Origin of the sequence: Mesorhizobium sp. B2-6-1 (assembly GCF_006440475.1) — a bacterium.
Lineage (GTDB): Bacteria > Pseudomonadota > Alphaproteobacteria > Rhizobiales > Rhizobiaceae > Mesorhizobium.
On the sequence record NZ_VFUH01000012.1, the window covers coordinates 55,412 to 166,615 of the forward strand.

Annotated in this window: 115 protein-coding genes and 2 pseudogenes (2 of these 117 only partly in view); 50 read left to right on the top strand and 67 right to left on the bottom strand. The window is 63.7% G+C overall.

What is annotated here, in order from left to right; genetic code table 11:
• From FJ443_RS22800 to FJ443_RS22820, 5 genes are all read right to left on the bottom strand, one after another.
• Positions 1-570, bottom strand: the 5' portion of a protein-coding gene (locus tag FJ443_RS22800; RefSeq protein WP_140496426.1) for an EamA family transporter. It extends 336 nt beyond the left edge of the window; only the first 570 of its 906 coding nucleotides appear in the window; it begins with the start codon at positions 568-570; its stop codon lies beyond the left edge, outside the window.
• Between the two features lie 142 nt (positions 571-712).
• A complete protein-coding gene (gene ychF / locus FJ443_RS22805) occupies positions 713-1,816 on the bottom strand; it encodes a redox-regulated ATPase YchF (RefSeq protein WP_140666070.1) in 1,104 nt (367 codons plus the stop codon).
• A gap of 95 nt (positions 1,817-1,911) precedes the next feature.
• Positions 1,912-2,625, bottom strand: coding sequence for an aminoacyl-tRNA hydrolase (gene pth, locus FJ443_RS22810; RefSeq protein WP_140666072.1), 714 nt, complete (start codon positions 2,623-2,625; stop codon positions 1,912-1,914).
• A gap of 23 nt (positions 2,626-2,648) precedes the next feature.
• Positions 2,649-3,287: a 50S ribosomal protein L25/general stress protein Ctc gene (locus tag FJ443_RS22815; RefSeq protein WP_140496025.1), complete on the bottom strand. Its 639-nt coding sequence runs from the start codon at positions 3,285-3,287 to the stop codon at positions 2,649-2,651.
• Between the two features lie 379 nt (positions 3,288-3,666).
• Positions 3,667-4,698: a class I SAM-dependent methyltransferase gene (locus tag FJ443_RS22820; protein WP_140666074.1), complete on the bottom strand. Its 1,032-nt coding sequence runs from the start codon at positions 4,696-4,698 to the stop codon at positions 3,667-3,669.
• Positions 4,699-5,019: 321 nt separating this feature from the next.
• On the opposite strand from FJ443_RS22820, the gene FJ443_RS22825 reads away from it, so the two are divergent.
• Positions 5,020-6,990: an EAL domain-containing protein gene (locus FJ443_RS22825; RefSeq protein WP_140556205.1), complete on the top strand. Its 1,971-nt coding sequence runs from the start codon at positions 5,020-5,022 to the stop codon at positions 6,988-6,990.
• A 184-nt stretch (positions 6,991-7,174) separates the two neighbouring features.
• Here the strand turns inward: FJ443_RS22825 and FJ443_RS31255 are convergent, their stop codons facing one another.
• The gene (locus FJ443_RS31255; protein WP_181168390.1) at positions 7,175-7,321 is read right to left on the bottom strand and encodes a hypothetical protein; all 147 of its coding nucleotides are present in this window, start codon (positions 7,319-7,321) and stop codon (positions 7,175-7,177) included.
• Positions 7,322-7,418: 97 nt separating this feature from the next.
• Here FJ443_RS31255 and msuE point away from each other — a divergent pair, with 97 nt between their 5' ends.
• The 5 genes from msuE to FJ443_RS22850 are packed head-to-tail and all read left to right on the top strand — an operon-like array spanning position 7,419 to position 12,064.
• Positions 7,419-7,976 (top strand): FMN reductase, encoded by a 558-nt coding sequence (msuE, locus tag FJ443_RS22830; RefSeq protein ID WP_140556085.1) that lies wholly within the window; start codon positions 7,419-7,421, stop codon positions 7,974-7,976.
• Between the two features lie 34 nt (positions 7,977-8,010).
• Complete coding sequence (locus FJ443_RS22835) at positions 8,011-9,369, top strand: LLM class flavin-dependent oxidoreductase (protein ID WP_140649715.1); 1,359 nt, start codon at positions 8,011-8,013, stop codon at positions 9,367-9,369.
• Between the two features lie 24 nt (positions 9,370-9,393).
• Positions 9,394-10,242: an ABC transporter permease gene (locus FJ443_RS22840; RefSeq protein ID WP_140496422.1), complete on the top strand. Its 849-nt coding sequence runs from the start codon at positions 9,394-9,396 to the stop codon at positions 10,240-10,242.
• Between the two features lie 47 nt (positions 10,243-10,289).
• A complete protein-coding gene (locus tag FJ443_RS22845) occupies positions 10,290-11,288 on the top strand; it encodes an ABC transporter substrate-binding protein (RefSeq protein ID WP_140666076.1) in 999 nt (332 codons plus the stop codon).
• Positions 11,289-11,305: 17 nt separating this feature from the next.
• Positions 11,306-12,064 (top strand): ABC transporter ATP-binding protein, encoded by a 759-nt coding sequence (locus FJ443_RS22850; RefSeq protein WP_140666078.1) that lies wholly within the window; start codon positions 11,306-11,308, stop codon positions 12,062-12,064.
• A gap of 39 nt (positions 12,065-12,103) precedes the next feature.
• Here FJ443_RS22850 and FJ443_RS22855 read toward each other — a convergent pair whose 3' ends face one another.
• Positions 12,104-13,327 (bottom strand): MFS transporter, encoded by a 1,224-nt coding sequence (locus tag FJ443_RS22855; protein WP_140666080.1) that lies wholly within the window; start codon positions 13,325-13,327, stop codon positions 12,104-12,106.
• A 150-nt stretch (positions 13,328-13,477) separates the two neighbouring features.
• Between FJ443_RS22855 and FJ443_RS22860 the strand changes: the two genes are divergently transcribed.
• Positions 13,478-14,347: a helix-turn-helix transcriptional regulator gene (locus tag FJ443_RS22860; RefSeq protein ID WP_140556082.1), complete on the top strand. Its 870-nt coding sequence runs from the start codon at positions 13,478-13,480 to the stop codon at positions 14,345-14,347.
• Between the two features lie 117 nt (positions 14,348-14,464).
• Here the strand turns inward: FJ443_RS22860 and FJ443_RS22865 are convergent, their stop codons facing one another.
• The 7 genes from FJ443_RS22865 to FJ443_RS22895 form a co-directional block, all read right to left on the bottom strand.
• The gene (locus FJ443_RS22865) at positions 14,465-15,400 is read right to left on the bottom strand and encodes a ribose-phosphate pyrophosphokinase (protein ID WP_140496017.1); all 936 of its coding nucleotides are present in this window, start codon (positions 15,398-15,400) and stop codon (positions 14,465-14,467) included.
• A 239-nt stretch (positions 15,401-15,639) separates the two neighbouring features.
• Entirely contained in the window at positions 15,640-16,269 is a 630-nt protein-coding gene (locus tag FJ443_RS22870) for a hypothetical protein (protein ID WP_140624150.1), read from the bottom strand.
• Positions 16,270-16,312: 43 nt separating this feature from the next.
• Positions 16,313-17,464, bottom strand: a complete 1,152-nt coding sequence (locus tag FJ443_RS22875) for a Xaa-Pro peptidase family protein (RefSeq protein ID WP_140516886.1) — start codon at positions 17,462-17,464, stop codon at positions 16,313-16,315.
• Positions 17,464-18,258: a peptidoglycan editing factor PgeF gene (gene pgeF / locus FJ443_RS22880; protein ID WP_140496014.1), complete on the bottom strand. Its 795-nt coding sequence runs from the start codon at positions 18,256-18,258 to the stop codon at positions 17,464-17,466. Before pgeF ends, FJ443_RS22875 begins: the two co-directional genes overlap by 1 nt.
• A 357-nt stretch (positions 18,259-18,615) precedes the next feature.
• A complete protein-coding gene (locus tag FJ443_RS22885) occupies positions 18,616-19,713 on the bottom strand; it encodes a class I SAM-dependent methyltransferase (RefSeq protein WP_140666082.1) in 1,098 nt (365 codons plus the stop codon).
• Positions 19,710-20,570, bottom strand: a complete 861-nt coding sequence (gene lgt / locus FJ443_RS22890; RefSeq protein ID WP_140496012.1) for a prolipoprotein diacylglyceryl transferase — start codon at positions 20,568-20,570, stop codon at positions 19,710-19,712. Before lgt ends, FJ443_RS22885 begins: the two co-directional genes overlap by 4 nt.
• 131 nt (positions 20,571-20,701) lie before the next feature.
• A complete protein-coding gene (locus FJ443_RS22895) occupies positions 20,702-20,941 on the bottom strand; it encodes a BrnA antitoxin family protein (protein ID WP_031250360.1) in 240 nt (79 codons plus the stop codon).
• Between the two features lie 214 nt (positions 20,942-21,155).
• Here FJ443_RS22895 and FJ443_RS22900 point away from each other — a divergent pair, with 214 nt between their 5' ends.
• From FJ443_RS22900 to FJ443_RS22910, 3 genes are all read left to right on the top strand, one after another.
• A complete protein-coding gene (locus FJ443_RS22900; RefSeq protein WP_140496011.1) occupies positions 21,156-21,458 on the top strand; it encodes an accessory factor UbiK family protein in 303 nt (100 codons plus the stop codon).
• 316 nt (positions 21,459-21,774) lie between these two features.
• Complete coding sequence (locus FJ443_RS22905) at positions 21,775-22,275, top strand: YbjN domain-containing protein (protein WP_127855850.1); 501 nt, start codon at positions 21,775-21,777, stop codon at positions 22,273-22,275.
• 16 nt (positions 22,276-22,291) lie between these two features.
• Positions 22,292-22,651, top strand: coding sequence for a tRNA-binding protein (locus tag FJ443_RS22910; protein WP_140567062.1), 360 nt, complete (start codon positions 22,292-22,294; stop codon positions 22,649-22,651).
• A 13-nt stretch (positions 22,652-22,664) separates the two neighbouring features.
• On the opposite strand, the gene FJ443_RS22915 is transcribed toward FJ443_RS22910, so the two are convergent.
• The 4 genes from FJ443_RS22915 to FJ443_RS22930 form a co-directional block, all read right to left on the bottom strand.
• Entirely contained in the window at positions 22,665-23,687 is a 1,023-nt protein-coding gene (locus FJ443_RS22915; RefSeq protein WP_140649725.1) for a glycosyltransferase family 1 protein, read from the bottom strand.
• A gap of 248 nt (positions 23,688-23,935) precedes the next feature.
• Positions 23,936-25,351 carry an ATP-binding protein gene (locus FJ443_RS22920; RefSeq protein ID WP_140496008.1) on the bottom strand — a complete coding sequence of 472 codons (1,416 nt, stop codon included), beginning with the start codon at positions 25,349-25,351 and terminating at the stop codon, positions 23,936-23,938.
• 48 nt (positions 25,352-25,399) lie between these two features.
• Positions 25,400-26,119 carry a response regulator transcription factor gene (locus FJ443_RS22925; RefSeq protein ID WP_140496007.1) on the bottom strand — a complete coding sequence of 240 codons (720 nt, stop codon included), beginning with the start codon at positions 26,117-26,119 and terminating at the stop codon, positions 25,400-25,402.
• Positions 26,106-26,639: a MarR family transcriptional regulator gene (locus FJ443_RS22930; RefSeq protein ID WP_181165219.1), complete on the bottom strand. Its 534-nt coding sequence runs from the start codon at positions 26,637-26,639 to the stop codon at positions 26,106-26,108. The genes FJ443_RS22925 and FJ443_RS22930 overlap by 14 nt, the downstream gene beginning before the upstream one ends.
• A gap of 258 nt (positions 26,640-26,897) precedes the next feature.
• On the opposite strand from FJ443_RS22930, the gene FJ443_RS22935 reads away from it, so the two are divergent.
• From FJ443_RS22935 to FJ443_RS22945, 3 genes are all read left to right on the top strand, one after another.
• Positions 26,898-27,791 (top strand): branched-chain amino acid aminotransferase, encoded by an 894-nt coding sequence (locus FJ443_RS22935; RefSeq protein WP_140666084.1) that lies wholly within the window; start codon positions 26,898-26,900, stop codon positions 27,789-27,791.
• A 146-nt stretch (positions 27,792-27,937) separates the two neighbouring features.
• Positions 27,938-28,252 carry a hypothetical protein gene (locus FJ443_RS22940; protein ID WP_140496005.1) on the top strand — a complete coding sequence of 105 codons (315 nt, stop codon included), beginning with the start codon at positions 27,938-27,940 and terminating at the stop codon, positions 28,250-28,252.
• Positions 28,253-28,422: 170 nt separating this feature from the next.
• Positions 28,423-29,061: an MBL fold metallo-hydrolase gene (locus FJ443_RS22945; protein WP_140496004.1), complete on the top strand. Its 639-nt coding sequence runs from the start codon at positions 28,423-28,425 to the stop codon at positions 29,059-29,061.
• A gap of 87 nt (positions 29,062-29,148) precedes the next feature.
• Here the strand turns inward: FJ443_RS22945 and FJ443_RS22950 are convergent, their stop codons facing one another.
• From FJ443_RS22950 to FJ443_RS22960, 3 genes are all read right to left on the bottom strand, one after another.
• Positions 29,149-29,571, bottom strand: coding sequence for a BA14K family protein (locus tag FJ443_RS22950; protein ID WP_140496003.1), 423 nt, complete (start codon positions 29,569-29,571; stop codon positions 29,149-29,151).
• A 190-nt stretch (positions 29,572-29,761) separates the two neighbouring features.
• A complete protein-coding gene (locus tag FJ443_RS22955) occupies positions 29,762-29,974 on the bottom strand; it encodes a cold-shock protein (RefSeq protein WP_006202521.1) in 213 nt (70 codons plus the stop codon).
• A 322-nt stretch (positions 29,975-30,296) separates the two neighbouring features.
• Positions 30,297-30,509, bottom strand: coding sequence for a cold-shock protein (locus FJ443_RS22960; RefSeq protein WP_006202520.1), 213 nt, complete (start codon positions 30,507-30,509; stop codon positions 30,297-30,299).
• A gap of 581 nt (positions 30,510-31,090) precedes the next feature.
• Between FJ443_RS22960 and FJ443_RS22965 the strand changes: the two genes are divergently transcribed.
• A complete protein-coding gene (locus FJ443_RS22965; protein ID WP_140496002.1) occupies positions 31,091-31,495 on the top strand; it encodes a Kazal-type serine protease inhibitor in 405 nt (134 codons plus the stop codon).
• Positions 31,496-31,572: 77 nt separating this feature from the next.
• On the opposite strand, the gene FJ443_RS22970 is transcribed toward FJ443_RS22965, so the two are convergent.
• The 5 genes from FJ443_RS22970 to FJ443_RS22985 all read right to left on the bottom strand — a co-directional run bounded on the left by FJ443_RS22970 (position 31,573) and on the right by FJ443_RS22985 (position 32,989).
• Positions 31,573-31,797 carry a hypothetical protein gene (locus FJ443_RS22970; protein ID WP_140496001.1) on the bottom strand — a complete coding sequence of 75 codons (225 nt, stop codon included), beginning with the start codon at positions 31,795-31,797 and terminating at the stop codon, positions 31,573-31,575.
• 89 nt (positions 31,798-31,886) lie between these two features.
• A complete protein-coding gene (locus tag FJ443_RS31260; protein WP_181165218.1) occupies positions 31,887-32,024 on the bottom strand; it encodes a hypothetical protein in 138 nt (45 codons plus the stop codon).
• A gap of 42 nt (positions 32,025-32,066) precedes the next feature.
• On the bottom strand, positions 32,067-32,348 hold the full coding sequence (locus FJ443_RS22975) for a hypothetical protein (RefSeq protein ID WP_140666086.1): 282 nt from the start codon (positions 32,346-32,348) through the stop codon (positions 32,067-32,069).
• Positions 32,345-32,614: a hypothetical protein gene (locus FJ443_RS22980; protein ID WP_140495999.1), complete on the bottom strand. Its 270-nt coding sequence runs from the start codon at positions 32,612-32,614 to the stop codon at positions 32,345-32,347. Before FJ443_RS22980 ends, FJ443_RS22975 begins: the two co-directional genes overlap by 4 nt.
• A gap of 168 nt (positions 32,615-32,782) precedes the next feature.
• Positions 32,783-32,989: a cold-shock protein gene (locus FJ443_RS22985; RefSeq protein WP_140495998.1), complete on the bottom strand. Its 207-nt coding sequence runs from the start codon at positions 32,987-32,989 to the stop codon at positions 32,783-32,785.
• Positions 32,990-33,312: 323 nt separating this feature from the next.
• Between FJ443_RS22985 and FJ443_RS22990 the strand changes: the two genes are divergently transcribed.
• A complete protein-coding gene (locus tag FJ443_RS22990; protein WP_140495997.1) occupies positions 33,313-33,537 on the top strand; it encodes a hypothetical protein in 225 nt (74 codons plus the stop codon).
• A gap of 187 nt (positions 33,538-33,724) precedes the next feature.
• Positions 33,725-35,359, top strand: coding sequence for a sulfotransferase (locus FJ443_RS22995; RefSeq protein WP_140666088.1), 1,635 nt, complete (start codon positions 33,725-33,727; stop codon positions 35,357-35,359).
• A 50-nt stretch (positions 35,360-35,409) separates the two neighbouring features.
• Here the strand turns inward: FJ443_RS22995 and FJ443_RS23000 are convergent, their stop codons facing one another.
• The 9 genes from FJ443_RS23000 to FJ443_RS23040 all read right to left on the bottom strand — a co-directional run bounded on the left by FJ443_RS23000 (position 35,410) and on the right by FJ443_RS23040 (position 46,180).
• Positions 35,410-35,763: a DUF1428 family protein gene (locus FJ443_RS23000; RefSeq protein WP_140560622.1), complete on the bottom strand. Its 354-nt coding sequence runs from the start codon at positions 35,761-35,763 to the stop codon at positions 35,410-35,412.
• 113 nt (positions 35,764-35,876) lie between these two features.
• Positions 35,877-36,302: a glyoxalase/bleomycin resistance/extradiol dioxygenase family protein gene (locus tag FJ443_RS23005; RefSeq protein WP_140666090.1), complete on the bottom strand. Its 426-nt coding sequence runs from the start codon at positions 36,300-36,302 to the stop codon at positions 35,877-35,879.
• A 154-nt stretch (positions 36,303-36,456) separates the two neighbouring features.
• Positions 36,457-36,639 carry a hypothetical protein gene (locus tag FJ443_RS23010; protein ID WP_140556066.1) on the bottom strand — a complete coding sequence of 61 codons (183 nt, stop codon included), beginning with the start codon at positions 36,637-36,639 and terminating at the stop codon, positions 36,457-36,459.
• A gap of 129 nt (positions 36,640-36,768) precedes the next feature.
• Complete coding sequence (locus FJ443_RS23015) at positions 36,769-37,077, bottom strand: HigA family addiction module antitoxin (protein WP_140516860.1); 309 nt, start codon at positions 37,075-37,077, stop codon at positions 36,769-36,771.
• Positions 37,078-37,104: 27 nt separating this feature from the next.
• Complete coding sequence (locus tag FJ443_RS23020; RefSeq protein WP_140560712.1) at positions 37,105-37,380, bottom strand: type II toxin-antitoxin system RelE/ParE family toxin; 276 nt, start codon at positions 37,378-37,380, stop codon at positions 37,105-37,107.
• A 64-nt stretch (positions 37,381-37,444) separates the two neighbouring features.
• Positions 37,445-38,971: an ABC-F family ATP-binding cassette domain-containing protein gene (locus tag FJ443_RS23025; RefSeq protein ID WP_140666092.1), complete on the bottom strand. Its 1,527-nt coding sequence runs from the start codon at positions 38,969-38,971 to the stop codon at positions 37,445-37,447.
• Between the two features lie 416 nt (positions 38,972-39,387).
• Complete coding sequence (uvrB, locus tag FJ443_RS23030; RefSeq protein WP_140666094.1) at positions 39,388-42,549, bottom strand: excinuclease ABC subunit UvrB; 3,162 nt, start codon at positions 42,547-42,549, stop codon at positions 39,388-39,390.
• A gap of 127 nt (positions 42,550-42,676) precedes the next feature.
• On the bottom strand, positions 42,677-44,308 hold the full coding sequence (locus tag FJ443_RS23035; protein WP_140666096.1) for a DUF2778 domain-containing protein: 1,632 nt from the start codon (positions 44,306-44,308) through the stop codon (positions 42,677-42,679).
• Positions 44,309-44,926: 618 nt separating this feature from the next.
• The gene (locus FJ443_RS23040; protein WP_140666098.1) at positions 44,927-46,180 is read right to left on the bottom strand and encodes a hypothetical protein; all 1,254 of its coding nucleotides are present in this window, start codon (positions 46,178-46,180) and stop codon (positions 44,927-44,929) included.
• Between the two features lie 142 nt (positions 46,181-46,322).
• Here FJ443_RS23040 and FJ443_RS23045 point away from each other — a divergent pair, with 142 nt between their 5' ends.
• Entirely contained in the window at positions 46,323-47,351 is a 1,029-nt protein-coding gene (locus FJ443_RS23045; protein WP_140666100.1) for a CapA family protein, read from the top strand.
• 164 nt (positions 47,352-47,515) lie between these two features.
• Entirely contained in the window at positions 47,516-48,484 is a 969-nt protein-coding gene (locus tag FJ443_RS23050; RefSeq protein ID WP_140666159.1) for a DUF3137 domain-containing protein, read from the top strand.
• A 16-nt stretch (positions 48,485-48,500) separates the two neighbouring features.
• Here FJ443_RS23050 and FJ443_RS23055 read toward each other — a convergent pair whose 3' ends face one another.
• The 3 genes from FJ443_RS23055 to FJ443_RS23065 form a co-directional block, all read right to left on the bottom strand.
• Entirely contained in the window at positions 48,501-48,995 is a 495-nt protein-coding gene (locus FJ443_RS23055) for a DUF2314 domain-containing protein (protein ID WP_140666102.1), read from the bottom strand.
• A 151-nt stretch (positions 48,996-49,146) separates the two neighbouring features.
• Positions 49,147-49,662, bottom strand: coding sequence for a hypothetical protein (locus tag FJ443_RS23060; RefSeq protein ID WP_140666104.1), 516 nt, complete (start codon positions 49,660-49,662; stop codon positions 49,147-49,149).
• Between the two features lie 197 nt (positions 49,663-49,859).
• Entirely contained in the window at positions 49,860-50,990 is a 1,131-nt protein-coding gene (locus FJ443_RS23065) for a hypothetical protein (RefSeq protein ID WP_140666106.1), read from the bottom strand.
• 796 nt (positions 50,991-51,786) lie between these two features.
• Between FJ443_RS23065 and FJ443_RS23070 the strand changes: the two genes are divergently transcribed.
• The gene (locus tag FJ443_RS23070; RefSeq protein WP_140666108.1) at positions 51,787-52,725 is read left to right on the top strand and encodes a diacylglycerol kinase family protein; all 939 of its coding nucleotides are present in this window, start codon (positions 51,787-51,789) and stop codon (positions 52,723-52,725) included.
• Positions 52,726-52,815: 90 nt separating this feature from the next.
• Here the strand turns inward: FJ443_RS23070 and FJ443_RS23075 are convergent, their stop codons facing one another.
• Genes FJ443_RS23075 through FJ443_RS23085 form a run of 3 tightly spaced genes read right to left on the bottom strand, consistent with a single transcriptional unit; the run spans position 52,816 to position 56,557 of the window.
• Positions 52,816-53,733, bottom strand: coding sequence for an NAD(P)-dependent oxidoreductase (locus FJ443_RS23075; RefSeq protein WP_140666110.1), 918 nt, complete (start codon positions 53,731-53,733; stop codon positions 52,816-52,818).
• A complete protein-coding gene (locus FJ443_RS23080) occupies positions 53,730-54,944 on the bottom strand; it encodes a mandelate racemase/muconate lactonizing enzyme family protein (protein WP_140495981.1) in 1,215 nt (404 codons plus the stop codon). The genes FJ443_RS23075 and FJ443_RS23080 overlap by 4 nt, the downstream gene beginning before the upstream one ends.
• Positions 54,941-56,557 (bottom strand): GMC family oxidoreductase N-terminal domain-containing protein, encoded by a 1,617-nt coding sequence (locus FJ443_RS23085; protein WP_140666111.1) that lies wholly within the window; start codon positions 56,555-56,557, stop codon positions 54,941-54,943. The genes FJ443_RS23080 and FJ443_RS23085 overlap by 4 nt, the downstream gene beginning before the upstream one ends.
• Positions 56,558-56,763: 206 nt before the next feature.
• Between FJ443_RS23085 and FJ443_RS23090 the strand changes: the two genes are divergently transcribed.
• On the top strand, positions 56,764-57,705 hold the full coding sequence (locus FJ443_RS23090) for a phosphoribosylaminoimidazolesuccinocarboxamide synthase (protein WP_140649732.1): 942 nt from the start codon (positions 56,764-56,766) through the stop codon (positions 57,703-57,705).
• A gap of 128 nt (positions 57,706-57,833) precedes the next feature.
• Positions 57,834-58,229, top strand: a complete 396-nt coding sequence (locus tag FJ443_RS23095) for an acyl-CoA thioesterase (RefSeq protein WP_140560632.1) — start codon at positions 57,834-57,836, stop codon at positions 58,227-58,229.
• 94 nt (positions 58,230-58,323) lie between these two features.
• On the opposite strand, the gene FJ443_RS23100 is transcribed toward FJ443_RS23095, so the two are convergent.
• Positions 58,324-58,692 (bottom strand): helix-turn-helix domain-containing protein, encoded by a 369-nt coding sequence (locus tag FJ443_RS23100; RefSeq protein WP_181165214.1) that lies wholly within the window; start codon positions 58,690-58,692, stop codon positions 58,324-58,326.
• A 104-nt stretch (positions 58,693-58,796) separates the two neighbouring features.
• Between FJ443_RS23100 and FJ443_RS23105 the strand changes: the two genes are divergently transcribed.
• Positions 58,797-59,402 carry an NADPH-dependent FMN reductase gene (locus tag FJ443_RS23105; protein ID WP_140495977.1) on the top strand — a complete coding sequence of 202 codons (606 nt, stop codon included), beginning with the start codon at positions 58,797-58,799 and terminating at the stop codon, positions 59,400-59,402.
• 53 nt (positions 59,403-59,455) lie between these two features.
• On the opposite strand, the gene FJ443_RS23110 is transcribed toward FJ443_RS23105, so the two are convergent.
• The gene (locus FJ443_RS23110) at positions 59,456-59,857 is read right to left on the bottom strand and encodes a helix-turn-helix domain-containing protein (protein ID WP_140495976.1); all 402 of its coding nucleotides are present in this window, start codon (positions 59,855-59,857) and stop codon (positions 59,456-59,458) included.
• A 97-nt stretch (positions 59,858-59,954) separates the two neighbouring features.
• Here FJ443_RS23110 and FJ443_RS23115 point away from each other — a divergent pair.
• Positions 59,955-60,931: pseudogene (locus FJ443_RS23115) on the top strand (zinc-binding dehydrogenase).
• Between the two features lie 61 nt (positions 60,932-60,992).
• Here FJ443_RS23115 and FJ443_RS23120 read toward each other — a convergent pair.
• Both FJ443_RS23120 and FJ443_RS23125 read right to left on the bottom strand, forming a co-directional pair.
• The gene (locus tag FJ443_RS23120) at positions 60,993-61,514 is read right to left on the bottom strand and encodes a hypothetical protein (RefSeq protein ID WP_181168554.1); all 522 of its coding nucleotides are present in this window, start codon (positions 61,512-61,514) and stop codon (positions 60,993-60,995) included.
• A 155-nt stretch (positions 61,515-61,669) separates the two neighbouring features.
• A complete protein-coding gene (locus tag FJ443_RS23125) occupies positions 61,670-62,062 on the bottom strand; it encodes a gamma-glutamylcyclotransferase family protein (RefSeq protein ID WP_246671754.1) in 393 nt (130 codons plus the stop codon).
• A gap of 295 nt (positions 62,063-62,357) precedes the next feature.
• Here FJ443_RS23125 and FJ443_RS23130 point away from each other — a divergent pair, with 295 nt between their 5' ends.
• From FJ443_RS23130 to FJ443_RS23145, 4 genes are all read left to right on the top strand, one after another.
• Positions 62,358-63,236: a DMT family transporter gene (locus FJ443_RS23130; RefSeq protein WP_140516990.1), complete on the top strand. Its 879-nt coding sequence runs from the start codon at positions 62,358-62,360 to the stop codon at positions 63,234-63,236.
• Positions 63,237-63,643: 407 nt separating this feature from the next.
• Complete coding sequence (locus tag FJ443_RS23135; protein WP_140666113.1) at positions 63,644-65,068, top strand: family 16 glycosylhydrolase; 1,425 nt, start codon at positions 63,644-63,646, stop codon at positions 65,066-65,068.
• A 45-nt stretch (positions 65,069-65,113) separates the two neighbouring features.
• Complete coding sequence (locus tag FJ443_RS23140) at positions 65,114-66,856, top strand: type I secretion system permease/ATPase (RefSeq protein ID WP_140666115.1); 1,743 nt, start codon at positions 65,114-65,116, stop codon at positions 66,854-66,856.
• Positions 66,857-68,176, top strand: coding sequence for an HlyD family type I secretion periplasmic adaptor subunit (locus FJ443_RS23145; protein WP_246681241.1), 1,320 nt, complete (start codon positions 66,857-66,859; stop codon positions 68,174-68,176).
• A gap of 50 nt (positions 68,177-68,226) precedes the next feature.
• Here FJ443_RS23145 and FJ443_RS23150 read toward each other — a convergent pair whose 3' ends face one another.
• On the bottom strand, positions 68,227-69,537 hold the full coding sequence (locus tag FJ443_RS23150; protein ID WP_140516828.1) for a hemolysin family protein: 1,311 nt from the start codon (positions 69,535-69,537) through the stop codon (positions 68,227-68,229).
• Positions 69,538-69,618: 81 nt separating this feature from the next.
• The gene (locus tag FJ443_RS23155; RefSeq protein ID WP_140516826.1) at positions 69,619-70,533 is read right to left on the bottom strand and encodes a LysR family transcriptional regulator; all 915 of its coding nucleotides are present in this window, start codon (positions 70,531-70,533) and stop codon (positions 69,619-69,621) included.
• Between the two features lie 124 nt (positions 70,534-70,657).
• Here FJ443_RS23155 and FJ443_RS23160 point away from each other — a divergent pair, with 124 nt between their 5' ends.
• Positions 70,658-71,680, top strand: a complete 1,023-nt coding sequence (locus tag FJ443_RS23160) for an NAD(P)-dependent alcohol dehydrogenase (RefSeq protein ID WP_140666119.1) — start codon at positions 70,658-70,660, stop codon at positions 71,678-71,680.
• A 9-nt stretch (positions 71,681-71,689) separates the two neighbouring features.
• Here FJ443_RS23160 and FJ443_RS23165 read toward each other — a convergent pair whose 3' ends face one another.
• The 4 genes from FJ443_RS23165 to FJ443_RS23180 all read right to left on the bottom strand — a co-directional run bounded on the left by FJ443_RS23165 (position 71,690) and on the right by FJ443_RS23180 (position 74,989).
• Positions 71,690-72,397 carry an LssY C-terminal domain-containing protein gene (locus FJ443_RS23165; protein WP_140666121.1) on the bottom strand — a complete coding sequence of 236 codons (708 nt, stop codon included), beginning with the start codon at positions 72,395-72,397 and terminating at the stop codon, positions 71,690-71,692.
• Positions 72,398-72,458: 61 nt separating this feature from the next.
• Positions 72,459-73,274: an extensin family protein gene (locus FJ443_RS23170; protein WP_140495967.1), complete on the bottom strand. Its 816-nt coding sequence runs from the start codon at positions 73,272-73,274 to the stop codon at positions 72,459-72,461.
• Positions 73,275-73,383: 109 nt separating this feature from the next.
• Entirely contained in the window at positions 73,384-74,364 is a 981-nt protein-coding gene (locus FJ443_RS23175; RefSeq protein ID WP_224646967.1) for an extensin family protein, read from the bottom strand.
• Between the two features lie 199 nt (positions 74,365-74,563).
• A complete protein-coding gene (locus tag FJ443_RS23180) occupies positions 74,564-74,989 on the bottom strand; it encodes a DUF3775 domain-containing protein (RefSeq protein ID WP_140524880.1) in 426 nt (141 codons plus the stop codon).
• A 150-nt stretch (positions 74,990-75,139) separates the two neighbouring features.
• On the opposite strand from FJ443_RS23180, the gene FJ443_RS23185 reads away from it, so the two are divergent.
• Together FJ443_RS23185 and greA are read left to right on the top strand one after the other, a co-directional pair.
• The gene (locus tag FJ443_RS23185) at positions 75,140-75,673 is read left to right on the top strand and encodes a tetratricopeptide repeat protein (protein WP_140495965.1); all 534 of its coding nucleotides are present in this window, start codon (positions 75,140-75,142) and stop codon (positions 75,671-75,673) included.
• 267 nt (positions 75,674-75,940) lie between these two features.
• Entirely contained in the window at positions 75,941-76,414 is a 474-nt protein-coding gene (greA, locus tag FJ443_RS23190) for a transcription elongation factor GreA (protein WP_008877613.1), read from the top strand.
• A 221-nt stretch (positions 76,415-76,635) separates the two neighbouring features.
• On the opposite strand, the gene waaC is transcribed toward greA, so the two are convergent.
• From waaC to rfaD, 3 genes are read right to left on the bottom strand one after another with little or no spacing between them, the layout of a single operon-like run.
• Positions 76,636-77,625, bottom strand: coding sequence for a lipopolysaccharide heptosyltransferase I (gene waaC, locus FJ443_RS23195; RefSeq protein WP_140666123.1), 990 nt, complete (start codon positions 77,623-77,625; stop codon positions 76,636-76,638).
• Positions 77,622-78,629 (bottom strand): lipopolysaccharide heptosyltransferase II, encoded by a 1,008-nt coding sequence (gene waaF / locus FJ443_RS23200; protein ID WP_140666125.1) that lies wholly within the window; start codon positions 78,627-78,629, stop codon positions 77,622-77,624. Before waaF ends, waaC begins: the two co-directional genes overlap by 4 nt.
• A complete protein-coding gene (gene rfaD, locus FJ443_RS23205; RefSeq protein ID WP_140524877.1) occupies positions 78,602-79,552 on the bottom strand; it encodes an ADP-glyceromanno-heptose 6-epimerase in 951 nt (316 codons plus the stop codon). Before rfaD ends, waaF begins: the two co-directional genes overlap by 28 nt.
• A 216-nt stretch (positions 79,553-79,768) precedes the next feature.
• Here rfaD and FJ443_RS23210 point away from each other — a divergent pair, with 216 nt between their 5' ends.
• From FJ443_RS23210 to gmhB, 4 genes are all read left to right on the top strand, one after another.
• Positions 79,769-80,401 (top strand): LysE family translocator, encoded by a 633-nt coding sequence (locus tag FJ443_RS23210; protein ID WP_140524876.1) that lies wholly within the window; start codon positions 79,769-79,771, stop codon positions 80,399-80,401.
• A gap of 122 nt (positions 80,402-80,523) precedes the next feature.
• Entirely contained in the window at positions 80,524-82,017 is a 1,494-nt protein-coding gene (gene rfaE1 / locus FJ443_RS23215) for a D-glycero-beta-D-manno-heptose-7-phosphate kinase (protein WP_140556030.1), read from the top strand.
• A 7-nt stretch (positions 82,018-82,024) separates the two neighbouring features.
• Positions 82,025-82,597, top strand: a complete 573-nt coding sequence (locus tag FJ443_RS23220; RefSeq protein ID WP_140556028.1) for an SIS domain-containing protein — start codon at positions 82,025-82,027, stop codon at positions 82,595-82,597.
• The gene (gmhB, locus tag FJ443_RS23225) at positions 82,590-83,240 is read left to right on the top strand and encodes a D-glycero-beta-D-manno-heptose 1,7-bisphosphate 7-phosphatase (protein WP_140556027.1); all 651 of its coding nucleotides are present in this window, start codon (positions 82,590-82,592) and stop codon (positions 83,238-83,240) included. The genes FJ443_RS23220 and gmhB overlap by 8 nt, the downstream gene beginning before the upstream one ends.
• A 15-nt stretch (positions 83,241-83,255) precedes the next feature.
• On the opposite strand, the gene FJ443_RS23230 is transcribed toward gmhB, so the two are convergent.
• Together FJ443_RS23230 and FJ443_RS23235 are read right to left on the bottom strand one after the other, a co-directional pair.
• Complete coding sequence (locus tag FJ443_RS23230) at positions 83,256-84,050, bottom strand: glycosyltransferase family 2 protein (protein ID WP_140556025.1); 795 nt, start codon at positions 84,048-84,050, stop codon at positions 83,256-83,258.
• Positions 84,051-84,223: 173 nt separating this feature from the next.
• Positions 84,224-84,703 (bottom strand): Lrp/AsnC family transcriptional regulator, encoded by a 480-nt coding sequence (locus FJ443_RS23235; RefSeq protein WP_140495956.1) that lies wholly within the window; start codon positions 84,701-84,703, stop codon positions 84,224-84,226.
• A gap of 250 nt (positions 84,704-84,953) precedes the next feature.
• On the opposite strand from FJ443_RS23235, the gene trxB reads away from it, so the two are divergent.
• Complete coding sequence (trxB, locus tag FJ443_RS23240) at positions 84,954-85,928, top strand: thioredoxin-disulfide reductase (RefSeq protein WP_140495955.1); 975 nt, start codon at positions 84,954-84,956, stop codon at positions 85,926-85,928.
• A gap of 89 nt (positions 85,929-86,017) precedes the next feature.
• Positions 86,018-86,914, top strand: coding sequence for a LysR family transcriptional regulator (locus FJ443_RS23245; protein WP_140495954.1), 897 nt, complete (start codon positions 86,018-86,020; stop codon positions 86,912-86,914).
• 21 nt (positions 86,915-86,935) lie between these two features.
• Here the strand turns inward: FJ443_RS23245 and FJ443_RS23250 are convergent, their stop codons facing one another.
• A complete protein-coding gene (locus FJ443_RS23250; RefSeq protein WP_140556023.1) occupies positions 86,936-87,433 on the bottom strand; it encodes an isoprenylcysteine carboxylmethyltransferase family protein in 498 nt (165 codons plus the stop codon).
• An 873-nt stretch (positions 87,434-88,306) separates the two neighbouring features.
• Positions 88,307-90,358, bottom strand: coding sequence for an elongation factor G (locus FJ443_RS23255; protein WP_140495952.1), 2,052 nt, complete (start codon positions 90,356-90,358; stop codon positions 88,307-88,309).
• A 323-nt stretch (positions 90,359-90,681) separates the two neighbouring features.
• On the opposite strand from FJ443_RS23255, the gene FJ443_RS23260 reads away from it, so the two are divergent.
• Positions 90,682-91,077 carry a cupin domain-containing protein gene (locus FJ443_RS23260; protein ID WP_140495951.1) on the top strand — a complete coding sequence of 132 codons (396 nt, stop codon included), beginning with the start codon at positions 90,682-90,684 and terminating at the stop codon, positions 91,075-91,077.
• A gap of 56 nt (positions 91,078-91,133) precedes the next feature.
• Here the strand turns inward: FJ443_RS23260 and FJ443_RS23265 are convergent, their stop codons facing one another.
• A complete protein-coding gene (locus FJ443_RS23265) occupies positions 91,134-92,336 on the bottom strand; it encodes a pyridoxal phosphate-dependent aminotransferase (RefSeq protein WP_140516803.1) in 1,203 nt (400 codons plus the stop codon).
• A 216-nt stretch (positions 92,337-92,552) separates the two neighbouring features.
• On the opposite strand from FJ443_RS23265, the gene FJ443_RS23270 reads away from it, so the two are divergent.
• From FJ443_RS23270 to FJ443_RS23280, 3 genes are all read left to right on the top strand, one after another.
• Positions 92,553-93,443: an EAL domain-containing protein gene (locus tag FJ443_RS23270; protein WP_140556021.1), complete on the top strand. Its 891-nt coding sequence runs from the start codon at positions 92,553-92,555 to the stop codon at positions 93,441-93,443.
• Complete coding sequence (locus tag FJ443_RS23275) at positions 93,440-94,288, top strand: EAL domain-containing protein (protein ID WP_140495948.1); 849 nt, start codon at positions 93,440-93,442, stop codon at positions 94,286-94,288. Before FJ443_RS23270 ends, FJ443_RS23275 begins: the two co-directional genes overlap by 4 nt.
• 113 nt (positions 94,289-94,401) lie before the next feature.
• On the top strand, positions 94,402-95,010 hold the full coding sequence (locus FJ443_RS23280) for a glutathione S-transferase family protein (protein ID WP_140666127.1): 609 nt from the start codon (positions 94,402-94,404) through the stop codon (positions 95,008-95,010).
• A gap of 101 nt (positions 95,011-95,111) precedes the next feature.
• On the opposite strand, the pseudogene FJ443_RS31710 reads toward FJ443_RS23280, so the two are convergent.
• The 3 genes and pseudogenes from FJ443_RS31710 to FJ443_RS23295 all read right to left on the bottom strand — a co-directional run bounded on the left by FJ443_RS31710 (position 95,112) and on the right by FJ443_RS23295 (position 96,042).
• A pseudogene (locus FJ443_RS31710) lies at positions 95,112-95,365 on the bottom strand (hypothetical protein).
• The gene (locus tag FJ443_RS23290) at positions 95,362-95,562 is read right to left on the bottom strand and encodes an iron-containing alcohol dehydrogenase (protein ID WP_140556015.1); all 201 of its coding nucleotides are present in this window, start codon (positions 95,560-95,562) and stop codon (positions 95,362-95,364) included. The pseudogene FJ443_RS31710 and the gene FJ443_RS23290 overlap by 4 nt, the downstream one beginning before the upstream one ends.
• Positions 95,563-95,829: 267 nt before the next feature.
• A complete protein-coding gene (locus FJ443_RS23295) occupies positions 95,830-96,042 on the bottom strand; it encodes a cold-shock protein (RefSeq protein WP_010910991.1) in 213 nt (70 codons plus the stop codon).
• A gap of 275 nt (positions 96,043-96,317) precedes the next feature.
• On the opposite strand from FJ443_RS23295, the gene FJ443_RS23300 reads away from it, so the two are divergent.
• Positions 96,318-96,647: a hypothetical protein gene (locus FJ443_RS23300; protein ID WP_140516797.1), complete on the top strand. Its 330-nt coding sequence runs from the start codon at positions 96,318-96,320 to the stop codon at positions 96,645-96,647.
• 28 nt (positions 96,648-96,675) lie between these two features.
• Here FJ443_RS23300 and FJ443_RS23305 read toward each other — a convergent pair whose 3' ends face one another.
• On the bottom strand, positions 96,676-97,245 hold the full coding sequence (locus tag FJ443_RS23305; protein WP_140666129.1) for a methylated-DNA--[protein]-cysteine S-methyltransferase: 570 nt from the start codon (positions 97,243-97,245) through the stop codon (positions 96,676-96,678).
• Between the two features lie 180 nt (positions 97,246-97,425).
• Here FJ443_RS23305 and FJ443_RS23310 point away from each other — a divergent pair, with 180 nt between their 5' ends.
• The 9 genes from FJ443_RS23310 to FJ443_RS23350 all read left to right on the top strand — a co-directional run bounded on the left by FJ443_RS23310 (position 97,426) and on the right by FJ443_RS23350 (position 104,971).
• Complete coding sequence (locus FJ443_RS23310) at positions 97,426-98,328, top strand: lytic transglycosylase domain-containing protein (RefSeq protein WP_140556014.1); 903 nt, start codon at positions 97,426-97,428, stop codon at positions 98,326-98,328.
• Between the two features lie 5 nt (positions 98,329-98,333).
• Entirely contained in the window at positions 98,334-98,822 is a 489-nt protein-coding gene (locus tag FJ443_RS23315) for a GNAT family N-acetyltransferase (protein ID WP_140516793.1), read from the top strand.
• Positions 98,823-98,969: 147 nt separating this feature from the next.
• The gene (locus FJ443_RS23320; RefSeq protein WP_140666131.1) at positions 98,970-100,238 is read left to right on the top strand and encodes an ABC transporter substrate-binding protein; all 1,269 of its coding nucleotides are present in this window, start codon (positions 98,970-98,972) and stop codon (positions 100,236-100,238) included.
• Between the two features lie 98 nt (positions 100,239-100,336).
• The gene (locus FJ443_RS23325) at positions 100,337-101,251 is read left to right on the top strand and encodes a sugar ABC transporter permease (protein WP_181171778.1); all 915 of its coding nucleotides are present in this window, start codon (positions 100,337-100,339) and stop codon (positions 101,249-101,251) included.
• A 1-nt stretch (position 101,252) separates the two neighbouring features.
• Positions 101,253-102,077 (top strand): carbohydrate ABC transporter permease, encoded by an 825-nt coding sequence (locus tag FJ443_RS23330; protein WP_140666133.1) that lies wholly within the window; start codon positions 101,253-101,255, stop codon positions 102,075-102,077.
• Positions 102,078-102,169: 92 nt separating this feature from the next.
• Positions 102,170-102,913: a DUF899 family protein gene (locus tag FJ443_RS23335; RefSeq protein WP_140666135.1), complete on the top strand. Its 744-nt coding sequence runs from the start codon at positions 102,170-102,172 to the stop codon at positions 102,911-102,913.
• A gap of 78 nt (positions 102,914-102,991) precedes the next feature.
• The gene (locus FJ443_RS23340) at positions 102,992-103,543 is read left to right on the top strand and encodes a DUF4142 domain-containing protein (protein WP_140495937.1); all 552 of its coding nucleotides are present in this window, start codon (positions 102,992-102,994) and stop codon (positions 103,541-103,543) included.
• Positions 103,544-103,838: 295 nt separating this feature from the next.
• On the top strand, positions 103,839-104,303 hold the full coding sequence (locus tag FJ443_RS23345; RefSeq protein WP_140666137.1) for a cupin domain-containing protein: 465 nt from the start codon (positions 103,839-103,841) through the stop codon (positions 104,301-104,303).
• A 275-nt stretch (positions 104,304-104,578) separates the two neighbouring features.
• Positions 104,579-104,971 carry a RidA family protein gene (locus FJ443_RS23350; RefSeq protein WP_140524859.1) on the top strand — a complete coding sequence of 131 codons (393 nt, stop codon included), beginning with the start codon at positions 104,579-104,581 and terminating at the stop codon, positions 104,969-104,971.
• Positions 104,972-105,263: 292 nt separating this feature from the next.
• On the opposite strand, the gene carB is transcribed toward FJ443_RS23350, so the two are convergent.
• From carB to FJ443_RS23370, 4 genes are all read right to left on the bottom strand, one after another.
• Positions 105,264-108,755, bottom strand: coding sequence for a carbamoyl-phosphate synthase large subunit (carB, locus tag FJ443_RS23355; RefSeq protein WP_140666139.1), 3,492 nt, complete (start codon positions 108,753-108,755; stop codon positions 105,264-105,266).
• Between the two features lie 240 nt (positions 108,756-108,995).
• Positions 108,996-109,841, bottom strand: a complete 846-nt coding sequence (locus FJ443_RS23360; protein WP_140555998.1) for an SH3 domain-containing protein — start codon at positions 109,839-109,841, stop codon at positions 108,996-108,998.
• A 218-nt stretch (positions 109,842-110,059) separates the two neighbouring features.
• Complete coding sequence (locus FJ443_RS23365; RefSeq protein ID WP_140495933.1) at positions 110,060-110,818, bottom strand: metallophosphoesterase family protein; 759 nt, start codon at positions 110,816-110,818, stop codon at positions 110,060-110,062.
• A 71-nt stretch (positions 110,819-110,889) separates the two neighbouring features.
• Positions 110,890-111,204, bottom strand: the 3' portion of a protein-coding gene (locus FJ443_RS23370) for a helix-turn-helix transcriptional regulator (RefSeq protein WP_140495932.1). 42 nt of this gene lie beyond the right edge of the window; the window shows 315 of its 357 coding nt (coding positions 43-357); the start codon falls outside the window, past its right edge — the gene reads right to left on this strand; the stop codon is at positions 110,890-110,892.

The following is a 111,204-nucleotide window of genomic DNA, read 5'->3' on the forward strand; positions in this document are numbered from 1 at the left end:
CACGGCCGCGGTGACCAGGCAGTACACCGCCACCACATCGGTCGGCACCTGGCCGAAACGGCGCGACAGGACGGAATAACCGGACCAGACGAAGGCGCAGAACAGGGCAATGACGTGGCCCGGCTTCACGCCGTCGGCAAGCCCCACGCTGCCGCCTTTGGTGATGACGACGATGGCACCCGCCAGGCCGAGCATCACACCGGCTATGTGGTGAGACCTCAGCCGCTCTCCCGGCAGGAAAGCGGCGAAGACGACGATCAGCAATGGCCAGAGATAAGCAATCAGGCTCACCTCGACGGGCGGGGCGGACTGGATGGCGAAAAAGTACGCGCAGTGATAGATGCACAGCCCTGCCGTGCCGATTGCCCAGACCTGCCATGGCTGCCGTAGCGACTTGAGCGCCGACGGGCGGACAATCCAGCTGGCCGCCCCGACTGAGCCTCCCAGCAGAAACGTCATTGCCGCCAATTGAAAGGGCGGGATCGGCCCTGCGGCGGTCGACAGCAGCGCGAGGAACGACCAGGTCAGAATGGCCGAGAAGCCGATCAGGGTCGGGATGGTCCTTTTCATATGGTCCCCTTCCGCGTTCACTGAGCCAATAGCGGAAGGCCTAGCGAGGGCAGCCCGTGCACGGCCTTACCCTGTCGGGAATGCGACCCGGCTTGGTCTGTTCACAGTCCGGCCTGTGGTCCCTGCGGAGATGACCGAAGGATCACGTGTTGAACTTGAACAGCATGATGTCGCCGTCCTGGACGACATACTCCTTGCCTTCGTCGCGCGCCTTGCCGGCTTCCTTGGCCGCTACTTCGCCGCCCAGCGTGACGAAATCATTGTAGGCGATGGTCTGGGCCCGGATGAAGCCGCGCTCGAAATCGGTGTGGATGACGCCGGCCGCCTGTGGCGCCTTGGCGCCCTTGTGCACAGTCCAGGCGCGCGTCTCCTTCGGCCCGACGGTGAAATAGGTGATGAGCTGCAACAATTCGTAGCCGGCGCGGATCACCTTGTTCAGGCCGGGCTCGTCGAGGCCGAGCGAGGACAGGAATTCCATCTCTTCCTCGTCGGAGAGCTGCGCAACCTCGGCTTCGATCGCGGCCGAGATGACGACGGTGCGGGCGCCCTGAGCGGCGGCCATCTTCTCCACGGCCCTGGTGTGCTCGTTGCCGGTGGCAGCGTCCGCCTCGGCGACGTTGCAGACGTAGAGCACGGGATGCGAGGTCAGAAGGTTCAAGCCCTGCAGGATGCGCAGGTCTTCCGCCGAGATGCCGTCGAGCAGGATGCGGGTCGGCTTGCCGGCCTGCAGAAGCTCAAGCGCTGCCTCCATCATCGGCAGCACGGTCAAGGCTTCCTTGTCCTTGCCGGACGCGCGCTTGCGGAATTGCGCGATGCGGCGTTCGAGGCTCTCGAGGTCGGCGAGCATCAGTTCGGTCTCGACCGTCTCGGCGTCGGCGACCGGGTCGATGCGGCCCTCGACATGGGTGATGTCGTCATCCTCGAAGCAGCGCAGCACATGCACGATGGCATCGACCTCGCGGATGTTGGCGAGGAACTGGTTGCCCAGGCCTTCGCCCTTCGAGGCGCCGCGCACCAGGCCGGCGATGTCGACAAAGGAGATGCGGGTTGGGATGATCTCCTTCGACTTGCCGATCGCGGCGATCTTCTGCAGGCGCGGATCGGGCACCGCCACCTCGCCGGTGTTCGGTTCGATGGTGCAGAACGGGTAGTTGGCGGCCTGCGCGGCGGCCGTCCTCGTCAGCGCGTTGAAAAGCGTCGACTTGCCGACATTGGGCAAGCCAACGATGCCGCATTTGAAACCCATTTTGTCCGGTCCTATCGGGAATTTGAGATTTGGTGAGGGCTATGGGCGATAGGGGTGATGAACGTCAAGCCCTGTAACGCCGTATGGACCCGAGCTCAGTCCTTGTTGCCGAACAGCTTCTTCAGCATGGCGGCCATCGGGCCGCTCTCCGGCAGCTTGGCGGGCGCCTGTTGCGGCCGTGCCTGGCGGATGTGGCTTTGCTGCTTGGGCGCCGGCTTTTCCGGTTCCACGCCGGCCTTGCCCTGAACGGCGAGGGCGGCCTTGTTCATGAAGCCGGATTCGTCGCCCTTGACGATCATCGCCGCGTTGTCGGCGACCGCGTCGAGCAGCGGGTCCAGCCAGTCGCGGTCGGTCTTGCCGAAATCGCCGAGTACATGATGCTGCACCATCTCCTTGACGCCGGGATGGCCGACACCGATGCGCACACGCCGATACGCGTTGCCGACATGGCCGTCGATCGAGCGGATGCCGTTGTGGCCGCCGGCGCCGCCGCCGGTCTTGATGCGCAGCTTACCTTCGGCAAGGTCGATCTCGTCGTAGAAGACGGTCAGCGCCCCGGGGCCGAGCTTGTAGAAGCGCAGCGCTTCGCCGACCGACTGGCCGGACAGGTTCATGAAGGTCTGCGGCTTGATCAGGATGATCTTTTCACCGCCGAGCGTGCCCTCGGCGATCGATCCCTGGAATTTCTTAGACCAGGGCGAAAAGGAGTGGCGGCGGGCGATCGCGTCCACCGCCATGAAGCCGACATTGTGCCGGTTGGCGGCATATTTCGCGCCCGGATTGCCGAGGCCTGCAAAGACAAGCGGCATCGTCAGCTCCGGGCGTGAAAAAGTTACTTCTCTTCGGCGGCGGGAGCCGCCTCAGGTGCAGCCTCGACCGTCTCTTCCGTCTCCGGCTTCATCGCCGACGAACCGGCGACGGTCGCGATGGTGAAGTCGCGGTCGGAGATGACGGGCTTGACGCCGGCCGGCAGCTTGACCGACGAGATATGGATCGAATCGCCAATGTCGGCGCCGGTGAGATCGACGGTAATGAATTCCGGGATCGCATTGGCCGGGCAGTGGAACTCGACCTCGTGACGCACGATGTTGAGCACGCCGCCGCGCTTGATGCCGGGCGACTTGTCCTCGTTGATGAAGTGGACAGGCACGTCGACATTGACCTCGGTGTCCTTGCCGATGCGCAGGAAGTCGACATGGACAGGGAAATCCTTGACCGGGTCGAGCTGGAAGTCCTTCGGCAGGACCTGGATCTTCTTGCCGTCGACATCGATCGTGGCGATCGTGGTCAGGAACCCGCCGCCGTGGATCTTGTAGTAGATGTCCTTGTAGGTGAGAGCGATGGCCAGGGGAGGCTGCTTGTCACCGTAGATTACTGCAGGCACTTTACCGTTGCGGCGAACTGCACGGGCGGACCCCTTACCGACCTGTTCGCGCGCTTCGGCCTTGAGCTCGTAAGTATCGTGGCTCATGGCACTTCCTTTCGCGTTGTTCTGGAGCGTTTGCGGTTGGCAATGGGCCTGGACCGTAAACGTCGAAAGCCGCCGGGTGAGGCGGCCTTCCGCCGCGTTGCCTCCAAGGGTGTCTACGCGGGTGGCGGCTCTATAGCGGAAGGCGGCCGGAGGTGCAAGCCAAAGGCAGTCATCCAAAGGCAACGGTCCGGGGCGGGACGACTCGCCCGGCCGAAAGCGCTCGAGGCCTCACGCCGGCGCCGGTCCACGGTTGTCACTGGAGCGGTTCAGCGTCGACAGGATCGCCGACCCGCTCCAGTTCTTTGTCTTAGGCAATTGCCCGGGAAGGCGCTACGCACTTTCTCCGGGAAAACCGCTGCACATTTTTCCTGGAATTGCCCTATCCGCGCTTTTCGATGACGCCATACAGCACGTTGCGGTTTTCGCCAAAGAACACCTGCGCCTCGACGGTGTTGCGGTCGACGCTGGCATTGATGATGTTCCACATGTCGGCCTCGGAGCGCAGCAGCAACACCCAGTCCATGAACGTTTCCCTATAGCCGGCGTCGGGATTGCCCTCGGCGTAGTTGGCAAAAAGGAACCTGCCGTTCGGCTTGAGCATCTGCAGGCAAGTCTTCGTGAGTTTCACGGCGACGTTGTGCTGGAGGTAGTCGTAAAGGCCGGAGGCGTAGATGAGATCGAACTTGCCCAGCTTGTGGCCCCTGGTGAGCACGGTCCGCACCGAGCCGTCGATGGCCTCGACCGCGGTGCCCTGGAAGTCTCGCGCGATCAATCCAACGCTCTGGGGATCCTGATCGAGCGCAACCCAACGCTTGAGGCGGCCCTCAGCCAAGGCGGTCGAACGATTGGCCTCGCGCAAATGACCGGCGGCGATCGCCAGGACCTCGGCTTGCGGTCCGCTCTTGTCCGCCGTCTCGTCGACATACCGGGTCAAGAGATCGCGCCGTTCCCGCGCCGCCACGCAGGACGGTACGTCCTTGGTATGGCTGTAGAGTGCCTTCCCTGTGTCCGAGGCGCTCGCCACGCTTTCGGCCACGTGCGGATCACAATAGATGTAGTCAAGCAACTGCGCGTCGCCGGAATAGCCCCTGGGCTTGGTGAATGACCACCGGGTGAGCGGGTCCTGGAGAAAGTAGTCAAGGATCGGATGGTTCTGCGCTACCGGGATCAACGACTGCCAAACGTCGGGGTGAACCTTGGCCCGCAGGGCGTTGAGATAGGACAGCAGGCGACGAACGATCTCGGCAGGGTCTTTCTCTTCCTCGACCTGCTGGTGTGTCGCGTGGAGAATGAGCGCGAGTTCCGCGCGGGCGGTTTCGAACGCCTCGCCGTGATGCTCGGGCTTTCTTGGAAAACTGCCGGCAATCATCTCGGCAGTAATCAGGCTTTTGCCATCAAAGACACTTTGCACTCGAGCACTCCATAGTTAACAGTCAGTTAACTTATTGCGTACAATGCTCGATTTGCCAATGTCGTCCCGAACGCATTTTAACGGTATGCTTAATTTCCCGCCAACCATGTTCGCGCGTTAAAACCCACCGCATTGGATTCACGGCCTGAATTAACCGAAATTTGTTTCGCGCCGTTGCATTGTCGTGCGAGGTGCGCAGTCGCCGTCGCGTCCAAGGAGTTGGCCCGCGTGGGGGCAGAAGCCAAAAAAGAACTTGGAACGCAAAATCCCCTTCAACCAGGATTTGTCGAGAGCGAACGCGTGTCATCCAGACTGGCCGACATGGCGCATGTAGAGCCGTACGAAGCCCGCTACGAGCCGGGGCCCGACGAGCTCCGCGTCCTTTACCGAAGGGAAGCCCAGGCGAAGCGAAGACTGGAAGCCCGGCCTGGGCTTTGGATCGCCGTGGCCATCTATCTCCTGTTTTCGGCAACGGATCTGCTGCTGATCCCGGACGTGGCGGCCTATACGATCATGGCGCGCTTCGCCGTCGGCGTGACCGCGCTGTTGATCCTGGAGGCGCAACTTCGCCGGGGAGTGGCCACGGAATGGCTCGACGTGACTTGCGCCGGGGCCATCATTTTCGGCTATATCGGCTGGTTGTTCCCGGCCTTTATGAGCGCGGACAAGGAAAGCGTCGCCTACTATATGGTATTCGGCACCATCTTTATGATGAGTGCAAATCTATTCTTCACATTCAGTTTCAATCTATCGATCGTGACATCAACCATCATCATGTGTGTCTTGTATGCCGTGAATTACTTTGTGCCCGCCACGGTAACATACAAGATGGTATTTGGCGCCTTCTACGTTTCATGTTTCACATTCACGTCCTATGTGAACTGGAAGCTGAACGAGGAGCGTTACAACGTCTTCCTGAACGCGCTGGAAGCCAAAATCCAGCACAAGGAAGCCACCGAACGCGGCAAGGCCCTGCTGCGGCTGTCGCGGACCGATCCGCTTACGGGTCTGGAGAATCGACGGGCGATCGATGAAAAGCTCAGGGACTACTGGGGGGAGTGGCAAAGGGTCGGTACCAGTTTCGTGGCGATGCTCATCGACGTGGACTTCTTCAAGAAGTTCAATGACTGCTACGGCCACCAGGAAGGCGACCGTTGCCTTATCCATGTCGCCAATGCCCTCCGGGATATGATCAGGGAATACAATGGCTCGATCGGCCGCTACGGCGGTGAAGAATTCATCGTCCTGGCCCGCATGGAGAACAAGGATCAGATCATAGATATCGCGGAAGCCATTTGCCGCACCGTCGAGAACCTGGCGCTTACCCACGAATTGCGGCGCGACGGTATCTCGGTTGTGACGGTAAGCGTTGGCGCTGCATTCACCAGGACGCAGACCGGTGCCAAGCTGGAGAAGATCATCCACGAGGCCGATCGCGCACTCTATCTCGCAAAGGCAGGCGGTCGAAACTGTGCCCGGCTGTTCGACCCAACCGATCCCCAGAGCAGCGACGAGAGCGAGAACATTGCGGCTTTGCTGAAGATCGCGATCGGCCAGGATCTCGTTTCACTCGTTTATCAACCTATCCAGGATGTCGCGACGGACCGGGTGGAAGCGGTGGAGGCCCTGATGCGCCTCAAAATGCTGGACGGCACATCGGTTCCGCCGAGCCTGTTCATTCCCGTAGCGGAGCGAACCGGCGCCATCCTGGAACTCGGGCGCTGGGCCATCAGGACTGTTTGCGCCGAGCTCCTGGCGCACGATCATGTGCGCGTGGTCAGCGTCAACGTCTCTCCGATCCAGCTCAAGACGCCCGGCTTCGCGGCGTCGGTCGCGACCATCCTGGGCGAGACCGGCGTCACCGGCAACAGGCTGGCCTTCGAGATCACCGAGGGGCTGGAGATGGAGATGCATTCGGACATTCTTCGCTGCATCAGCGACCTGAAGCTGCTGGGGATCAAGATCTGGCTTGATGATTTCGGCACCGGCTTCGCTGGCCTCTCGTGGCTTCGCCTGATCGATTTCGATACGGTGAAGATCGACCGCTCCTTCCTTCACGACTGCGCCACCCCGAACGGCAAGGCAATGCTCCAGGACATTGTCGCCCTGGTCCGAAACCGCGGCCACAAAATCCTGGTCGAAGGGGTGGAAACGGACGAGCAGATGGCTCTCATGCGCGAATTCGGCATCGACAAGGTCCAGGGTTTTCATGTCGGCCGTCCCGCTCCGGCCGGGAGTTTCCAGGTTAAACGGACCGTCAAGCGCCCATTCACCGTGCTGAAATCCGCCTGATCAGTCTTGGCTCAGGTCCCGCCGACCCGCACGGCGGGTCGTCGATTTGATCCTCGCCCCGCACAATTCACCGTCGGAACGGCTGCCAGGCGCGGGTGTGGCCAACGATCGCTCGTCAACGCCGCGCACAGCGGCTGGATCTCTCGGTTCAGGCATCGAGTTCGGCCAGCGTCCGGTCGGGGTCTCATTCGAGCGTTGCAGTGGACGGGCAGCTTGCGGCGGCGGTCGGGTCGACCTGGATCTGTCGCTCGTCGGCCTGGCGTCCGAGAATGGCGACGCCCTTGGCCGGAACCGCGCATCTGCCGAACCACTGAAGGGCGCTGCGGCGCAAACTCAATCTCCCTATTCCGCCAGTTTTGAAATCTTCTCGCTCATTTAATTCTATAAAATCGGTAGTCTTAATGAATAAGGACCGCGAGGAGAGCCCGATGACGAACAAGCTGGTGGTGGGAATATCCGGCAACCTGACCCGCCCATCGAAGACCAAGGCCTTTATCAGCCACATCGCCGGCGAGACGGCGAACCGCATCGGGGCGACCTCGGCTATATACGACATTGAAAATCTCGGTCCGTCGTTGCCGGCGGCTCGGCGCCTCGGCGATCTCGATCCTGCGGCCCGCGCCATCATCGAACAACTGGTCGGCGCCGACGTGCTGGTCGCGGGGTCGCCGACCTTCAAAGGCAGCTATACCGGGCTCTTCAAGCATCTGTTCGATCTGCTCGATCCGTCGTCGTTGCGCGGGAAACCGGTCATCCTTGCCGCGACGGGCGGCGGCGAACGCCACTCGCTGATCGTCGAACATCAGCTGCGGCCGCTGTTCGGTTTTTTCGAGGCGCTGACCGTGCCGACCGCAATCTACGCATCGGACAAGGATTTCGCCGACGGCGTCCTGGTGTCGGAGGCCATCCATGCCCGCGCCCGGCAGGCGGTTGCCGAGGTTTCCCGCGTCGTCGGGACGGCACGCAGCGTCGGCCTCGCCGCCTGAACTCCAAATGGTTTTCGAACAAAGGGACCCAGCCATGACCATCAAATCAAGACAGATCAAGCTCGGCGCCTTTCTACCCGGTGGCGGCCAGCATGTCGCCGCCTGGCGCCATCCCGACGCTCCGGCCGACGGCGCGACCAATTTCGAGTTTCACAAGCAGCTCGCGCTGACCGCCGAACGGGGCCTGTTCGATGCCTATTTCCTCGCCGACAACCTGACGGTCGGGCTTGGCGCCCGCGAAGGCGGCAACGCCAAGATCGCGGGTTTCGAACCAGTGACGTTGTTTGCGGCGCTGGCGCCGCTGACGACGCATCTCGGATTCATCGCCACGGCCTCGACCACCTATGAGGAGCCCTACACGCTTGCCCGTAAATTCGCCTCGCTCGACCTCTTGTCGAATGGCCGGGCCGGCTGGAACGTCGTCACCTCGGCGGGCGACGACACGGCGCGCAACTTCAACCGCGACATCCAGCCCAACCATGCCGAGCGCTACGCACGAGCGCATGAGCATGTCGAGACGGTCAAGGCGCTGTGGGACAGCTGGGAGGACGACGCCTTTATCCGCGACAAGAAAACGGGCCGCTTCTACGACAAGGACAAGCTTCACGACATCGACCACAAGGGTGAGCATTTCAGTGTCAAAGGGCCGCTCAACGTGCCCCGCCCGGTGCAGGGCCACCCCGTGGTCGTGCAGGCGGGCCAGTCCGAGGATGGGCGCAAGCTCGCGGCCGCCTCGGCCGAGGTCATCTTCACCGCGCATCAGAACCTTGCCTCCGCGCAGGAATTCTATCGCGACATCAAGGCCCGCGTGGCGGCGGCCGGCCGCGATCCCGAACAGGTGCTGATCATGCCGGGCGTGGCGCCCTTTGTCGGCCGCACCGAAGAAGAGGCGCGAGCCAAGTATCAGCAATTGAACGACCTGATCCTGCCCGAGGACGGCGTCGCGCTGCTCAACGGACTTGCCGGGCAGACGCTCGATCTCAGGGGCTATCCGCTCGACGGACCGCTGCCGCCGAGCCGCGAAACCGAAGGCATGAAGAGCCGCCAGGCGCTGATCCGCCAGATCGCCGACGAGCACAACTTCTCCATCCGCCAGCTCTATCAATGGGTCGCGACCGCACGAGGCCACTACACCGTGATCGGCAGCGCCATTCAGGTCGCCGACCAGCTGGAGGAATGGTTCAGCAACGAAGCCGCCGACGGGTTCAACATCCTGCCGCCATGGCTGCCCGGCGCGCTAGACGATTTCGTCGACCTGGTGGTCCCCGAATTACAGCGGCGCGGCCTGTTTCGTACCGCTTACGAGGGCAGGACGCTGCGCGAGAATCTTGGCCTCAAGCGGCCGCAGAACCCCTGGACGGTTGCCCGTTCGACCGTGCTCGCCGCCGAATGATGCGTTGAAGCGAAAGGCATGACGATGACTTTGCAGCACATTGAACGGCCGACCGGCATCGGCGCGCATGAAAACGGCAACGGGCTCGGCGCCGATATTCTGAGCCTGGCTGGCCGAACCCTCACGCGTCTGCTGTCGCGCTATGGCGTGCTTTTGGGGTTCCTGGCGCTCTGGCAGGCGGCGGCGAGTGGCGGCTGGGTCAATGCCGCGGTATTGCCGCCGATCGACATGATCGTCGTAGCGCTCTGGAAGGGCCTCGCCGGGGGCAGCCTGCTCGGCGACATCGCCATCAGCCTGCAGCGCGCCGGCCTCGCCTTCGCCGCGGCGGCTACGGTCGCCATCCCGCTCGGCCTCGTCATGGGTCAGACCCGCAGCGTCGAGACGGCGCTCGATCCGATCCTGCAACTGTTCCGGCAGACCTCGGCCCTGGCGCTCTATCCCGTCTTCATCCTGCTTCTGGGGCTAGGCGAAGCCTCCAAAGTGTTCGTCATCTTCTGGGCAACGCTGTTTCCGCTGCTGCTCAACACGATCAGCGGCGTCAAGGAGGTCGATCCGAAGCTGCTCGAAATGGCGCGCGTCTACGGCGCCCGGCGGCTGACCATATTCCGGCGCGTCGTGCTGCCGGGCGCCGTGCCTTCGATCTTCGTCGGGTTGAGGCTCGGCGCGACCACCGCGCTGCTGCTGCTGATTGCCTCGGAAATGATCGGCGCCAACAAAGGCATCGGCTTCCAGGTGATGAACGCGCAGTACAATTTCCAGATCCCGCTGATGTTCGCGTCGATCGTCATCCTGGCCGCGCTCGGCCTGATCGCGAACCAGGTGCTGGTCAGCCTGCAGCGGCGGCTTTGCCGCTGGAGCAGTTCCGCCGGCTGAACAGCCGCCCCCATCATCGTCATTTTTGAAAAGTGAAAGGCCGGATCATGACCATCACACGCCGCTCGCTGCTTCTGCGCGCCCCTCTTGCCGCCGGCATCATCGCCGTCGGGCTACCATCGATCGCGCGCTCGCAGGCCGCTTCCGTCAAGATACGCTATCTCGCCAGCCGCGGCAGCATCTCGCCGCATGAGCTTGCCGACCAACTCGGCTACTTCAAGGGCCTCGGCATCGAGCTCGAGAATGTCGGCTATGCCGGCGGCGGCCCGGAATCGCTGTTTGCGCTCGCCTCCGGCAGCGTCGACCTGGGTTCGGCCGCCACGCCGGCCGTGATCAACTCGATCGCCGGCGGCAACGACTTCGTCGCCGCCTATCCGAGCAACGGCATCAACAGCCAGGTCAAAAGCGTCTTCTATGTGCTGGAGGACAGCCCGATCAGGTCGATCGCGGACATCGCCGGCAAGACGATCTCCGTCAACACGCTCGGCGCCCATCTCGACTACGCGGTGCGTGAGGCGCTGCACAGCGTCGGCCTGCCGCCGGACGCCGCGAAGCTCGTCGTGGTGCCGGGGCCGCAACTCGAGCAGACGTTGCGCTCGCATCAGGTCGATGTCGCCGGGCTCGGCTACTGGCAGGCGACTTTCGCGGGCGCCCTGGTGGCCAATGGCGGTGTGCGCGGCGTGTTCAACGACGCCGACGTGCTGGGCGAGATCGCGGGCGGCTTCATCGTGCTGCGGCGGGATTTCATCGCCGCCAATCGCGACGCCGCCAAGAACTTCGTCGAACAGTCCGCGCGTGCGGCCGACTGGTCGCGGCAGAATCCCGACGAGGCCCGCGAGGTGCTGGCCGAAATCCTCGACAAACGCGGCGAGAACGGCGAACTGGCGCGCTACTGGACGGGCTTCGGCCTGCGCGAAAAGGCGGTGGCGACCGACCGCGACATCGACTTCTGGGTGGCCGTGCTCGAGCGCGACGGCCGCCTGCCGAGAGGCAAACTCAAGGCTGCCGACATCCTCTACCGGCCAGGCGAAAGCAAGACCAATTGAGCAAGGAGGCACCCAGCATGGCCACAGCACGCGGCGAGGTCACGATCCGCGACCTGTCGAAGTCCTTTGCGCTCGGCGGGCGCTCGCTCGCCGTGCTGCGTTCGCTCAATCTCGACATCCGCTCCGGCGAGTGCCTGGTCATTGTCGGCGCCAGCGGATCGGGCAAGACGACATTGCTGCGCATCCTTGCCGGGTTGGAAACCGCCGACGAAGGCGCCGTTGCGATCGACGGCAAGCAAATAAAAGGCGTCGGCGCGGAGCGGGCGGTGATCTTCCAGGAACCGCGCTTGCTGCCCTGGCTGAGCGTGCTTGGCAATGTCGCCTTCGGCCTCGAAGTTCGCAGCGTGCCCAAGGCGCAGGCCGAGCAGAGGGCGCGCTTCTACATAGCGCTGGTCGGTCTTGCCGAGTTCAGCGATGCCTACCCGCGGCAGCTTTCGGGCGGCATGGCGCAACGCGTCGGCATTGCCCGGGCGTTGACGGTGCAGCCCGAGATCCTGCTGCTCGACGAGCCGCTCGGCGCCCTCGACGCCATGACCAAGATCTCCATGCAGGAGGAACTGGCGCGTATCTGGAGCGAGGAAAACGTCACCATGGTCATGGTCACCCACGATCTGGAGGAGGCGATCTATCTCGCCGACAGAGTGCTGATCCTGCCCAAGGAGAAGGGCGGCGCGGCGCGGCTGATCACCGTCGACCTGCCGCGCCCCCGTGATCGCAGCGAAAGCCGCTTCGTGCGCCACCGTGAGGAGTTGCTGCGCGAATTCGGCTTGCACTGAGGCCTCGACGCGCGCGCACGTGTCGAGGCTCTTTCCAGGCTAGGCCTTCCGCGCTTCCTTCATGTTGGGCAGGAACACCGTCAGCAGGCCCAGGAACGGCAAATACGAGCAGATCTGGAAGACGAAGTCGATGCCCTTCATGTCGGCCACGATGCCGAGCACGGCCGCCGCTATGCCGCCGACGCCGAAGGCGAAGCCGAAGAAGATGCCGGCGATCATGCCGACGCGGCCCGGCACCAGTTCCTGCGCGAAGACGACGATGTTGGAGAAGGCCGACGACAGGATCAGGCCGATCAGCACCGTCAGCACCATCGTCCATTCCATGTTCGCGTAGGGCAGCGCCAGCGTGAAGGGCAGCACGCCGACGATGGAGAACCAGATCATCGCCTTCTGTCCGTAGCGGTCGCCGAAGGGACCGCCGAGCAGGATGCCCAGCGCCGAGGCGCCGAGGAACAGGAACAGCATGACCTGCGACATCTGCACCGAAACGCCGAACTTATGGATGGCGTAGAAGGTGTAGTAGCTGGATAGGCTGGCGATGTAGGCGTTCTTGGTCAGCACCAGCAGCGTCAGCACGGCCAGGGCCCCCATCACCTTGCGGCGCGGGAAGGGCGAGACGAAACTGGACGTCTTGCGGTTCGCCTGCGTGGCGCGCAAGCGGCTGTACCAGCCGCCGACCTGCCACAACACGACGATGCCGATCAGCGAGCCGACGGCGAACCATGAAATGCTGGTCTGGCCGAAAGGCACGACGATGAATGCCGCCAGCAGCGGTCCCATGGACTGGCCGAAATTGCCGCCGACCTGGAACAGCGACTGCGCCAGGCCGAAGCGGCCGCCTGAGGCGAAGCGGGCGATGCGCGAGGATTCCGGATGGAAGATCGCCGAGCCGATGCCGATCAGCGAAGCGCCGATCAGGAGCAGCGTGTAGTGGCCGGCATAGGCAAGCACGATCAGGCCGATCAGCGAAGAGGCCATGCCGTAGGGCAGGGAATAGGGCATTGGCCGCTTGTCTGTGATCATGCCGATCACCGGCTGCAGCAGCGACGCGGTCACCTGGAAGGTGAAGGTGAGAAGGCCGATCTGCCAGAAATCGAGGCCGTAATTCTCCTTCAACAGGGGATAGATGGCCGATAGCAGCGACTGCATGATGTCGTTGATGCAATGGCAAAAACTCACCGCCAGGATGACGGTGAAGGCCGTCGCCTGGGCTGAAGCATGGCTGGCGGTCGCGGGAGGGGCGACGGCTGTCGTATCGGTCAAGGCAGCTCCGTAGTCTTTTTGGCGGGCATACCCGCGGGCAAGCTGGCGGACGCTCCTGCGGCCGCCTTGGGAACGGATGGCTTATAGGCCGCTTGCGGGACGACTTCTTTCGTGGTTTGGTCCAATAGTTTCGCAAGTGGGCCATAGCTTATGCCGCACGGCAGGGAAATTTTTCACGCTGGTAGTGCCGACCTCGAGCAGTTGCACGAGCGTCGCTGGCTATGGCTGGAGCAAGTGGCCGGGCCGGCGGTGGCGTTGCCGACCGAATATCCCGACGGCTACCATGTGCCGCGGCACCGCCACAGCCGCAGCCAGTTGCTGCATGCGCTGGTCGGCGTCGTGCTGGTGACGACGCGGCACGGGCGCTGGATGGTGCCGCCCGATCACGCCATGTGGATCCCCGCGGGCACCGAGCATTCCGTCGAGATGCTGGGCGATGTCTCGATGCGCTCGGTCTATGTCATGCCGGGAGCGATCCCCGGACTGCCGGAAGGCTTGCGCGTCGTCGGCGTCACCGACCTGATGCACAGCCTGATCGTTGAATCGGAAAAACTGCCGCAAGGCGGCGTGCTGGAAGGGCGTGGCGGGCTGATCATGAATCTCCTGCTGCACGAAATTCCGACTTTGCCGGAGCGGCCGCTTGGCCTGCCGTTCCCCTCCGATCCCAGGCTGGCGGCGCTGTGCCGGCGTTTCGTGGCGGCACCGTCGCCGCGCGCGACGATCGACGAGTGGGCGGACGCCGCCGGCATGAGCCGACGCTCCTTCACGCGCGCCTTTCATCGCCAGACCGGACTGTCGCTGTCGACATGGCGCCAGCAAGCATGCCTGTTCGCGGCGCTGCCGAGGCTCGCCGATGGGGAGCCGATCACCCGGGTGGCGCTCGATCTCGGCTATGACAGCGTGCCGGCCTTCATCACCATGTTCAAGCGCATGCTGGGCGCCTCGCCGCGCGGCTATATGCGCGGTGCGCGAGATGCCGGCGAAAACCCGCGGCGCATAGGCGGTCCGATCGCCGCTTGAGGCATGCCGATGGCATCAAGCTGATGCGCCAACCTTCGGTCTAAGGTCCATTTGCAGGAGCACTGATTGCACGTTGTAATCGGTTTTGCTGCGCTACGCGCCCGCCCGGATCGACAATTAGTCGAACAGGCTCGACACCGATTCCTCGGTTGCCGTGCGCGAGATGGCTTCGCCCATCAGGTCGGCGATCGAGATGACGCGGATATTGGGGGCGTCGAGCACGCCCTGGGTCGGCTGGATGGAATCGGTGATCACCAGTTCCTGCAGCTTGGAGCCACTGATGCGGGTGACCGCGCCGCCCGACAGCACACCATGAGTGATATAGGCGGTGACGCTGGTGGCGCCGTTGGCCAGCAGCGCATCGGCGGCGTTGCACAGCGTGCCGCCGGAATCGACGATGTCGTCGATCAGCAGGCAGTCCTTGCCGGCGACCGCGCCGATGATGTTCATGACTTCCGATTCGCCGGGACGCTCGCGGCGTTTGTCGACGATGGCGAGCTGTGCGTCGAAGCGCTTGGCCAGCGCGCGTGCACGCACCACGCCACCAATGTCGGGCGACACCACGACGACGTTGCCGAGCTGCTTGTATTTCGCTTTCACATCGCGGGCCATGACCGGCACCGAGAACAGATTGTCGGTCGGAATATCGAAGAAGCCCTGGATCTGGCCGGCGTGGAGGTCGAGCGTGAGCACGCGGTCGACCCCGGCGCGGGTGATCATGTTGGCGACCAGCTTGGCCGAGATCGGCGTGCGGCCGGAGGCGCGGCGGTCCTGCCTGGCATAGCCGAAATAGGGGATCACCGCCGTGATGCGCTTGGCCGACGAGCGCATGAAGGCGTCGATCATGATGAGCAGTTCCATCAGGTGATCGTTGGTCGGAAAGGAAGTCGACTGCAGGATGAAGACATCCTCGCCGCGCACGTTTTCCTGGATCTCGACGAAGATTTCCTGGTCGGCGAAGCGCCTGACGCTGGCCTTGCCCAGCGGGATGTTGAGATAGCGGGCGACCGCCTCGGCCAGCACCCTGTTGGAATTGCCCGCGAAGAGTTTCATGCACCGTTCCTGGTGGAGGATGGAGAGCCCCAACAGACTCGCCTACGCCCTTTAACCGGGCTTTTAGCGGCCCGCGCGGCTATTGCAAGCACCGTGATTGGAAATCCGCCGGCTAATCCTGGGAAATGTTCGCGCCATCGCGTATGGGCAACACCGGGCAGCGGGTCCGGCGCCGCTGCTCCTTCCCTTTGTTCGAGCATCGGTTTTCCCCGCGGCCGTTTCCATTCGGGTCCGATAGTCTAGCCCGCCTTGCCGCCGAGCCATGCCGCGAACTGGTCGATGGTCTGGTCGGCGATCGCCTGCATGGTGGCTGGCGCCACCGCTTTCCAACTGTCGCCGCCCGCGCTGGCGCCGGAATTGGCCGAAGCCGCCTTCTGCTGGCCGTTGATGCGATGCAGGCGGTTGCCCGAGGGATCGTAGACGTCCCACACATAGATGACGGTGGTGTCCTTGCCTTCGGAGATCACCGAGAAATAGCCTTTGAGCACATGGGTCGCGGTCTGGTCGGCGCTGCCGGCCAGCGTGATGCCGCGCTGCCTAGCGCGCGTCTGCAACTCCGCCGTCAGCGGCGTCGCCGCTTCCACCGAAGCGCCGACGATCGGCGCGATCTGCAGGCGCGTCCTGGCAAGGATTGCGGCGGTCTGTGCGGGCGTGGCTGACGTCGTGGTCGTTGCTGGAGCGCCCGCCGTGGTCGTGGCAGGGCCAGCGGGCGCCGGGGTGGCGGCGCTGCCCTGGGCTGCCGGCGTGGCCGGCGCCGCGGCCGTGGGCGGGGTGATGGCGGAGGGTTCGAGGACGTCTTTTGCGTTGGTGCAGGCGGCGAGCGCCAGGACCACGAGCAATGACACGGTCGTCAGCTGCGATCGTCTCATTTGCCTTCTAACTCCTTGGCGAAGAACGCCTCCCATCGTGGATTCACTGTACGATCAAGTCGAGATCATGGCGGGAAAGCGGCTTCGGCTGTGATTCGGTCGTGAGATAGGTGCGGCCAAGCGTCATCGCCGTCTCGGTTTCGGAATCCATGATGATCATGTGGGCGAACAACGTCATGTTCGGCGCGATCGGCTCGGGATTGCCCTGGTAGAACATCGGCATGTCCATCCAGGACGGGGTGAAGCGGGCGCCGACCGAGTAGCCGCAGGCATTCAGCCGATGCTTGGTCAGTCCACGCGCCTCCATGACACGGGCATGCGCGTCGAACACGTCGCCGAAACTGTTGCCCGGCGTCATCGCCTTCTCGACCGCCAGCAGCGCGGCACGGGCCGCGTCGAACAAGTCCTGGTGACGCTTCGAGGCCTTGCCGGTCAGCACCGTGCGCATCATCGGCGCATGATAGTGATGAAAGACTCCCGCCCATTCGAGCGTCAACTGGTCGTTCTTGGTGAGCTTGCGGCGACCGGCCTTGTAGCGGCACAGCAGCGCGTCGACGCCGGAGCCGATGATGAATTCGTTGGCCGGATAGTCGCCGCCACCGGCAAAGATCGCGCCTTGCATGGCGGCAAGGATCAGCGCCTCGTCACCGCCCTGCTTGATCAGCGGCAAGGCCGCATCCAGCGCGTCGTCGGCCAGGTTCGCCGCCTTCTCGGCCTTGGCGATCTCGGCCGGGCTCTTGAACAGGCGCAGCCGACCGACGATGCCGGATGCATCGGCGATCTGGCCGAAGGTCTGCAGCTGCTCGTCGAGGCGGCGGCCATTATAGGCGGTCAGCCCATGAGTGTCGTATTCGACCCCGATGCGGGCGCCGAGCAGGTCGAGCTCGTTCAGCAGATTGCGCAGGTCGACGGCCGGATTGGCGCCATCGCGATCGGTCCACAGCACGATGTTGTCGATGATCGAGGTGTGGCGCGCCTGACGCAGGTCGGCCGAGCGGGTCAGCAACACCATGGACCCGTCGGCTTTCACCACCAGGCACTGGAAGAAGCAGAAACCGAACGTGTCGTAGCCGGTCAGCCAATACATGCTTTCCTGCGCGAAGAGCAGGATGGCGTCGAGCTTCTTCTCGGCCATCTCGATCACCAGCCGGTCGCGGCGCGCGTCGAATTCGGATCGTTCAAAATGCAGCGCCATTATTCACTCTCCAAAACGATTGCCGATATCTGCCGGCCGTAATCGGGTTCCTTGCGGTGCGTCGTGCGCCGGTAGGAGTAAAACAGATCTTCCTCGGCATAGGTGCAGCGGCCGAGACCTTGCGCGGTCACACCCGCCCTGTCGAGCCGGTCCACCGTGTAGCGGTTGAGGTCGAACATCGAATGACCGGGATTCGCCGAAGGCGCGAAATATCTGTCATTTTCGCCATCGGCCTCGACGAAGCGGGCGACGAATTCAGGCCCGACCTCGTAGTTTTCCGGGCCGATCGAGGGGCCGAGCACGGCGACGATGTTTTCACGCCTGGCGCCGAGACTTTCCATGGCGGCAATGGTGTTCTCGAGCACCCCCGTGAAGGCGCCTTTCCAGCCGGCATGCGCCGCGCCGATGATACGCGCCGCGGCATCCGCGAACAGCACAGGGCCGCAATCGGCGGTCGAGGCGCCGATGGCGATGCCCGGCCGGTCGGTGACGATGGCGTCGGCCTTGGGACGCTCGCCTGCAAAGGGTCCCCTGGCGACGACGACATCAGGCGAATGGATTTGCCAGGCGGTCAGGAGATGGTCCGCCGGCACGCCCATCCAGGCGGCGACACGGCGGCGGTTCTCGGCGACCAGCGCCTGGTCGTCATCCGAGCCGGTGCCGATGTTGAGGCCCTGATAGATGCCGGTCGAGACGCCGCCGACGCGGGTGAAATAACCGTGGCGGATGCCTTGTGCCTGCGCCAGGTCCAGCAGCGGCGACCGCACGGGATCCAGTTTGGTCTGATTCAGCATGTGGGCGTTGTTGTCCGTGTGGGCGGTTTCGTCAAGAAAAAGTCCGAAGCGAGACGGCCGGCGTTCAGCCGCTCTTTTACCGGACGGGAGATTGGGAGGGGTGACGATGAAAAGTCAATCCGGCGTGGCGAAGGGGCAACGCAACGAATCCGGGGTAACGGTTCCTTCGCCGCTGCGCGGTGAGGGAGCATTGAACGGAAAAACCCGCCTGTGCGGCGGGTCCCTGGCGCAACTCAGCACCATAACCAAATATCTACCATAGTTGCCTTCACCCTGTCAAGAAAAAATTCCTATCATGAGAAGTTGCCGGCCATGAAAAGCTACCGACACAACCGGGCTGGCCGTCGTCACGCCTTGTCAATCCGAGCTCGGAGCCTGGGCAAAGGGGCGAACGGCAACGCCGCGCGGCATTATGGCAAGCACCTTGAACAGGTCGCCCATGGCCTGCGGCCCGGCGAGGCGTTCGACATCGCCAGCGATCTTGTCGCGTGCCGCCTGGCTGGCATCGGCGCCAAGCCGGCCGGCGCGCTCCAGAATGCCCAGGCCGAGCAGGAAATCGCCCTGCGTCGACAGATGGGCGTCGAGACCATGCGCGCGCACCACCCCGGCAAGGGCGGCGAAATCGACATGGGAGGTGAGATCGGCTTCGCCGGGATTGGCCAGCACATCTTCGTGATCATGACGACGCAAGGCCTGCAACGTGTCGCCGACACCCGGCCGCAGATGGCCATAGTCGACAAACAGGCCGGAGCCGCCATGAGCGGCCATGCGCTCGGCGATGGTCGCCATCAGGGCGCTGCGCGCCGGCGCCAGTTCGACGATCGCGCCTTGCGGCGCCTCGCCGGCATCGGCGGGCAGCAGCGTCGGGTCGAGCGAGCCGGCGCCGGCGAAGAAGCAAAGATTGTCAGCGCCGTCGAGGCCGACCACGCGCTCGCGCCAGCCGGTGCCGGTGCCGACGAACTGGCGGATGGGGATGGCGTCGAACAATTCGTTGCCGACGATGAAAAGCGGCTGTGGCGGCAGCGTGTCGATGGTCTCGTGCCAGCGAATGGAGAACGGTGTGGCGCCGAGCGTCTGTTTCTGCACCTCGGTCAGGCGCGGGCTGGTCTCGATCATGGCGAAGGCAGCGTCGTTGGCCAGTGCCGGTTCGAGCCGCGACAGGGTGCGCAGCATGTCCTTCATCAGCGTGCCGCGGCCGGGGCCGATCTCGCCGATGGTGACCGGCGTCGGCCGGCCGACCGCCAGCCAGGCCTGGTAGAGCCAGACGGCGACGAGCTCGCCGAACATCTGGCTGATCTCCGGCGCGGTGACGAAATCCCCGGCGGCGCCGAACGGTTCGCGCGTGGTGTAGTAGCCCGCCTCGGGATCGAACAGGCACAATGCCATGTATTCGTTGACCGGGATCGGCCCCGTCGCCTCGATCAGATCGACGATGCGTGCCTTCAGCCGCGTCATGTCGCCTGCGGCCGTGACTGCGGCACCGGCTTGGCTGTCGTCATCGCCCAAATGCCGGCCAGCACCATCGGCGAGGACAGGATCATGCCCATGGTCAGCCAGTTGGTGCCAAGGAGATAGCCGAGCTGCTGGTCGGGCTCGCGGAAGAATTCGACTGCTATGCGCGACAGGCCATAGCCGCAGATGAAGGCGCCGCCGACGAAGCGCGGCGTTTTCAGCTTGAGGCGAGAATGGGTGAGGAAGCGCAGCACGAGAAAGAGCACCAGGCCTTCAAGCAGGGCCTCGTAAAGCTGGCTCGGATGGCGGGTAAACGGTCCGCCATTGGGAAACTCGATCGCCCATGGCACGTCGGTTGGCCGGCCCCAGAGCTCGGAGTTGATGAAGTTGGCGACGCGCACGAGGCCAAGACCGACCGGCACGCCAGCGGCCACGACGTCGAACAGCGACCAGGTGCGGATGCCGCGCTTGATCGAAAACAGCGTCATGGCGAGGATGACGCCGAGCAGGCCGCCATGGAACGACATGCCGCCCTGCCAGACGGCGAAGATGTCGAGCGGATGCGCGATATAGCGCGGCAGGTCATAGAACAGCACGTAGCCGGTGCGCCCGCCCAGCACGACGCCGATGGCCGCCCAGATGATGAAATCATCGAGGTCCTCCGGCTTCATCGGCAGGATGCCGTCGGGCCAGAGTTTCGGATTGGCGGCGAGCCGCTTGGCGTACCACCAGGCGAACAGGATGCCGACGATGTAGCCGACGCCGTACCAGTGCACCGCCAGCGGCCCGATCTGAATCAGCACCGGGTCGATGTTGGGAAAGGGCAACGAGGCCAGCGGCAGCAGGAAATATTCGTTCAACGGGGAGCTCTCGGTTGCGTTTGGCGCGGACCATGCGGCAGGGTTTTGGCGGGGTCAAGGCAAGGTGGTCGGCGTCAAAGATCGGATCGGATCACCGCTTGCAGGCCCATCGCGCCGTGCGGGCGGTGAGCTCAATCCCTTGGCTTGGCGGCCACCAACTGCCGCAACGCGTCGTTGATCCTGTCCTGCCAGCCGGGGCCATCTTCCTGGAAATGATCGAGCACGGCCCGGTCGATCCGGATCGAAACAAGCTCGCGGACGTTCGGCGCGGCCGAAGCTTCGCGAATTGGCGGTGCCGGCTTCTTCACCGGTTTGAAGGCAGCTTCGGCGGCTGCCATCGGATTGGTCGGTCGGCGCGGAGGGGTTGCCATTGGTGACCTGACTGAAGTGTGCTTGAGGCAATACGAGACGAGAACACAATAGGCGAGCTTGCGCCCTCAAGTACAGCTCTGGCGCCGTTCGGGAGCTTCTTACAGGAATGGCACTGCCATGCGCCACAGCAACGCAGATGGAACGGCAACCCTCAACGTTCTTGCATTCGGCGCGCGGCACTACTAACTCAATTTCAGCAACCGAGGATTTGCCATGTCGACCGGACCGAACCGCATTCTCGACGAATTCGCCAAGCTGATGACCGATGCCGCGGGCGCCGCGCAGGGCGTGCGGCGCGAGGTGGAGACCGCCTTCAAGGGACAGGCCGAACGCATCCTGAATTCGATGGACGTGGTGCAGCGCGAGGAGTTCGAGGCCGCGCGCGAGATGGCCGCCAAGGCCAGGGAAGAGAATGCTCGCCTTGCCGACCGCATCGAGGCGCTTGAGGCCAGGCTTGCCGAACTGACCGGGCAGGCCACACCTGCGGCTTCCGCAAAGCCCAGGCCGAAAAAATAATTCGTTAAACTTTTCCACAAAGCACCAGCCTGAAAAGCGCTTTGCCGTGAATCGCTTACCGGCATTGCGTGACTCTGTGTGACAGCGCCTTTCCACATGCGAATGACGCAGCGCGAAAAATTGGGCTGTTCACGCGACTCCCGATCAATAGACTGAATTTGTTGCATGATTCGGAGCAGGGTCATGCGCCGGGCGGTGGGGTCCGGTCTGGGGTCTTTGCGTCGAGAAGTCCTGGCCGTCCGAGTTCTAGATCAGATTGTTCGTCGTGTGTGCCCCGCGGAGCGTGTGGCGCTCCCCTGAACACAGGAAGCATTCCATGGAACTTCTCGAACTCGAATTCTCCCGCGAAATCCATCCGGTGGATGTCATTGAGCAGGTGGCCCACAACAATGACTGGTCCTTCGAACGGGCCGGCGACGACGAAATCTCGATCTCGGTCGCCGGAAGCTGGACCGACTATCACGTCTCCTTCTCGTGGATGGAGGATTTCGAGGCGCTGCATCTGGCCTGTGCCTTCGACATCAAGGTGCCGGAGGCGCGCGCGCTGGAAGTGATGCGGCTGTTGTCGCTGATCAACGAACAGATGCTGTTCGGCCATTTCGACCTGTGGGAGCAGGAAGGCGCGATCATGTTCCGCCAGTCGCTGCTTCTGGCCGGCGGGGTCGAGCCTTCGAGCCAGCAGGTGGAGGTGCTGCTGTCGTCGGCGCTGGAGGCCTGCGAATGCTACTTCCAGGCGTTCCAGTTCGTCGTCTGGTCCGGCACATCGGCCAAGGACGCGCTGGCGGGGGTGCTGTTCGAGACTTTCGGCAACGCCTGACCAAGATGTTTTCGACATGAGTTCAAGCAGCGAGCGCAAGCCCGAGATCAGTTTCGCCGATTTCGATCGTGTCGACATCCGCGCCGGCACGATCCTCGAGGCCGAACCGTTTCCGCAGGCACGCAAGCCGGCGTTCAAGCTCAAGATCGATTTCGGGCCCGAGATCGGGGTGAAGAAATCGTCGGCGCAGATCACCAAATATTATACGCCCGAGACGCTGATCGGCCGGCAGGTGTTCGCGGTGGTCAATTTTCCGCCGCGCCAGATCGGGCCGTTCATGTCGGAAGTGCTGACGCTCGGCTTTCCCGACGAAGAGGGCGCCGTGGTGCTCGGCGCCATCGAGCGCAAGGTGCCGGACGGCGGGCGGCTGTTTTAGCCGAGAGGTAGCGTCAGGCCGCCAGTTTCCGCGTCGTGCCCAGCGCCTCCTGGACCGTATCGAGAAACATTTCCGCGCAGGCTTTCCAGCTGTAGCGCATAGCGCGTTCTCGCGCCTGGGCGCGGTCGACATCGAGGGCGGCGAGCGATGCCGCGCGCAGGTCGTTGGAGACCGCGCCGCCGAAGCCGTCGCCGACGATGTCGATCGGTCCCGTGACCGGAAAGGCGGCGACCGGCGTGCCGCTGGCCAGCGCTTCGATGATGACGTTGCCGAAGGTGTCGGTGCGGCTCGGAAAGACGAAAACGTCGGCCGAGGCGTAGATTTCGGCCAGTTCATCGTTGGGGCGGTGGCCAAGGAAATGCGCGGCGGGGTAGCGCGCCTTGAGCTTCGCCAGTTCCGGGCCCTCGCCGACAATCACCTTGCTGCCGGGCAGGTCGAGATCGAGGAAGGCGGAGAGGTTCTTCTCGATGGCGACGCGGCCGACACAGAGGAACAACGGGCCGGGGAAGCCGAGATCCTTCCTCTTGTCGGGCCGGAAATGATCGGTGTCGACGCCGCGCGTCCATGGCCTCAGCTTGTTGAAACCGCGCGCTGCAAGATCATCCGCCAGCGACTGCGTCGCGACCAGCGTGCCTTGGCCGGAATTGTGGAAATCGCGCAGCCAGCGATAGGCCCAGCTTTCCGGCACCGGCAGTCGGGCGCTGAGATATTCAGGAAAGCGTGTGTGGTAGCTGGTCGTAAACGGCCGGCCGGCATTGCGGCAGTAGCGCCGCGCCATGATGCCGAGCGGACCTTCGGTGACGATGTGGATGTGGTCTGCCTTGTAGGCCTCGATCAGGCGCGCGACATGACCTGGCGTGGTCAGCGCCAGGCGGATATCGGGATAGGTCGGCAAGGGCAAAGTGTGAAAGATGTTGGGTGTCAGGAAATCCACCGCGACGTCGAACGATTTCAGCGTCTCGGTGAGCCGCTCCAGCGTGTGGACGACGCCATTGACCTGCGGGCGCCAGGCGTCGGTGACCATCAATATGCGCATGGCGGGCCTTTGCTCGAAAGGTCGGCGGTTGCCTCGGTATGATGCCGGGACGGCGACCAGCCTGCGGCCCTCGCTTCGCTCCAGCGCACCCGGGCGGGCACGGGATCGAAGTGAGGCGGCGGGCTCGAATCAAGTGAGGTCGCGCGCTTCATGCGCGCTCTTCAGCATGGTTTCATGACGCGCCAATGAAATCGGCCGAACATGACCTCGTCCGGAAACGGTTTCCGCTTCCCGCGATTAAGTCCCTGTCAGGCCGGAACCTTGATCACGGCGCGCAAGCCGCCGAGCGGGCTGACATCGAGCGTGATGTCGCCGCCATGGCTGCGGGCGATGTCGCGGGCGATCGACAGGCCGAGGCCAGTGCCGCTGGCATCGAGATTGCGGGCCTCGTCGAGCCGCATGAAGGGTTTGAACACCTCTTCGCGCTTTTCGGCCGGAATGCCCGGACCGTCATCGTCGATGGTGACGACGAGCGAGCCGCGGCCATGATTGGCGGCCACCTCCACCGTCTTGGCGTAGCGGAAGGCGTTGCCGATGACATTCGACATCAGCCTGGCGAAGGCGTTCGGCCGCACATGCACGGTCGGATCGCCGGAAAGCGTCGTCGACAATTTGCATTTGCGCAACCGAGCTTCCTCGCTCAGCTTCTGGAAATAGGCTTCGAGATCGAAGCGCCCGGTGTCTTCCGAGGCCTCGCCACGGGCGAAGGCAAGATAGCCTTCGAGCATCGACTGCATGTCGTCGATGTCCTGGTTGAGCGCGGCCTTGGTCTCGGCCTTGCCGCCCGCCAGCGCCAGCTGCAGCTTGAAGCGGGTGAGGATGGTCCTGAGGTCATGGCTGACGCCGGTGAGCATGGCGGTGCGCTGTTCGATCTGGCGCTCGATGCGCTCGCGCATCTGGATGAAGGCAAAACCGGCGCGGCGGACCTCCTCCGCGCCGCGCGGACGGAAATCACGCGGCATCGGCCGGCCCTTGCCGAAGCTTTCGGCGGCTTCGGCCAGCGTCAGGATCGGCCGGATCTGGTTGCGCAGGAAGGGAATGGCGATCATCAGCAGCACCAGCGAGGTACCGACCATCCAGATCAGGAAGATGTGCGTGTTCGAAGCATAGGCCTGGCTGCGGCGCACGAAGACGCGCAACACCTTGCCTTCGAGCTGGACGCGCACCTCGATGATGTTGGAGTTGCCGACCGTATCGATCCAGAACGGCCGGTTGATCTGGCGGGTGATCTCGGCGGAGAGAACGTCGTCGAGGATGGAGAAGAACGGCTTTGGCCCGGGCGGCGGCAGCGGGTCGGGCGGCAGGAGGTCGACCTTCAACTGCATACGGTCCTGGGCGATGCGGATGATGTTGGCGTAGTCGGCGTCGTGCGGATAGGTCTCGATCAGGTCGATGATGGCGGCGATGTCGCGCACGGTCGCCTGCGACAGGCGCTGCGTCACGGTCGCCCAATGCCGCTCCATGAAGACGAAAGCGACCACCGATTGCAGCAGGATCATCGGCGCGATGACGATGATCAGCGAGCGCGCGTAGAGGCGCTTGGGCATGTAGAGCGAAACGAGGCGCCAGAACCGGTTCCAGACGCGCGGACCCCTCTTGAGCAGCCGTGTGGAGCGCGTGCTCAAGCCGTCAGATTCCGGCTGTTCCAGTTCCGTGGTCGCCATTCACCTTTCGCTCGCTCCGTGGCCGTCAGGCAGGCCGAAGGCGGTAGTCTATTCGACGCTGAGCCGATACCCAATACCACGGACCGTCTGCAGCCAGACCGGATTGGAGGGATCGCGCTCGATCTTGCGGCGCAGCCGATTGATCTGGACGTCGATGGTGCGTTCGCCGACATCCGATTCGTCGCCGACCAGTTCGTGGCGTGGAATGGTTTCGCCGGCGCGCGCGGCGAATATCGCCAGGATCTCCTGCTCGCGATCGGTCAGCTTCAGCGCCTCGCCGCCACGCTTCAATTCGCGCCTGGCGATCTGGAATGTGTAGGGACCGAAGACGAGCTGCTCCACCTTGGGCGTGGTCGCAGGGCCGCCGCGGCGCAGGATGTTGTTTATGCGCAGGATCAATTCGCGCGGATCGAAGGGCTTTGGCAGGTAATCGTCGGCGCCGGCCTCCAGGCCGGTGATGCGGCTGTCGGTTTCCGATAGCGCCGTCAGCATCAGGATCGGCACGTTCTTCTCGGCCCGCAGCGCCTTGGTCAGGTCGACGCCGTTTTCGCCGGGCATCATCACATCCAGCACAAGAAGATCGAAGTCGAGGCCGGCGAGCTTGCGCCGGGCTTCGCCCGAATTGCCGGCGACGGTGACGCGAAAACCGTTTTCGGTCAGATATTGCTTGAGCAGGTTGCGGATGCGGGTGTCGTCATCGACCACAAGCAGATGCGGCGCATCGTCGTCCGGTGCGGCCGCGTGATCAGCGCGTTCAGTGCTCTCCATGGCTTTTCCCTGACATTTTTGCGGACCCAACGTCGATCTGGGCTCTCAGTTCCGGATTGACCATTGCTTCGAGGAAGCGTTCCACCTGGGTCCGTTCGGCGGCTCCGGAATCTTCCAATGCAGCATGGATGCGGCGCGACTGTGGCCGTGCCAGCGCCAGCGCCAGCGCGCGGCCCTTGGCGGTCGGGTACAGTTCGCGCTGGCGACGGTCGCGCGGCCCTTGCAACTGCACGACATGGTCGGTGTCGATCAGCTGCTTCAGCACGCGCGCCAGGCTCTGCTTGGTGATCTTCAAGACATCGAGCAGTTCGGCGACCGTCAGGCCCGGCCTGCGGTTGACGAAATGCAGCACCCTGTGGTGGGCGCGGCCGAAGCCATAGTCGGCCAGGATCTGATCGGGATCCGAGGTGAAATCGCGATAGGCGAAGAAAAACAGCTCGATGAGGGCGAAATCAATGCCATCCTCGATTGACATCGCGGTCCTGATCGGTGTCCCGGCTGCTCGGCTTCGATCCGTCATCTTTTCTCCATGGGCAGGGAAGATTATGTCAGTACTATTGACGTAATTTCCCTGCAATGATAATTTTTGACAAGGTTTTGGGCGGATTGCGAACGAAAAGGCAAGACAGGCCGGGTTTTCCGGAACTTCCTGAGTTTGCCAGAGCACGATTATCCGCCTACCTTTCCAGACAGCGGCAGGCGCCCCAACCAGATGGCGCGGCCGACAAGAGCACGCAACGAACAACGATATGCGGGCTGCCGCCCGCGGGAGGTTACCATGGCATCCGTTCCCTTTGATCAACTGGACGGCTTCATCTGGATGAATGGCGAGTTCGTGCAATGGGGCGAGGCCAAGATCCATGTGCTGACCCACGGCCTGCACTATGCCAGCGCGGTGTTCGAGGGCGAGCGCGCCTATGGTGGCGAGATCTTCAAGCTCAACGAGCATACCGAGCGCCTGCATGAATCGGCGCGGCTGCTCGGCTTCAAGATCCCCTATTCGGTGGCCGAGCTCAACGACGCCTCCAGTACCCTGCTGAAGAAGCAGGGCTTCAAGGATGCCTATGTCAGGCCGATCGCCTGGCGCGGCAGCGAGCAGATGGGCGTTTCGGCGCAGAACAACCGCATCAATTGCGCCATCGCCATCTGGCAGTGGCCTAGCTACTTCGATCCGGCGCAGAAGCTGAAAGGCATACGTCTCGATATGGCTGAGTGGCGCCGGCCCGACCCGCGCACGGCGCCGTCCAAATCGAAGGCTGCAGGCCTCTATATGATCTGCACCATGTCCAAGCATGCCGCCGAGGCCAAGGGCTATGCCGACGCCATGATGCTCGACTGGCGCGGCCAGGTCGCGGAAGCCACCGGCGCCAACATCTTCTTCGTCCAGGACGGCAGGATCCACACGCCAAAGCCGGACTGCTTCCTCGACGGCATCACCCGCCGCACGGTCATCGGCCTCGCCAAGGACCGCGGCCTGGAGGTGGTGGAGCGCGCCATCATGCCGGAAGAACTCGAGGGCTTCGAGCAGTGCTTCCTGACTGGAACGGCAGCGGAAGTGACCCCGGTTTCGGAGATCGGGCCGTACCGATTCGAGGTCGGCGAGATCGCCAAGACTCTGATGAATGACTATTCTGCGGCCGTTCAGCCGAAGCACGCGATCGCCGCAGAATAACGAAAGTCACAGCTTTTCACGCAAGCAGGGGCGGTTTTCGGGCCGCCCCTTTTATTTCAGCGTTTCTGCATTTGACTTTCGCTGAATTCAGCGTCTCCATGATGGTGTCGGCCCGGGAGGCTGGCAGCTATGGAGGGACTGGTAAGATGGACATGAATACGCTTCTTCCGATCATCGTTCAGATCATTACAGGCATCATCGGTGGTCAGGCGGTCGGCGCGGCGATCAAGACGGCGGCGCTGGGGCAGCTTCCCAAGATCCTGGGCGGCGCCATTGGCGGCGTCGGCGGCGCGGCGATCCTCGGCAGCCTGCTCGGCGGCACAGTCGATCCGGCAGCGGCTGCGGCAGCGACGAGTGGTCTGGGCAGCGCGCTCAACCTGCAGAACATCGTCGGCGGCGCCGGCGGCGGCGCGATCCTGACCGGCATTATCGGCGCGGTCATGGGCGCCATGAAGAAGTAAGCCTGCGATCTCGGGCTGGCCAAATGGGCGGCTTCGGCCGCCCATTTCTGTTTCCAGAGCGCGCCGCATGAATGCGTTTCGACGCGACGCGCTTTGGAACGACCGATCCCAAGGGTGGACGCCCTTCGCTCGCGCCTCTACATCACGGCGTGAACATCGAAAGGACGATCATGGGTCAGCTCAATGCCGGCATCGTGCCGGTCACGCCTTTCCAGCAGAATTGCACGATCCTGTTCGACATGGACGACAAGCACGGTGTCGTCGTCGATCCGGGCGGCGATATCGACAAGGTGCTGGCGGCGCTGAAGGACAATGCGATATCGGCCGGCGCGATCTGGATCACGCATGGTCATATCGACCATGCCGGCGGCGCGATGGAGTTGAAGGAAGCGCTCGGTGTCGAGATCATCGGCCCGCACGAGGCCGACAGGATGTTGCTCGACAATCTCGAGAACCAGGGCGAGCGCTATGGCATTGCCGGCGTGCGCAACTGCGTGCCCGACCGGTTTCTCACCGAAGGCGAGACGGTCTCGTTCGGCTCGCATCTCTTCGAGGTGCTGCATTGCCCCGGCCACGCGCCCGGCCATGTCGTCTATTACAACCGCGCGGCCAAATTCGCCCATGTCGGGGACGTGCTGTTTCGCGGCTCGATCGGGCGCACCGACCTGCCGGGCGGCGATCATGCGGCACTCATCGCCTCGATCAAGGACAAGCTTTTGCCGCTCGGCGACGACATCGGCTTCATCTGCGGCCACGGTCCGGGCGGGCGTTTCGGCGAGGAGCGGCGGAGCAATCCGTTTTTGACGTGAAGCGCGTCGCGCCGAAGCCGGTGCCGGCTTGACAAAAAAGCGCCGGCCTTGCGGTCAGCGCTTTTGTTGAGGCAGGGAAGCCCTTGATCAGTTAGCGGTGCAGAAATGCTGCTCGCCGTCATTGCCGGTGAAGGTGCCGGTGCGGGCGTTGAAGGTGCGGTACCGGTCGGAGCAATAGTCGTACCAGCCGCGCGTCCACGGTTCGGCATAGCGGTCGGCGTAGACCACTTGCGGTTCGGCATAGTAGCGGCGGACCGGCGCCGGGCGAATCCGCACATCGCGATCGTAATAGCCATCATCGTAGTAGTCGCGGGGCGGCGGCTGCTGGTTGGCCAACGCACCGCCGATCAGCGCGCCGGCCGCGAGGCCGAGGACGCCGGCGGCAACGGCATCGCCATGGTCATGATGGTGGCGGTGACGCCAATCGCCCGCATTGGCCGCGGGCAAGGCCGCAAACGTGGTGGCAACCACTGCGGCGGACAGCACGGCTGTCTTGAAAATTCGGTTCATGTCGATCTCCTTCGTGCCGGCCCGTAAGAATTCCGGGGATGCGGTCCGGCTTTACGAAAGATTAATATGAGACCGTGGCTGAACGGGGGCTGAACGAATTTTTGCCTGACCGGAGGGCACGGGCATCAACTATCGAACGCTCCAGGGAGCGAAGCTGTCCTGCCAGAACAGCCGCCGTTCCGGAGCAGGCTCAGCCGATCGACAGGTTGACGGCCTTGGGACCCTTGCCGCGCTTGTCAGGCTCGGTGTCGAATGTCACTTTCTGCCCATCCTCAAGACCGGGAAGACCCGACGCCTGCACGGCCGAAATATGAACGAAGACATCCTTCGCGCCATCATCCGGTGTGATGAAGCCGAACCCTTTGGCATGGTTGAAGAATTTGACGGTGCCGGTCTGCGGCATGGGAAGCTCCTTTGATCCCATAAACTCCAGTCTCGGGCCGGCAAATGCCCGAATGGAAATTTGTCCTTTATTTTAGCGTCATCGGCAAGAGAAAGTTTTGCGGGCACTTAAAGCGCGTCGCGCTTTAAGTTTTCATTATGATGCATGTCGTTGACCCGACACCGGATCCACTTTGGGGCGACAGCATTTTTGCTGCGCTGCGACATGAAAAAGGCGCGACGAAAATCGCCGCGCCTTCAAAATTCGTTTGCCTCTTCCGAAGTCATTCAAGCTTCGGAGCCTCAGTCGCACGGCCAGGAAGGGCGTGCTGCTGGCCGATGGCTCAGGCGGCGCGGAGGTTGACGGCCTTGGGGCCTTTGCCCATGCGATCCGGCTCGACGTCGAAGGTGACCTTCTGGCCGTCGACGAGCGTGCGCAGGCCCGAGGCCTCGATCGCGGAAATGTGGACGAATACGTCCTTGGCGCCACCGTCGGGCGTGATGAAACCGAAGCCTTTGGTCGCGTTGAAGAATTTAACGGTGCCGGTCTGGGCCATTGGGGAAACTCCTTCACCCGTTCAGTCTTGATGGTCCTGCCCGCCACCTCGCGTCGAGGGCAGTTCCCGGTGGTAGCTTTCGGCAGTCATGCATTGGCGCATGGTCAAACCCCCCGCCGAAAAACGGGGCCGTCAGAGATTCACAGTATCGGGGAAAGGTCGTCCAAAACGTTCCGCTCTCCGGGTCGCAAATGCCCGAACACGGAATTTATCGCACGGAAAAGTGAAGGTTGCAAGATAGCGCCGCGGGCCGCCCCCGATGGGCGCGTCCCGACTCATGAATCGACCAATCCGAGCATCGACGCGCCGCAAATAGGCCTCGTTGCCTGAGGGGTCATCGGCCACAGCCCCGTCACGCATGGGCCAGCGGCGGCGACGGCTGGCGGTGCGAGGCGCCGGGATAATCCAGGCGACGTTCTTTTTAGCAGCCGGCTGCAAACGAGGGTTGCAATCGGCGATGGAATGCGGAGGATCGCAACAGCGCGACTGGTTTGAGCCTTTGCTTCGTGAATATCATTGTCCCGAACAGCTGCGTATTTGGAGCGGCACGCAGCGAGGCGAGGATCGAGGGAGAGACGATCATGAGGTTTCTTGCGGCAATCTTCTCGCGACAGGGTTTTGTCGTCCTGTTCCTGTCGGCTGTTCTTGCCGCCTGTACAGTGGTCGTCGACGACGGCCCGGGACCGCGGCCACGGCCGCCGCGGCCGGGACCGCAATTCTGCACCAAACAGTACGAGCCCGTCTGCGCCCGGCGCGGTGGCGACCGCCAGACCTTCGCCAATGCCTGTCTTGCCGACCGGGCGGGTTATGGCATCGTGCGCGACGGTCCCTGCCGTGACGGCGGCGAGGGTGGCGGCGAGCAGACTTTCTGCACCCGCGAATACGCGCCGGTCTGCGCCCGGCGCGGCGGAGAGTTGCGAACCTTCCCCAACGCCTGCGAGGCACGCGCCGCCGACTACCGCATCGTTGGCGGGGGCCGCTGCTGAAAGGCCGGGTGTTCGTCTTTTCCGTACTTTGGGAAACGCGGATGCCGTCTAAAACAAATTTCGGGGACGTGTGACGGTCACAACGCGGATGGATAGGCGCCGTCGGCCGGGCCGGAGTAAAGCTCGCTGCCGTGCTCATCGCAGATGCGCACGCGGTCGGGGATTTGCGGCATTGCGAGCGTATGGAAGAGCGCGGTGGCGCCCTGCCAGGCTGCGCGCAGGGTAGGGGCTTCCAGCGACACCTTGTCGAGCGTCGCTTCCTCGGCTTCGCGCGATCGGTAAAACTCGATGACGAAATTCAAGGACGCCTCCATGATGCGTTGTTCCGCCAGGGAGATTCTCCGGCAGGAGATTCTGCGGCAGGGATGGGCGCGGAAGAAGTCGTCCGCGATCAGCTCTTCGATTTCGGCTTCAGGCCGCTCTCGGCCTGCTTGACCGACGAGCCGAACGGGGAGGCGGGCTTGGCCACCACCTTGTCCTTCTTGGGCTTTCGTGTTTCGCGGTTGCTGCGCTGTTGACCCTTGGCCATCTTGTCTGCTCCTCGTGCTGGTGGTCTGGCGGCGCCGGGGTCTCAGACCGCCGGATCGTTGCCAACAGTCGGATTGTCACCAATCGGATTGTCGGCTGGTTCGAGATTGTCTTCCGTGGTGACCCGCTCGTGGGTCTCCTGCTCGCTGCGGATGCGGTACTGCGGGGAGCCGTCCTTGACCGGCAGCCTGCTCTTGATCTCGAACAGTTCCGTTGTCTTGTTGAGGAGCCCTGTGCGGCTCTTCATGCGCACGGTCTGGCCGACCGCGAAGAGATGCGAGGGCGTGTCGGTGCGCGGACGCGCATTCTGCTGGAAACGGATCATGCTGCATTCTCCCTGTCGCGCTTCAGCGCTGTTTCGAGGTCCAGGTAATCGATGGCGACGAGTTGACTGGTGGTCGGGTTTTTCACCGCTCTTGCCGGCAAATGGATGAAGGTGGCGACGCGGCGCCAGGCAAGCCGCGACATGCCCTCCATCAGCTCTTCGTCGTGATCGATGTCGTAGTCGCCCGCCGGCAGTTGCCCTTCCAGCCCGCCGAGTACGAAAGGAGCCATGAAATGTGCGACGGAATGGGTCGTGCGGTCCGGCATTGTCCTGCCTTGATGTTTTAAGCCCTGTGGCGACATGCGAGGCGGAGAGCCTCAAAGCAAAAAAGCGGGGACGAGCCCCGCTTTCCTATTTCCGGCAATCGCTGGAAATAAGCCATTTTCGAGAGCTGCCAGTACATCCGTGGTCAGCGGTCATCGAATTCGGCCGGATCAGATCAGTTGCAAATTGGCGGCCGACTCGCGGCCCTTGGCATCACGCTCCAACTCGAATTGCAGCTTCTGGCCTTCGGCGAGGCCAGGAAAGCCCGCGCGTTCCAATGCGCTGACGTGGACGAAAACGTCCTTGCCGCCGTCGGTTGGTTGAATGAAGCCAAAACCCTTCTGGCCATTGTAGAATTTCACGGTTCCGGTGTTCATGGGTATCTTTCGAAGAATGAGAACGGTCGCGGAGCAAATGCGCCGCGCTGCCGATATCGATGATTTGGAGTGAGATTGGCGGGTCGAGAACCTCTGACGCCGCGAAATGCCAATTCTGGCCCAAACGCTTATATATATGTAGCTCGACTTTGCATGGGTTTCAAGAAGATTTGGAAAAATAAGTAAGCCAAAGGAAAAAGATTGCTGCGTCCATTTGAAAAACTCTGCTATGGTTTGGTGATATTTTCCAAAAATTCTCAAAAAATCATTTTGGGGTCCGCTCCCGAAATTTGCGTTTTATTTCTCCAAAAAGGACAAAAACCATGGTTTCTGCGAGAAGCTCAAGAGGCAATACCACAGCGATCAACCCGCCTATCAGGCCGGCCACCGCATATGCCGTCGCCATCGGGCGTACCGGCAAACCTATGATCGTCAAGTCGGCGCGGCTGACCATCAGAAGCGACGAGGCTGAAAGGCGGACGATCGCCGATACTGACGGAACGGTTCGGCGCGCCAGGCAGACGGCTGAGACCAACCGGCTGATTTGATCTTGTCCGCGCCGATGGCAAGCGCAAGAAACCAAGCAAAGCCTTGAACCCGCCGCGCCAATGGCCTAGATCGCGGCAGGCGGACAAACACGGCAGGTTTCCCATTAACAGAGATCAGAGACGAGCGGCGGGTGCTGGCGCCAACTCCGGCTCGGGCGGACAGCCGCCGTCGAGTCTCGACCAGCATGTGCAGAGGGCGCTGCAACTGCATCAGGCGGGGCGGCGGCAAGAGGCCGAGGCGCTCTATCGGCAAGTGCTGACGCACAAGGTCAACCATGCGGCGGCTGCGCATTTTCTCGGTCTTTTGCTGCACCAGACCGGGCGCAGCGCCGAGGGGCTCGGTCTCCTCGAGCAATCGGTGCGCTTGCAGCCGAAGAATCCGGATTTCCTCAACAACCTCGGCACGGTGATGCGCGATCTCGGCCGTGTCGCGGCGGCCGCCGACTTCTTCCGCGGCGCGGTGGCGCTGCGGCCGGACCAGCTCGCGGCGCGCGACAATCTCGGCTCGTCACTGAAACAGCTTGGGCAGTTCGAGGGCGCCGAGGAGATCTATCGCGGCACGGTCGCGCGCAATCCCTTCCATTTCCGCGCCCGCATCGGGCTTGCCGAAACCTTGCAGGAAGCGGGGCGCCTGGACGACGCGCTGGCCGTCTTTCGCGGGGCGCTGTCGATCCGTCCGAAGGACGCCGAACTGCTGCACGGGCTGGGCGTCGGGTTGATGGAAAAAGGCGAGCTCGACGAGGCGGCCGACCTGTTCCGGCAGGCGCTGGCGGCCGATCCCGGCATGGCGCGCGCCTGGCTGATGCTGACGCAGGTCAAGCGTCAGAAGGAGCGCGATGCCGAATTGACCGGGATGGAGGCCCAGCACGCCAAGGCGCTGCCGGACAGCCTGGCGCGCATGCAGCTTGCCTTCGGCCTCGGCAAGGTCAATGACGATCTGAAGGATTATAACAGAGCCTTCGACTATTTCGCCGAAGGCAATGCCATCCGCCGCAAGGGCATCGACTACGACGCGGAAAGGACACGCGCCGAATTCGAGGCTATGAAAACGGTGTTCGACAGGGATTTCTTCCAGAAGCACAGGTCCAGCGCGATCTCCGACGATACGCCGATCTTCGTCGTCGGCATGCCTCGTTCGGGCACGACCCTGGTCGAGCAGATCATCGCCAGCCATCCGCAGGTCTACGGCGCCGGCGAACTCGGCATCCTGAAGACGGCGGTCGGCAGGCAGTTCCCGGCGACCATGCCCGGCGGCTTCCCCTGGGGCGTTTCGGATGCGCCCGATACGGATTTTGCCGAGGCGGGACGCGCCTATCTCGACATGCTGCATGCCCGCTATCCGCACATGCGCCACGTCACCGACAAGATGCCGGGCAACTTCCTGCTTGTCGGCTTCATCCACATGATGATGCCAAAGGCCAGGATCATCCATTGCGCCCGCGATGCGGCGGCAACCTGCCTTTCGATCTACAAGGTACATTTCCGCGGCGACAGCCACCGCTACGGCTATGATCTGGGCGAACTCGCCGATTTCCACAATCTCTACACGGACATCATGGCGCATTGGCACAAGGTGCTGCCCGGCGTCGTGCACGATGTGCGCTACGAGGATTTCGTCGCCGACCAGGAAGGCCAGAGCCGGGCGCTGATCGACTATCTCGGGCTGCCATGGGACGATGCCGTGCTGTCGTTCCACCAGACCGACCGGCCGGTGCGCACGGCTTCCGCCGCGCAGGTGCGCCAGCCGATGTATCAAGGCTCGGTCGACCTGTGGAAGCGCTACGGCGACAGGCTGAAGCCCCTGCTGGACAGACTGGCTTAATGCGGCGCGGCATTTCGGCGGAGCGCTCCCGCTCCGCCCAAGTGCGTTGCCTACAATTCCATGAACGTCTGGAACCCGCCGAAGATCATGCGCTTGCCGTCGAACGGCATTTTCGACATATCCGGCTGCAATCGTGGATCGGCCATCACCTTGGCCATGACCGCGTCGCGGTCCTGCCTGGATTTGTAGACGACCCAGGAAAAGATGACGACTTCGTCGTCCTTGGCCTGCACGGCGCGTGGAAACGACGTGACCTCGCCATAAGGCACATCGTCGCCGACGCACTCGACATAGGCGAGCGCGCCGTGTTCCTTCCAGACGGCGCCGGCGGTGTTGGCCAGCTTCTTGTAATCGTCGAGTTTTGCCTTTGGCACGGCAAGCACGAAACCGTCGACATAGGACATGGCAATCTCCTTGTTTGCTGCATCCGGCGCCGGGCCGGCAGGGATGCGACCCGGGGCAGGTGGGCGCGCACTTCTCGCCGAGAGTGCTGACGCCCGCTATCGAATTGCGACGGTTATTGCTCCACTGGAGCGTTCATCGCCCATGCGACTCCGAAAGGGTCCTTCACCTGGCCCCAGCGGTCGCCCCAGAACATCACCTGCAGCGGCGTCACGATCTCGCAGCCGGCGTCGACCGCGCGCTGCCACCAGCCGTCGATCTCGTCGCTGCCGAGATGAAGCTGGAGCGTATAGCCCTGCGGCGCCTGGTGCGGGTGGCCGTGCTCGGGATAGGCGTCGCCCAACATCAGCGTCGAGCCGTTGATGTGGAGGTGGACATGCATCGTGCGGCCTTTTTCGTCCGCGGGGTAGGCAAAGACCTGCTTGGCGCCGAACGCCTTCTGGTAGAATTCGGCAGCCTTGAAGGCGCCGTCCACCTGCAGATAGGGGGTCAATCCGCCGAGCACTTTCGCCTTGGGCTGCACAGGGGTCTGGTCGGTCATTGCGTGTTCCTCTTCACGTTTGATTTGGCCTTGCGGACCATAGGACGCGCGAGGTGACGGCGGTCCTACATGGGCTTGAAATTTTTCTCGAGGGCCGGGCCCGGACTGGCCGGGCGACCGGAGAACTCAAGCGATAGACGCATGGCTCGGCCGCTCATATGACCTTGGCCGAGACGGCGGCTGAGCGGCGGCTGTTCTGCGCGTCGAAGAGCTCCGGAAAGCCAACGTCCTTGCGCAGTTCGGCGGGGAGCGAAAGCAGGATGCGCTCGCTACGATGGCGGGCACGCGCCGCCGCATATCGGGTTGCGATGCGGCCGATGGAGGAAAGGACGGACATGATGCATTCTCCCTGGGTTGGCGCCGGCATCATCGTGTCGGCATCCCAAGGACGAGGCAGGTTCAGGCGATCCGACAGGTCGTCGTTTTTTTTCTCGCAGCGTTTAATTTCTCATTCGAGCGCCACGGCCTACGCGACCTTGAGCGTCGGAATAGCCGAAACATCCACCTCACGTTCGGCATGCCAGGCATCGAAAGCTGCCTGCATGCGAAGCCAGATCGCGGCTCCATCGCCGAACAGCTTCCCAAGGCGGGCGGCCACAGCCGGTGAAACCGGCTTCTTTTCGCGGATGATGTCATAGAGCTGCTGCCGGGAGATGCCGAGCAGCTTTGCAATTTCCACCTTGGTCTTTCCAGTTGCCGGGATAATGTCCTCAAGCAGCGCTCCCGGGTGGGAGGGACAGCGCTCGATAGGACGCGTCGGCTCGTGCACGCTCATAGATCGAACTTCTCCAATCTGGCCGCCTCAGCGGTATTGCTCGAAGTCGACGCGGGCGTCCTTGCCGTCGAATTCAAACGTGATGCACCACGGGCCGTTGACGTGGACCGTGTAACGGATGGGATCGAAGCCTCTCAGCGCATGGAAGGCAAAGCCAGGAAGGTTCATCTCCTCGGGCTTTTCTGAAGCTTCCAGGCGGTCAAGCCGGACAAGAACGCGCTTGTGCATCTTGGCGTCGATCTTGCCGGTTTTCCCGGTTTGAAAGAGCTCTGACAGGGCCTTGTTCCTGAAAGACTTGATCATGAGGTATGTAAACAGATCGCTTACAAGATTCAAGGACCTGTAAGCGGATAATTTACAATCCGATCTATCCCGCCCCTTCAGCCACTGAGCGGAAGAACTCCTCGGGATCGTCGACTTCGGTCAGCCGCCGCCTCTCGATCAGCCAGAAGCGGTTGCCGATGGCACGGATGAAGGAGCGATCGTGCGAGGCGAGCACGCAGCTTGCCTGGTGCTTGAGCAATTCCTCCTCCAGCGCTTCCTGGCCGTCGATGTCGAGATGGTTGGTCGGCTCGTCGAGCAGATAAAAATTCGGATTGGCGAGCCTCAGCGCCAGCATCATCAGCCGCGCCTTCTGGCCGCCGGACAGCACACTGATCCTGCGCTCCTGCATCTCGATGCCGACGCCGGCGCCGGCAAGCAGAGAGCGGGCGCGCTGTTCGCCGACATCGTAACGGCGCGACACCATCGCCAGTGGCGTATCGTCGCCGCCGATGCCGGACAGGGCCTGGTCGCTGTAGCCGAGCACCGTCGACGGCGTCACCTTCACGTTCTGAACCGTGTCGGGTTCGATAATGGCGTTGCGGATCAGCGTGACGAAGCGCGACTTGCCAACGCCGTTGCGGCCAAGCAGCACGATGCGGTCGCCCTGGCAGATGTGGCGCTTGCCGGTCCTGAACAAGAGCGTGCCGTTGGGCGTTTCCACCGCCGCGTCGTCGAGCGTGATCAGCACCTTGGCGTGCGTGCCGCGATTGGCCAGCCGGATCGCCCCCGCCGATTTCTCGTGATGCGCCGGGGCCGCCGCGTCCTCAAGTCGCTCCGCGCGCTGCTTGAGCTGCTTGGTCTTGACCGTGAGAAGGTCGCTGCCCGAATTGATGCCGATATTGTTGAGCTTGGCGGCCTGGCGTCGCAATTGCTGCGCCACCTTCATGTCGCGCTGGAATTTTCGCTCGGTCGAGGCATCGACCTCATCGAGGGCCTGCCGGGCGCGGGAGTAGGGAAGGGAAAACACCGGCGACTGGTCCGGGCGCAGGAACAACGTGCGGTTGGTGGCGGCGTCGAGAAAGGCGCGGTCGTGGCTGGCGATCACCACCGGCACCTCTCGCGGTAGCGCGTTCAGCCAAGTTTCGAGCTGGCTGATGCGGGCAAGGTCGAGATGGTTAGTCGGTTCGTCGAGCAGCAGCATGTCGGGATCGGTGACCCAGACACGCGCGATCAGTGCCAGCCTCTGCCAGCCGCCGCTCAGCGCCTGCATCTCTCGCTCGCGCATCGCCTCAGGAACGTCGAGCGAATCCAGCACCACATTGACACGCCATAGTTCGCTTTCGGCTTGCTCGGGCGGCAAAGCGTCAGCCACCACCTGATGAAAGCTGCGGCCAAGCAGGGCAGCAGGAACGGACTGCTCGACATGGCCGACGCGCAAGCCGCGCGTGCGGGTAATGTCGCCGGAGGTCGGCTCCATCTCGCCGGCCAGGCATTTGAGCAAGGTCGACTTGCCGCGACCATTGGCGGCAACGATGCCGAGCCGGTCGCCGCTGCCGATGGTGAGGTCGAGATTGGAAAAGAGCGGCGCACTCATCGTGACGCCGAGGGATTTGAGGCTGATCAGGGCCATGTCGATTTCTCTGGTCTATCCGGAAAGTCCGGCTCAATGCACTTTGTCAGTGCGCAAGCGGCCATCAGGCTCGGCAATGCGCACCACGCAGGGCAGACCAAAAAATCGAAGCGGGAAAAACCCGGACCGTCCCTGGTCAGCCCTGCAAGCAAGCTCGCAGGGCGGAAATCGGGCCACGCTGACGATGGTGATCGATAAACACGCAGCCCTCCTTTCAAGACGTTTGGGTGTGGGGACTGAGTACACCAAAGGTCATGCGCTGGGCAAGAGGAGGGTAGCGTCGAGCGAGGCGCTGAAGCTGCCAATCTCCCCACTCGTGGGGAAATGTCCGGTCCACCCTCCGCGAGCTGCAGCGCAGCTGCTGTGGAGGACGGGCAGGACAGAGGGGGCGCTGTCCAGCCGGCATTTCGAACGAACTACTTTCCGGGCCTTCCTGTCTTTGCGGGCCGGCGCTTTTCGCGGCGGGCGTCGCCGGGGGCTTCGTAAGAACCAATGCCGGCGCGTTGGCGCACGATTGGTTTGTCGTCGCGTTCCTTCGCGCCCCCGTCTGTCCTACCGGCCCCAACAACGGGGGAGATCGGCTGTGGCTTCGCCGGCACTTTTCCCTCGACCGGTTTCTCGGTGCGACGCACGGTCATCTCGTCGAGAGAGTTTTTCTTGAACAGTGGTTTGGTCGGCTCGCCGGGGATGCCGAAATCCGAGCCGTGTGCTTCGGACGCCGACTGTTTCTTGAACAGCGAGCGCGACACCGCACCGGCCGGCGTCGGCATGTCGGTGCCGGGACCCATATCGTCGATCGACGGTTTGGCGAACAGCGGCTTCTTCACCGGCACCGCGCCATCGGCACCCATCTCGTCGAGATCGGGCTTGCGGAAGAGGTTGGGCCGGGCAGCCTTGGCTGCCTCTTCGGCGGCGCGTGCTTCGTCGAGCTTGCGGAAACGCTCCTGTTCCTCCGATGTACGATGCCTGGCCACGCCCTTGTTGTGCTTGCCTTTTTCGCGGCCCGAGACCGGACTTTCCATATCGGCGTATTTGGCCAGCGGATCGTCGGAGATCGACATCTCCATCTCACGCAGCCGCTTGATCTCGTCGCGAATGCGGGCCGCCTTCTCGAAATCGAGGTTGGCGGCGGCGTCGCGCATCTGCTTCTCAAGCGCGTCCAGATGGGCCTTGAGGTTGTTGCCCATCATGGCGCCGGCGCTGTCGGTGAACTGCGAGATGTCGGCGCGGACATGGTCCTTCTCGTAGACCGAATCCAGAATGTCCGAGATGCGCGACTTGACCGATTCCGGCGTGATGCCGTTGGCGGCGTTCCACTCCATCTGCTTTTCGCGACGGCGATTGGTCTCGGCCATGGCGCGTTCCATCGATCCGGTGACCTGGTCGGCATAGAGAATGACCTTGCCGTCGACATTGCGAGCGGCGCGGCCGATGGTCTGGATCAGCGACGTCTCCGAGCGCAAAAAGCCTTCCTTGTCAGCGTCGAGAATGGCGACGAAGCCGCATTCGGGAATGTCGAGGCCTTCGCGCAAAAGGTTGATGCCAACCAGCACGTCGAAGGCGCCGAGGCGCAAATCGCGCAGGATTTCGATACGCTCCAGCGTGTCGATATCGGAGTGCATATAACGCACCCGCACGCCTTGCTCGTGCAGATATTCGGTCAGGTCCTCGGCCATGCGCTTGGTCAGCACGGTGACCAGCGTGCGGTAGCCGGCCTTGGTCGTCTCGCGGATCTCGCCGACGACGTCGTCGACCTGGGTCTTGGCCGGGCGCACCTCGACCGGCGGGTCGATGAGGCCGGTCGGTCGGATGACCTGCTCGGCGAACACGCCGCCGGACTGCTCCATCTCCCAGCCGCCGGGGGTTGCCGAGACAGCGACCGAGAGCGGGCGCATGGCGTCCCATTCCTCGAAGCGCAGGGGCCGGTTGTCCATGCAGGAAGGCAGGCGGAAGCCGTATTCGGCAAGCGTCGCCTTGCGCCTGAAGTCGCCGCGATACATGCCGCCGATCTGCGGCACGGTGACGTGGCTTTCGTCGATGAAGACCAGTGCGTTGTCGGGGATATATTCGAACAGTGTCGGCGGCGGATCGCCCGGCTGACGTCCGGTGAGATAGCGCGAATAGTTCTCGATGCCGGCGCAGGAGCCGGTGGCTTCCAGCATTTCCAGGTCGAAGCGGGTGCGCTGCTCCAGCCGCTGCGCCTCCAGCAGACGGCCGGCGCGCTCGAGCTCGACCAGACGGTGCTTGAGCTCTTCCTTGATCGACTTGATGGCCTGGTTCAGCGTCGGGCGCGGCGTCACATAGTGCGAATTGGCGTAGATCTTGACGCTTTTCAGCTCGCCCGTCTTCTGGCCGGTCAGCGGGTCGAATTCGGTGATCGCCTCGATTTCGTCGCCGAACATGGAGATGCGCCAGGCGCGATCCTCAAGGTGGGCCGGGAAGATCTCGATCGTGTCGCCGCGCACGCGGAACGAGCCGCGCACGAAATTGATGTCCTGGCGCTTGTATTGCTGGGCGACGAGGTCGGCGAGCAGAGCGCGCTGGTCGAGCCGGTCACCGATCTGCATCTGGAAGGTCATGGCCGTATAGGTCTCGACCGAGCCGATACCGTAGATGCAGGAGACCGAAGCGACGATGATGACGTCGTCGCGTTCGAGCAGCGAGCGCGTCGCCGAGTGGCGCATGCGGTCGATCTGCTCGTTGATGGAGGATTCCTTCTCGATGAAGGTGTCGGTGCGCGGAACGTAGGCTTCCGGCTGGTAATAGTCGTAGTAGGAGACGAAATACTCCACCGCATTGTCGGGGAAGAATTTCTTGAACTCGGAATAAAGCTGCGCCGCCAGCGTCTTGTTCGGCGCCAGGATCAAGGCGGGACGCTGCGTCTCCTCGATCACCTTGGCCATGGTGAAGGTCTTGCCCGAGCCGGTGACGCCGAGCAGCACCTGCGTGCGGTCGTTGTTTTGGACGCCCTCGACCAAGTCCTTGATGGCGGTCGGCTGGTCGCCGGCCGGCTCGAAATCCGACACCATCTTGATGATGATCCCGCCCTCGGATTTTTCCGGCCGGGCAGGCCGGTGCGGCGTCCACAGCACGCCGTCCTTGTGCAGCGGATTGCCGGATTCAATCAATGCCGAGAGAGCCGCCACCGTCGCGGTGACGCCGCTCGACGTCATCGTCTCGGCTTCCTCGAGCGAGACGTCGAGGCCGGCGACGGGATTGAGGCCGGCCGCCGCGCGCTCGCGGGCTGTCGCCGCGCCGCCCATCGAGGTGCCACGCGCCGTGCGCCCGGGCGCCGCGGAGCGCTCGGGGATCTTCTTCGATGGCTTCGGCGACTTGCCGCCGTCCTTGCCGGCCTGGCGCCCTTCGCGTTCGGCTTCCTGCTCGATCTGCTCGGCCCAGTCCGCGACCGAACCGGTGAGCGGCGTGCCCGACAGTTCGGGCTGCGGCATCTCGGCGAAGCCGCCTTTGTGCAGCGGTTCCGAGGCGTCGAGGAAATCGGTCAGCGGGCTGCGCCGCTTGGGCGCGGCGCGGTCGTCATTCGCCGTCGACGGCGTTCTCTTTTCGGTGGATTTGACCATGGGCGGAATATGGGAGGTCTTGGCGAAAATGGAAAGAGCGCGATCAGCCGAGGCGCACCGCCAGATGCAGCTCCTGACAGAAGGCTGTCAGGAGGAGGCAAGTGCCGGTGATGCCTGCCGATTGCGGTCAGGCGCCGCGTGCGTTGTCCGCCACGCGTGTCGGCGATCCGTTCAGGCGCGGCACCACGACGAGGCGCTTGATTTTGCCCTTCTTGAAGGCGGCGAGGAAGCGCGCATAGTCCTTGAAGGCGACGCAGCCACTGGACTGTGCGTAGCGGCCCCGAAGCAGGTAGGTGTGGGCCAGCAGGCCGTCACGATTGTATTTATTGCGGCCATCGACGGGTGTCAGACGCAAAGCCTCGACACCATGAAAGCGCGACTCGCGCAGCGACAGATTGTAGGTATTGGGCGGTGTCGGTCCGCGGTTCTTCTGATCGGCATAGCGCGGCTGGTCCGCCATGGCGCCGATGCCCGAATGCGCTTCGAGCCTCGAACCGTCGGGCATGTAGACGGTCTTGGCGCTGATGTCATAGATGGCGACACCGCTGCCGGCTCCGCTCCTGGAGCCGCCCGGCGCGTTGAACAGGTTCCTGAACGCCTGGCCGAGGCCGCCCGAAGGCGTGTCTGGCTTCGCATAGGCCAACGCGTCGCCGCCATCCGCCGGCCGGCCCTGCCGGGCCGGCTTTGCCGGCTGGGCTTGCTGGACCGGCTTTGTCTGAGGTGCCGGCTTCTGCTGCACGACCTTGGGCTGTTGAGTCGGCTTTTCCTGCTCCACGGACTTCAACGGCTCCGGCGCGTCGAATTGCGGCCGACGGGTCGGCAGCGGCACGTCATCGGTGAGCGCGTCGGGCAAGGCCGCGGCATCGCCCGGCTGTTCCTGCTGGATTTCAACAGGCGAAACCGCGACATCGGCCGAAGACTCCGTCATCGGCAATGGCGAGGCGAATGCCTCGTCCTCGACCGGCAGCGAGCGGGCGAGCGCGAGGGCCAGTTGCGAATTGTCCGGCGTGCCGGTATCCGGCTGGGCAAAATGCATCGGCTGCGGCGCTGTCTGAACAACCACCGAGCCGGTGTCGATCCGGGCGAAGCGCTCCGCCGCGGGTGCCGGCAAGTCTTCAGACAGGCTGGCGATGAGCTTGGCGCCCGGCACCAGCGATGCCTTGGCGACCTGTGGAGCGGAGGTCGAGATGATAGGACGGGCGGGTGCGCCGGCCGTGGCCACGGGCTTGGCCGCGTTGGCGAAGGCGGCGGCGAGCTTGCTTGGCGAGAGAGATGCTTCCATGCGCTCGAAGCGCTCCTGCGAGGTCGTCTTGGCGACCGGGACAGGGTGTGCCGTGGACGCGGCCACGAGGCGCGCCGACTTTTCCGCCCGAGGAGCGAGCGCGGCCAGCCTGAAGCATCCGGAGCCGCATTGCACGGCGTGGTTCTGCAGCGCCTGCGTGCCGCCATCGGCGTTGGCCAGTGCGAATGGCGCAGCGGGCATCAGGAAATGCTGTTTCAGCGGATCGGCAAGAGCGAGCGAGCCCGGCATGGCCAGCCTCTGCGGCAGGACACTCGACGTCGACCACAGCGAAGCGCCGACTGAGCTCAGACCAGCCATTGTCCCGACCAGCCACAGGCCAACGGCAGCGCTGACGCCGGGCACGGCGACCCAGCGGACGATCCGCTTAGAGTTGAAGGATGAGGCACGTGACGCGTTGTCGGCAGCTTCGCCGTCCCAACGCCTGTCCCCGACGATTTTCTTACTCAAGAACGCCATTCAACCAATCTTGCTCCAATCGGCTCCCACGTCCGCGGCTGTGATAGCCGCGACGACCATTCTGTGAGTGATCCCAGGTGGTCCCCGACGCGTTTGCCGCGCCTGTCTTTGGTTGCCGATTGCTTCAAAATATGGACAAAGTTGGTTAACCAATCCCTCTCAAAACCAACCGAGAGACGTGGACTTTGTGCCAAAAAAGGCTCGTCCACGACCATGAACGCGGTATTGCAGCCCTTCCAAGAGTATTTTGCTGCCTGCTTTTAACGGCCGAGTCAAGCAAAACAGCTCTCGCTAATTGAAGCGAATGGCCGTTTCAGCGGGGCCGCGACGGTGGCGCGTGTCATTCCGTACTCCCGAGAAGGCCCAGCGCGTCGCCCCAAAACTGCTACCCGCCCGCCGCAGATAACCGGCCCGTACCACGGTTTCGCGGCGACCATTGATCGGCCACCGTGTTGGCGCGGCGGTTCGCGCCGGAGGAGGCGGAAGCGGTGCTGTACCAAGGCGCGATTTTCTAGGGTTTGCAATGGAGCTTCTACCTCCCCCTTGTGGGGAGGTTGGACCGCAGGTCCGGGTGGGGGGCTGGCGCTGACCGCCCAGGAACGCAGCCCTCTTGGGCCCTCAGTTGAACCACAGCGCAAACGTCAGGAAGCCACCGCCGCCGAACTCGCTCTGGATCTGGTCGAAATCGTCGCTGGTCAGGATCCTGCCGCTTTCGAGATAGGGCGCGATGGCCGGGCCGGTGATCGACAGCACCAGGTCGAAGGGTTTCGGCTCGTCGAAGAAGCGCTTCATGTTGATGCCCTTGCCGGTGATGCGGAAATGCGGCAGCAGCACGCGGCCTTCGAGCAGGTCCTCGGCCATGGTCAAGGTGGCGAGCCAGGCCGCGACCTGCTGCTCTCCGACTTCGAGGCCGGTGAGCGGGTTTTCGCCCTTCTGTTGCGGTCCCGGCAGCCATTCGCGGTCATTGTCGGTCTCGGCGCGGATCGCCTTCCAGTCCTCGCGCGACAGCCGGATCATCTCCAGCAGGTGACGGCGCGCCGCCTGCCGCCGCTCGGGCTCGACCACCGGCCAGTTGACAAGATGCACCAGCGAGATGAAATCGGCGATGCGCCATTCCGAGGAGAAGATGCTGCTGCCCATGTCGCCAGCCGGCGGAACGAGGATGTCCTGCAACGGCAGTTTTGCGCGCGGGAAGAGCATGTGGAAGGAACCGTCGAACGTGCTCCTGAAATCATGCGCCAGCCAGAAATCGGCCTGCGCCATCAGGAACTCGGCATAGCCCTGCAGCCAATAACCGTCGGCGCGGTCGAAGCGGAAGGTGAGCGCAGGCGCGGCATCGTCGGGCGCCACGCCGCGCGACAGCGAGGCCATTATGGCGGCAATGCTTTCGTCCGGCGAGATCGTGCCGTCCTCGTTAAGGTCGATGCCGACTTGGGTGAGGTCAATGACAATGCCGATATCGGCATCGGCAGGCACCGAGCCCAGCGTGGCTGCGGATTTCTCGAGCCGGTTGCGGAAGGCGACCAATATGGCGCGGAACTGTTCGTAGGTCAGCGGTTCGGGGTTCGGGTTTTCCGGCACAGGCAGCCGCATCAGCGGCAGCATGAAGGATCGCGGGCTCTCGAAGCCGTGGCGGTGCAGGCCGCTGGCCAGCAATTCCAGCGCGGTGAAGAATTCGCCGGCGCCGGCGGCATAGGCGGATGCCGGGTCGGTGGATGCGGCTGCCTCCAGCGTCGAGAGCGCCGTGTCGCGCGCGACCACGGTTTTGGCCTCGAACAGAGCGGCCGCGGTTTCGGGCATGGCGGCCTGCGCCGAAGACATCGGCAGAACCAGAGCAAGTGCCAATGCCAGCAGACTTGCCAGTGGTGTCATTTTCCCCCTCCCATGCGCGTCGTGCCGGCAATCATACACGCATTTGCAATGCCGCGTCTGCCGGCCCTGACGCATGATTGTCATTGGCTGGCTTCAACGCGCCCGGCGGACGGTCTACACAGGGCAAACGATTGGACATCGCGTGTCGAACTATCCGCTCTCCTACAAACTGTCGTGGCTGCCGCGATTCCTGAAACCGTCGCTGGCCGGTGGTGTGCAAGGCTTCGCGCCCGTGGCCGGAACGATGGTGGATCGGGCGCCGAAACGGACGGTGCGGCTCGCCTTCGTCGGCGACATTTCGGCGGTGGCCAACCGCAGCGCGCCCGACTGTGATCCGGTGATCAAAACGCTGCTTGGCGCGGCCGACCTGGTGATCGGCAATTGCGAAAGCCCGATCGTGGACAAGCCAAGCGCCGTGCTCGGCACCAGGCTCGGCACCCATCACGCGATGAGCGAGCGCTTTCTCGGCGACGCGTTGGCGGCAGTCGGCATCTCGCGTGAAAGACTGGTGCTGTCGCTGGCCAACAACCATGTGCTCGACCAGGGCGTCGCCGGTTTCGATGAGACCGTGGCGGCGCTGAAGCGGCTCGGTATCGGCACTATTGGCCTCGCCGGCAACAGCCCGGTGCAGCCTGTCGAAGTCGGGCCGCTGACTGTCGGGTTCGCCGCCTTCACGCTGTGGCGCAATGCGGGCGAGGACCTGTTCGCCGGCCGCGTTTCGATGGCCGGCGATATTGCCCACCTGCGAGGTGACGGGTTCGATCTCCTCTGCGCCGTGCCGCATTGGGATTGGGAGTTCCGCCACTTTCCGCGCGCCGAAACGCGGAGACTGGCGAGGCGCCTGGCAGGGCAGGGCGTCGGGCTGATCGCCGGCCACCACGCCCATGTCGTGCAGCCGGTGGAGCGGATCGGCGATACGATTGTCGCCTATGGACTTGGCGATTTCCTCGGAACCGCCCTTATCCGCCAGCCTTGGCCGGGACGCATTGGCGGGATTCTTGTCGCCGACGTCAGCGCCGATGCGGGAACGCGGGGGTCAGTCATTTCCTACCGGATGCATCCCTTTGTGCGGCTGCGCGCCGGGGATCATGAGCGGCTGGCGCCGGTGGAAGGATTGGAGGGCCGCATGCGTGACAAGGTGGAGAGGCGGTTGAGCGCGGTCTTTCCGTAACTACAGGTGGTGGACATTGGCCAAGATCGCCATGTCGGCGCTTTTCCAAGCGCTGATGATTGGCGAATGAAGAGGCGGCGCAAGCATCTGTTGAAGAGGCGCTACAGTCGATACTTCAGACAAAACCGGCTATCATGAACCGGTCCAGGCAAGCGGGGGTGGCGGTGGAAACAGCGGATTTCATACCTGGCGACGCCGTGGTTGCCGGCATCCGGAAAAACATCGAGGCTTATGAAGCGGCGCGGGCCTCCGTGGTGCGGCAGGTACGCTGGCGGGTGCCGCTGTTCGTCGGTTTGGTGCTGGCGACGGTGGTGCTGATCGCCTGGCTGTTCAACAAGGTCGCCGATCCCAACGAGCAATGGTTCTCGACGCCGCATGTGTTCCTCTATGTCGTCGGTTTCGCGGTTTCGATCCTGCTTTATTTCCAGGCGATGAAGCCGGCGACGCGGCTGCAGCAATCATTTCGCCAAACACTGCTGCCCATCATCTTCGGCTTCATCCGCGACGTGCGCTACGCGCATGGCGGGCGGCCAAATTCCTTCGACCGGCTGCCGCGCGAGGCGGTCGGGCCGTTCAACCGGCAGTCGTTCGACGATGTCGTTTCCGGCCGCTACGAAGAGTTTCCGTTCGAGCTCTACGAAGCGGAACTGCGGGAAGGGACAGGCAAGGGCTCATCGACGGCCTTCAAAGGCGTGATCGTCGCCTTCGAAGCCATCGAACCGTTTCCGGGAATATTGGTGGCGACGCGGCGGACCAATGCCGTCGTCCGCTTCTTCCGTGGAATGTTCGCCAGCAAGATGCAGGAACTGTCATCCGGCGTGCCGGAACTGGATGCCGCCTATGAGTTCCGCACCGACAATGCCGAGGCGGCGCAGCCATTGGTGACCGGCCGGTTGACGCAAGCGCTGAAATGGCTGGGCGAAACCTGGCCGGAGGAACCCGCGCGCGTGGCCCTCAACGGCAGCGACGGTTTTCTGCTCCTGCCGCAGGCGAAGAATTTCTTCGAATTGCCCGCCATTTCGGTGCCACTGGACTACCAGACCCATGTCGCGCCGATGATATCGGATATGGGCGCGATGCTGGCGACGGCAGCGCTGGTGCGCAAGATCGGCGCCAGGGACGAAGCGGCTTGATCAGCCGGCGTTCCCGTCAGCAATCGAAGCCGTACTTTTCGCGCATGTTGTCCGCCTCTTCTTTCGACATTCGCTTGAACATCACGCAGATCGTGAAGCTGCCGACCTGATGGCCGTCTCGCGTATATCCCCAGTCGGAAATGTCGTCTCTGGTGAATTCTATGTTCTGGCCGAGCACGACGTTGCGCACTGCCTCCGGCTCATTGGCCAATATGCCGACAAACCCTGTCCCGGCACGGCGGAACGGTATGACCCAGAAGTGCTCGGTGACTTGCCCATCCCGCACCTTGACCTTCAACTTGAACCTGCCTGTGCCGGAGGGAGGCATTTCGGACAGTGCCAGGAATTCATCCAGGCCAGCGAGCGCCTGCTTGGTCGCCGCAGCCATGTCGGGATCGCCCGGAGCGAAGATGATCCCCTTGTCGTCACCCGGATCCACGCCTTGCGCGCCGACCGATCCCGGAGCAAGCGCCAGCATCAAGGCTGCGGCAATTCGGACCGCTGGTTTCATGGAAGGCCCCCCTTCATCGTTGCGGTCGACACAATGCTGCATCCCCATCCGGTTTGCAACCTTTGCGCGAGTCTTGTCTCTTCAGGTCCAAGGTGGCGGCGACCGTCGATGACAGACCGGCATGGTGACGCCGGTGAAGAAAGCTTCGTCCCTACAGCTTGCTCGGCACCAGGCCAGCCAGCCAGTTGGCCGAACGCTTGGCCATGTCGGCGGTCGCCGATACGGCGCGGCCAAGATCGGTCTTGACGACGGCATAGCCGTTTTTCGTACGATAGAGCACGCCGGTGCCGCCATCGACCACCTGTTCATAGGCGACCGGCCGCGCGGCGGCCGCTTCCATCGCCGTCGTCGGCGAGCCGACCGGGACCGTCGGCCTGTGGCTCAGCTCGGGCGGCAGCGTCGGCTCAACGGCGCGGCTGGCGGACTTCAACTCCGGGCGCGAAGCGGTCGCGGCCAGTTGCGAGGAGGACGCAGAGCCTTTCGCGCGGCAGATGCCAGAGACGAGCGGATAGTTAAAATTGCGCTCGTGCAGCATCTGGCTCTTCATCGCCGCTTCGCACTCGGCGATGGTCGACCACTTGGCCGGCGTCTCGCCGATATATTCGCAAAGCTTGGCGTCGCAGTCGCAGCCGACGATGGTCATGGCGACAAGGGCGGTCTTGATCACGGTCTCGTCCCCTCGATGTGCCCCTCGGCAGCCCATTCAGATGCAGTCGCGACCCACTGGGTGCAGCCCGCGGGCACGCTTTGGGCGACATGCGACAGTCCATCGCGCGTGAACAAGGCGGGATTTGGCCGCGATTGTGAAATGAGCGTGGCGGGCGCTCGACACAGCCGTTCTCCGCGCACCGTGGCCGAAAGGCCTCAGTAGTCGTAGACGTGCTCCAGCCTGGCGCCTGACTTGATCAGCGCCGGCAATACCAGATGCAGTTTGGGTACGGCTACGACCATGCCGGTGCGGCGTGACGATGGATCGGCCGGCAGCGGATAGCTGAACAGGATGCGCATGCCTTCGGGGACGGCGATCGAATCCGTGGAGAGCACGGTGATCATGATCTCGTCGTTGCCGCCGATCTCGACGAATGAGACGCCCTTGTCGATCAGGCGCGGAATCATGTCGGTGAACATCTGGTAGCGCTTGGTGACGAAAACGGTGCCGTCGGGGCCGTAGTCGCGTTCGAGCAAGGTGTCGGCTTCGTTGCGCGTCGCTTCGCCGACCGGTCCCTTGGCCCAGACGTGGATGTCGAGCAAGGCCGGATCGGACGTTGCCGCGAGTGCCTGCCTGATCAGGCTGGCATAGAACTGCTTGATCGTGTCGGCGAGGCCGAAGGCAAGCTTTCGTTCGCTGGAGCGCACGGCGCTGTCGCCCGGCGCCGGCTGGACCGCGAAAAGCCCGGCGCGCTTCTCGGCATAGGGAAACTGGTACCACGGCCCCTGGTCGAGGAAGGCGGCGTATTCGGCCGCCACCTTGCCCTGGTAGATGTCAGTCGCCGTGCGCCTGCCCGCAATCGCCTCGGTGATGCGGCCGACCGTGTTTTCATAAGCCCATTGCACGGCATGCTCGATCGTGTGGCTGGTGCCGATGACGACCGGCATCTGGTGGTTGGCGTAGTTGAACTTGTAGGCGGAGCTGGCGCGGATCACCATGGCGTAGTCCTGCCAGAAGCGGCCGACATAGGCGAAATAGGGAAAGCCGCTCGGCTGGTCCTTGGCGACGAAGCCGGCATATTCGCGCGCGGCATAGACGATGGCCCATTCCGGGTAGGTGAGGAAGGTCGATTCCTCAGGTCGCTGGTAGCCGGGGATTTCGGCGCGCACCCTGGCGGCGAGCGCCGGCTGCGGTGCACCTTCGGCGATACCCGGCAACGGTGTCTTGTCCAGCGACGGCGTCGTCAGGAAACCGTAGGCCAGCCCGGCGATCGGGATCAAGACAATGATGACGATCAGCCAGAGGATCGTCCTGATGATACGCTTCATGAAGCGAAACAGGACCATGGCCGGTCAGGCCATGGCGGCGGCAAGCTTCTGGATCAATGTCATGAAGTATCCCCCTTCAGCGAACCCGCCAGCAAACGCAAACGGACTCTGACAGGGCGATACTAACCGATTTTGGCGCGCGGTGAAGCGGCGCCCGCAACTTCGCCGGGAAGGCGCTTGAGCGGGAAGCAAAAAGACAGTCGGCGCCGGGATTTCTCCCAGCGCCTCCCTGTCAGACCAGGACACGGTCACGGCAGCAACTCCCCTAAAGTCGTCGCACCAAGCCGGCCTTGATTTTGACGGTCCTGCCAGTCGCCGCCCGAAGGCCGCGCCCGTTCCAGACCACGCCGGTCTCCACCCTTGCGGGCTTTGCCCTGCGGCCATCGAAGGTTTTTGCCGTCCTTCATGGCAGCATCGGTCCGCCGTCGGCGTTGGCACGCTTTCCGCGGCCCCGTAGGTCTCGGCTTCCGTCCCTCGAAGCAGGCGAGCCTGCTCTCGCTTCGGGCCGTACGGGCCTCAGGAAATCCGCCTTTCACTTTCGCCTTTCGGCTGGGCGATTGGTAGCCGCCTGAGATGGGTTAAACTTACGCCGGCCAAGGATGTTGGGGAATGCCCGCGGGCCTGTGGATAGCGGGATTATCGGGGACCATTGCCAGAAGTCTCGGAATTTCGCCCTCCAAGGCCTTGGACAGCCTGCCCTGCTTTTTCGGCACGCGAACCGAGAGCGCCTATTGCTCAGCCGACGGGCGCGGGCTTCAATGCCGGCAAAGGATCGGGCAGTGCGTGCCTGGCGCCTTGCGGGGAGGGATGCGCATTGAAGGTCGGGGTGGTGCTCAATCCGATTGCCGGCGGCGGCTGGCTGAAACGGCACTGGTCCGAGGTCGCCGCTTCGTTGAAAAATCACTTCGGCGATTTCGAACTGCGCGAAACGCAGGCCGAAGGCGATGCCGAAAGGCTGGCGCTCGACCTCGCGGCAAACGGGTTCGACCTGGTGATCGCGGCCGGTGGCGACGGCACGGCCAGCGAGGTGGCCGACGGCCTGTTGCAGGCGTCCAAGGAAAACGGCCGCGCGCCCGAACTCGGTCTGCTGCCGTGCGGCACGGGTATCGATTTCGCGCGCGGGCTCGGCCTGCCGAAGGAGGTGGACGCGACGCTGAAGCTGATCGCCGGGGCCAAGAGCAGGGCGGTCGATGCAGGGCGCATCTGCTATATCGACGACCATGGCGCGCTGGCCAGCCGGCACTTCGTCAACATTGCGAGCCTGGGGCTCTCGGGCGCTACCGATCGCGCCGTCAACGCCGACAAGCGCAAGGGCAAGGTTGCGGCCAAGACGTTGTTCCTGTGTCGCACCGTGGTCGAATTCGCCCGCTACCGGTTCCAGGATGTAACGATTTCAGTCGATGACGGCGCGCCGGTCGAGGCGCGCATGGCGCTGGTCGCGGTGGCCAATGGCAAATTCTTCGGCGGCGGCATGATGATCGCGCCGGACGCCGAACTGACCGACGGCCAATTCGACATCGTCATCCTGCGCGCGGCCAGCAAGCTGAAGCTGATCTGGGATATCCGCCTGCTCTATGGCGGCAGGCATCGCAACCATCCGGCCATCACCATCCTGCGCGGCAAGAAAGTGGTTGTCGAACCGCTCGGCGACGTGGAAAAGAACGGCGCGCTGGTCGACATCGACGGCGAGTCGCCCGGGCGCATACCAGCGACCTTCGAGATCCTGCCCGGCGCTCTGACGCTCAGATATTGAATCAAGACGTTGCGGCTTTGATTCAGGTCGCTCCGGTCCTGATTCCAGATGAGCGCTCAACCTTTTGAAACCGCTTCAAGTTTCCCGGATTCAGATTTCCAGTTTGGACGGAAAACCGGGCGCGCGCAGGTCGGCGCCGACAGCGTCCTCGAGCAATTTGACGATCTGGGTCGACCAGGCGCCGCCGCCGTAAGCCGCCTTGCCCTGCTCGAAAATCGCATTGACGCGCGATGCCAGTTCCACCGGCACACCGAAATCCCGACCCAGGCCGAGCGCGAAGCCGAGGTCCTTCAGCGCCAGGTCCATGGTGAAGCCGATGTCGTAGGAGCCGTTCAGGATGAGTTGGCTTTCGGTTTCGTGGACGAAGCTGTTGCCGGAGGAGGCGACGATGGCGTGATAGGCTTGGGCGAGGTCGAGCCCGCCTTGCCTGGCCAGCATCAGCGCCTCACCGGCGGCGACGAGATGGATGAAGGCCAGCATGTTGGTGATGACCTTGATCACCGCCGCCGAGCCGATCGGGCCCATCAGGAACGACTTCGCGCACATCGCATCGATGGCAGGGCGATGACGCCCGTAAAGATCGGCATCGCCACCGACCAGCGCGGTGATTTTCCCGGCCGCCGCCAGATGCACGCCACCGGTGACCGGGCATTCCAAGGTCTCGATTCCCCTGGCCGAGGCAAGGCCCGCGAGGCGCACGATCTCGTCGCGGCCATTGGTCGACATCTCAATCCAGGTGCCGCCGGCGGGGAGGCCGTTGAGCAGTCCATCAGGACCGGCGAGTACCGCCTCACTGACCCTCGGCGATGGCAGGCAGGTGATGGCATTGCCCGCCCGCTCAGCCGCCTCGGCGGGGCTGCCGGCAGCGATAGCGCCGAGCGCCACGAGGCGCTCGATAGCGGCCGGGTCGCGGTCGAACACGGTGACGGCAAAACCATTTCGGACCAGGCTGGCGGCTAGCTTGCCGCCGAGATGACCAAGGCCGACGAAGGCGTAGCCTTCGCTCACGGCATCAACGGCGTTTGCATCATCTGCAAATGCAGGTCCTTGCCGGTGTACGGATGGGCGTCGCAGACGTCTTCGTTGAGTTCGACGCCGAGGCCAGGTTCCTTCGACGGGATGACGTTGCCGTCCTGCCACTCGATCTTCTTCTTGAGCAACGTGGCGTGGAAACCGTCCCACTGCTTCAGCGATTCCAGGATCAGGAAGTTGGGCAGCGTCACCGCCAGCTGGATGTTGGCGGCGCCGACGATCGGTCCGCAATAGCAATGCGGCGCGATCTGGATGTGGTAGGCCTCGGCCATGGCGGCAATCTTCTTGGTTTCGAGAATGCCGCCGGAGCGGCCGAGGTCCGGCTGCAATATGGTCGCGGCGCGGTTCTCGATGACGCGGGCGAATTCGAACTTGGTCGTCAGGCGCTCGCCGGTGGCGATCGGGATCGAGGTCGCGCGGGCAACTTGTGCCATCACTTCGGGCATGTCGGGCGGCACCGGCTCCTCGAACCACAAGGGGTCATAGGGCTCGATGGCGCGCGCCAGGCGCAGGGCGCCGGAGGCGGTGAACTGACCGTGCGTGCCGAACAATATGTCGGCACGCGTGCCGACCGCCTCGCGGATCGCCTTGATCATGCGGGTCGAGACGTCGATGTCGAGCAGGCGCGGCTGGTGGCCGTCAAAGGCGGTGTAGGGACCGGCCGGGTCGAGCTTGACGGCATTGAAACCCTGCTCGACATATTCGAGCGCGCAGGCCGCCGCCATTTCGGGGTCGTTGTAGACATTCCTGCCGTCCGGGGCGTCCTCGGAATGGACGCTGCCGGTATGCGGATAGAGGTAAGTGTAGGAGCGCAGCGTCTCGTGCACCTGGCCGCCGAGCAGCTTGTAGACGGGTTTGTCCGCTTCCTTGCCAATAATGTCCCAGCAGGCCATTTCCAGCGCCGAGAAGCAGCCCATGCCGGACACGTCTGGCCGCTGCGTGAAGCCGGAGGAATAGGCGCGGCGAAAGAAATTCTCGATGTCGTGCGGATCGCGGCCGACGAGATAGCGCTCGGCCATGTCCTCGACCATCCTGGCCGTGACATGGGCGGAGAAGGTGGCGTTGTAGGCCTCGCCGTAACCCACCACACCGCCATCGGTGGTAAGCTTGACGAAGATGAAATACTTGCCGCCGATGCCGGGCGGCGGATTGCCGACAACCCAGGTCTTGACGTCGGTGATCTTCATTCTTGGTCCTCCAGAACCAGTTCGGCGCCTTTCCATCCGGTCAGGATCGAGGCGGCGTTGGTGTTGCCGGTTATGTTGTCGGGAAAGATCGAGGCGTCGATCACGCGCAAGCCTTCTAGCCCATGTACCTTGAGCCGCGGATCGACCACGGCGCGCGCGGGATCGGGTCCCATGCGGCAGGTCGAAACCGGATGATAGACGGTGCCGGAGCGTTTCCTGAAATCCGTGATCAGGTCGGCGTCCGAAGTGATTGATGGGCCTGGCAAAACCTCCTCCGCGATGATCTCGGCCATAGCCGGCATCGAGGCGATCTTGCGCACGAATTTCACCGCCGCCAGCATCTCCTCGACATCGGCATTGGTCGAATAGGCGTTGGCGACGATCTTGGGATGGTCCAACGGATTGCTGGAGCGGATCATGATCTCGCCGCGGCTCGACGGGCGGCAGTTGGACAAGCCGATGGAGAAGCCAGGCCAAGGGTCCGGCGTCAGGATCGGGCGCTCGCCACTCTTCGGGATGACGGTCGAAAACGCCTGGAAATAGAGCTGCATGTTGGGGCGCGAAAAGGCCGGGTCGGTGCGGAAGAAGCCACCGCCGTGGTTCATCGACAGCGACAGCGGGCCGGAACGCGTCAGGATGTACTGCATGCCGACCATGAGCTTGCCCCACCAAGGACGCAGGATCTGGTTCAGCGTCGGCAACCTGCCCTTGAAGGTGTAGTTGATGCCGACATGGTCCTGCAGATTGGCGCCGACATTCTCGTTGGCGTGAATGACCGGGATGCCGAATCCCTTGAGCAGCGCCGCCGGACCAATGCCGGAGAGATGCAGAAGCTGCGGCGAGTTGATCGAGCCGGCCGACAGGATAATTTCGCGGCCGGCGCGGGCCGTCTTCGTCTGGCCGTTCTGTAAATATTCGATGCCGACCGCACGCTTGCCTTCGAAAAGGATGCGGCTTGCCAGCGCGTTGGTCTCGACACGGACGTTTGCGCGCTTCATCGCCGGGCGCAGGAAGGCGCGCGCGGCCGACATGCGGCGGCCGTTGCGGGTCGAGATCTGGTAGACGCCGACGCCTTCCTGGGCAGCGCCATTGAAATCGGAGTTGAACGGCAGTCCGGCCTGCTGGCCGGCGGCGAGGTAGCGCTTCGTCAGCGGGTGGACGGCATCAGACGTATCGCTGATGTGCAGCGGGCCACCTCTGCCACGCCATCTATCGGCCCCGGCTTCATTGTCCTCCAGCGCCTTGAAGGCCGGCAGCAGGTCGTCATAGCCCCAGCCGGGATTGCCCGCGTCGCGCCAGTCGTCGAAATCCTCGCGCGCGCCGCGGATCCACACCATGGCGTTGATCGAGCTGGACCCGCCAAGCAACTTGCCGCGCGGCCAGTGGTCGACATTGCCGCCAAGACCGGGATCCGGCTCGGTCTTGTAGTTCCAGTTGACCGTGGGATCGAAGAAGGTCTTGCCGTAGCCGAGCGGCATCTGCACGTAGAAGCGGCGGTCGCTGCCGCCGGCTTCGAGCACAAGCACCGAAAAGCGGCCCGAGGCCGACAATTTATCGGCGAGCACCGAACCGGCCGAGCCGGAGCCGACGATGATGAAGTCGTAGGTCTGCATGATGGGTATGGCCGGCTCCGGAAATCTGGCCGCAGCCTAGACGGGGCGGGCTTGCCGCGTCGCTGGGCCTTCCGGCATGCGTTGTGAAAAAAGCGACCGCGATGCCGGATCCAGTTGCGGGGAACCCTTAACAATCCCGCTTGATACGCATGGGGTCGACAGCTTATGCGAGGACATCGGCCAATCTGCGCAAGGCAGGAGATCCCATGCGTGTCCTGTCGGATGCTTTCATTCCCGAACTGCCGGGTCACTACAAGGGCAAGGTCCGCGAGAATTACGACCTCCCGGACGGGAGGCGCATCATCATCGCCACAGACCGCCTCAGCGCCTTCGACACCATCCTGACCTCGATCCCGTTCAAGGGCGAGGTCCTGACGCAGACGGCGCGGCACTGGTTTGAGGAAACCGCCGATATCTGCCCGAACCATGTTCTCGAATATCCCGACCCGAATGTCGTCGTCGGCACCAGGCTCGACATCCTGCCGGTCGAGATCGTCGTGCGCGGCTATCTGGCGGGCACCACCAGCACCTCGATCCTGACCCGCTATCGTCGCGGCGAACGGGACATATATGGCATGCGGCTGCCGGACGGCCTGCGCGACAATGAGAAGCTGGCCGAACCGATCATCACGCCGACCAGCAAGGCCGCGCATGGCGGCCATGACGAGCCGCTGTCCAGGACCGAGATCATCGAACAGGGCCTGCTCACCCAGGCGCAGTGGGACACCGTCTCGGATTACGCCTTGAACCTGTTCGCCCGCGGCCAGGCGCGTGCCGCCGAACGCGGCCTGATCCTCGCCGACACGAAATACGAATTCGGCATCGACCAAAACAGGACGATCATCCTGGCCGACGAAATCCACACGCCCGACAGCAGCCGGTACTGGATCGCCGGGAGTTACGAACAGGCCCTGGCGAACGGCACTCGGCCGGAAAGTTTCGACAAGGATTTCATCCGGTCGTGGGTGACGGCGCGCTGCGATCCCTACAGGGAGCCTATTCCGGAAATCCCGGATGAGATCGTCGAACAGGCCTCCAAAGTCTATGCGCAGGCTTACGAGGCCATCACCGGCAGGACGTTCGTCCCCGACGTTTCCGGGCATACTGTTCTCGATCGCATTCGAGCGAACCTCGAGCGCTATTTCTAGAAGGCCGCGAGCCCTTGCGGGGGGACTCGAAATGAAGGTCCGAGCCGTGGATCGCGATCGTCTCGCGTTGACGCGTTGGCGCCTTGACGATACGGGATCAGGGCAGTCAATCTCTGGGGATAACTCGCATGGTGCATTACGCGGACGGGCGGCCGATCGGCGATCTGACGCTGCGCACGCTGGCCATGCCTTCGGACGCCAATGCCGCCGGCGACATTTTCGGCGGCTGGGTGATGGCGCAGATGGACCTGGCCTGCGGCATCCGCGCCGCCGAGCGCGCCAAGGGCCGCGTGGTGACGGCGGCGGTCAAGGAGATGTCCTTCGCCAAGCCGATGAAGATCGGCGACACGCTGTGCATCTACACCCATGTCGAGCGCGTCGGACGCACCTCGATCACGCTCAAGGTCGAGGCCTGGGCGCAGCGCTATCTCTCCGACCTGATGGAAAAGGTCACGCACGCCGATTTCGTCATGGTGGCGCTGGACGGCGAGGGCAAGCCGAAGGCCGTTCCAGCCGAAAACTAAAGCCTGGGACCGCTGTGAAACTGTCTTTCAGCCCTGCGGCGGCGGTGCAGGCACGAAGACAATCAGTCAATGATTGCTGAACGACTGTAGAATTTCAGCCATGCAGGCCATCGAATTTCGCACGCGCGGCCCGCACGCGCGTGGTGTTCCTGCGCGCCCATTCGCCGAGCGCGCTGACGGGGACCAGCAGTTCATGGCCGAGTTCGGTCAGCTCGTAGTCGACGCGCGGCGGAATGGTCGGGAACACGGTGCGGGTGACGAAACCGTCGCGTTCCAGCCCTCGCAAGGTGGTGGTCAGCATCTTCTGCGAGATGCCGCCGACAGCCGCGCGCAGCTCATTGAAGCGCAGCGGTCCGTCGCCGAGCTTGCCGACGACGAGCACGGTCCACTTGTCGCCGACGCGCTGCAGGATTTCCGAAACGGCACGGCAGTCTTCGGTGTTGTGCGGGTTCCTCAGTAACAAAAAGGTGCCTCCTTGCGCATGAAGTTGACAGGAACTCATATAGCCCCGGTATCCAAACGATACCAGTCTTACCTGCCCAGGAATTGCTTACCAGGAGAGCCCCTATGTCCAAACCCAAGATCGCCATCATCGTCGGTTCGACACGCGCCGCGCGCTTCGCCGACGTGCCCACCCAATGGATCGCCAAGATCGCCAAATCGCATGCCGATATCGAGGTCGATGTCGTTGACCTGCGCGATTTCCCGATGCCCTTCTTCGACGAGGTCGCATCCTCCGCCTGGGTGCCATCGACCAACGAGGTGGCGCAGCGCTGGCAGAAGAAGGTCGCCGAATATGACGGCTTCATCTTCACCGCCGCCGAGTACAATCACGGCCCGACGGCCGTGCTGAAGAACGCCATCGACTACGCCGCCAATGAATGGAACAAGAAGCCGGCCGGCTTCGTCGGCTATGGCAGCGTCGGCGGTGCCCGCGCTGTCGAGCAGCTGCGCCTCCACGCGGTCGAATTGCAGATGGCGCCGGTCAAGTCGGCCGTCCATATCGCCTGGGGCGATTTCCTCGCGGTGCGCCAGGGCGAGAAGAAGCTCGAGGAGATCGAGCACCTGAACCAGGCCGCGACCGCGCTCGTCAACGACGTCGCCTGGTGGGCCAAGGCGCTCAAGACCGCGCGCCAGGCCGACGCCATAGACGAGGAAATCAAGGCGGCCTGACCGCCTCGAAATCATCCTCCCAAGGATGTGGGGCGGCGCTTGCGCCGCCCTTTTCAATTGCGAAAGGCTGCTTGCTCGTCCCGCCCTGGTCGTGGCCGGATGACGCAGTCGGCAAGGCGATGCTTTTCGTTCAGTTCGTCGGCGTGGTGCTGGCCCCATTGGCACAGCGCCAGCAGGATGGGCTCGAGGCTGAGGCCGAGCGGCGTGGCGGAATATTCGACGCGCGACGGAACTTCGGCGAAGATTTCGCGGCTGACGAGACCGTGCTCCTCCATTTCGCGGAGCTGCTGGATCAGCACTTTCTGGGTGATGCCCGGCATCAGCGCCTTGAGTGCGGTCAGCCGCCTTGGGCCGTCGAAGAGATGGTAGAGGATGACCGCCTTCCAGCGCCCTGCGATCACTTTCAGGGCGCGCTCCGCCGGCAGCATCGGCAGTCTCTTGGTTATTCCCGCCATGGTCACCACCTGGTCAGCAGGGGACAAATGAGTGTGTAGTCGAGGTCTCGCAGATAGTGGCAAACCGCGGCCGATGCCATAGCGATCGGAGTTTGCCATGAAAGCCGCACAATTCAGCCGTTTCGGCGGCCCCGAGGTGCTGGAGACTGTCGACCTGCCGACGCCGGAGCCGCAGGCCGGCGAGGTGCTGATCCGCGTTCATGCCGCCGGCATCAACTTTTTCGAGGTGCTGATGCGCGCGGATGGTTATGCGGTGACGCCGCAATTGCCGATGGTTCCCGGCGTCGAGGCGGCGGGCGTCGTCGAGGCCGTCGGGCAAGGGGTGGACGGTGCGCTGATCGGGACCCGGATCGCGGCGCCCTTGTTTGCCTCGACACGCCCCTTTGGCGGCTATGCCGAGTATGTGACGATCGACGCAGGCTTGGGCCTTCCCCTACCGGCTCCGCTTTCGTCCGAGGAGGCGACGGCGTTGATGGTGCAGGGGCTGACCGCCTTTCATCTGTTGCGGCAAAGTCCGCCGGCGAACAGGACGGTTTTGGTTCCCGCCGCCGCGGGCGGGGTCGGTTCGCTGCTCGTCCAGTTGGCGAAGCGCCAAGGCGCGCGCCGGGTCATTGGGCTCGCCGGCGGCAAGGCCAAGCTCGACGTCGCCATGTCGCACGGTGCCGACATCGCCATCGATCGTTATTCCGGAGACTGGGAGGCCGAAACCAGAGACGCCGCGCAGGGTGGTCTCGATACGATCTATGACACCGTCGGCGGAGCGATGACCGGGGCTTCCTCGATATCCTGGCGCCCGGTGGCGAGCTCGTGTTTGCAGCACTTGGCCGCTATGCGCTTGGCGTTGCCCGGCTTGAGGCGATGATCGGCAGGAATCAGTCGTTGAAGGGCTTCGCGCTGCTCCCGCTGTTGTCCCCTGGGGTGCTGAGAGCGAGCCTTTCGGAGCTTTTCGATCTGGCTGCCAGCGGCGACATTGTCGTCACGACTGGCGGGCGCTTTCCGCTCGACCAAGCCGGCGAGGCGCATCGCCTGCTCGAAGAGCACCGCTCGATCGGCAAGGTCGTGCTGATACCCTAGCGTCGGGCTGCCGCGCAATCCGCTGGGGATGGAAATAGCCTTCGGCCCAAAATCGTGCGTGTCAAACGCCGGCGACGGCGAAAAGCCAGGCCAGGATATCGAACAACAAAAGAACCAGCGCGATCTGCAATGCCACCCGAAGCCGCTGGATGATGCGCCAGTTGCTGGCCATGTCGGCCTTGATGCGAAGGGCAAGCGCGCGCTGCATGGCCGATATCTTCAGCGGCCTGTCGCCATCGACATATTGATGGAGCAGCTCTTCCGGATCGAAGCGGAACGTGTATTTGTGATAGGGCCAAAGCAGGAAGACGATCAGTCCGCCGATGCCGAACAGCAGGGCCACTGCGATCCAATCCCAGAGCCCGAGCCCGTCGGAAAGCGCCCTTGCGCCAAGCAACGAGTTTACAAACGCGGTGGCGAAGATGAGGCTGCCCGCGCGCGTGTTCATGTTCTCGACGAGATTCTGCTGATGATTGAGGCCTCGCACCGCCTCCTGATAGATAAATGCCAGGCGAGGATCGTCGTCGGCAGGATCGCTTGCGACTGCCGTGTTGCTGTCTCCGGCGCCGGTACGTTCAGTCATGAGAATGCTCTATGCCGCATCGGTGATGCGTCACCTTAGCTCAAAATCCCTTGGCGCTAAAACGTGCCGGAGCATCAGTGGCGAGGTGAAACCACTTGGCGTCGCAGAAAAGCCGAACCAGGCGGCAAACGCCATGCACGTTTCCTGGAGTTGTTCTAGCCACCCCATGAAAGCGCGAAGCGCCGATCATTGTAGTCCTTGAGATATCGGGAGTGGATCGGCGCGGCGAGATGCCGGGATTTCATGTAGACATATGCCGAGACAGGCGGCCCGCCATCGACAGGCTCTGCTTCGATCAGCACGCGCAAATTTCCGGGCGTGCCAACGGATTCGATCCTGTCGAGGTTTGCCAAGGCGCGATCGTCCACGGCGTAGAGTTCGCCGCCGACCTGGAAGCCGACGCCTGGTTCATTGAACATCATCGGAGCGAAGCGAGGTCCAGCGATCAGCATCGGGAAGCGCTCTCGCGTCCTGTAGGCGCCCAGAAATGCGGCTTCGGACAAACCCTCGCCGTGAAGGGGAAAGCCTTTCTTCAAGGTACCAAACACGAAGAGTTTCCGCATCATGCGCGGGGAACGCCGGTCAAGCTTGGGAGTTCATCTGTTTTCATCGGCGTTCGGGGCAGCGGAAGTGAGCAAGACAGCGGATTCAGCATCGTATCCGGGCTGAGGCGTGGAGCTGTGAAGGTTGCTTTCGCGCGATGCCGGACCGATACGGGTTGGCCCTCCATATGGGCGGAGCTGCCATCTGGCTCGGCCGTTCTGCCCTGATATATCCGGCCGCGATCCATCACATGAGCAAAGCCCCGTGAAGTCATCCAGCCTGGCAGGCGTCGTTTCCCCCATGATCCCGGTGCTGGTGTGCGCGCTCGGCATCTTCCTTCTGTCGGGGATGGATGCGGCGATGAAGGTTCTGGTCATTGCCGTGGGCGTCTACAACACGGTGCTATGGCGCAGCATGCTGGCGACCGTGGTCGCGGGCGCCGGCTGGTCGGCAGGGTCGCGTTCATTTCCCGCCCTTTCCGTGTTGAGGCTGCATGCGCTGCGTGCCGTTGTTGTCGGCATTGTCTTGCTGTCGTTCTTCTGGGGGCTTGCCAGGCTGCCGCTGGCGGAGGCGATCGGCCTCAGTTTCGTGGCGCCGCTGTTTGCGCTCCTGCTGGCCGCGCTGTTGTTGGGCGAACGGATACAACGGCAGGCGATCTGGGCATCGCTGGCCGGCATTGCCGGTGTCGCAATCATAATAGCCGGGCAGTTCGGGCATGCGACCTATGCCGAGGATGCCCTGCTCGGCACGGCCGCCGTGCTGGTATCGACGGTGTTCTACGCCTACAATCTGATCCTTGCGCGGCAACAGGCGCTGCTGGCCAAGCCGATCGAAATCATGCTGTTCCAAAACCTTTGCGTTGCCGTCATCCTCGGTCTCGCGGCACCCTGGCTTGCCATTGCGCTGCCAAGCGAGCTCTGGCTTCCTCTCGCCGGGGTGACGGCGCTTTCGCTCGCCGGCCAATTCCTGATGAGCTGGGCCTACGCGCGCGCCGAAGCGCAATATCTGATCCCGACCGAATACTCCGCCTTTATCTGGGCGATCGCGCTTGGGTGGTTCTTCTTCGACGAGGCGGTGACCTGGACCACGCTGGCGGGAGCGGGCCTCATCGTGGCCAGCTGCCTGATCGCCTCGCGCTCGAACCCGAAGCTTTCCGAACCGATCGAAGCCGCGGTTTGACGGTGTTCCCCTGCGACAAATAGCAGGCACTGCGCCGCCGGCCCGAGGCCTGTTCCCTCGCTCGATGCGCCAGCCCTCGAATTCGCCCATCGCTCCAGAGCGGCAATGTTACGGCCCGCCAGAAGGCCGGAATCGCTTTTTTGTGACCTACGCCAGGCGTGGCAGCAAGTATATCGCCGTTTTCTCGGTATAAGCGAAAATTTTATTAAAAGTTTTACTGACCTCATTACGATTTATAGACCATTTCTTGGCCTCTAGTGCTTTCGTTTCGAAAAATGTCACCCAACAGTCGATGTAATGCTGAACTGTGTGGCAAGCTCCTGGAACGACATCGTGCATGGCAACGTTGCTCCGTAAGCGGTTGCCGTTTCGAATGACCTGAACAGGCGCGAGGAAAGGATTTCCTGATGAGCACCGTCGTGAACGCCAAAGGCATCCCTCTCCCCTACACGGGCACGTCCACCCATTGGTTCTCGGCGACCGGATCCGGGCCGGAATTGCACGGCACCTCCGGCAACGACTCCTTCTGGGGGGACGCCAGCGTCAACGTCACCATCTATGGCGGCGCGGGCGACGACTACTATCACCTCTATTCCACCAACAACAAGGTGGTGGAGGATCCCGGGGCTGGCATCGACACGATCGACACATGGATGAGCTACAAGCTCCCCGACAATTTCGAGAATCTCGTCGTCACCGGCAACAATCGCTATGCGTTCGGAAATGCGTTGGACAACATCATCAAGGGTGGCTCGGGCCATCAGACGCTGGATGGCGGTCAGGGCAACGACGTGCTGATCGGCGGCAGCGGCGCCGACACTTTCATCATCACCAAGGGCAATGGAAGCGACCTGATCACCGATTTCGGCGCGGACGACACGGTCCGCCTCAATGGCTACGACTTCATGTCTTTCGACGACGTCAAGGCACATATGACCCAGGCAGGATCGAACCTTCTGCTGAACCTCGGATCCGACGAGGTGCTGGTCTTCAACAACACGACGGTGGACAAGCTGGCGCCCAGCCAGTTCGAACTGCCGATCGACAAGTCCGGAATGACGCTGTCCTTTTCCGACGACTTCAACACGCTCAGCCTTTGGAACGGCCATGATGGCACCTGGAATTCCAACTTCTGGTGGGGAGCGCCGAACGGAAGCACGTTGAGCAGCAATGGGGAGCTGCAATGGTACATCGACGCCAATTACGGCCCGACCAGCTCAGTCCACCCGTTCAGCGTGGAAAACGGGGTGCTCACCATCACTGCGGCGCAAGCGCCCGAAGACATCAAGCCACTGATCAACAATTACGAATACACCTCGGGCATCCTGACGACCCACGAAAGCTTCTCGCAGACCTACGGCTATTTCGAAATGCGGGCGGACCTGCCCGAAACGGCCGGAGCCTGGCCGGCCTTCTGGCTGCTGCCGGAAGACGGCTCGTGGCCGCCGGAACTGGACGTCCTGGAAGCGCGCGGGCAGGATCCGAACACGCTCATCATGACGGCGCACACGAACGAGACGGGACAGCACACCAAGGTCTCTTCCTCGGTGAATGTTTCGGACACCGACGGCTTCCATACCTATGGCCTGCTGTGGACACCGGATACGCTCGTCTGGACCTATGACGGCGTAAAGGTCGCCGAAGCCGCGACGCCGTCCGACATGCACACGCCCATGTACATGCTGGCCGATCTAGCCGTCGGCGGTTTTGCCGGCGCGCCTCCCGACCATCTCGCCACGCCGGCGGAGATGAAGATCGACTATATCCGCGCCTATACGCTGGATGACCTGCAGCACCACCCCCTGGACGTTGCGGGCGACCACTCGGTCTGAGCGCCGATGTCTCGGGACATGAGCCGCCAAGGGAGCGCGGGAACGATGGGACAGTCAGGTCTGCGGGCGGTCTTGTGGCGCGCCATCGCCGATGTCGGCGTTTTCTCGTTGCTGATCAACGTCCTGCTGCTGGTGATCCCGCTCTATCTGTTGCAGGTGTATGATCGGGTCCTGCCTTCCTCCAATGTCGAGACGCTTGTCTACCTGTCGGTCATCGCGGTTCTCGCGCTGGTCTTTCTGGGCTTTCTGGACGCGGTGCGCTCCATTTACACGCAGCGCGTCGCGGCCAGCATCGACAGCAAGCTCGGGGCGGAGACGTTCGCCGCTTCGCTTGGCGCCGACCACGCCTCCGCAGGTCTGTCGCCATTGCGTGATCTCGCCTCGGTATGCGCCTTCATCAGGTCGCGCGGCGTGGCGGTCCTGTTCGACCTGCCGTTTGCTCCGTTCTTCCTCGGACTGCTCTACCTGATCCATCCCGTCCTGTTCTGGCTCACCCTGGCTGGCGTGGCGATGCTGCTTGCACTGGTCCTGGCAACCCAGCTTGCCATCGGCAGGAACGACGCTTTGTTTTCACGACGTTCGGCGGTCGCCAGCCAGTCGGAGCAGGCCTTTGCCCGCGACGCCGAGACGCTGCGCGCCATGGGCATGGTCCAGAACGCCGCGCGGGCTTGGGGAAAGCACGTCGCCGAAGCGCTGATCGTTCACGACCGCGCGTCGACGGCTAATGCGATCTTCAGCGGAACGTCGCGGGCGGTGCGGATGATGCTGCAGCTGGCGATACTGGGCGTGGGTGCGTGGCTGGTCCTGCAAGGCAAGATGACGGCCGGGATGATATTCGCGTCTTCCCTGGTATCGTCGCGCGCGCTGCAGCCGCTCGACCAACTGATCGGCTCGTGGCGGCAGATCGTCGACGCCAGACGATCGTGGAAACGGCTGGAGGCAACCCTTTCGGCAGGTCCGTCCGCGGTGCAAAAACTGGCCTTGCCTGATCCGTCAGGCGCGATTTCGGCGCAGGATCTGATCTACGTCGCGCCGAATACGCCCGGCGGTCCGCCCATCGTCAAGAGGCTGAATTTCCACATCGGGGCCGGCGAGGCGGTGGCGATCGTCGGCCCGAGCGGAGCCGGCAAATCGACGCTCGCCAGATTGCTTGTCGGTGCGCTCCAACCGGTCAGCGGCTCGGTCAGGATCGACGGTGCCGATCTCAGGACCTGGGACGAAAAGCAGCTTGGAAGGCATATCGGCTATCTCGCGCAGGAGGTGGAACTGTTCCCGGGATCGATCGCGGAGAACGTCGGCCGCTTCGACCCCGACGCGGATGACGCCTCGATCGTCGAGGCGGCAAAGCGTGCCCAGGCCCATGAACTGATTTTGACGCAGCGCGACGGCTACCAGACGATGATCGGTCTCTCTGACAGGGCGCTGTCGGGCGGCGAGCGCCAAAGGATCGGGCTGGCGCGCGCCCTGTACGGCAACCCCAGAATTCTCGTCCTGGACGAGCCCAACGCTCGTCTCGACGGCGCCGGCGAAGCGGCGCTCGAAGCGGTGCTCTCGGATGCGCGGTCGGCGGGGATTACCTTGATCGTGATCACGCACCGCCCTTCGATCGCAGCGGCCTGCGACCGCGTGATGCTGCTGCGCGACGGCGCGATCGAAGCCTTCGGCCCGAGCAGCGATTTGCTGCGGCAGCCGCTCGCCGGCAATTCTTCCCGGCAGAATACAGTGGTGACGGGGTCGTTCGCCACGACCCTCCGCAGCGCCCCGCAAAAAACCCGCTTTGGATCGTAGATGATGGCAGTGCACAGCCTCGCCGGGGAACGCAATCCACGCACCGACACAGGGCGCGTGGCATTCGGCGGCTATGCGGCGATAGCGATATTTGCAGGTTGCTTCGGCTATTGGGCGGCCTATGCCCCCTTGTCCGGCGCGGTGATCACGCAAGGCACGATCTCGGCGATGGGCGGGAACATCCTCATCCAGCACCCCGAGGGCGGCATCGTCCAAGAGTTGCTGGTCCACGAAGGCGATCGCGTGCGGCAGGCGCAGGATCTGATCGTGCTGGATCCAACCGCCGCGCAGGCCGAGCTCAACCGGCTGACGAGGCAGTCGATCGCGCTCAGGGCAAGTGCGGCGCGGCTAGAGGCGGAGCGGGACGGGCTGGACAGGCTGGCGCCGATCACAACAGCGGCGCCGGCGCCGCTTCAGCACGATTTCGAAATGCTGGTTCGCGAACAGCAGAAGGAATTCGACGCCAGGCTCGCCCGGTTCCGGTCGGAACGATCCATCCTCGCGCAGCGGGTCGCCATGCATCGCCAGTCCGTGGTGGGATTGAACGCCCAGAAACAAGCCATCCAGCAGCAGGTAGACGTGGTGAAAAAGGAGCTCGGCATCAAGACCAGCCTTTTGGACAAAGGCCTGACCAACCGCACCGAATACTACCAGCTTCTGCGCAGCGAAGCCGACCTCGTCGGCCAGGCGGGAGCGCTGGAGGCCAGTCTTGCATCGGCCAGCACCCAGATCGTCGAGGCGCAGGAGCAGACCGAGCGCTTGACCACGCAACGGGTGGAGGAGGCGCTGACGAAGTTGGACGAGGTTCGCTCCAACCTGGCCGACGTCGAGGAACAGATCAGGGCGGCCGCGGCGGTGCTGCGGCGCACGACAATCAAGGCGCCGGCAGCGGGCATCGTGGTGTCGTCGACCTACAATTCCAAGGGCAGCGTAATTGCCCCGGGCGAAAAGATCATGGAAATCCTGCCGACGGCATCGGGGTTGGTCGTGGACACGAAGCTGCGGCCGAAGGACATCGATCAGGTACGCGTCGGCCAGCCGGCGAAACTGCGATTGTCCGCCTTGAACGCGCGGCTCACGCCCGAGGTTCCAGCCACCGTGACACAGGTTTCCGCGGATCGGCTGATCGACGAGGCTACGCGTGAACCCTATTTCCGGGCGAAGCTGAAGATCGACGCCCTGCCATCCCGCGTGAAGCCCGAGCAGCTCTATCCCGGGACGCCGGTCGAGGCGTTCATCAGCACCGGCGACCGGACTTTCCTGGAATATCTCGCGCGGCCGATGCTCGATTCGTTCGCCCGCGCCTTCACGGAGCAGTAGGCGCGGACGGACGGCCAATGACCGCTTGACTCGAGGCAACGTTCGAACAGTCAGCGCACCACTTCGCGGTGGCCGCTGGGCAGGCGCGTGGCGATCAGCTTGTCGATGCGGCGGCCGTCGAGATCGACCACCTCGAAACGCCAGCCTTGCGCGTCGACGCATTCGCCGGTCGCCGGCAGATGGTGCATGTGCGACAGCACATAGCCGGCGACGGTCTCGTAGTCGCGGTTTTCCGGCAAGTCGATGCCCAGCACCTCGGCCATCTCGTCGGCCTGCATATAGCCGGCAAGCAGCCATGAGCCGTCGTCGCGCTTGACGGCATTCTCTTCCTCGCCGGCTTCGAGGTCCGAACGGAAGACGCCGGTGATGGCCTCCAGGATGTCGGCGGGTGTGACGATGCCTTCGAAATGGCCGTATTCGTCATGCACCAGCGCCATCGGCACGTCGGATTCCTTCAGCGTCTGCAGCACGTCGAGCGCGTCGGCCTGATCGTGCACGATGGGCGCGGTGCGCACGTGCCGACGCGGGTCGAGCGCGCGGCCGCCCAGCAATGCCGCGAGCACGTCGCGCGTCTGGACGACGCCGATCATGGCGTCGACGCCGCCGTCGCCGGCGGGCAGGCGCGAATGCTGCGTGTCCATCAGGAGCTTGCGGATGGTCGCATCGTCGGACTGGAGGTTGATCCAGTCGACCTCGGTGCGCGGCGTCATGACGGCGCGCACGGCGCGGTCGCCAAGCCGCATGACGCCGGCGATCATGCGGCGCTCGTCGGATTCGATGGTGCCGTGATGCTCGGCCTCGGCGACCAGCATCTTGATCTCCTCGTCGGTAACCTTCTCCTCGCTCTCGCCGCGCTGGCCGAGCAGCCAAAGCACGGCGCGGCCCGAAATATCGAGCAGGAAGACCAGCGGCGCCGAGACGGTGGCGAGGACGGTCATGGCCGGGGCGGCGCGCACGGCGACCCGCTCGGGGTCGCGCAGCGCGATCTGCTTGGGCACGAGCTCACCGATGATCAGCGAGGCATAGGTGATGATGGCCACGACGATGCCGACGCCGAGCGGATCGGCGATGTTTTCGCGGATGCCGTTCGAGGCCAGGAACTGCGCCAGCCTTTCACCGAGCGTGGCGCCGGAAAAGGCGCCGGACAGCACGCCGACCAGGGTGATGCCGATCTGTACCGAGGACAGGAACTTGCCGGGGTTGGAGCCAAGCGCAAGCGCCCGGCCGGCGCCCTTAACCTCGCGATCGATCATTGCCTTGAGGCGGGCCGGCCGCGACGAGACGATGGCAAGCTCGGACATTGCCAGAAGGCCGTTCACGCAGATGAGGACGACCACGGTGGCGATTTCAACATATAGCATCAGGGGTCAATAGCATTGCCGTGCTGGATTGGAAAATAGTCAGCAGCCGTTTTCAGGAAGATGACAGCGCATGCGGCCCCGTCAGGCGGCATCCCAGGGCGGCGCCGAAAAATGCTCGACCAGCGCATCGACTACGACGCGGACCTTCGGCGTCACTGCTCGCGTCACCGGCCAAACGGCGTGGACGGCAATGTTTTCGACGAGGCGGTCCGACAGCACCATTTCGAGCGCACCGCTCCTGAGGCTGTCCGCCGCCAACCATGTCGGCAGGAAGGTGATGCCGCAGCCGGCAAGGGCGGCGTCGAGCATCGGCTCGCCATTGTCGAGGACCAGCCTTGCCCGCGGTGTGAACTTTCCGATTTGGCCGTCGGCGTGCCTTATGGTCCAGGGATGGGCGACGCCGTTACGGGTGTAGCCGATCAGCTTATGAGCGGCGAGCTCCTCGATCGTTCGCGGCCTGCCGTGCTCCTCGAGGTAGGCGGGGGCGGCCAATACGCACGAGCGTTGGACATAGAGCCGCCGCGCCGCGAGCGACAGGCTGTCATCGAGCTCGCCCATGCGAACTGCCAGGTCGATGCCTTCTTCGATGAGATCGACGCGACGGTCGTTGAAGGAGATCTCCATCGCCAGATCGGGGAAGCGCTTGGAAATGTCGAACAAAACTGGGGCAACGCAGCGCTGGCCGAAGGCCGACGGCAAATCGACCCGAAGCCGGCCCGAGGGCACTTGCCGGTGCGCGGCAAGCAGCGACTGGGCGGCTTCGATTTCGGACAGCGCCCTGACGCAGGCTTCGTAATAGCTGAGGCCTTCGCTTGTCGGGCTCAGGCTGCGGGTGGTGCGATTGAGCAGACGCACGCCAAGCCGATGCTCCAGCTGTGCGATCGATTTGCCGACCGCCGATTTCGTCACGCGCAGCCGTTCTCCCGCACTGGTGAAGCTGCCGGCTTCGATCGTTTGAACGAAGGCGACAATGCCCTGCAGATCGGCGGATTCCATGGCTGTGCCCCTATTGTAGAATAATGATCTTCAATTCGTTTCCAATTATGCCACATAGAAGCACTTTTTTCCATAGTGGAATGACGTAAAGATCTCGCCAGCAACTCAATCCGGAGCAGACGAGATGAACAGGGACATCAACAGATCCTGGCAAATGACCGGTTTTGGCCTGTCCAAGCTGCAACCGGCGCAGGGAAAGGTACCCGCACCCGGGCCTCGTGAGCTGCTGGTGCGGATCAAGGCCATATCGCTGAATTACAAGGATCGAATGATCCTAGACGGGGTGCTGATCCCGGACCTCGTCTTTCCCTTCGTGCCGACATCGGATGCGGTGGGCGAGGTCGTGGCGGTCGGCGGCGGCGTCAGCCGCTTCCAGGCCGGGCAACGCGTGCTGGGCCAAGTGATCGCCGACTGGCCTGACGGCGATGCGCCGCCGGTGCTTCACCAGCACACGCTGGGATTGTCACTGCCCGGCACCTTGTCCGACTACGTGCTGCTTCACGAGGATGCCGTCGTGCTGGCGCCGCCTTCGCTCAGCGACGCCGAGGCCTCGACGCTGCCGATCGCGGCGCTGACGGCGTGGTTTGCGTTGGCGGAGGCGACGAAGCCGGTGCCCGGCCAGACCGTTCTCATCCAGGGCACCGGCGGCGTGTCGCTGTTTGCACTGCAATTCGCGGCTGCTTTCGGCCTGCGCGCCATCGTTACCTCGAGCAGCGACGACAAGCTCGAACGGGCCAGGAAACTCGGCGCCTGGCAAGTGATCAACTACCGCACCCAGCCGGCATGGGACGAAGCCGCGCGTGACCTGACGGGTGGAACCGGCGTCAACCATATCCTGGAGATGGTCGGCGGCGACAATGCGCGGCGATCGCTCGATGCCCTGGCCGCCGACGGCCGCCTGTCGGTCATCGGCCTGCTGGGCTCGATGGAACTCAGCTTTCCGATCGTGCCGTTCCTGCGCAATCGCATCGTCGTGCAGGGCATATCGATCGGCCATCGCCGCGCCTTCGAGCGGATGAACCAGGCGATCGAGGTGCTCGGCATCCGGCCGCTGGTCGACAAGGTCTTCGGTTTCGAGGAGGTGGCGCAGGCCTTCCAGCATCTGGAGAAGGGACCGTTCGGCAAGGTCGTGATCGCCACGAGCTGACTTCAGGCATCATGGCAGTTGCTTCAACACGCCGAGCACGGCCTTGCCGTCGGTGAAATAGGGGTCGCCGCCGCCATTGCGCCCGTGCGTGGTGGCGCCGATGCCTTCCAGGTCGCTGGTTGAGATCAGCATTCCGGCGGCAGTCAAATCCTGGATAAGAAAGTCGCGTTCGGCATCGATGTCGGGGCCGATATGATGGGTGATGGCGCCGGTGTCGTGGCTCAGGCCCACGCCACGGTCGAAACTGGCCGAGCCCAGCCATAGCGGACGGCCATCGTCGCCCGTGGCATCGGTCTGCCAGAAGCGCACATGATGACGGCGGTCGGCGCTGCCGCCGACCGGCTTCTCGAAAGCAAGATCCTGGGCGCGGCCTTCGAACAGCAGCCGGCTGACGGGCGCATCGGGGTAGGGGCGCGAGAACAGCACGCTTTCGCCGATGTCGATCGCTGTCCTCAATGTGATGGCGTCGGCCGTATCCCAGCCGGCGACGGCGAAGGCGTGGACAACCTCTTTTTGCGTGCCGATCAGGCCGATATTGATGGGGTCGCCCGGAATGCCTTGCGGCGTGTGCGTCACCATCTCGAAGCTTTGGCTGCGAAAGCCGCGATCGTGAAACGTCCAGAATTCCGGCGCGGCGACATAGGCGAGCCCCAGATAGGTCGCCATGAGCAACACCAGCCAGGTCGCAGCGCGTCGTCGGAAGCTTCGTTGGCTCATCGATGCCGCTCGAGTTCTACGACGTCACTGTACGCGGCGAAGCCGCCGCCAGGCAAAGGGATCAGCGGCAGGCGCGATAGCCGCTCTTGCGGTTCTTGATGTCGAAGTGGAAATGGTTGCGGTGGTCGTAGTTGTAGCCGGGGCCGAGCACGGTGGTGAAATACTGGCAGCCATCGGCGCGCACATTGTTGAGGAAGCCGCGGGTGCGGAAGGCAAACAGGCCGGGCTTGCGCACGTCGATGTCGTCGCCATTGTTGAGTTCGATGCTCATCACGTCGAGCGCGTTGCCCTTGCCGTGTTCCGACAGCACGCCTTCGCCGGCGATGTTGCGGCAGGAATAGCTGGAACCCTGGTGGATGGTCCTGACGCCGGAGAAGTAGCGCCAGCGGGCGGAAGGAACGAGCTCGTTCTTCGTCCACGCGGCGAAGCTGGCGGCCATGTCGCAGGTCAGCGTCGCGGCGGGCTTCATCTCGACGCTGCCGATGGCCGAAACCTTCACCGGATAGTCGATGCCGCACTGGCCTTCATGGATCGGCGCCAGGTCGGTGAAGGTGACGCCGAGGCGCCTCAGCTGCTGACGGCAGTCGGTCTCGCTGGCCGGCATCTGCTCGACCGGCGACATCGGCTCGTCCATGCGTGGATAGGCGGCCTGCGTCATGTAGGGATTGGAAGGAACCAGCCGCTGCATGCCTGAATATTGCGGCACGGCCGCGGTCTGCGCGCCGACATCGACGGCTGGCTCCAGTGCCAGCACGTTGCCGGTGTTGCAGGCCGACACCGCGGCCAGCGCAAGCAGGGCGGCCAGCCCGCCGGCAGCGGCACGCGCGCGTTTCGATTGCCGCGCAAGCGCCAGCGCGGCACGAAATATCCCGTCCATCGGCAGTCCCTTTCCCGATAGGCGGGATTTTAACGATCAACGGTAAAGGAAAAATCAGCGCCGGCGTTCATGCCTGCGGCCGAATTGCGGCATCGCTTCTGAGCCGGCCCTACTGGCAGAAGGTACCGCCGTGGCGGCGCGGCTCGAGGTCGAGGTGCAAATGCAGCGAATGATCGGCATCGCTGCCCGGGCCCAGCACGGTCTTGAACGGCCCGCAGGCGGCCTTGCGCACCGCGTCGAGGAATTTGGCGTCCTTGTCCGGTGGCGCCGGGCCGACCTCGATCGTCCTGCCGTCCGCAAGTGTGAAGCTGGCAATATCGAGCGCATTGCCGAAGGCATGTTCGGACAGTTTGCGCGTGCCGTTGCGTGGCCGGCACACAAAGGCCGATGCCTGGCCGATCGATTTCAGGTCGGTGCCGAATTCGGCTTTCGCCGCCGGCTGGATGACGTTGCCGGCAAAGCGTGCCGCCGCCTCGGCCATTGCGCAATTGAGCTCGGCGCCCGGGGCAATGGCGATCGACTTGCCAAGGCTCTTCAGCACCAGGGGATAGGGGATCGAACAGCCGATATCGCGATCGCTTTCAGCCTTGTGCTCCTCGAATTCGACACCGAGACCCCTCAGCCGCTCGCGGCAGGCGACTTCCTCGGCAGGCATTTTCGCGTCTGGCAGGTCAGCCGAACGCGGATCGGGAAGCATCTCCTTTTTGTCCGCGTCCGCCGGCTTTGGCGGCGGTGGCGGGGCGAGGGCCGGCGGCTCAACCTCCGGTTCCGCAGTCTCAGGCCTTTGTGTCGGCGTCGGCGCCACGGCTGGCGGCTCCGGTTCGCCTTTCGCATCGGCTGGCGGCTCGGGCCGGGCTTGTTGCTTCCGAGGGGATCCTTCCTCCTGAAACCGGTCGGATGTTGCGGCTGGATTTTGCGTGTTCGGTTCTGTCGCCTCTGGCGCGTCAGCGGGGCGCGGTTCAGGCACTGGGACATCCGCACGTACCGGCTTCGGATTTTGCGTCCTCTGCCGTGCCGGCTTCGGCTTGCGATGCCTTTCGCCGCGCGGCTTCAGCGGCCGGTCAACCCGCGGCGTCAGTGGCTGTTCCACCCGTGGTGAAAGCGGCTCGTGATGCCTGTGACGATGCCTGGCATCGGCCGGCGTCACCAGCAGTGCTGTCACGACCATGACCAATGCAATCCTGTATTTTCGGGAAAAGCTCAGTGTTGCCATCGCCTCGAAACGGTGCCGGGATGCTCGAAGTTGCCTGGAAGGCGCTTAGGCCCGATCACAATCGATTACCGGCGCGTTACGCACCGATCGCTTCCAGCCCTTCCTCCAGCCAATCGGCGAGCAACGGCAAGCCGAGCAGGTATTTGGCCGTGTGCTTGTTGGCGCGCTCGCGCGCGGCGGCGACGGCGTCGGCCCATTCCGAGGCATCGTAGTCGCCACGGCCGACCCAAGCGAGCGCGACGAGCTCGGCCGCCTCGTCGACATTGAGGTCGTTGATCAGCTCGCGCAGTTCCTCTTCGGTCAGGTTTTCCGAGCTTTCCTCGGCGAGTCCGTCATGATGATGATTGTCACGGGTGTTTCCATCGAACTCGATTTCGTGTTCGGCGCCGTCGGCATAGTCTTCATTGATCGCGGCGCTCAACGCCTTGCATTTGAGGATGAACAGCCGCACGGTGTCGGGCCCGATCGTCAAATCCCAGTTCTTTTCAAGCCGTCGCTGCACTGGCGGTCTCCGCTGGCTCAGCTTTCATCGCCGCCGATGATAGCGGATTTCGAGCATCCGTCACCTCATGTTAGCCCCTTGCTTTTTTCCGGGATGAAACCGCCGACACGCTGCGTTAGTGTTGCATTCTCACCCCTCCAGGAGGCTCCGATGCATAAAAGAGTGCTGATCCAGGCGGCGAGCGCGCTTCTCGCTCTGCAGTTCCTTGCCGTTCCGGTGTTTGCCGCAGGCAGCGGTGACGACACCAGTACGACCACCAAATGCAAGAAAGGCATGGTCTGGGACAAGAAGAAGAACAAGTGCGTCGCACCCCAGGAAGGCATGCTGGACGACGACAGCATCTATGATGCCGGGCATGACCTGGCGATGGCCGGCCGCTATGACGAGGCGATCGCCGTGCTCAGCCTCGCCGCCAACAAGCAGGACCCGCGCATCCTCAACTATCTCGGCTATTCGCACCGCCATTCCGGCCGCGTCGCCGTTGGCCTCGGCTATTACGAGGAAGCGCTGCGCATCGATCCCAACTACACGCTGGTGCGCGAATATCTCGGCGAAGCCCATCTCCAGATCGGCGACCTGGCCGGCGCCCAGCAACAGCTGATGGAGATCGAAAAGCGAACCGGCAAGGGTTCACGCGAATACGGCATGCTGGCCGAACAGATCGACCATTTCATGAGGAGCTGACCCCCTCAATGCCTTTTCGAACCGGCCGCGAGCAATCACGGCCGGTTTTTTGTTGCCATGCCGGCTCCTGCGACGGCGCGCGCGAAAACGGTGATGATTTCTTCAGAAACCGATTTTTGGGCGTGAAAAGCCCGCAAAGATTGCTATATTCAGGGAAATTGCGGTGAACGGTTCCGTTAGCCCGAGGCTGCCGGACCGTTTTCTTTTTGCACCATCGATAAGGCTTTCCCCGAAATGCGGGGGTGGCGGCAGGAAAGGTCAGGTATCATGAACAAGGTCCCGATGACAGGCGAGGGGTTCGCGTCATTGAAGGAAGAACTGCGCTGGCGCCAGCAGGAGGAGCGGCCGCGCATCATCGAGGCGATCTCCGAAGCGCGCTCGCACGGCGACCTATCCGAAAATGCCGAATACCATGCCGCCAAAGAGGCGCAGAGCCTCAATGAGGGCCGTGTCAACGAGCTCGAGGATCTCATCGCCCGGGCCGAAGTCATCGATGTCACCAAGCTCAGCGGCGACAAGGTCAAGTTCGGCGCCACCGTGGTGCTGGTCGACGAGGACACCGAGGAGAAGAAGACCTACCAGATCGTCGGCGATCAGGAGGCGGACGTGAAGTCCGGCCGCATCTCGATCTCCTCGCCGATCGCGCGGGCGCTCATCGGCAAGGAAGTCGGCGACGCCATCGAGGTCAACGCGCCGGGTGGTGCAAGGGGATACGAGATCGTCCAGGTGCAGTTTATCTAAGGGGTTCGAGGGGCGCTGATCTGCGCGTTTTTAGCCAAGGTTGGCGCCGCCCCTCATCCGCCTGCCGGCACCTTCTCCCCGTATAGTGACGGGGAGAAGACGGCTGAACGCGAAGTCGGCGTCTATTCTGCAAACGCTTAAAATTGGCGCAGTCATCGGTGAAGGTGTCCTTCTCCCCGGCAGGGCGATGAGGGGCAGCGCCAGCTTTCCGATTGAATAGATCAGTTCTTGCCAGCGCCGGCCTGACCATGCGTCTGGTGCTCCAGCAGCCTCTCAGCCTCAGCCACCACCCTCGCGGGCGACACTCGCTCACCGGGCGCGGCCTGCAGCGTCGATGCATAGGGGCCGCGCGGACCGGTCAAACCCGGCTCCGTGGCCAAAAACACCGCGACCGTCGGCAGGCCGAAGGCGCTGGCGAGATGCGTGAGCCCCGTATCGGCGCCGATTACCAGCCTCGAGCTGCCCAGGATCGCCGCGATGTCGGCCAATGGTGATTTTGGCACGATGCTCGTCGATGGAACTGCCCGGGCGATCGCTTCAGCCACCGCCTGTTCGCGCTCATCCGACCAGGTCGTGACCGGCGTCATGCCGCGCTCAACCAGCAGGCGGCCGGTTTCGATCCAGTCTTCAACAGGCCACTTCTTGTCCTCGCGGCTGGTGCCGTGCAGCAGGAAGGCCGTGTTGCCGGCTATGCCGGTCAGATTGCCGGGCGGCGGCACAATGCCCGAATCCAGTATCGAAAGATCGGGCCGGTAACCCAACGCCTGCCCGAAAAGCCGTCGCGTCCGCTCGATGGCGTGCAGGTTGCGGGGGACGGCGTGGCCGACGTCGTAAAGCAGCGTTGCCGAAGGCTCGCGCGCGCTTGAGCGGTCGAAGCCGGCGATCGGCGCCTTCGCCTGCCTGGCCACCAGCGCCGATTTCAACAGGCCTTGCGCATCGATGACCAGATCATAGCGGCACGCACGCAAGGCGTGTCGCAAGGCGGTCGCCTCGCGCCAGGTGGCCTTGTCGAAGAGATGTTTTCGCCAACGCCGGATGGCGACCGTGTGGATGGTTCCGACTGCGGGGTGCAGCGCGACGATGCCGGCGAAAGCCTCCTCGACGCACCAGTCGAAAGCAATATCGGGCCGTGCGCGGCGCGCATCCTGGAGCGCCGGAAATGTGTGGATGACGTCGCCCATCGACGATGTCTTGACGATCAGCACCTTCATGCGGCGGCCGGGATGTCCAGCAGGCGGTCCGCCGCCGCCATGACCCGTGCGACCTCGAGCGTCTTCAGGCAATTGAGGTGGCCGAGCGGACAGATCTTGCGGTGGCAAGGCGAGCAGGACAGGCCGAGCCAGACCAGTTCGCGCCGTTCGGCCAGCGGCGGCGTATTCTGTGGCGAGGTCGAACCATAGACGGCGACAACCGGCGTGCCGACCGCCGCCGCAACATGCATCAGCCCGCTGTCGTTGGAGACCGCCAGCCCGGCGGCCGCGATCAGGTCGATGGCGTCCTCCAGCCGCGTCTGGCCGGCCAGGTCGACCACGCCAGGAGCGAGGGCTGCGATCTCCGCGGTCACGTCGCGGTCGTTCTTCGACCCGAACAGCGCGACCTTGAACCTTCTGGCCATGAACTCCCGGGCAAGCCCGGCATAGTGTTCGCTCGGCCAGCGCTTGGCCGGGCCGAACTCGGCACCTGGCATCAGCGCCACGAATTTCTGCGGCCCCAGGCCGAAACGGTCGAGCAGGGTGGCCTGGTTATTGGCGTCCACCGTCAGATGAGGTGCCCGAAAATCGCCACCCTGTGCAAGGCCGAAATAGGCCTGCGCCGTGCGCCGTTTCACGGCCTCCGGCAGCGGAACGATGTCGGTCAACAGGCCGTAGCGCATTTCCCTGAGATGGCCGAAACGCCGCGGAATGCGGGCAAAGAACGGGATCAGCGCCGACTTCCAACTGCCCGGCAAGATATAGGCGCTGTCGTAACGGCCGCGCAGCAGACGGCCGAAGCGGCGCCGATGTGCGAATTCGAGCGCGCCGGGTTTCAGCGGGAAATCGATCTGCTGGCGGACCTCAGGCATACGCTTGACCAAAGGGGCCGCCCAGGCCGGCGCCAGCACGTCGATGGCTGCATTTGGATGAAGCTCCTTCAGCGCCGAGAACAGGCACTGCGCCATCACCATATCGCCCACCCAGCGTGGGCCGATCACGAGGATCGCTGGGCTTTCAGCCATTCGACATAGTCTCTGACGCCGGTTTCGACGCTGCGGAATTGCCCATTGTAACCGGCGGCGCGCAGACGCGACATATCAGCTTGCGTGAAGCTCTGGTAGCTGCCCTTGAGGTGGTCGGGAAAGGGGATGTACTCGATCTCGCCCTTGCCCAGCGCGTCGATGACGGTTTCGGCAATGGCGCGGAAGGGTTGCGCCCGGCCGGTGCCGCAGTTGAAGATGCCGCTCGCGCCGCGCTTCCACAGCCACAGATTGACATCGGCGACGTCGCCGACATGGATGAAGTCGCGGCTCTGCTCGCCGGGGCCAAAGCCGTCATGGGCGCCGAACAGCTTTGGATTCTCGCCACGCCCGACCTGGTTGAACAGATGAAAGGCGACCGAGGCCATGGCGTCCTTGTGCGCCTCGCGCGGCCCATAGACGTTGAAGTAGCGCAGGCCCGCGACCTGCGAATGATCGGTATCGAAGACATTGCGCCTGACATAGTCATCGAACAGCTTTTTTGAATAGGCGTAGACGTTGAGCGGCCGCTCAAGCTCCGCGTCCTCGCGGAACTCGGAGCCGCCGCCATAGACCGATGCCGAGGAGGCGTAGAGGAAGGGCACGCGCAGCGCCAGGCAGGCATGCAGCAGCCGCTTCGAATAGGCGTAGTTCACCTCCATCATGAACTTGCCGTTCCATTCGGTGGTGGTCGAGCAGGCGCCCTGATGGAAGACGGCCTCGATGCGGCCGAGCCCGCCGTCCTCGAGGCGGGCCAGGAAATCGTCCTTGTCGAGATAGTCGGCGATCCGCAAGTCAGCAAGGTTGGCGATCTTGTGGCCATCGCTCAGGTCGTCGACGACCAAAATGTCGTCGTGGCCCTCCGAATTGAGCGCGGCGACGATGTTGGAGCCGATCATGCCGGCGCCGCCCGTGACGATGATCATGAACGCCTCTGGTTGCTCGCGATTCCGGTCCTTATAAGGGAGGCTTGCGAAGCTGTCGACAAAGCAGCGTTGCCGGGCGGCACTGGGATCCGCAAGAACAATCGAGGGGTGGACCCGTCCGCGATTGCCCTGCGCGGGGCAGCGCGCCACAGTGGCGCCGCAAAGCTGCCGCTTCAGTCGGCTCGCGCCGCCGGGCGCGATCATGAGGGACCAGGAATGCCGTCGACAGAGCTGCTCGTCGCGTTTTTCGCCACCACGGCGATCTTCGCCTATATTCCAGGCCCGGCCATGCTCTATGCCGCCGCGCAGACGATGGCGCGCGGCCGCTGGTCCGGCCTGACTGCGGCGCTCGGCATTCATCTGGGCGGCTATGTTCACGTCTTTGCCGCTGCCGCCGGCCTGTCCGTGCTTTTCCACGCCGTGCCGCCGCTCTACATGGCGGTCAAGCTCGTCGGCGCGCTCTACCTAATCTGGCTCGGTGTGGCGCTGTTCCGCAAACGCGCGGAAGGCGACATGGCACTGCCGGCGATCGAGCGGAAATCGGCTTGCCGCGCCTTTTTCGAGAGCATCGCCGTCGAGGTGCTCAATCCGAAGACCGCGATCTTCTTCATGGCCTTCCTGCCCCAGTTCATCGATGCCTCTGCCGCATTCCCGGTCTGGCTGCAATTCGTCGTGCTGGGCACGACAGTCAACCTGATGTTCTCCTCGGCCGATATCGTCTGCGTGTTCCTGGCTGGTGCCGTGATCGGCAGGCTGCGCCGCTCCAGCAGCGCCCAGCGCATGATGCAGCGAGCCGGCGGCGCGGTGCTGGTCGGGCTTGGCGTCCATGTCGCCTTGCAGAAGAGTTGACGAGGCCAGCCGGCGTTGCGCTGGCTCGAATTGCGGTATATCGGCATCGCCATGAACGACCGATCCCGGCCAATTTGTCCTCCATGCATCTTCAAAACCGGTTTTTGCGCGTTGCCAGTGACATGACCAAGCACGACCCACTTTCCCCCGAGCCCTTGCACCGCGCCATCGCGCACTTCGGCCAGGCCACCGTGCTGGTGGTCGGCGATCTCATCCTTGACCGGTTCGTCAACGGCATCATCGAGCGGATTTCGCCTGAAGCGCCGATCCCGGTGCTCCATGGGCGCGGCGAGAGCCTGGCGATGGGCGGCGCCGGCAATGTCGTGGCCAACATCATCTCGCTCGGCGCCGCCGCCATTCCGGTCTCGGTGATCGGCTCTGATACGGCAGGCGACAGCCTGGTGCGCATGCTCGGCGAGCTTGGCGCCGACACGACAGGCCTGGCGCGGGAGCGCGGCCGCATGACGTCGTCCAAGAGCCGCTTCAGCGCGCTCAACCAGCAGGTGCTGCGCTTCGACGAGGAAGAGATCAAGCCGCTCGGCGCGGCGGAGCGCGCGGCGCTGGTCCGGCATTTCCGCGCCGCGCTGGCGCACGCCGACATCGTCATCCTGTCGGATTACGGCAAGGGCATCCTGCTCGACGGCGTCGCCGGCGAATTGATCGCGATCTGCCGCGAGGCGGGAAAGCCGGTGCTGGTCGATCCGAAGGGCCGGGATTATGCACGCTATGCCGGCGCGACCGCCATCACGCCCAACCGCAAGGAACTCGGCGAAGCGGTCGAACGGCCGGTGTTCAGCGATGACGAGATCGTGGCCGCGGCGCGCGAGCTGCTTGCGGCGCATGGCTTCGACTTCGTCGTCGCCACGCGCAGCGAAAAGGGCATGAGCGTCGTCGGTCCGACGGAGGCGCGCCACATCGCCACGCAGGCGCGCGAAGTGTTCGATGTGTCGGGCGCCGGCGATACGGTGATCGCGACCTTCGCGCTGGCGCTTGCCGCCGGCGCCGATCCGGCCGCGGCCGCCTCGATCGCCAATGCAGCCGGCGGCGTTGTGGTGGGCAAGCGAGGCACGGCGCGGCTGACGGTCGAGGAACTCAACGGCGCGCTGTTTCGATCGCACGGTCCGAGCGTCCACAGGGATGCCATCCTCGACGCCAAATCGGCCGCACGGCTGGTGTCGGCGTGGAAGGAGGAGGGCCTCAGCGTCGGCTTCACCAATGGCTGTTTCGACATCCTGCATGCCGGCCATGTCAGCCTGCTGCACGCGGCGCGCAGCCAGTGCGACCGGCTGGTGCTCGGCCTCAACAGCGACGCTTCGGTGCGCCGGCTGAAGGGGCCGGAACGGCCTGTCAACGACCAGCATGACCGCGCCTGCGTGTTGGCGGCACTCGCGTCTGTCGACGCGGTGGTGGTCTTCGACGAGGACACGCCGCTGGCGCTGATCGAGGCGCTTCTGCCCGACATACTGGTCAAGGGCGCCGACTACACTGTCGACACCGTGGTCGGCGCGGACGTGGTGCAGAAAGCCGGCGGGCGCGTGGTCCTGGTCGATCTCGTCGCCGGCAAGAGCACGACCGGCACCATCGGCAGGCTGCGCTCGGCCGGTAATAAGAATTGAGGGTTTCATGTCCGAACTGAACGATTACCTGGTCCGCTCGGCGGCCGCGATCACGGCGCTGGTCGAGCGCGATCTCACAGGCGCGATGGAACGTGCGGCGAGCGCGATCGTCGCCGCCCTTTCGTCGGGCAAGGCGCTGCTGATCTGCGGCAATGGGGGTTCGGCCAGCGACGCCATTCACATCGCCGGCGAACTGGTCGGCCGCTTTCTCAAGGAGCGCAAGGGCTACAATGTCATCGCGCTGCCGGCCAATGCCGCGGTGCTGACCGCCTGGGGTAATGATTACGGCTTCGACACCGTTTTTTCGCGCCAGGTCGAGGCGCATGGCGCGGCCGGCGGCGTGCTTCTGGCGATCTCGACCAGCGGCAATTCGCCGAGCATCCTGGCGGCCGCCGAACAGGCACGGACCATGGGCATGACGGTGATCAGCCTGACAGGCGACACAGGCGGCAAGCTCGCGCCGCTCACCGACATCCTGCTCAACGTGCCCTCGACCTCGACGCCGATCATCCAGCAAGGGCATCTGTGCCTCTACCATCACCTGTGCGAGGTGGTGGAAGCGCGCCTCAGCAATGGCTGACAAGGCGCCGCACCCGTTGGCCGAGCCGGGCCTGTGGGTGGAGCGGATAGGCGGCAGGGTTTTTCCCGCCGGCCAGCCGGCGCTGTTCCTCGATCGCGACGGCACCATCAATGTCGATACCGACTATCCCAGCGATCCGGCCGAGATCGAGCTCCGGCCGCAGATGCTGCCGGCGATCGCCGCCGCCAACAATGCCGGCATCCCGGTCGTGGTGGTGACCAACCAGTCCGGCATCGCGCGCGGCTATTTCGGCTGGAGTGCCTTCGCCGATGTGAACCGCCGCGTGCTCGAGCTGTTGCGCGATCAGGGCGTTGTCGTGGACATGGTGCTGGCCTGCGCCTACCACGAGGCTGGCGTGGGGCCGCTGGGCATATCGGATCACCCGATGCGCAAACCCAATCCCGGCATGCTCTTCGAGGCGGCGAAACGCCTCGATCTCGATCTCCGGCGGTCGGTGATCGTCGGCGACAAGCTGGCCGACATGGAGGCAGGCCTGGGCGCCGGCCTGCCGCAGGGCTGGCTCGTCGACGGCGAGGCGCAGCTTCGCTCCGGCTTCGTCATCAGGCCCTTGCGGGACAGCAGCGACCTCGACGGCCTGCTCGCCGCCATAGGGCGGCTCGATGGCCGGGATAAGCGGTCTTGATCCGGACCTGACCGCTCACGCCGGTTCGCTGCCTTGCGAGGCCTCATACAGTTTGGCCTCGGTGGCGAAGGAATAGATCATCACCGACATCGAATAGACGAAGCCGTGCCGGCCGCACAGGAAGTAGCGCTTGGCCAGATAGAATTTCAGGAAGTTGCCGAGCGGCGAAAGCACCAGCCGCACCAGGCCCGGCTTCTTGCCTTTCTCGACCAGGGTGGCCGCCTTGAGGCTGGAATAGGCATTTGCCCGGGCCAGATCCTCCTCGACCGATATTTCGCGGCGATGCAGCAGCACGCCGCTTTCGATCGTGCTGGTCTCGCCGGAAACGCCGAAGGATTCATGGACCCGCGCGGTCACGTCCATGGTCGCACCTTCCCGGCGGAAAAGCCGCAACAGCCTGTTGTGCAGCACCCAGCGATGGGCATAGCCGTAGCCCTTCAGCCAGTCGCGGCGGCGGATGTACCATCCGCTGATGCCGGCATTCGCCGTCTCGACCGCCGCCACGATCGACTGCCGCAGCCGGTCGTCGACGCGTTCGTCCGGGTCGATCGAAAGACACCAGGGCTGCGTGGCGTGGTCGAGCGCGAATTGCCGCTGATGCGGAAAACCCGGCCAGCCATTGTGCAGCAGCTTTATCGGATAGCCCTCAGCGACAAACTGCCGAACGATGTCCAACGTGGCGTCGGTGGAGCCTGAATCGACGATGACGATCTCGGCGCAAAAATCGATGCTTTCGAGGCACGGGCCGATCATATCGGCCTCGTTCATGCAGATGATGAGCGCCGAAATCGGGCTTGCAAACCTGGTCATGGTCCCTTCCACGGCGGATTGTCCTTGGAACTTACGCTGCTTGGGCAAGGAAACCAATCAGGCGCCAAATCGCACAGGACGATCCGGCTGCCTGCGCCTGTCCGTTATCAACGCGGCGGCGATGTGGCGAAATTCCGGAATTCGCTTTGGCCGGGCGCCGCAATCGATCGGCGTCACGGCCGCTCGAACGAGACCAACCCTTCATCCTTGACCCGGCGGATGGTGAGGGCTGTGCGCACCGTGTCGACGTTCGGCGTGGAGGTCAGTTCCTCGATGACAAAGGTCTGGAAGGCGCCGAGGTCGCTTGCCACGCAGTGCAGGAGGAAATCGGATTCGCCCGACACCATCCAGGCATCGCGTACGACCGGCCAGCCGCGCGTGCGCTCAGCGAAGATGCGAAGCTCGGCATCGGCCTGATGGTGCAGGCCGACTAGGCAGAAGGCGACCACGTCGAGACCGAGCGCCGGCGCGTTGAGCAGCGCCCGATAGCCGCGAATGATGCCGGCTTCCTCCAGTCGCTTGACGCGGCGCAGGCAAGGCGGTGCCGAAATGCCGACGCGGTTCGACAGTTCGACATTGGTCATGCGCCCATCTGCCTGCAATTCGCGAAGGATCTTCCAGTCGATTGCGTCGAGGTCGGCCTTGAGCGGCATTTCGGGGCTTTCGATGGTTACGGGTGGCGAAAGAATCTTGCGGGATTTTGTAATTAAACGACTTTGCTGTCCACGCCATCCCCCACGCGGAAATCCACGCAGCACCAGAGCGGTTCGCCCGGTGCGACAAAGCTTTCCGGGGACGAGCGCCAACTTGCCTTGCTGGCGTCGTGGGCAACACTTACATTACGCGCGACATCGACGAGTTTTCCATGCCGCAAACGCCGGCAGCCCTCCGCAGAGGCTTTTCATGACGACCAAGCACGCGCCTGTCCTCATCATCGGTTCCGGCCCGGCCGGTTATACCGCGGCGATCTATGCCGCCCGCGCCATGCTGAAGCCGATGCTGGTCGCCGGCCTGCAGCAGGGGGGCCAGCTGATGATCACCACCGACGTCGAGAACTATCCCGGTTTCGGCGAACCCATCCAGGGTCCGTGGCTGATGAGCGAGATGCTCAGGCAGGCAGAACATGTCGGCACCGACATCATCGCCGACATCATCACCGAGGTCGATCTCAACGTGCGGCCGTTCCGCGCAACGGGCGATTCCGGCACCGTCTACACGGCCGATGCCCTGATCATCGCCACCGGCGCGCAGGCCAAATGGCTTGGCATTCCGACCGAACAGACGTTCATGGGCTTCGGCGTATCGGCTTGCGCCACATGCGACGGCTTCTTCTACCGCGGCAAGGATGTCGCGGTGGTCGGCGGCGGCAATTCGGCGGTGGAAGAAGCACTCTATCTGTCGAACCTCGCCAAGAGCGTGACGGTCATCCACAGGCGCTCGGACTTCCGCGCCGAACGCATCCTGCGCGAGCGGCTCTTGAAGAAGGACAATGTCCGCGTCATCTGGGACACGGTTGTCGACGAGATCACCGGCCGTCCGGGCAAGACGCCACTGCCGCCTTCGGTCGAAGGGTTGAAGCTGCGCAACGTGGTGACGGGTGTCGAGACGCAGCTCGAGGTCGACGGCGTGTTCGTCGCGATCGGCCATGCGCCGGCGGTCGAGCTGTTCGTCGGCAAGCTGAAGCAGAAGCCGAACGGCTATCTGTGGACGGCGCCGGATTCGACCCGCACCGACGTGCCCGGCGTGTTCGCCGCCGGCGACGTGACCGACGATATCTATCGCCAGGCGGTGACTGCGGCGGGGCTGGGCTGCATGGCGGCGCTCGAGGCGGAGAAGTACCTGGCCGGCATCGAGGTGCATCGCGAGGCGGCCGAATAGCGGTTCGCAAACTGTTGAAAGAACGGCTTAGAAACGCCGTGTAAAAGCCTGATTTTTCATTCAGACGCCAAACAGGAACGAGGGGAATCATGGCGTTGGACTGGGACAAGCTACGCGTGTTTCACGCTGCGGCGGAAGCAGGGTCGTTTACACATGCGGCCGAGACGCTGCACCTGTCGCAATCGGCGATTTCGCGCCAGGTCAGCGCGCTCGAGCATGATGTCGGCGTGCCGCTGTTCAACCGCCACGCCCGCGGCCTGGTGCTGACCGAACAGGGCGAGATGCTGTTCCGCACGGCGCATGACGTGCTGATGAAGCTCGAGACCATCAAATCGCGGCTGACCGAGACCAAGGACCGCCCCTCCGGCGTGCTCAGGGTCACGACCACGGTCGGGCTCGGCGCCGGCTGGCTGACCGAACGCGTGCAGGAGTTCATCGAGCTCTATCCTGAAATCAGCCTGCAGCTGATCCTCGCCAACGAGGAGCTCGACCTGACCATGCGCCAGGCCGATTGCGCCATCCGGCTGCGCCAGCCGCAGCAGCCGGACCTTATCCAGCGCCGCCTGTTCACGGTGCATTTCCACCTCTATGCTTCGCCAGGCTATATCGCCAAGCATGGCAGGCCGGCTTCGGTGGCCGAGCTCAAGGCGCATCGCATCGTCACTTTCGGCGTGCCGGTGCCGGCGCATCTGTCGGAGCTGAACTGGCTGGAGACGGTCGGCGATTTCGAGGGCGGCCAGCGCGTGCCGACGCTGCAGATCAACGATATATTGTCGATCAAGCGCGCGGTCCAGGGCGGCGCCGGCATCGCCATGCTGCCCGACTATGTCATCTCCAAGGATTCCGGCCTGGTGCAGCTCCTGCCGGAAACGGAGGTGCCTTCCTTCGACACCTATTTCGCCTACCCCGACGCGATGAAGAACCAGGCGAAGCTGCACGTGTTTCGCGACTTCATCATCGCCAAGGCGCGGAGCTGGTCGTATTGACCCCGGAGATCGCGCAGACTCTCACCTCCGCCAGCGCGTCAGGCGGGGCAGCCAGGCGGGCACGTTGCGGCGGTAGGTTTCGTATTCATCGCCATAGCGGCGTGCGAGCGTCGGCTCCTCGTACAGCTTGACGAAGGTGGCCATGGCCGCGGCTGCCATGGCGGCGTAGGCGACAAGCGTCCAGCTTGAAAACAGCAGTGCCTGGCCGATGATGATCGACAGCACCGCCACATACATCGGATTGCGGACATGGCGGTAGAGCCCGCCGACCACCAGTCTCTCGGTCGGAGCGACCGGAGCAGGCGTGCCGAGGCCTTCAAGCGCAAAGCAGGCGAATGCATGCAGCAGCGCCGCCACGGCGACCGCGATGAGGATCCAGCCAAGAGGGGCAAGACCCGGCAGGCTCGACCATGGCCGGTCCCAGCGATCCGTCAGCAGCCACGGCACGAGGCCGGCGACGATACAGGGTGCCGCGATGAAGAACGCAGCACTGCCGGCGATCGCCGAAAAGGTCCGCATTGCTTGTCTCCCGCCTGAAGCATGTCACGCCCAAACCGATTCCCGCGACGCGCTCAAGTCTTTGTTGTTCACGTCGCTGCCGAACCGAGGACACTTTGCGCGACATGCATTAGTTGCCTCGGAAATAAACGCCTGCTGCCTCATTCCACGCCATTGCGCATTTTTGACATTTCGGGATGAAAACCGAGCGTGATTCGCGATTCCGCCGTGACAATTGTCTCATTGCGGGTTCCGCTTCGGTGATTCTGCTGGTCCTATTGGGTCCAGAAATGGCTTAGACCACAGCCTGCGTCTTTTTGCATGCGTGTGTTGCAAAATAGATGCTTGTTTCTTGGGCATGATGAGCACATATATAGTTCATCTCCTGGGCGCGTTCTCCTCCCATTAGCGCCCTCGAGTGTTCCCCTCTGGAGGTTAGCCTTAACAGGCACTTCCAATCAAACTCAGCCGGATCTTCATTGATCCGGCTTTTTTGTTGCCCGGAGGCTGCCGGAAGGGCGGGAAAATCCACCGAAATAGCCACGTAACAGTGACATGTAACCTCTGGTAACATGTCAAAGGCGTTCGGCTCCTGCTAAGCAGACCATAGGACGCGGTGTGGTCGGACGGGAGATGGGGGCATCACTCGGACGATCCGGGCTCAGGCGGCTACCGCGTCCGAACCTTCTTCCGCCGAAGCGGCGACTTCAAGATGCGGCGGACCTGCCGTTTCTCCTCCCAAGAAAACGGTCCGCAAACAAAACGGCGTCCGGCCCCCCGGGCGTCGTTTTTTGTTTGCGCCCCCTCGAACAAGGTTCGAGAGGGCACTCACCCAAATCTTTGTGGATGTCGATGTCCCAAAGCCGAGATCACTTTAGACGACATGCATCAGAATCAGGCTGCCTTGCCGTTGGCATTCATCGCTTCGTCGGCGAGCCGGCCGGTGAGTTCGGCCATGTGGTCGAAGACGGCGCGGTAGCTGGCGACGCCTGAGGTGGCCGAGCGCAGCTCGATGATCAGATCGCCGATCTCGGATTGCGGCATGGTCGCCTCGACGACATCCCATCCTGGCCAGCCGGGTCGCGCGTCGTAGCCGAGGATCTGGCCGCGCCGCTGCGGGATCAGCGCGATGATCTTCGAGGTCGCATCGGAGGGCGTCACGATCTCGACCTTCATCACTGGCTCCAGGAGCACGGGCGAACAGCCCGCCATGCCTTCCTTCATGGCAAGCTTGGCCGCCATCTGGAAGGCCATGTCGGAGGAATCGACCGCGTGGTAGGAGCCGTCCGACAGGTTGACGGCGACGTCGACGACGGGAAAGCCGAGCGGGCCCGACTTCAGGTAATCGCGTATACCGCTTTCGACCGACTGGATGTAGGTCTTGGGCACCACGCCGCCGGTGATGGTATCGGTGAACTGGAAACCTGCGCCGCGCGGCAGCGGCTTTATCTCGATCACCACATCGCCGAACTGGCCGTGGCCGCCGGACTGCTTCTTGTGGCGGCCGCGTTGCTGCGCCGATTTGCGGATAGTCTCGCGGTAGGGCACCGCCGGCGGATGGCCTTCGACCGGAATCTGGTTCTTGCCCTCGAGCCGTTCGCGTACGACGCGCAGGTGCATTTCTCCATGGCCCGACAGCACGGTCTCGGCCGAGTCCTGGTTATGATGCAGGCTGAGCGAGGGATCTTCTTCGGCCAGCCGTTGGATGGCGGCTGACATCTTCACCTCGTCCTTGCGCTCCTTCGGCCGCAAGGCGAAAGCGAAGACAGGCTGCGGCGGCTCGAACTGGAGCAGCGGCTTCATGCCGCCCTTGGCCGAGGTCAGCGTCTGGCCGGTCTTGACCGCGTCCAGCTTGCCGAGCGCGACCGTGTCGCCGGTCTTCGCCGCGGTGAGCTTCGACTGGTCCTTGCCAAGCATCCTGTAGATGCCGGACACCTTTGCCATGTCGCCGCCGGGCAGCCAGAGCTCGGAGCCATCGGCGACCTGTCCCGAAAGGATGCGCGACACCGACAATTTGCCTCCATGCGGCGTATGGATGGTCTTCATCACCTGAACCACGGTTGCGTTGCCTTCGGGGGCGCCGAGCCGTTTGCGGGTCGCGTCGATGTCGGGCGCATCATGGCGGATCGCCTTCAGGAGACGCAGCACGCCATTGCCTTTCTCTGCGGTGCCGATCAGCACCGGCGTGACGGCGCCGTCGCGCAGATCCGCGGCAAGATCGTCGAAGACCGCGTCCTTGGGCGGCTCGATCTCCTCGAGCAGCTGTTCCATCAACTGGTCGTCATGGTCGGCCAGCCGTTCCAGCATCGAAAAACGGGCTTCCAGCTCACGCGCCTTTTCGTCGCCGGGTATCTGGGCCACCTCGCTCTCGGCATATTCGCGGTAGATGTAGGCGCGTTCCAGCGCCAGGTCGATCGAGCCAATGACGACGCCGTCCTTGCGCAGCGGTATCTGGCGCAGAAGCAACGGCACCGCACTTGCCGGCTGCAGCATCTTCAGCGTGTCGCGCACGCCCGCGATCGCCTTGTCGACCTTGTTGAGAAACAGGATGCGCGGCACGCCGAGATCGTCGAGCTTGCGCATGATGAGCTGGAGGGCGGGGATCTTCTTCTCGTCGGCCTCGGCGACGACCACCGCGAGGTCGCAGGCGGCCAGTACCGGTTCGGCCTCGAAGGAGAATTCGATCGATCCGGGACAGTCGACGAAGGTGAACTGCTCGCCCATGAATTCCGTGGTGGCGAAGGTCGCCTCGACGCTCATGGCGTGGGCGCGCGCCTCGGGCGAATGATCTGAAACGGTGTTTCCCGAGGAAACCGGGTTCTGGCGGGGAATGGCGCCCGTGCGGGCCAATATGGCTTCGAGAAGTGTCGTCTTACCGCTTGCGAAGGGACCGACTATGGCAATGCATTTCGGTCCCGTGCGTCTTCCTCCGGCGCGATTACCCATGACTGACCTCCACTCAGGCGTTTCCCTGGAGACCGACTGGCATTCATGGTTCAGGCCAAGGTCAGTCGGTCCTGAGCGGCGGCCGGCCTGTTCGACCGTCGCGGGCGGGCTTGTCTTCAACCGGCCCAAAGGTATCGTCCCACTTGTTTGCCGGCAGGGCAAGGAAAATAGGTAGCCTCAAGGGCCGAGCGCGGTGCGGTTGCCGCTGATTTGCAAGCCGAACAGACCGGTTGCGTCGACGGCCATATCGGCCGAAACTAGGGTCTCGAAAGAAGAGCGGCGTCGCCGCCGCCCGCATCGCCACCAGTTCCAGGGATCGAACGATGAAGATCATTGCTTGCGGCAGCACGCCGACCGTCATCGCGCCGGAAAAGTACTTCACCGGCCGGGTGCTGCAGACGCCGATCATCGAGAAGGAGGCTCCGGCACGGCTGCGGGCGACATTGGTCAGCTTCGAACCGGGCGCGCGGACCCACTGGCACACGCATCCGCTTGGCCAGACGCTGTACGTCACGTCGGGCGCCGGCCTCGCCCAGACCTGGGGCGGTCTCATCCAGGAGATCAGGGCAGGGGACGTCATCTCGTTCGCGCCAGGCGAAAAGCACTGGCATGGCGCCGGGCCGAAAACGGCCATGACGCATATAGCCATGCAGGAAGCGCTCGAGGGCGTGCATGCCGACTGGCTGGAAGCGGTGACGCCGGCCCAATATGGCGGCTGAGTACCGTGTCGAGCCGATCTAAAAACCCGGCGTTTGGCCGGGTTTTGTTTTCACGATCAGGTTAGTGATGCCGTAAAGCGCTGGATGCGCGTGCACGCCTCCTCCAGCAGCGTCTCCGACGTGGCGTAGGAGATGCGGAAGTTCGGACCGAGGCCGAAGGCCGAACCGAATACCACCGCCACGCCCTCGGCCTCGAGCAGCTCCGAGCAGAAGGCCTCGTCAGTGTCGATCACCTTGCCGGCCTTGGTCTTCTTGCCGATCAGCTGGGCGCAGGACGGATAGACGTAGAAGGCGCCTTCCGGCGACGGACAAGAGATGCCGCGCGCCTGGTTGAGCATCGAGACGACGAGATCGCGGCGCCCCTGGAAGATCGCCTTGTTCTTGGCGATGAAGTCCTGCGGGCCGTTCAGCGCTTCGACCGAGGCCCATTGCGCGATGGTGCAGGCGCCCGACGTCTGCTGGCCCTGGATCATGTCCATCGCCTTGATCAGCTGGACGGGACCCGCGGCGTAGCCAATGCGCCAGCCGGTCATGGCATAGGCTTTCGACACGCCGTTCATGGTCAGCGTGCGCTCATAGAGCTTCGGCTCGACCTCGGCGATGGTCTTGAAGACGAAGTCGCCGTAGGTCAGATGCTCGTACATGTCGTCGGTCAGCGTCCAAACATGCGGATGCCTGAGCAGCACGTCGGCGAGCGACCGAAGCTCGGCCTCGGTGTAGGCGGCGCCCGACGGGTTCGACGGCGAGTTCATCAGCAGCCACTTTGTGCGCGGCGTGATGGCCTTTTCCAGCACAGCGGCAGTGAGCTTGAAGCCATTGTCGATCGAAGTGTCGGCGAACACCGAGGTGCCGCCGCAGATCGCCACCATCTCGGGATAGCTGACCCAATAGGGGCGTGGGATGATGACCTCGTCGCCGGGATTCAGCGTCGCCATGAAGGCGTTGAACAGGATCTGCTTGCCGCCAGTACCGACGATTGTCTGTTCGGGCTTGTAGTCGAGATTGTTCTCGCGCTTGAATTTCTTCGCGATCGCTTCGCGCAGCGGCGCGATGCCAGACACCGGCGGATATTTGGTCTCACCACGGCGGATGGCCTCGATCGCCGCATTCTTGATGTTATCGGGCGTATCGAAATCCGGTTCGCCGGCACCCAGGCCGATGACGTCGCGGCCGGCATTTTTCAGCTCGCGGGCTTTCTGCGTCACCGCGATGGTGGCGGAAGGCTTCACGCGGGAAAGGGTGTCGGCAAGGAAGGCCATGACCTTTTTTCTCTCCAGAAAGGATCAGCGCGGCCAGGAGCGGCCGCGGCGCTTCTCATGTCGCATCATTCCCGTGAGTGCAAGCATTGTCGGCTGGGCCAGTGCCGCAAGGAGGTCAATGAGCCGTGATCGGCAACAGAAAGTTCATTAACGGGCGGTAGAGGCTTGCGTGGCAGGATCGTAACCCAATTGCGCCAGTTCGCGGAGCGAGGAACCTTGTCGCGCAGCATCGGGCTTGCCCATATCATCCGTCATGATGACGGCACCTCGTCAGGTGTCTGGGGCATTTATACGTTGCAAAGCGCCTTCCAGCCGATCTTCGCCTTCAGGGAAGGCAAGCTGTCGGTTGCCGCCTTCGAGGGCTTGATCCGGCCGTTCCGCGACGGCGAGCCGCAATCGCCAATGAGCTTCTTCAGCACCTGCCCGGCCGCCGACCGGCTTCATGTCGAGGCGCTGACCAGGACGCTGCATCTGCTGAATGCCGGCGCCTGCCTGCCGCAGGAAGCGTCGATCTTCGTCAATTTCGATCCGTCGGTGTTCACCGAGCGCGCCGTTGCCGACAATGCCTTGCGCGAAATGCGCCTGGTGCTGCACGAGGCCGGCATCGATCCGGGCCGTGTCGTGTGCGAGGTGACCGAGCAGCGTCCAGCCTCGCAGGAGACCCTGCACGGTTTCGTCGCGGCGTTGAAGGGCAACGGCTTTCGCATTGCCGTCGATGACTATGGCGCCGACGATTCCGACATCAACCGCATCAAGGAGTTGAAACCCGACATCGTCAAGTTCGATGCCCACTGGATCACGCAGTTGATGGAGTCCGGCGCCGGCTTCGCGCTGCTGACGTCCATGGTGAAAAGCTTCGAGGCACAAGGCATCCGCACCGTGTTCGAGGGCATCGAGGAAGGCTGGCAGCTGGAGCTGGCCGAGAAATCCGGGGCTTCGATGGTCCAGGGTTTCGTGCTGGCACGGCCGGAACTGGCGCCGACCAGCTTCCGCGTCTTCGGCGAGGACGGGCCATCGCCTGCCGCCGACAGTGCATCTTCCGTCCCGGCAGCCGCGCCGCATACCGCGCGGGCGGCGAAAGCCTTTGGGCGCAGGGGCACACGATGAGGCCCGAGCGGCGGCGCGATGTCGGCGATGCGATCTTCATGGACGAGGTCGGTATCGAATATGGCGTTTATGGCGACTTCCGCCTGCGCAGCGCCTACCAGCCGATCTTCGCGCCGCGCGGCCGCTTCCTGCACGCAATCGCGGTCGAGGGCCTGATAGAGCCGCATCGCGCCGGCCGGCCGGGCGCCGCACGGGCGTTCTTCGAAGGCGTCGCGGCCGAGGACCGGCTGTTCGTCGAAACCATGTGCCGCGTGCTGCATCTCAGGAACTTCCGCAACATCGGCGTCGACGGGCTCGATCTGTTCTTCAACTACAATCCATTGGTCAACGCCCATCGGGGCCGGGCCTTGGCCGAAATCCGGCTGATGAGCAGGCATCTCGGCGAGCTCGGCCTGGCCCCCGGCATGCTGGTCTGCGAAATCACCGAACAGGCGGCCGACGACACGCTGCTGGCCAGGCTGGTGCGCGAGATGCGCCGCGACGGCATCCGCATCGCCATCGACGATTTCGGCACCGGCCACTCGACCGAGGAGCGGGTCAGCCTGCTCAAGCCCGATATCGTCAAGATCGACGGTGGCTGGTTCGCGCAATTCTGCCGCCACGCCGCCGCCGAGCGGTTCTTCCGCCCGCTGGTCTCCAGCCTGCACGACCGCGGCGCCAAGGTCCTGGTCGAGGGCATCGAACAGCCCACCCATCTGCGCGTCGCGCTCGATGGCGGCGTCGACCTGCTGCAAGGTTTTCTACTCGCCCGGCCGGCGCTGGCCGGGGTGATCTTCGACGAGCGACCGCTCGCCATCGACGCGCTGCTGGGCAGGGACAGCAAGGTGGTGCCGCTGTTCGGGTAGCGCCGTGTGCTACACATCAGCGGCGCTGATCGTCGCGCCAAAACTAATCATTGGTGAGGACGGCGCGGCTACGATAATCGCGTCTGCACATGGCAGCGCTCGGGGGACCAGCGATGATACTTTACAGCATGATCGACAGCGGCAACTGCTACAAGCCGCGCCTGCTGATGGCCAAGCTCGGCCTCCCTTTCACCACTGTCGAGGTGAGTTCGCACACGGGCGATACGCGAAAAGCGGATTTCGTCGCCAAGAATCCGAACGCCATGGTGCCGCTGCTGGAGCTCGACGACGGAAGGCGGATCGCTGAATCCAACGCCATCCTGCTCTACCTCGCGGAGGGCACGCGCTTCCTGCCCGCGGACAAGTATGAGCGCGGGCTCGCCTATCAATGGCTGTTCTTCGAACAGTACAGCCACGAGCCCTATATCGCCGTGCGCAAGGCGCTGCTGACCTTTCCCGAAAGGGCCAAGGACGCGACGCCGGAGCGGCTGGCGGTGACACTGGAGCGCGGCAACAAGGCGCTCGGTGTCATGAATAAATACATGGAGAACAACGCGTTCTTCGCCGGAAACGCCTACAGCGTCGCCGACATCGCGCTCTACGCTTATACGCATACGGCGGAGCAGGGCGGCTTCCAGCTCGACGCCTATCCGGCGGTGGCTGCGTGGCTTGACCGCGTGGTGGCGGATCCGGGGCACGTCTCTATGGAGTGGGTAGGGTAATTTTATCCTCAACCTCGCCACCGCCCCGCGGCTCTTTTGGGCGAGGCGCGCCAAACAGGCGCGAGGCCCGGCCACCCATCGTCCGAGAAGCTGCGCGGGAGCTATTTCAACAAATGGTCGTAGTAGGCATGGGTGCCGATCCAGAACCAGATCACATCTTCATTGTTGCGTATGGCAACAGCCCGGTAGTTTCGTCGACCCGCGCCGACCAATAGCAACCTACCTGCTTGAAATGTAAGGAGGGATGAAAAGGATCGGAACGCAGTATGACAAAACGCCTGTCCGCCTTTGCTTTGTTCGACGACGACAGTTTTTCATAAGCCTTCCAGAATGATGGAGAGGCGACGTTGTTCACAGAGGCCGAGTCCGGCCGGCGCGATGGTCAGCCAATGCCTGTTCGGCAAGCTTGTCCAATCGCCCCGCCCTCACGTCGGTCTCGATCTGCCGATCCCACAGGTCCGCCTGGAGCGCCTCGAACCATGCGGCAAACGCCTTCAGCTCCTCGGGGCTCAGTTCGGTGATGGACTTTTCGATTTGCTCAAGCTTGGTCATGGCCGGATAATACCACTCTAGTGGTACCACAGGTGGGACTCCAGGTTCGGCTTTACATGCCTGGAATCCAGGCAAATAAAAAGGCGGGACAATGCCCGCCTTCCCATTTCGGTAGCCTGATCGGGAGCGTCCGGTCCGGGCTGGCAGCTATCTGCTGATCCGGCTTGTCGGGTCTTTCCGCTCCGGCGCGCTTCTCGCGCGACCGTCAGTACATCCGTGACTTGCCGCGCGCCCCGGGCTGTCGCCCGGCGCGCGCCATTTTCAAAATCAGGCTGCCTTGCTCAGAGATCCAGCGGACGACTTGCCAGTGCGGCGGTCCTGCTCGATCTCGAAGTTGATCTTCTGGCCTTCGACCAGGGTCGACAGCCCAGCGCGCTCGACAGCGGAGATGTGGACGAAAACGTCCGCGCCGCCCGCGTCAGGCTGGATGAAGCCGAAGCCCTTGGTGGCGTTGAACCACTTGACCGTTCCAGTTGCCATAAAAATAGTCCTTCACATTTGCTTTGGTTTGACCGAACCGAGGTCCAGCCGGTGTGCATCGAGATTTTGGAGATAGACGTCAGCAAACGCGAAGATCGCGAGGCCCGGATCGATCGGCCGAAATATCAATGGGGCTGATATAGGCTGCTTTCGCACGAAATACAAGACTGCGTGAGAAAGCCGTGATCGAGGGACCGCCCAATGGCCGCCCCAATCCGGTGAAACCGTTGCGTCAGATGGCGCTGTCCGTGAGCCGCGCATCAGGGGAGAGGACCATGAAGACCATTCTGCTGGCAGCATGCCTGACGCTGATTGCCGCCGAGGCGCAGGCGATCTCGCGCTACGATCCGACGCGGATGGAGTGTGGCCGCGTGCAGGCGACGATCGCGCGGCAGGGCGCCGTCATCCTGCGTTACCAGTCGAGGCGGGTACCGGGACTGCCACTCTACGACCGCTACGTGCAGAGCCAGCAATTCTGCACAACGGGCGAGGTGAGGACACGCGCCTATGTGCCGAGCGCCGATACGAAATCCTGCCCGGTCTATAATTGCAAGCGCCCGGACAACGATCGGCATTTCCGCCGGCGGTTTTTTCATAACGACTAGGCCATAGCCTGGCGCGGCGGCTATCGTTTCAAAATCCGAACGAGACCTGCGCGGGCGGCGGCGGGCCGACGCGCACGCCTTCCATGGCCAGCATCTTTTCCTTGGTGGTCGAACCGCCGGGCGCCGAAAAGCCGCCGATCTTGCCGCCGGCCGCGAGGATACGGTGGCAGGGAATGACCAGCGGCACTGGATTGGCGCCAAGCGCGGCACCGGTTTCGCGCGGCAGGCCGGCATGGCCGGCGCGCTTGGCCAGTTCTCCATAGGTGGTGGTTTCGCCATAGGCTAGCTTTCGCGCCGCGCCATAGATGGCGAGGCGGAAATCGTCGATGCCGTCGAGATCGACCGGCACGCCGGAGAAATCGATATCCTCGCCCGCCGCATAGGCCTTGATCGAGGCGATCAACTCGACCACCCACGGCGGCTGCACGGTAGCGGCCGAAACGCCGGCGTGGCGCAGCAGCCGCCGCTCGACCGCCTCGCGGCTGCGTTCGGGCAGGCAGAGCCGGATCAGGCCCTTTTCGCTCCAGGCAATCCCCATGAAGCCGATCACTGTTTCTAACACTGCGTGGCCGGCTGTGATCTGCGACGGCGTTTGCATGGCGTGCTCCTTTCGCAAAATGGCCAGAAACCGGCATTCATGCCGGTACATATCAGGAACAATATGGCATTTCGGCCCGAGTCTCGCCACCCGAAAACCACCTGAGCGCCCCGATTGCTCGCCAGGAATCGCTGGTGTAAGGGATTTCTTAACATCCGACGAACCGGACCCGAACGCGGCTTGCCAGCAAAACAAACCCTTATCGCGCTCGGCGTGATCGCGGCCATGGCCTGCGTCAGCGGTTGCACGTCGACATCGCAGATGAAATCCGCGTCTTCCCTCACCGAAACAGCGACCGTCGCCGGCACCGATGCCGGCTTCACCATACCGTTGCCGGAGACGGTTTCGGTGCTGCCGGAACCGTCGGGGATTACGCCCGTTCAAACCGCTGAATTGCCCGCCGGCCCGACCACACAGGCGGCCGTGGCAACCGCGGCCTTTGCCGGAGCGACCCCAACCGCGCCGGCCGTGATGACCGCCAATGCGTGGCAGGCGCCGCCGCCGGCTGGCGCCGGCGCACCAATCAAGGCGGCAGCCACCTACGCCACCGCCGGGCTCATCGTGCCGGCGATCGCCAGGAACGATCAGAAAGCCATGCCCGGCGTGCAGCAGGCGGCCTATGTTGTGCCGCAGAATCCAGCTGCCCTCGTCCAGTTTCCTGCCGCTCCGGTGCAGGAAGAGCATGCGACCGGCGTGCGCGGCGATATCGACCGGCTGATCGTAAAGTACGCCGCGTTCTATCAGGTGCCGGTCGACCTTGTGCGCCATGTCGTCAACCGCGAAAGCACCTTCAATCCCAAGGCCTACAACAACGGCCATTGGGGGCTGATGCAGATCAAGCACGCGACGGCGCGCGGCATGGGCTATGACGGACCGGCCAGGGGCCTGTTCGATGCCGAAACCAACCTGAAATACGCCGTCAAATACCTGCGTGGCGCCTGGCTGGTGTCGGACGGTAACGCCAAGCGCGCCGACTGGCTCTACCAGACCGGCTACTATTTCGACGCCAAGCGCAAAGGCCTGCTCGAGGCGACCGGCCTCGGCGTCGACCGCAAGCGGCGCCGCCTGCTGCCCGACGCCTGAGCGAAATGCCCGAACCGCGCCCGCCGGCTCCGAACGACATCCGGCTGCGCAAGATCCTCGACGAGACGCTGGTTCCCGCACACTGGTCGGATGGCTTTGTCATGCGCACCCTCGAGCCCGGCGATGCGCCGGCCTTGCATGCGCTGCTGACCGAAGTGTTCGACGATGGCGCCGACGGCCCGTTCGACGAATGGTGGCCACGCATCTCAGGCGACCCCGAATTCGATTCTGCGCTCTGTTTCCTCGTCATCGACGCCAAGGGCCTGCTGGTGGCGGCGGCGCTGTGCTGGACGAGCGCCTTCGTCAGGGATCTCGCCGTGCATCCGCAGGCGCGCGGCAGGGGCATCGGCGAGGCGCTGATGTGGCACGCCTTCGCCGTCTTTCGCGAACGCGGCGCAGACCATGTCGACCTCAAGACCAACACGGTGGAAAACGCCGCCGCTGTCAGGCTCTATCAGCGGCTTGGGATGAGCCCTGTCGCCTGGGAAGGCTGAAGCCGCGGCCCGGCCCACCGCCGCTCGCGGGCATCGCTCGGGAACCCAGAGCGCCGCTCCGCATTCAAAGAGTGGTGGAGGGGTCCGACGAGCTTCCGGAGCCTCGAAGGCTTGCGTCGCCGTTCCGAAAGGAGATCCTCCGCCGCCATGAGGCTCTTTCACGCATTTGCCACGTTGGTCGTTGCCGCGATGATTGCGGCTGTGCCTGCGCGAGCCGTCGAATTGTCGATCGTATCGGGCGACACAGGAATCGGCATCAAGGTGCTGCGTGAAATCCTCGACCGCTATGAGAAGGACAGCGGCAACAAGGTCAGCATCGTCGTCATGCCGGCATCCGGGACCGACCAGTTCGGCCAGTACAGGCTGTGGCTTGCCGCCGGCAATAGCGATATCGACGTCTACCAGACCGATGTGATCTGGGCGCCGCAGCTCGCCAGCCAGCTCGTCGACCTGACCGCGGCGACCAAGGATGTCGTCGGCGCCCATTTCCCCTCGATCATCCAGTCGCAGACCGTCAACGGGAGGCTGGTGGCGCTGCCGATCTTCACCGATGCGCCGGCGCTCTACTACCGCAAGGACCTGCTCGACAAATATGGTGCCAAGGTGCCTGCCACCTGGAAGGAGCTGGCCGATACCGCCAGGCTGGTCATGGACAAGGAACGGGCTGCCGGCAACAAGGATATCTGGGGCTTCGTCTTCCAGGGCAATGCCTATGAGGGGCTGACCTGCGATGCGCTTGAATGGGTGATGTCGAATGGCGGCGGCCAGATCATCGAGCCGGACGGCACCATCTCGATCAACAATGCAAAAGCGGCGGCAGCGCTCGACACGGCCAAAGGCTGGGTCGGAACCATCGCGCCACCCGGCGTGCTGGCCTATCAGGAAGAGGAATCGCGCGGCGTGTGGCAGACCGGCAATGCCCTCTTCATGCGCAACTGGCCCTACGCATATGCGCTCGGCAATTCCGAAGGCTCGCCGATCAAGGGCAAGTTCGACGTCGCGCCGCTGCCGGCCGGCACCGGCGAAGGCGCGCGGCCGGCGGCGGTGCTGGGTGGCTGGAACCTTGCCGTGTCCAAATATTCCAGGCACCCGGACGCGGCGATCGGGCTCGTCAAATTCATCGCCTCGCCCGCGATGCAGAAATACCGCGCGCTGAGGAACTCCAGCCTGCCGACCATCCAGGCGCTCTATGACGATGCCGACATCGCCAGGCAACAGCCGATCGTCCCGCGCTGGAAGCAGATATTCCTCAATGCAGTGCCGCGTCCCTCGGCCGCGGCCAAGATCAAGTACAACGAGGCGTCGAGCCAATTCTGGAACGCCGTCCACAAGACGCTGTCGGGCGATGGCACCGCGGGCGACAATCTGGCCGACCTCGAAGCCATGCTGACCAGGCTGAAGGGGCGTGGCTGGTGACGCCACAACGCGCCTCCATGTCCCGCCCGGCGCGAGGGATGACAGAAGCGGAGCCGAGGACTGAAGCCGTCGCGACCCACCGCCCGCGCTCGCGGCTGATGCGCCAGCGCGTGCGTTCGGCCTGGCTGTTCCTGGCGCCGATGCTCCTGGTGCTCGCCGCCGCTGCCGGCTGGCCGCTCGCCCGCACGGTCTATTTCAGTTTCACCGACGCTTCGCTGGCCGATCTCGACGCCCGCCAGTGGGCAGGCTTCGCCAATTACTTCTCGGTGCTGCGCATGCCGAGCGGCCGGGTGCTCTACGATGGCGTGCTGGCCGACCCGGTGTGGTGGAGCGCCGTCTGGAACACGGTGCGTTTCGCGGCCCTTTCGGTCACCTGCGAGACGATCCTCGGCATGGTCGTCGCGCTGGTGCTCAATGCCGAATTCCCGGGCCGCGGCATCGTCAGGGCGGCGATCCTCATCCCCTGGGCGATCCCGACCATCGTCTCGGCCAAGATGTGGCAGTGGATGCTCAACGACCAGTTCGGCATCATCAATGTGGTTCTGCTCAATCTCGGCCTGATCGACACCAAGATCGCCTGGACGGCCAACGCGGACACGGCGATGGCCGCCGTGCTGGTCGTCGACATCTGGAAGACGACGCCGTTCATGGCGCTGCTCATCCTTGCCGCGCTGCAGATGCTGCCGCGCGAGATCATCGAGGTCGCCAGGCTCGACGGCGCCAATCCGTGGCAGATCTTCTGGCGGGTGACCTTGCCGCTGATCCGGCCTGCGGTGATGGTGGCGGTGATCTTCCGCGCGCTCGATGCGCTGCGCATCTTCGACCTGATCTATGTGCTGACGCCCAACAACGTGCACACTAAGTCGATGTCGGTGTTCGCGCGCGAGAACCTGTTCGAGTTCGACAAATTCGCCTACGGCTCGGCCGCTTCGACGCTGCTGTTCCTCATTCTTGCGCTTCTCACCATGGCCTATATCCGGATCGGCGGGGTCAGCCTCGAGGGCGGGCGCTGAGATGTGGATCCTGAGGCGGACGGCTTTCTACCTGCTGGTCGCGGCCATCGTGCTGGTCGCGGTATTCCCCTTCTATTACGCCATCGTCACCAGCCTGAAATCGGGCACCGAACTGTTCCAGGCCGACCTCTGGCCGAAGACGTTCAGCCTCGGCAATTATCGCAACGTGCTGACCGAAGGCGCCTTCGCACGCAACCTGATCAACTCACTGGTGGTCTCCGGCGCGGTCGTCGCGCTCTCGCTGTTCCTCGGCGTCACCGCGGCCTACGCGCTGGCGCGCATCCGTTTTCGCGGCCGCTCAGCGCTACTATTCGCCATCCTGTCGGTATCGATGTTCCCGCAGGTGGCGGTGCTGGCCGGACTGTTCGAACTGGTGCGGATGTTCGGCCTCTACAATTCGCTTCTCGCGCTGATCTTCTCCTACATGATCTTCACCTTGCCGTTCACCGTCTGGGTGCTCACCGCCTTCGTGCGCGACCTGCCGGTCGAGGTCGAGGAGGCGGCGATCCTTGACGGCGCGACGCCGTGGATCATCATCACGCGCATCTTCCTGCCGCTGATGTGGCCGGCGCTGGCGACCACCGGGCTGCTCGCCTTTATCGGCGCGTGGAACGAGTTCCTGTTTGCGCTGACATTCACCTCCAACAACGCCCAGCGGACCGTGCCGGTGGCGATCGCGCTGCTTTCGGGCAATTCGCAGTTCGAGATCCCGTGGGGCAACATCATGGCCGCATCGGTGATCGTCACCGTGCCGCTGGTGCTGCTGGTGCTGATCTTCCAGCGCAAGATCGTCTCGGGCCTCACCGCCGGCGGCGTGAAGGGGTGAGGAGAAAATGTCGGAACCGGCCGCAGCGGCGCGTCCTTAGGTCTTAGAGCAACCGCGCCGGGACGCCGGCGCTGTGACCCAAGGAGCCGATCATGATCACCTTCCCCAACGAATCCGCCAGATACCGCGCCGCCCGCGAAAAGCTGCTGAAGAAGGAAATCGCGCTGCGCCGCGCCATGGAGGATGTGGCCGTGGCGCGCCGCGCGTTGCCGCCGGGCGGGCTGGTGCCACAGGATTACGTGTTCGAGGGGCTGGATGCCGAGGGCAGGGCGGCCGAGATAAAGCTGTCGCAACTGTTCGCACCCGGCAAGGACACGCTGATCCTCTACCAGATGATGTTCCCGCGCCATCCGCAGGAGACGCGCGACGTGGCAATAACGGGCGGCACGGCGAAGCTGGCGCGGCCGGACCAGCCATGCCCGTCCTGCACGGCGCTGCTCGACCAGTTCGACGGCGCCGTCGGCCATCTCCAGGCGGCCGGCTTCAACTTTGCCGTGGTGGCGAAAACCGCGCTCGAAAACCTCGTCACGCTCGGCCGCGACCGTGGTTGGCAGAACATGCGGCTGGTGTCGTCGGCCAACAACAGCTTCAAGCGCGACTACAATGCCGAGGATGCCGACGGCGCGCAGATCCCGCTGCTCTCGGTGTTCCACCGCGACGCTGACGGCATCAGGCATTTCTGGTCGTCCGAACTCGGCTTCGCGCCGCCCGAACCCGGCCAGGACCCGCGCGCCATCGGCACCTGCGAGATCCTGTGGAACCTGATGGATTTCACCCCGGAGGGCCGGCCGAACTGGCACGAGCAGCTGCAATATGGCGAGGCATGCTGCCATTGACGGCAAGGCGCCCGGCGCAACTTCCGTGCATCTGCGGCGTTGGAATCCCGAGGGAACCATTCCGACCGGAGATTGCAGATGAAAACGCTTCTGACCATGACCGCCGCGGCCTTGCTCGCCGCCGCGCCCGCCGCGCTTGCCCAATCCACCGCCCAAACGACGCCGCTGGCGGCCGACAGCAAGGTCGACACGCAGACCTTCATCAAGACGGTGCCCGGCGCCAACGAGTTCGAGATCCAGTCGAGCAAGCTCGCCGAGCAGAAATCGGCGTCGGCCGACGTCAAGGCCTTCGCCAAACAGATGATCAAGGACCACACCAAGGCCGGCGAGGACTTCAAGGCGGCGCTCGCGCAGGGCCAGACCACCGCCTCGACCAAGCCGGCCGGCCCGGCGCTTCAGCCGAAAGAACAGGGCCAGCTCGACGAACTCAAGGCCGCCAGCGGCAAGGACTTCGATACCAAATACATCATGATGCAGACAGCAGCTCACAAGGACGCCGTCGCGCTCTTCAGCACCTACGCCCAATCGGGCGATGATCCGGCGATGAAGGAATTCGCCAAGAAGACGCTGCCGACGCTGAAGATGCACGAGAAGCATGTGAAGGAACTGGGCGCGGCGCATCAGGGGTGAGGGTGTTTCGACAGGAGCTGAACGGCAGACGATAGCATTCTACGGCGCCCCCCTTTGTCCTGCAGGACATCTCCCCCTCAAGGGGGGAGATTGGCTGTTGCGAATGCTTTCGCCAAATTTTCGGCGTGGGCAGAAAGAGCGCCGGGGCCGAAGCTGCCAATCTCCCCCCTTGAGGGGGAGATGTCCGGCAGGACAGAGGGGGGCGCCGTAGGGCGCGACGGCTCACATATCGCAACAGGGTTCTTCCCAGGCATGCGTGGCACTACACTGCCGCACCACCACCCCGAGAGCACCCATGCCCAAACTCGGCCTCGCATCCCTGCCCATCCGCAAGGGCTCGGGCTACCCCGCGCCCTTCGATGGCCCTTGCGTCGATCGCACGCGCCGCCGGCTTGGCGATGCCGGCGGGCTCACCGATTTCGGCGTCAACCTGATGACGCTGCCGCCCGGCGGCTGGTCCAGCCAGCGCCACTGGCACAGCCACGAGGACGAGTTCGTCTATGTGCTGGAAGGCGAGCTAACGCTGGTCGAGGATGGCGGCGAGACGTTGCTCAGCGCCGGCGACTGCGCCACCTTCGCCAAGAACAACGGCAATGGCCACCATTTGATCAACCGCTCATCCACGACGGCGCTCTATCTCGAGGTCGGCTCGCGCAACCCCGACGATGTCATCACCTGCTCCGACATCGACATGATGAGCCCGACTTCGGATGGACGCTTCCTGCACAAGGATGGCACGCCCTATCCGGGACAAGGGTGAGCGCTGGACCATGCTTCGGCGCTGGTGTTCGCCGGGCGGCAGGATAAGCTCCCTACAATGACAGGTTGGCGCCAAGGCCCCCTCATCCGACCGCTTCGCGGCCATCTTCTCCCCGCTGGGGAGAAGAGACTGGCGCGTCGCTGCAAGTCTCCTCTCCCCTCGGGGGTCCGAAGGACGGGCGAGACACGTGGCTCGCTCGGAACGGTCAGCCGAGCGAAGCGGACGCTGGGTGAGGGGAATTGGCGCTAGCCTGTCCAAACCCAGGGAGCACCACTGTGAAAAAGGAAGTCATCGAAGTGCCCGTCATGTCGGACAAGGTGCGGGCGCTCGGCGTGCCCTGTTCGACGGCGGTGAGGGCCAACGGCTTCGTGTTCATCTCGGCGACACCGCCGGTGGACATGGTGACCGGCGAGATGGTGCGGGGCGACATCGAGGTGCAGACCGAGGCGTCGCTGAAGGCGCTGAAACACTGCCTGGAAGCGGCCGGCACCTCGCTGGACAATGTCGTGATGGTGCGCATCTACGCCGTCAATTCCGGCTTCTACAACGCGATCAACCGGGTCTATGCCAGGTATTTCTCGACCAACCCGCCGGCGCGGAGCTTTGTGCCGGTGGCTTCTTGGCCGATGGAGTTTGACATCGAGATTGAGTGTGTGGCGGTGGGGTGAGCAGGCTCCAATGGCCTGCATCCAAGTGAAGAGTAACCCCACTCCTCTCGCCAAGGGGGAGAAGTTTTCTCTGTCGCAGATACAGCAGATTCTAGATACGTTCGGTCAATGGTCGAAGCAAATTGAAGGTGTTTCTAAAACGAACCGGAATAAAAAGAGCCTAACGTTTCCAAAGAACAGTGTCGATTCGTCTGCCGACTATTTGATAGCGCTTAAGAATCCGAGGAGAAAGTGACCTTTGATTTCCCGTGGGAGTCATCGTCTCGGAATTTTTTACTGATTGGCTGTCGCCTTAAGCAAAATACTCCTGCAGCGGCCTGACCTCCAAACTCCCCGCCTTCAACGCCGCGATCGCCTCGGCCACTGCCGCCGCACCCGACAGAGTCGTGTAATACGGCACCTTCTGCATCAGCGTCGCTCGCCGCAACGACTTCGAGTCCGACACCGCCTTCTGGCCATCCGTGGTGTTGAAGACGATCTGCACCTGGCGGTTGCGGATGGCGTCTTCGATGTGGGGGCGGCCTTCGAGCACCTTGTTTATCTTCTCGGCGACGACGCCGTTTTCGGCGAGGAAGCGGGCGGTGCCTGACGTGGCCATCACCTTGAAGCCGAGGCCGGCGAGGCGCTTGACCGCCGGCAATATGCCCTTCTTGTCCTCGTCGCGTACCGAGACGAACAAAGTGCCCGAGCGGGGCAGGTCGACGCCTGCGCCCAACTGGCTCTTGGCGAAGGCAAGGGCAAAATCGCGGTCGAGGCCCATGACCTCGCCTGTCGAGCGCATTTCCGGGCCGAGCAGGATGTCGACGCCGGGGAAACGGGCGAAGGGGAAGACGGCTTCCTTGACCGCGATGTGGCCGGGATTGCGAGGGTCGGGCATGGCGCCGTAATGGGCGAAGGCGTCTTCCAGGCTCTCGCCGGCCATGATGCGGGCGGCGATCTTGGCAATGGGGCGGCCGATGGTCTTGGCGACGAAGGGCACGGTGCGGGATGCGCGCGGGTTGACCTCCAGCACATAGACCGTGCCGTCCTTGATCGCGTACTGCACGTTCATCAACCCGCCGACATTGAGCGCGCTGGCAAGGGCCGCCGTCTGCCGCTCCAACTCGTCGACCAGCTCCGAAGGCAGCGAGTGAACGGGGAGCGAACAGGCCGAGTCGCCCGAATGGATGCCGGCCTCCTCGATATGCTCGAGAATGCCAGAGACAAAGGTCGCCTTGCCGTCGCAGAGGCAGTCGACATCGACCTCGATGGCGCCACTGAGATAGGTGTCGAACAGCAGCGGGTTCTTGCCCAGCAGCGTGTTGATCTGGCCGGTCTTGTCGTTGGGGTATTTCTGCTTGATGTCCTCCGGCACCAGGCCGGGCACGGTGTCGAGCAGATAGGATTGCAGCATGCCCTCGTCATGGATGATCTGCATGGCGCGGCCGCCCAGCACATAGGAGGGGCGCACCACCAGGGGGAAGCCGAGCTCGCCGGCGACGAGGCGGGCCTGCTCGACCGAATAGGCGATGCCGTTCTTCGGCTGGCTGAGGTTGAGCTTGTGCAGCAGCTTCTGAAAGCGGTCGCGGTCCTCCGCCAGGTCGATCATGTCGGGCGAGGTGCCGAGGATCGGGATGCCGGCCTTCTCCAGTGCGTCGGCGAGCTTCAGCGGCGTCTGGCCGCCGAACTGGACGATGACGCCGACCAGCTCGCCCGACGCCTGCTCGGCGCGCAGGATCTCCAGCACGTCCTCCGCCGTCAGCGGATCGAAATAGAGCCGGTCCGAGGTGTCGTAGTCGGTCGACACGGTCTCGGGGTTGCAGTTGATCATGATCGCTTCATAGCCGGCGTCGCGCAGCGCAAAGGCCGCGTGGCAGCAGCAGTAGTCGAATTCGATGCCTTGGCCGATGCGGTTCGGGCCGCCGCCGAGGATGACCACCTTCTTGCGCGACGACACCTGCGCCTCGTTGGCGAGCGCGCCGGCGAAGGGCACTTCATAAGTGGAGTACATGTAGGCGGTCGGCGACGCGAACTCGGCCGCGCAGGTGTCGATGCGCTTATAAACCGGATGAACGTCGAGCTTTTCACGAATCTTCTGAACGACTTCCACGTCGCTCTTCGTCAATGAGGCGAGGCGGGCGTCCGAAAAACCCATGGCCTTCAGCATGCGCAGATTGGCGGCGTCCTCAGGCAGGCCGTGCTCCCGGATGCGGGCTTCCATGGCGAGGATCCCGGCGATCTGCTCGAGGAACCACGGATCGATCTTGCACATAGCGTGCACGTCTTCGAGCGAGGTGCCCATGCGGATCGCCTGCGCCACCATGCGCAGCCGGTCGGGCGTCGGCGTGCCGAGTGCTGCACGGATGGCGTTGCGGTCGTCAGTGCTGTTGGCCGAGCCGAGGCCGGGGATCTCGATCTCGTCGAGACCGGTGAGGCCGGTTTCCAGCCCGCGCAGCGCCTTCTGCAGGGATTCCTGGAAGGTGCGGCCGATGGCCATGACTTCGCCGACCGACTTCATGGCGGTGGTCAGCACAGGCTCGGCGCCGGGGAATTTTTCGAAGGCAAAGCGCGGGATCTTGGTGACGACGTAATCGATAGACGGCTCGAACGAGGCCGGTGTCGCGCCGCCGGTGATATCGTTCTCCAGCTCGTCCAGCGTGTAGCCGACGGCAAGCTTGGCGGCGATCTTGGCGATCGGGAAGCCGGTCGCCTTCGAGGCCAGCGCCGAGGAGCGGGAGACGCGCGGGTTCATCTCGATGACGACAAGGCGGCCATCGGCCGGGTTGACGGCGAACTGAACGTTGGAGCCGCCGGTCTCGACGCCGATCTCGCGCAGCACCGCGATCGAGGCGTTGCGCATCATCTGGTATTCCTTGTCGGTCAAGGTCAGCGCCGGGGCGACGGTGATCGAATCGCCCGTGTGCACGCCCATCGGGTCGATGTTCTCGATCGAGCAGACGATGATGCAATTGTCCGCTCTGTCGCGGACGACCTCCATCTCGTATTCCTTCCAGCCGAGCACGCTCTCCTCGATCAGCACTTCGGTGGTCGGCGAGGCGTCGAGGCCGGACTGGACGATGTCGAAGAATTCGGCCCTGTTGTAGGCGATGCCGCCGCCGGTGCCGCCCATGGTGAAGGAGGGGCGGATGATGGCGGGCAGGCCGACATGGTCGAGCGCCTGGGCGGCGATCGCCATGGCGTGACTGATGTAGCGCTGCTTGCGGTCGCCTTCGCCGAGGTTCCAGCTTGTCTCCAGCGCGTCGAGCGCGGCGTCGAGGTTGTCGGGCTTTTCGGCCTTCAGTGCCGCGCGTTCGGCCTCATGCGTCTTGCGGTCGGCGTTCTTGACGTCGGTGGCGTTGGCCAGCATCGACTTCGGCGTTTCCAGGCCGATCTTCTTCATCGCCTCGCGGAACAGCGCCCGGTCCTCGGCCTTGTCGATGGCCGTGGCGTCGGCGCCGATCATCTCGACATTATAGCGCTCCAGCACGCCCATGCGGCGCAGCGACAGGGCGGTGTTGAGCGCGGTCTGGCCGCCCATGGTCGGCAGCAGCGCATCGGGCCGTTCCTTGGCGATGATCTTGGCCACGACCTCGGGGGTGATCGGCTCGATATAGGTGGCATCGGCCAGTTCCGGGTCGGTCATGATGGTGGCCGGGTTGGAATTGACCAGGATGACGCGGAAACCTTCTTCCTTCAGCGCCTTGCAGGCCTGGGTGCCGGAATAGTCGAACTCGCAGGCCTGGCCGATGACGATGGGGCCGGCCCCGATGATCAGGATCGACTTGATGTCGGTGCGTCTTGGCATCTTTATGAATTCCGTTCGGCGAGCGGCTTGCACGAAAAACCGGGACGGGAGACCCGGCCGGTTGTGCTTGCGATTCTGGTATCAGGCTAGGAGGGCCTTATAGGGAAGAGTTTTGCGGGATGTAACCCCGAAAATGAGGGCAGTAGGGCAGTAGGGCAGTAGGGCAGTAGGGCAGTAGGGCAGTCACTCCAGGCACTTCACATATTGCCTTACTGCCCTACTGCCCCATTGCCTTCCAAACTAATGCCCAAACGCCACGGCATCCGTAATCTCGAATCGCTCCGAGATGCCGACGCGGATCATGCTGAGGCTGCCTTCGCGGGTGAAGCGGAAATCGCTGTCGCCGTCGGAGCCGGCGGGCAGTCCGCCATAGAAGGAGATGACGCGGCTGCCGCCGTCCGGCCAGGTCACGGTGACGTCGGCCTTGTCGCTGCCCTTGTGCTCGACGCTTGCCGCGCAAAGGGTCATCGGCTGGCCGACATTGCGCGCACAGGGAATTTCAATGGCGGCGCCTCCGGCGGTGGCCTCCGCCTGTGCCGGATTCTCCCCAGTGCGCGGTTCATTCGCCACCAGCGCCAGGCCGTAAGCATCCTGCATGGCGATCACCGCGGCGGATTTCGGCGTGGTTGCGGGGGCAGCCGCATTGTCGGCTCCGCCTAGCCGCGCCGTCAGGTCGGGCGGCTGAGCGGCCGCGGGGCTGGCGGCGCCGAGCGCCTGGCCTGCATTGTTGGTCGCGGCAGCGGCCGCATCCGCCTGATCCGGATCGGGCGGCGAAGCCGGATTGACGGGGTTCAGGTAGCGGGCAGGGGTCCAGCCGCTGATTTTCGGGTTCTCGGCCTCGACCTTGCACCATTGCCGGCCGTCTACGTCGATGCAGCCGAGATTGTTCACGCTGGCGCCATTGGCCAGACGCGCCTCGGTCTTGCCGATCGGCGATGGCTGGGCGCGGACGTTGAGGAGATCGTCGGGGGCGAGGCCGGTGACGATGGAGATGAACGGCCCCTCTTCGGCATGGGCCACCGTCAGAAGCACAGGAGCGGCGATCAGCGCGAAGAGCGTCGTTCGGAGCGTAGACCAGCGCTTCATCACTTCGCCGTGGCCGATAGATTGCATTACCAAAGGCACCGCCAGATACGAAAACGCCGCCACACGCGAAGCCGATTTTATAGGCGACGACGCTGCGCCATGTCCAGAAGCGAGATTTTCTTCCGGCAGGGACGGAGCTGCGTGAGGGCGATGATCGGAGAGCGGGGAGAGAGCTCAGCCTGGCATGCGCTTGCTCGCGGCATGAATGCAAAAAGCATTCAGCCGGGCATGAAGCCGGTTCGCAGCGCATGGGCCCATTCGGGCCGTCCCGCCTGTTCGGCCTGGCCAGCGGCCGCCTCGTGATCGTAATCGACGGCGATGGCCTCGAAACGGTCGGGCCGGCCGGGCTCGCCTGAAGTGACGATGCCATAGCGCGCATGCGGCGCGCCCTGCTCGGAGGAATGCGCCGGCGGCGTCGAGTCTTCATAGGCGGGACAGCCGACGCTGCCCGGGTTGAAGATCACCGGACCGCCGGGCAAGCGGATCAGTTCGGCCCGGTGGCTATGGCCGCACAGGGCCAGGCGGCAGGCCGGATCGAGCGCCTTCAACCGCCGCCGGATCGCCGCCAGCGGCGCACGCACCAGCCGGCCGTCGGCGATCGCATCGAGCAGGTATTTCTCGTCGTGATCGGGCCTGGCATGAAAAGCGATCACGCCGGGCGCGATCTCCAGCGTCAGAGGCTGGGCGAACAGCACCTCGCGCTGCGCCCCGGTCAGCCGTTCCTGCGCGTAGATGTCGGAGGCCCACATGGTCTCATCGGCCGGATCGGCGGCGACGCGGCGGTCATGATTGCCGCGCACGGTCGGCAGGTCCAGCGCTTCCAGCCGCGCAAACGTCTCGCGCGGCCAGAGCGGACCCGAAACGCTGTCGCCGAGATTGACCGTGATATCCGCGCCGCCGCGCCGCTCGAGGTCGGCGAGCACGGCGTCAAGCGCCAGCACATTGCCGTGGATATCGGCGAGGACAGCAATGCGCATGGGGAGCTCCGGTTGTGAGGCAGCGTTTCCTCTCCCCACTTCCGTGGGGGCGAGAACCCAGATCCCGCGAGTCAGGCCGTCACTTCGATATCATGGCCGCCGACCGCCGGCAGCGCCGGATCGTCGCCTGCGGCGGCAATAATGCTGTCGAGCAGGCCGGGGAAGCGGGCATCGAGATCGGCGCGGCGCAGCGTGATCATGCGGTTGGTGCCGGCCACTTCTGCGCGAGTCACGCCGGCCTCGCGCAGCTTTGCCAGGTGGTAGCTCAGATTGGTCTTGGAGGCGAGATCGAGGAATTTGCTGCAGTTCAGCGGCACGCCTTCCTTGCTGGCGAGATAACGCACGATCGCCAGCCGCGTCGGGTCGCCGAGCACGGCGAGCACGAT

Coding starts and splice junctions, on each gene's coding strand:
- ychF (WP_140666070.1), bottom strand. CDS start 1,816: ATGGGTTTCAAATGCGGCATCGTTGGCTTGCCCAATGTCGGCAAGTCG.
- pth (WP_140666072.1), bottom strand. CDS start 2,625: ATGCCGCTTGTCTTTGCAGGCCTCGGCAATCCGGGCGCGAAATATGCC.
- FJ443_RS22815 (WP_140496025.1), bottom strand. CDS start 3,287: ATGAGCCACGATACTTACGAGCTCAAGGCCGAAGCGCGCGAACAGGTC.
- FJ443_RS22825 (WP_140556205.1), top strand. CDS start 5,020: ATGGCGCATGTAGAGCCGTACGAAGCCCGCTACGAGCCGGGGCCCGAC.
- msuE (WP_140556085.1), top strand. CDS start 7,419: ATGACGAACAAGCTGGTGGTGGGAATATCCGGCAACCTGACCCGCCCA.
- FJ443_RS22835 (WP_140649715.1), top strand. CDS start 8,011: ATGACCATCAAATCAAGACAGATCAAGCTCGGCGCCTTTCTACCCGGT.
- FJ443_RS22840 (WP_140496422.1), top strand. CDS start 9,394: ATGACTTTGCAGCACATTGAACGGCCGACCGGCATCGGCGCGCATGAA.
- FJ443_RS22845 (WP_140666076.1), top strand. CDS start 10,290: ATGACCATCACACGCCGCTCGCTGCTTCTGCGCGCCCCTCTTGCCGCC.
- FJ443_RS22850 (WP_140666078.1), top strand. CDS start 11,306: ATGGCCACAGCACGCGGCGAGGTCACGATCCGCGACCTGTCGAAGTCC.
- FJ443_RS22860 (WP_140556082.1), top strand. CDS start 13,478: ATGCCGCACGGCAGGGAAATTTTTCACGCTGGTAGTGCCGACCTCGAG.
- FJ443_RS22865 (WP_140496017.1), bottom strand. CDS start 15,400: ATGAAACTCTTCGCGGGCAATTCCAACAGGGTGCTGGCCGAGGCGGTC.
- FJ443_RS22870 (WP_140624150.1), bottom strand. CDS start 16,269: ATGAGACGATCGCAGCTGACGACCGTGTCATTGCTCGTGGTCCTGGCG.
- FJ443_RS22875 (WP_140516886.1), bottom strand. CDS start 17,464: ATGGCGCTGCATTTTGAACGATCCGAATTCGACGCGCGCCGCGACCGG.
- pgeF (WP_140496014.1), bottom strand. CDS start 18,258: ATGCTGAATCAGACCAAACTGGATCCCGTGCGGTCGCCGCTGCTGGAC.
- FJ443_RS22885 (WP_140666082.1), bottom strand. CDS start 19,713: ATGACGCGGCTGAAGGCACGCATCGTCGATCTGATCGAGGCGACGGGG.
- FJ443_RS22895 (WP_031250360.1), bottom strand. CDS start 20,941: ATGGCAACCCCTCCGCGCCGACCGACCAATCCGATGGCAGCCGCCGAA.
- FJ443_RS22900 (WP_140496011.1), top strand. CDS start 21,156: ATGTCGACCGGACCGAACCGCATTCTCGACGAATTCGCCAAGCTGATG.
- FJ443_RS22905 (WP_127855850.1), top strand. CDS start 21,775: ATGGAACTTCTCGAACTCGAATTCTCCCGCGAAATCCATCCGGTGGAT.
- FJ443_RS22910 (WP_140567062.1), top strand. CDS start 22,292: ATGAGTTCAAGCAGCGAGCGCAAGCCCGAGATCAGTTTCGCCGATTTC.
- FJ443_RS22915 (WP_140649725.1), bottom strand. CDS start 23,687: ATGCGCATATTGATGGTCACCGACGCCTGGCGCCCGCAGGTCAATGGC.
- FJ443_RS22920 (WP_140496008.1), bottom strand. CDS start 25,351: ATGGCGACCACGGAACTGGAACAGCCGGAATCTGACGGCTTGAGCACG.
- FJ443_RS22925 (WP_140496007.1), bottom strand. CDS start 26,119: ATGGAGAGCACTGAACGCGCTGATCACGCGGCCGCACCGGACGACGAT.
- FJ443_RS22930 (WP_181165219.1), bottom strand. CDS start 26,639: ATGACGGATCGAAGCCGAGCAGCCGGGACACCGATCAGGACCGCGATG.
- FJ443_RS22935 (WP_140666084.1), top strand. CDS start 26,898: ATGGCATCCGTTCCCTTTGATCAACTGGACGGCTTCATCTGGATGAAT.
- FJ443_RS22940 (WP_140496005.1), top strand. CDS start 27,938: ATGGACATGAATACGCTTCTTCCGATCATCGTTCAGATCATTACAGGC.
- FJ443_RS22945 (WP_140496004.1), top strand. CDS start 28,423: ATGGGTCAGCTCAATGCCGGCATCGTGCCGGTCACGCCTTTCCAGCAG.
- FJ443_RS22950 (WP_140496003.1), bottom strand. CDS start 29,571: ATGAACCGAATTTTCAAGACAGCCGTGCTGTCCGCCGCAGTGGTTGCC.
- FJ443_RS22955 (WP_006202521.1), bottom strand. CDS start 29,974: ATGCCGCAGACCGGCACCGTCAAATTCTTCAACCATGCCAAAGGGTTC.
- FJ443_RS22960 (WP_006202520.1), bottom strand. CDS start 30,509: ATGGCCCAGACCGGCACCGTTAAATTCTTCAACGCGACCAAAGGCTTC.
- FJ443_RS22965 (WP_140496002.1), top strand. CDS start 31,091: ATGAGGTTTCTTGCGGCAATCTTCTCGCGACAGGGTTTTGTCGTCCTG.
- FJ443_RS31260 (WP_181165218.1), bottom strand. CDS start 32,024: ATGGCCAAGGGTCAACAGCGCAGCAACCGCGAAACACGAAAGCCCAAG.
- FJ443_RS22975 (WP_140666086.1), bottom strand. CDS start 32,348: ATGATCCGTTTCCAGCAGAATGCGCGTCCGCGCACCGACACGCCCTCG.
- FJ443_RS22980 (WP_140495999.1), bottom strand. CDS start 32,614: ATGCCGGACCGCACGACCCATTCCGTCGCACATTTCATGGCTCCTTTC.
- FJ443_RS22985 (WP_140495998.1), bottom strand. CDS start 32,989: ATGAACACCGGAACCGTGAAATTCTACAATGGCCAGAAGGGTTTTGGC.
- FJ443_RS22990 (WP_140495997.1), top strand. CDS start 33,313: ATGGTTTCTGCGAGAAGCTCAAGAGGCAATACCACAGCGATCAACCCG.
- FJ443_RS23000 (WP_140560622.1), bottom strand. CDS start 35,763: ATGTCCTATGTCGACGGTTTCGTGCTTGCCGTGCCAAAGGCAAAACTC.
- FJ443_RS23005 (WP_140666090.1), bottom strand. CDS start 36,302: ATGACCGACCAGACCCCTGTGCAGCCCAAGGCGAAAGTGCTCGGCGGA.
- FJ443_RS23010 (WP_140556066.1), bottom strand. CDS start 36,639: ATGTCCGTCCTTTCCTCCATCGGCCGCATCGCAACCCGATATGCGGCG.
- FJ443_RS23015 (WP_140516860.1), bottom strand. CDS start 37,077: ATGAGCGTGCACGAGCCGACGCGTCCTATCGAGCGCTGTCCCTCCCAC.
- FJ443_RS23020 (WP_140560712.1), bottom strand. CDS start 37,380: ATGATCAAGTCTTTCAGGAACAAGGCCCTGTCAGAGCTCTTTCAAACC.
- FJ443_RS23025 (WP_140666092.1), bottom strand. CDS start 38,971: ATGGCCCTGATCAGCCTCAAATCCCTCGGCGTCACGATGAGTGCGCCG.
- uvrB (WP_140666094.1), bottom strand. CDS start 42,549: ATGGTCAAATCCACCGAAAAGAGAACGCCGTCGACGGCGAATGACGAC.
- FJ443_RS23035 (WP_140666096.1), bottom strand. CDS start 44,308: ATGGCGTTCTTGAGTAAGAAAATCGTCGGGGACAGGCGTTGGGACGGC.
- FJ443_RS23040 (WP_140666098.1), bottom strand. CDS start 46,180: ATGACACCACTGGCAAGTCTGCTGGCATTGGCACTTGCTCTGGTTCTG.
- FJ443_RS23055 (WP_140666102.1), bottom strand. CDS start 48,995: ATGAAACCAGCGGTCCGAATTGCCGCAGCCTTGATGCTGGCGCTTGCT.
- FJ443_RS23065 (WP_140666106.1), bottom strand. CDS start 50,990: ATGGTCCTGTTTCGCTTCATGAAGCGTATCATCAGGACGATCCTCTGG.
- FJ443_RS23080 (WP_140495981.1), bottom strand. CDS start 54,944: ATGAAGATCACCGACGTCAAGACCTGGGTTGTCGGCAATCCGCCGCCC.
- FJ443_RS23085 (WP_140666111.1), bottom strand. CDS start 56,557: ATGCAGACCTACGACTTCATCATCGTCGGCTCCGGCTCGGCCGGTTCG.
- FJ443_RS23090 (WP_140649732.1), top strand. CDS start 56,764: ATGCGTGTCCTGTCGGATGCTTTCATTCCCGAACTGCCGGGTCACTAC.
- FJ443_RS23095 (WP_140560632.1), top strand. CDS start 57,834: ATGGTGCATTACGCGGACGGGCGGCCGATCGGCGATCTGACGCTGCGC.
- FJ443_RS23105 (WP_140495977.1), top strand. CDS start 58,797: ATGTCCAAACCCAAGATCGCCATCATCGTCGGTTCGACACGCGCCGCG.
- FJ443_RS23110 (WP_140495976.1), bottom strand. CDS start 59,857: ATGGCGGGAATAACCAAGAGACTGCCGATGCTGCCGGCGGAGCGCGCC.
- FJ443_RS23120 (WP_181168554.1), bottom strand. CDS start 61,514: ATGACTGAACGTACCGGCGCCGGAGACAGCAACACGGCAGTCGCAAGC.
- FJ443_RS23130 (WP_140516990.1), top strand. CDS start 62,358: ATGATCCCGGTGCTGGTGTGCGCGCTCGGCATCTTCCTTCTGTCGGGG.
- FJ443_RS23135 (WP_140666113.1), top strand. CDS start 63,644: ATGAGCACCGTCGTGAACGCCAAAGGCATCCCTCTCCCCTACACGGGC.
- FJ443_RS23140 (WP_140666115.1), top strand. CDS start 65,114: ATGGGACAGTCAGGTCTGCGGGCGGTCTTGTGGCGCGCCATCGCCGAT.
- FJ443_RS23145 (WP_246681241.1), top strand. CDS start 66,857: ATGATGGCAGTGCACAGCCTCGCCGGGGAACGCAATCCACGCACCGAC.
- FJ443_RS23150 (WP_140516828.1), bottom strand. CDS start 69,537: ATGCTATATGTTGAAATCGCCACCGTGGTCGTCCTCATCTGCGTGAAC.
- FJ443_RS23155 (WP_140516826.1), bottom strand. CDS start 70,533: ATGGAATCCGCCGATCTGCAGGGCATTGTCGCCTTCGTTCAAACGATC.
- FJ443_RS23160 (WP_140666119.1), top strand. CDS start 70,658: ATGAACAGGGACATCAACAGATCCTGGCAAATGACCGGTTTTGGCCTG.
- FJ443_RS23165 (WP_140666121.1), bottom strand. CDS start 72,397: ATGAGCCAACGAAGCTTCCGACGACGCGCTGCGACCTGGCTGGTGTTG.
- FJ443_RS23170 (WP_140495967.1), bottom strand. CDS start 73,274: ATGGACGGGATATTTCGTGCCGCGCTGGCGCTTGCGCGGCAATCGAAA.
- FJ443_RS23185 (WP_140495965.1), top strand. CDS start 75,140: ATGCATAAAAGAGTGCTGATCCAGGCGGCGAGCGCGCTTCTCGCTCTG.
- greA (WP_008877613.1), top strand. CDS start 75,941: ATGAACAAGGTCCCGATGACAGGCGAGGGGTTCGCGTCATTGAAGGAA.
- waaC (WP_140666123.1), bottom strand. CDS start 77,625: ATGAAGGTGCTGATCGTCAAGACATCGTCGATGGGCGACGTCATCCAC.
- waaF (WP_140666125.1), bottom strand. CDS start 78,629: ATGGCTGAAAGCCCAGCGATCCTCGTGATCGGCCCACGCTGGGTGGGC.
- rfaD (WP_140524877.1), bottom strand. CDS start 79,552: ATGATCATCGTCACGGGCGGCGCCGGCATGATCGGCTCCAACATCGTC.
- FJ443_RS23210 (WP_140524876.1), top strand. CDS start 79,769: ATGCCGTCGACAGAGCTGCTCGTCGCGTTTTTCGCCACCACGGCGATC.
- rfaE1 (WP_140556030.1), top strand. CDS start 80,524: ATGACCAAGCACGACCCACTTTCCCCCGAGCCCTTGCACCGCGCCATC.
- FJ443_RS23220 (WP_140556028.1), top strand. CDS start 82,025: ATGTCCGAACTGAACGATTACCTGGTCCGCTCGGCGGCCGCGATCACG.
- gmhB (WP_140556027.1), top strand. CDS start 82,590: ATGGCTGACAAGGCGCCGCACCCGTTGGCCGAGCCGGGCCTGTGGGTG.
- FJ443_RS23230 (WP_140556025.1), bottom strand. CDS start 84,050: ATGACCAGGTTTGCAAGCCCGATTTCGGCGCTCATCATCTGCATGAAC.
- FJ443_RS23235 (WP_140495956.1), bottom strand. CDS start 84,703: ATGCCGCTCAAGGCCGACCTCGACGCAATCGACTGGAAGATCCTTCGC.
- trxB (WP_140495955.1), top strand. CDS start 84,954: ATGACGACCAAGCACGCGCCTGTCCTCATCATCGGTTCCGGCCCGGCC.
- FJ443_RS23245 (WP_140495954.1), top strand. CDS start 86,018: ATGGCGTTGGACTGGGACAAGCTACGCGTGTTTCACGCTGCGGCGGAA.
- FJ443_RS23250 (WP_140556023.1), bottom strand. CDS start 87,433: ATGCGGACCTTTTCGGCGATCGCCGGCAGTGCTGCGTTCTTCATCGCG.
- FJ443_RS23255 (WP_140495952.1), bottom strand. CDS start 90,358: ATGGGTAATCGCGCCGGAGGAAGACGCACGGGACCGAAATGCATTGCC.
- FJ443_RS23260 (WP_140495951.1), top strand. CDS start 90,682: ATGAAGATCATTGCTTGCGGCAGCACGCCGACCGTCATCGCGCCGGAA.
- FJ443_RS23265 (WP_140516803.1), bottom strand. CDS start 92,336: ATGGCCTTCCTTGCCGACACCCTTTCCCGCGTGAAGCCTTCCGCCACC.
- FJ443_RS23275 (WP_140495948.1), top strand. CDS start 93,440: ATGAGGCCCGAGCGGCGGCGCGATGTCGGCGATGCGATCTTCATGGAC.
- FJ443_RS23280 (WP_140666127.1), top strand. CDS start 94,402: ATGATACTTTACAGCATGATCGACAGCGGCAACTGCTACAAGCCGCGC.
- FJ443_RS23290 (WP_140556015.1), bottom strand. CDS start 95,562: ATGACCAAGCTTGAGCAAATCGAAAAGTCCATCACCGAACTGAGCCCC.
- FJ443_RS23295 (WP_010910991.1), bottom strand. CDS start 96,042: ATGGCAACTGGAACGGTCAAGTGGTTCAACGCCACCAAGGGCTTCGGC.
- FJ443_RS23300 (WP_140516797.1), top strand. CDS start 96,318: ATGAAGACCATTCTGCTGGCAGCATGCCTGACGCTGATTGCCGCCGAG.
- FJ443_RS23305 (WP_140666129.1), bottom strand. CDS start 97,245: ATGCAAACGCCGTCGCAGATCACAGCCGGCCACGCAGTGTTAGAAACA.
- FJ443_RS23315 (WP_140516793.1), top strand. CDS start 98,334: ATGCCCGAACCGCGCCCGCCGGCTCCGAACGACATCCGGCTGCGCAAG.
- FJ443_RS23320 (WP_140666131.1), top strand. CDS start 98,970: ATGAGGCTCTTTCACGCATTTGCCACGTTGGTCGTTGCCGCGATGATT.
- FJ443_RS23325 (WP_181171778.1), top strand. CDS start 100,337: ATGCGCCAGCGCGTGCGTTCGGCCTGGCTGTTCCTGGCGCCGATGCTC.
- FJ443_RS23330 (WP_140666133.1), top strand. CDS start 101,253: ATGTGGATCCTGAGGCGGACGGCTTTCTACCTGCTGGTCGCGGCCATC.
- FJ443_RS23335 (WP_140666135.1), top strand. CDS start 102,170: ATGATCACCTTCCCCAACGAATCCGCCAGATACCGCGCCGCCCGCGAA.
- FJ443_RS23340 (WP_140495937.1), top strand. CDS start 102,992: ATGAAAACGCTTCTGACCATGACCGCCGCGGCCTTGCTCGCCGCCGCG.
- FJ443_RS23345 (WP_140666137.1), top strand. CDS start 103,839: ATGCCCAAACTCGGCCTCGCATCCCTGCCCATCCGCAAGGGCTCGGGC.
- carB (WP_140666139.1), bottom strand. CDS start 108,755: ATGCCAAGACGCACCGACATCAAGTCGATCCTGATCATCGGGGCCGGC.
- FJ443_RS23360 (WP_140555998.1), bottom strand. CDS start 109,841: ATGAAGCGCTGGTCTACGCTCCGAACGACGCTCTTCGCGCTGATCGCC.
- FJ443_RS23365 (WP_140495933.1), bottom strand. CDS start 110,818: ATGCGCATTGCTGTCCTCGCCGATATCCACGGCAATGTGCTGGCGCTT.